This window comes from Curtobacterium ammoniigenes NBRC 101786 (assembly GCF_001571045.1).
Classification (GTDB): Bacteria; Actinomycetota; Actinomycetes; order Actinomycetales; family Microbacteriaceae; genus Curtobacterium; species Curtobacterium ammoniigenes.
Map to the genome: position 1 here is coordinate 562,849 of NZ_BCSV01000002.1, position 115,327 is coordinate 678,175.

A 115,327-nucleotide genomic window follows, 5' to 3' on the forward strand; every position below is an offset into this window, starting at 1 on the left:
TCGTCGCGGCGCTCGGCATCCTCGGCGACGCGGCGACCAAGCCGCTCGTGGTCCGTCTCGACGGCAACAACGTCGACGAGGGCCGACGAATCCTCGCCGAAGCCAACCACCCGCTCGTCACCGTCGTGGCGACCATGGACGATGCGGCCGAGAAGGCCGCCGAGCTCGCCGCCGCAGCGGCCTGAAAGGACTGACGGACCATGTCGATCTTCCTCAACAAGGACTCCAAGGTCATCGTCCAGGGCATCACCGGCGGCGAAGGCACCAAGCACACGGCCCTGATGCTCAAGGCGGGCACCAACGTCGTCGGCGGCGTCAACGCCCGCAAGGCGGGGACGACCGTGCAGCATGGTGACACCACGCTGCCGGTCTTCGGCTCCGTCCGGGAGGCCATGGACACCACCGGCGCGGACGTCTCGATCGTCTTCGTCCCGCCGGCATTCGCCGGTGCGGCAGTGATGGAGGCCATCGACGCCGAGATTCCGCTCGTCGTCGTCATCACCGAGGGCATCCCCGTCCAGGACTCGGCGCGCTTCTGGGCGCACGCGAAGGCGCTCGGCGGCAAGACCCGCATCATCGGCCCGAACTGCCCCGGCATCATCACGCCCGGCGAGTCCCTCGTCGGCATCACCCCCGCGACGATCACGGGCAAGGGCCCGATCGGTCTCGTGTCGAAGTCCGGCACGCTGACCTACCAGATGATGTACGAGCTGCGCGACCTCGGCTTCTCCACGGCCATCGGTATCGGCGGCGACCCCGTCATCGGCACGACGCACATCGACGCGCTCGCCGCCTTCGAAGCCGACCCGGAGACCAAGGCGATCGTGATGATCGGTGAGATCGGCGGCGACGCCGAGGAGCGCGCCGCGGATTACATCAAGGCGCACGTCACCAAGCCGGTCGTCGGATACGTTGCGGGCTTCACCGCGCCCGAGGGCAAGACCATGGGCCACGCTGGTGCCATCGTGTCTGGCTCGGCCGGGACCGCGGAAGCGAAGAAGCAGGCGCTCGAGGCGGCGGGCGTCCGCGTGGGGAAGACCCCGTCCGAGACCGCTGCGCTGCTGCGCGAGGTCTACGCAGCGCTGTAGCACCCGCTCGATATCAGCGGCGCGATGCCGGCAGCCTTCGAACTGCCGCATCGCGCCGCTGGTGCATTCGGCGCCACGACTGCTCCATGTGACGACTCGAACCTGCGCCTTCGTCGGGCCCGGGCGTGCCGCCCCCGGGGGGCGGGGCGGGGCCACGTATCCTCGCTCCGATGAACCGCCTGAGTACCGCTTTTCTCGCCCTCGTCGAGGCGGTGATCACGGTTGCCGTCGGCGTGGGGCTCGCGCTTGTTCCGTTCGTGCTCCTCTGGGGAGTCGAGTACGGCCTCCAAGTCCCGTTCGTCGTGTTCTGGCGCGGTGCTGCAGATGTCTGGCTCATCGGACACGGTGTCGACGTCAGGTTCATGCTTGATGCGGCGACCGCGAAGGCGAGTGGACTCTCCGGCGCGTCCGCGCCGATCACCGTGACGATTGCCGCGCTCGGATTCGCAATCCTCACCGCATGGCTCGGTGGTCGCGCAGGCCGTCGCTTTGCGGAGACGGAGCACCGGGCCGTCGGCGTGCTCGTGTCGATTCTGACCGTCGGGGTTCTCGGACTGGTCGTCGCCGTCGCGTCAGTGAGCAGCGCCTCCAGGCCGTCCATCGTGCAGGCCGTTGTGCTGCCGATGTGCTGGTACGGAATCCCCGCCGTCGTCATGGCGGAGGTCGCCCGGCGGCGCCGAGGAGTGGCTGCCGATCCGGTCACCGCGGGGGTCGTCGAGCTCATCCTGCGGATTCCGGGGCAGGCCCGTGCCGTGATCGCAGTCGGGCTCCGCGGAGGCGCGATCGCCGCGTCCGCCGTGGTGACCGTTGCGGCGATTCTCGTGACGCTGTCGCTGCTCGGTTCGTACGCGAGCGTCATCACTCTCTACGAGCGGTCGCACGCAGGCGTGGTCGGTGGACTGGCAATGACGATGGGACAGATCGCGTTCGTTCCCGACTTCGTCGGCTGGGCGACCGCGTGGATCGTCGGACCCGGCTTCGCATTCGGGACCGGATCGAGCGTGAGTCCGATCGGCACCGCGCTCGGACCGATCCCGGCGATTCCCGTCCTCGGCGCCTTGCCGCACGCCGGGCACACCTTCGGTCTTCTCTGGGTGCTCGTGCCGGTCATAGCCGGTTTCGTCATCGGTACCGTCCTGCGCAGCAGGCTCGCCGAGGCGACGAACCGGCCCGGCCCGCTCGTCCGCACCGCCGCTGGAGCCGCGATCGGGATCACCGGCGGTCTGGTCCTCGGTGCGATCGCGATCGTGACTGCAGGCTCGGCCGGGCCCGGACGTCTTGCGACGGTCGGCGCTGCAGCTGGGCCGGTGGGCGCGCTCGCGGCACTCGAGATCGGCGTCCCGGCGATCGTCGCCATGCTCGCGTCACGGTTCGAGGTCGAGCACGTCGACGTGCACGCGATGCGCGAGGGCGTGACTGCGGGACTCCGTCGCACCGCCGCGACGGCACGTGCGCGCGTGGATGCGGCTCGCCGCCCCGCTGCTGCCGAGACAGAGGCGTCGCCGGTCATGCCCGCGTCGCGCCCAGTGCCCGGTGCGGAGACGCCGAGCGCGGAGGCACCGATCTCCGGCGTGCGGAGGGCGGAAGTGCCGATCTCCGGCGTGCCGACCTCGGGCGTGTCGAGTTCGGGCGACGACCCGTCCGTGCCCGGCGGATTTCCATGGCGCACCGCGGAGTATCTGGCCCCGGCAGCGGGCTCGCGCGTGTCAGGACCACCGCCGATCCAGGACGAGACCCAGCCGTTCGACGAGGGAGCGCCCCAAGACGAGCCGCAGCCGCATACCGGGACACAGCCACCGGCCGAGGCCCTCCCGCACGATCATCGGTACTCCCAGGAGGAGACCCAGCCGTTCGATGATGAGGCGGTCGGTGCGGTGCGTGTTCCCGACGACGACGCACCGTGGTGGCGGCGTCTGGGATCCGACCGCTGACCCCTGGACGCAGCGACGGCTGCAGCGCCCCGGCCCGATAGGCTTGACGGGTGCTCGAACTGGTCGCCCTCATCTCCGGCGCCGGATCGAACCTGCGCGCGCTGCTCGAAGCGGCGGAGGACGCCGAGTATCCCGCTCGGGTCGTAGCGATCGGGGCCGATCGCGACGCCGACGGACTCGAACTGGGCGAGACCTTCGGCATCCCGACCTTCAGCGTGCCCTATTCGCGATTCGCCGATCGGGAATCCTGGGGCGCCGCGCTGTCCGAGCAGATCCGGCCCTGGTCGCCCGACCTTCTGGTGCTGTCCGGCCTCATGCGGATCCTCCCGCCGAGCATGGTGCGCGAGTTCGGACCGAACATCATCAACACGCACCCGGCGTATCTGCCCGAGTTCCCCGGCGCGCACGCCGTCCGCGATGCCCTCGCCGCCGGCGCAGCCGAGACGGGTGCGAGCGTGATCCTCGTCGATGACGGTGTCGACAGCGGCCCGATCCTGGCGCAAGAGCGCGTACCCGTGCTTCCTGGCGACACTGAGGCGCGCCTCCATGACCGCATCAAGCCGGTCGAACGCCGGCTCCTCATCGGCACCATCCTCGACATTGCAAACGGCACCATCGACCTTCAGGAGTTGTCCCGCGCATGACCGTTCACGCCGCCGATCCGAGCGCTTACCGTCATCGTGACGTCATCCCCGTCCGGCGGGCGCTCATCTCCGTGAGTGACAAGCGCGGCCTGCTCGACCTCGCTGGCGCGCTGGCGGACGCCGGTGTCGAGATCGTGTCGACCGGGTCGACCGCTGCGACCATTCGCGATGCGGGCATCGAGGTGGTCGATGTCGCGACCGTCACCGGGTTCCCGGAGTCGCTCGGCGGACGCGTGAAGACGCTTCACCCGTCGGTGCACGCCGGGCTGCTCGCCGACCTGCGGTTGGAGTCGCACGAGCAGCAGCTCGCGGAGCTCGGGATCGCACCGTTCGAACTCGTCGTCGTGAATCTGTACCCGTTCGTCGAAACGGTCGCGTCGGGAGCGGAGCCGGCAACCGTCGTCGAGAACATCGACATCGGCGGCCCGGCGATGGTGCGCGCCGCTGCGAAGAACCACCCGAACGTGGCGATCGTGGTCGAGCCATCTGCCTATGCCGACGTCATCGACGCCGTCCGCACGGGAGGCACGTCGCTTTCCCTGCGTCAGCGGCTCGCCGCGGACGCATTCGCGCACACGGCCGCCTACGATTCGGCGGTCGCCGCCTACTTCGCGTCGACGGTCGTCGCCGATGCTGCTGCCGCGCCGACGATCGCCGACGACATCCAGCCCGCTGCGACGTTCTCCCCGGAACTGACCGTGACGGCCTCCCTGGCCGCGACCTTGCGATACGGCGAGAACGCCCATCAGGCGGCCGCACTGTATGCGCTGTCCGACGGGCACGGGATCGCGCAGGCAACGCAGGTGCACGGCAAGGAGATGTCGTACAACAACTACGTCGACGCTGACGCGGCCGTTCGTGCCGCATACGACTTCGATGAACCTGCGGTGGCCGTCATCAAGCACGCGAACCCCTGCGGCATTGCAGTGGGTGCGCCGGACGCATCCGACCCGATCGCGTCGGCGCACATCCGCGCGCACGCCTGCGATCCGGTGTCCGCGTTCGGTGGCGTGATCGCCGCCAATCGCCCGGTCACCCTCGGTATGGCCGAGTCGATCCGGGACATCTTCACGGAGGTCGTGGTCGCCCCCGCCTTCGATCAGGAAGCACTCGAGATCCTCAGTGCGAAGAAGAACATCCGGCTCCTGACGCTTCCTGCGGACTTCGCGCCCGCATCGCGTGAGCTCAAGCAGATCTCTGGCGGCTATCTCGTCCAGGACGCCGATCGCTTCGACGGATTCGATCCCGCGACCTGGTCGCTCGTTGCGGGGGAGCCCGCGACGGACACGGTGCTCGCGGATCTCGCCTTCGCGTGGAAGGCCTGCCGTGCCGTCAAATCGAACGCGATCCTCCTCGCGGCGCAGGGCGCGAGCGTCGGCGTTGGCATGGGCCAGGTGAACCGCGTCGACTCGTGCCACCTTGCGGTGCAGCGTGCCGGCGACCGTGCTGCCGGATCCGTTGCCGCCTCCGACGCCTACTTCCCGTTCGCGGATGGCCTGCAGGTGCTGTTGGATGCCGGAATCCGCACGATCGTGCAGCCCGGCGGGAGCATCCGAGACGCGGAGGTTATCGCAGCGGCGAATGCGGCCGGCGCGACCATGTACTTCACGGGCGAGCGGCACTTCTTCCACTGACCCTGGGCTTCCCGTTCGCGGGGCGTCAACGCTGCTCCTGTCCGGGGCAGACTCGGGAATCGCTCATCAAAATTGGCGCCAGGTATTGCGTCTCCCCCGAACCTGCCAATATCCTGTAAGGCTCCGCCACCTGGATCGACATCAGTTCGCAGCAGTTCTCGCGAACCGGTCGACCTCGGCGGCGACGGTGACGAAGACGACGACGAACTGGAGTGACGATGATCTCGACGACCGGAATTGTGGCGACAGCCTTTCGCACTGGTCTCGTAGCGCTCCGGCCCGCGATCGGCGCTGTCGCCGGCGGAAAGCCGTCCGCGCTGCGGCCGTATCGCGCACGATAGCGCCCCGGTGAGGCCGCACGTCGGCCTCACCCACGCACCATCCGACGCGGCGGAAGAGCGGTATCGCTTCTCCCGTTCGCTGCCCCGCGCGCTCCCACGAGGAGCGTGAGCCCACCGCTGCCCCCTGACCCGGCGCCCCGACCTGCGCATTCGCGCGTGTCGTCGGTTCGACGGGTGTCGCAGCGGACGGCGGGCCGACGCTTCACCACTTTCACGCACCCCGAGCCTCCGGCCCGGCACGACGCGCAAGGACGCAACCCATGTCCACTCCGCCCGCAACGGCGAAACCCACAACCACTCCGACGCCCTCGAGCTTCCGCTCGATCCTGCGTCTCTACGAATACGTCCGGCCGTACCGCTGGCGCATCCTCGGCGGCATGGGAGCCGCGATGGGCGCCTCCCTGGTGGCCCTCGTGATCCCGTATGTCCTCGAATGGCTCGTCGACGGGCCGCTGTCATCCGGTGATCGCGCGCAGGTGCTCCCCGCCGGCCTCGCGATCCTGGTCCTCGGTGTGTTCGAGGCGGTCTTCATCGCCTCGCGTCGCCGGTTGGTGCTCAAGCCCTCGACGCAGATCGAGGCGAGCATGCGGAACGCCCTCTACAACAAGCTCCAGGACCTCCCGGTGGCGTTCCACGACCGGTGGCAGTCGGGGCAGCTGCTGTCCCGATCGGTGTCCGACCTGTCGCTGATCCGGCGCTGGCTTGCGTTCGGCATCGTGCTGCTCATCGTGAACATCGTCACGATCATCGTCGGGTTCGTGATCCTGTTCACCTGGGGCTGGCTGCTCGGTGCGATCTTCCTGCTGGCGTCCGTGCCGATCTGGATCAATGGGCTGCTCTTCGAGCGTCGCTACTCGGTCGTCGCCCGGCGCAGCCAGGACCAGGTCGGCGACCTCGCGACGAGCGTGGAGCAGTCGGTGCACGGCATCCGCGTGCTCAAGGCCTTCGGTCGCGGGCACACGAAGCTCGACGAGTTCGCCGAGCAGGCGGAGGCGCTCCGGGGCACCGAGATCCAGAAGGCGAAGGCGATCGCCGGGATCTGGATGTGGCTGCTGCTCGCGCCCGATGTGGCGTTTGCGCTCTGCCTGCTCGCGGGCATCTGGATGGCGTCCCAGCATCAGATCACCGTCGGTGCGCTGTTCGCGTTCTTCTCCACGGCGACCGTTCTGCGGTTCCCGATCGAGTCGATCGGGTTCCTCCTGTCGATGACGTTCGACACGCGGACCGCCGTCGACCGGTACTTCGAGGTCATGGACTCGAAGAACACGATCCAGGATCCGGCAAACCCGAAGACCATCGTGGAGCCGCACGGAGCGCTCGCGTTCAATGCCGTGCACTTCCGGTACCAGGACGCGGGTGCGGAGTATCCGGACCTCATCGACGGACTCGACCTGCGCCTCCGGCCCGGCGAGACGATGGCGCTGGTCGGCCTCACCGGCTGCGGGAAGACGACATTGCTCTCGCTCGTCCCGCGCCTCTACGACGTGACCGGAGGCTCGGTGACGATCGACGGGGTCGACATCCGAGATCTCACCCGCGCGGAGCTCCGACGGCACGTCGGGGTGGCGTTCGAGGACGCCACGCTGTTCTCGACGAGTGTGCGCGAGAACGTGCTGCTCGGGCGACCGGATGTCTCGGGAGCGGAGGCGGAGACGCTCCTGCGGGAGGCGCTCGACATCGCGCAGGCGTCGTTCGTCGACGACCTGCCCGACGGTGTGGACACGCGCGTCGGCGAGGAGGGGCTCTCGCTGTCCGGTGGCCAGCGGCAGCGCCTGGCCCTAGCCCGCGCGATCGCCGCGCGGCCGAACGTGCTTGTGCTCGACGACCCGCTGTCGGCGCTCGACGTCGACACGGAGGCGCGGGTCGAGGAGGGGCTGCGTCGCGTGCTCGCGGAGACGACGAGCCTCATCGTCGCGCACCGCCCGTCGACCGTGAACCTCGCCGACCGCGTGGCGCTCATGGAGAACGGCCGCATCACGGCTGTCGGCACCCACTCGGAGCTGATGGCCACCAACGATCACTACCGATACGTCATCTCCTCGCTCGACGAGGATCAGGACGACGTCGACCAGCGCGAGGAGGCGATGGCATGACGCAGCAATCGAACAATCCGTCCGGAGGCGCGTCCACTGCGACAGCGCAGCACCCTGTCCCCGAGACCCCCCGCGACGCGCACCCCGTGACGGCGTCGGTGACTGTGCACGGTGTGCGCGGCGAGGAGCGGGAGAACTTCACCTCGGCGGAGAGCCGACGGCTTCGTCGGCGCTCGATCGCGCTGCTGCGGTCGCTGATGAGCCCGCTGCGCGGAAAGCTGCTGCTCATCGCGGCGGTCGTGGTGGTGTCCACCGGAGCGCAGGTCGCGGGCCCGACACTCGTTGCGTACGGCATCGACTCGGCGCTCCCCGCGGTCCTGCACCATGGTTCGTGGACGCTCGCGCTCGGGGTGTCCGGTGCCTACGTCATCGTCGCGATCGCGGGCGCGCTCCTCACGGCGTGGTACACGGTCATGGCCGCGCAGATCAGTCAGGCGATCCTGCTCGATCTCCGGAAGCGCGTGTTCCTCCACACCCAGCGTCTGAGTCTCGAGTTCCACGAGACGTACACCTCAGGTCGGATCATCTCGCGCCAGACCTCAGACTTGGACTCCATCCGCGAGCTCCTCGACTCGGGCCTGAACCAGCTGATTCAGGGCGTGTTGTACATGGTGTTCACGGCCATCGCGCTCGTGTCGCTCGACCCGACTTCGGGTCTGGTGCTCGCTGCCGCGCTTGTGCCGCTGTACTTCCTGACCCGGTGGTTCCAGCGGCGATCGCAGCAGCTGTTCCGCGCGACGCGCGTCACGAGCGCACGGGTGATCGTGCACTTCGTCGAGACGATGACCGGCATCCGTGCCGTGCAGGCGTTCCGGAAAGAGGGGCGCAACCGCGACGAGTACGCGGGCTTCGTCGAGGATTACCGGTTCGCGAACTCGCGCGTGTTCAACCTGTTCGGCACGTTCGACCCGGGCCTTGTCATGATCGGGAACATCACGCTCGCGGTCGTGGTCATCGTCGGTGGCTTCCGCGTGATCGGCGGCGGTATGGAGATCGGCGCGCTCCTCGCGGTCGCGCTGTACACCAAGCGCTTCTTCGACCCGGCAGAAGAACTCGCCATGTTCTACAACGGGTACCAGTCCGCGTCGGCGGCGATGGAGAAGATCTCCGGTGTGCTCGAGGAACAGCCGAGCGTGCCCGATCCAGCGCGTCCGGTCCACCTGGCGCATGCGTCCGGGCGCGTCGACTTCACGGGTGTGCAGTTCGCGTACAACGCGTCCACGGTCGTCCTGCCCGAGTTCGATCTCCACATTCCTGCGGGTCAAACCATCGCGCTGGTCGGCTCGACGGGTGCCGGGAAGTCAACGCTCGCCAAACTCATGGCGCGCTTCTACGACCCGACTCGGGGATCGGTCACACTCGACGGCGTCGACCTGCGCGAGCTCGATCCGAGGGACATGCGTCGCGCAATCGTCATGGTCACCCAGGAGGCGTACTTGTTCTCCGGCTCGGTGGCGGACAACATCGCGCTCGGCAAGCCAGGTGCGTCCCGCGACGAGATCGAGCGTGCAGCGCGGGCGGTCGGGGCGCACGGGTTCATCATGGCGCTCCCGGACGGATACGACACAGACGTGAACAAGCGCGGCGGCCGCGTCTCAGCGGGTCAGCGGCAGTTGCTCTCGTTCGCGCGCGCGTTCCTCGCCGATCCGCAGGTGCTCATCCTCGACGAAGCCACGGCGTCGCTCGACATCCCATCGGAGCGGCTCGTGCAGCAGGGGCTCGAGACGCTGCTCGCCGACCGAACGGCGGTCATCATCGCGCACCGGCTCTCCACGGTGGCGATCGCGCACCGCGTGCTCGTCATGGAGCACGGACGCATCGTCGAAGACGGCTCACCCGCGGATCTCATCGGTGGCACCGGTCGGTTCGCGCAGCTTCACGCCGCGTGGCGTGAGTCGCTCGTGTAGCCCCGGTTCGGTCCCCGTCGTCCGGCGCGCCGCAGGCAGATGCTGTGGCGGTCAGTCGGTCGACGGGGACCAGCGGGCACGACGCATGTCGAGCCTCCACGCCGAACCGGTGTACCGAAGCGGCGTCCCCTCGGAGCGGTACTCGGCGAGCGCGGCTGCCTCGTGGCCCTGTGGGGGCAGCCCCGCGGACCGCACAACACGCCACCACGGGAGATCCGCGCCCTCGAACGCCATCACGTTCCCGACCTGCCGCGCAGCGCGCGAGCCGAGCGCTGCCGCGACATCCCCGTAGCTCATCACCCGGCCGGGCGGGATCGACCGCACGACGTGGGCGACCGCTGCGCCGAAGTCCTCCGGGTGCTCCGGCAACTCGCCGCACGCGTCCGCGTTCACCGCCGACGCCTGCAGGGGTTGTGCATCCCGGGGTGCTCTCGCATCGCGTGGGCGGCCGGTCGATACGTCGGGCATGTCCGTCCGGCGTGGATCAGGTCAGCGACAGCGCGGCGAGCTGCTCGCCGTACTTCGTCTGCCCGATGACCTGGAATCCGAGCGCCGCGAAGAACGCCTCGGGGCCGCCTTCGCCCGCGTCGTACATCACCGTGAGGCGGTCGAACCCACGCTCCCGTGCCGCCTCGGCCAGGCCCTCGACCGCGAACCGGCCAACGCCCCGCCCCTGCTGGTCAGCGGCGACGTGGATGCGCCACACACAGCTTCGGAGCTCCTCCATAGCGTTGTCCGGGTCGAAATTGCCCTGGATGAACCCGACGACCTGGTCGCCGTCGAGCACGACGCGCGACCAGGCGGTGGCGGGATTGATCGCGTCCTCAGCGATCGCATGCGACCCGGGCTGCGCGTATTGCTCCTGGCCCGGCTTCAGGGTCAGTGTGTTGGCAGCGACAGCGGTCGCGGCGGACAGTTCTTCGAGGCGGAGGTCCGTCATGCTGGCCAGGGTATCGGCGCACGCCATCGGGAACCAGTGCGAGTCATCGCAGGGTTGGCTTGGCCGGTGACCGTCCCGCTGCTCGTGCGCGTAACAAGGGACATATGCATCACGACGAACCCCTCGTCCACGACCGGATCGCCCGCCTTGTTCGCGACCGGATCGACCCGAACGTGTACCGGAGGCGCGCCTCCGTATCGATCACGGCGTGGCAGGTGCCCGACGAGCCGGTCCCGTTCGAGGAGGCGGTTCGCCAGCAGTTCGCGCCGATCGCGGTCGGAGACGCTTGGGGTGGTCGGCCCTGGGGGACGACGTGGTTCCACGTGACCGGGACGGTCCCGGAGGATTTCGGGACGGCACCGGGAACTCGCGCCGAGTTGCTCGTCGACCTCGGGTTCAGCGCGCGGCAGCCGGGGTTCCAGGCGGAGGGCCTCGTATGGCGGCCGGATGGCTCGATCGTCAAGGGGTTGGAGCCGCTCAACACGGCGGTTCCGCTGGATGGGGGTGCGGGCTCGCAGATCGACCTCTATGTCGAGGCCGCCGCGAATCCTGATATCGGCGGCCATTTCGCCTATGACCCGACGCCGAACGGGTCGAAGCGGACCGCCGTAACGCACCCCATCTACGCGCTCCGCGCCATCGAGGTCGCCGAGTTCGACGAGGAGGTCTTCGCGCTCCAGCAGGACCTGTGGGTGCTTCGGCGGCTCATGGACGAACTGCCGACCGACGGGACACGCGGCGCGGACATCCTCCGTGCGCTCGAACGCGCCGCCGACGCGATCGATCCGGACGATGTGCACGGTAGCGCGGCCGAGGCCCGCGCCGAGCTGGCGGGCGTGCTCAGCGTTCCGGCATCGCAATCCGCGCATCGCGCGATCGCGGTCGGCCATGCGCATATCGACTCGGCGTGGTTGTGGCCGGTGCGGGAGACGATCCGGAAGTGCGCCCGTACCTTCTCGAACGTGCTGCGCCTCATGGAGGAGGACCCTGAGTTCACCTTCGCATGCTCGAGCGCGCAGCAGTACGCGTGGATGCGCGACCACTATCCGCAGATCTTCGCCCGAATCAAGGAACGTGTGCGCGAGGGCCGATGGATTCCGGTCGGCGGCATGTGGGTCGAATCCGACACGAATCTCCCGGGCGGCGAGGCGCTCGTGCGCCAGTTCGTCGCCGGCAAGCGGTTCTTCATCGAGGAGCTCGGCTATGAGCCGCCCGAGGTGTGGCTGCCGGACTCGTTCGGCTACACCGCCGCGATGCCGCAGATCGTCCGCGCGGCGGGGTCGAAGTGGTTCGTCACGCAGAAGCCCTCGTGGAACGAGACGAACGTGATCCCGCACACCACCTTCGATTGGGAGGGCATCGACGGCTCCCGCATCCTGACCCACCTGCCGCCCGCCGACACCTACAACTCCGTCGTGTCACCGGCCGAACTGCGCCGCGGCGAGCAGCGCAACAAGGAGCGGGGCGTGCTCGACACGTCGATGCTGCTGTACGGCTTCGGCGACGGCGGCGGCGGTCCGACGCGTGAAATGCTCGCCGCGGCGCATCGCCAGCACGACCTCGACGGGTCTCCTCGGGTGATCCTCGGAACGCCACCCGACGCATTCCGGGCATTCGAGGAGGCGCTGCCACAGCCTCCCGTCTGGTCGGGCGAAATGTACCTCGAGTTCCATCGCGGCACGTACACGTCGCAGATCCGGACGAAGCAGGGGAATCGGCGGAGCGAGCATCTGCTGCGCGAAGCCGAGCTGTGGGCGAGCGCCGCCGCCGTGCGACACGGCGACGCGTACGCCTATCCGTACGAGGCGCTCGAGCGCGCCTGGCACACGGTGCTCCTGCAGCAGTTCCACGACATCCTGCCCGGCTCCTCGATCGCCTGGGTGTACGAGGTCGCCGAGGCCAACTACCGCGAGGTCGCCGTCGAGTTGGAGCGGATCATCGCGGAGTCCACCGCGGTGCTCGCCGCTGGGGGGCGGCCCGGTGAGGGCGGCGCCGACGGCGGGTCGGGAGGCGCGTCCGCGTCCGCAACGTCGCCGACGGTCCGATTCAACGCGGCCCCCGTTCCACACGCCGGGGTTGCGGCGCTGGCGGGTGAGCCGGCGGCGGCGACGCGCGCCGTGCCTCCCGTGCGCGACGGAGACGGGTGGGTGTTCGACACTGGAGCGTTCCGCGCCCGGATCGACGCCGACGGGTTCCTCGTCTCGCTGGTTGCGACGGCCGGTGCGCAAGCCGGTCGTGAGGCGATCGCGCCCGGTGCGCGTGCGGCGCTCTACACGGTGTTTCGGGACACGCCGAACAAGTGGGACGCCTGGGACATCGACCAGGCCTATCGGCGCCACGCGACCGAGCTCGTTACCGCCGACTCGGTGGGAATTGCTGAGGATGGCGACTCGCTCGTCGTCGTGCGGCGGTTCCACGACTCCGTCGTCACCACCCGGTACCGGGCGAGCGTGGGAGCGGCCGAGTTGGAGATCGAGACGGACGTGGACTGGCACGAGCAGCAGAAGCTGCTGAAACTCGCGTTCCCGCTGGATGTGAAGGCCGACCAAGCATCGAGCGAGATCCAATTCGGCCACATCGATCGGCCGACGCATCAGAACACCTCGTGGGATTGGGCACGGTTCGAGACGTCGGCGCATCGCTGGGTGCACGTTGGCGAACCCGGATACGGCGTCGCGATCGCGAACGATTCGACCTACGGGCACGACGTCACCCGAACCCATCGGGAGGACGGCGGGACGACAACGCTCGTGCGCGAATCACTCGTGCGCGGTCCGAAGTTCCCCGACCCGAACGCCGACCAGGGCCGCCACGTGTTCCGCACGGCGGTGCGACCGGGCGCGACGGTGCTCGACGCCGCCGACAGCGGGTACCGAATCAACCTGCCGGTGCGTGCCGTCCCGGGATCCGCGGCCGTCGCGCCACTCGTGACCGTGTCGTCGCCGCACGTGTTCGTCGAGGCGGTCAAGCTCGCCGAAGATCGGTCCGGCGACGTCGTCGTCCGCTGCTACGAAGCGCTCGGAGGCCGCGCGACCGACGTTCGCGTTGCCTTCGGATTCGACGTGTCGTCCGTCGTTCGAACCGATCTGCTGGAGCGGCCGCTCGAGGACGGTGTGCCGGGGGCGTCGTCGTGGCGGAGCGGTGAGGAAGTGCGGCTGACGCTGCGGCCGTTCGAGATCGTGACGCTGCGGGTGGTGCGGGCGTGATGCACGGTCATCCGGCCGTCGATCGCAGGCGGAGCCCCCAGGGTTGCGGGCGGAACACCTTCCATTCATGATCAGGCGATGACGCGGAGCCGGGTCATGCTCCGTTCGACGCAGGCCCGAGCCTGCAGAATCACCGTCGTCAGTGCGTGGCCGGCGCGGCGATGCCGAACAGCTCCGGCACGGCAGCGACCGACTCGAGGACCTGATCGTGCGGCTCCGCCTCGAGCGTTGCTCGATCGAGCGCACCACTGCAGACACCGACCGCGATGACGCCGGCGTTCTTCGCGGCACGCACATCCACGATCGTGTCGCCGGCGGCGAGGACGCGACGGACGTCTCGTACGCCGGTCAACTCCATCGCACGGTGGATCATGTAGGGCGCCGGACGACCTGATGACACCGCGGACGTGGTGACGAGCGCGTCAACCGTGTCCGCAGCCTCCTGACCGACGGTCCAGCCGAGGGCATCGAGGACGATCCGAGCGACGGTGTCGTCGAAGCCGGTGGTGAGGGCGACGCGGATGCCGTTCGCGCGGAGCACGGCGAGCGCGTCGGGAACACCGGGCATCGGCGTCGGCGGCTGGTGTCGGTAGAGCTCGACCAGGTGCTCGCGGAAGGCGTCGAACCGCTCGACGACGAGCTCCCGCGTCGGTGTGACGCCGCCGAGCCGGAGCAGCGCGTCGATCGCTTCTTCCTTGTCGGTGCCCATCCACCGCTGCAGATCGTCGGCCGCCACGGAGGCACCAGCGGCTTCGACCGTCCACCGAAGCGCGTCGTACACGGCCCCCCGATCGTCGACGGTGGTGCCAGCCATATCGAACACTGCGAGATCGATCACGCCGCCACGGTACGGCAGCGACATCCGGCGGTGCGGGCCGATGGGTGAATGGGCGGCGAACGGATGGCGACCGCCATGAAACGCGCGTGAACGGACGGCGCCAACGGCCTGCTTGGTGGCCGGATGCGGCCAGGATCGTCGCCATGGATGCACCCGCCGCGCAGCGCCCGGACGACGTCGGAACGGAGCAGTACGACGTGGTCGTCGTCGGGGCTGGCGTGGTCGGGCTCGCGCACGCCGCCGAGGCGCTCGACCGCGGGCTGCGGGTTCTCATCGTCGAGCGGGACCATCGGGCGGTCGGCGCCTCGGTCCGCAACTTCGGGCACGCGTGCGTCACGGCGCAGACCGATCGCCTCCTCGACTTCGCGATGGTGAGTCGGGAGCGCTGGTTGCGATACGCCGACGCGGGTGGTTTCTTCGCGGTCGACTCCGGGGCGGTCGCCGTCGCACGCAGCGCGGAGGAACGGGCGGTGCTCGAGGAGCTCTCCGCTGGGCGCGAGCCGGGCCAAGTCGCGATGCTCGGCGTCGAGGCGGTCCGCACGCACCTCGGCGGCAAGGCTGACAGCAGCGTCGTCGGCGGCGCGTTCCTGCGCGACGACGTGCGCGTGGACCCCCGGGAGGCTGTGGCCGGCCTGGCAGCGCTCCTCACTGAGCGCGGTGCCCGCGTGCTCTGGGGAACCGCGTTCCTCGGCCACGAACCGGCGTCGGGAACCGGCGCTGGGGACGGTGTCGTGCACACGACTCGCGGACGCTTCCGCGCCGCGCGAACGATCGTCTGCGTCGGCCACGACGTCGACCGCCTCTACCCGTCGATCGCGGAGCGCCACGGCATCCGCCGATGCGGCCTGCAGATGGCACGCGTGGGGGCGCCCGCGGGTCGACGGATCACGCCGGCCGTGCTGTCCGGAACGAGCATGCTCCGGTACCCGGCCTTCGTGGCAACGGATTCGAATCCGGCCCTCCGCGCGCGCCTCGCCGCCGATGCGCCGGAGCTCCTCGACATCGATGCCAACATCATGCTGACGCAGCGGCCGGACGGCACCCTCATCGTCGGCGACTCCCACCGCTATGACCGGACGATGGATCCGTTCCTCAGCGAGCAGACGAGCGACACGCTGCTCGACGCGATCGCGCGCCTCCTCGGTGCCCACGGCCTCCAGGTCGTCGAGCGGTGGCTCGGCGTGTACGCGTCCGCGCCGGAACCGTACCTGGTCGCCCATCCGGAGGCCGGCCTCACCCTGGTCAGCGTCACGAGCGGTGTCGGGATGACCATCTCGCACGGGCTGGCGCATGCGGTGTGGCGGGAGCTCGACGGCGCCGCCTGATCCGGCACGCGCTGTTCGCCCGCCATTCACTCCGGCTGCACGGACCGGACACCGCTCCCGCTCACGATGCTCCAAGACCCGATCGGCGATGCGTCGATCCCATGTGAAAGGGAACAACCCGTGATCCTTCGTCAGCGCACACTCGCTGTGGCCGCTCTGGCCGCCGCCGCTGCCATCACGCTTGCCGGCTGCTCGGCCGGTGCAACCGCGAGCTCCGGCTCGTCCTCCTCCACGAACTGGAGCACCGAAACATCCGCTGCTGCCGGCGGCGGCATGAGCGCGCTTGTCGCGGCCGCCGACAAGGAGGGCCAGCTCAACGTCATCACGCTGCCGCCGTCGTGGGCGAACTACGGCAAGATCATCGCCGGCTTCGAGAAGAAGTACCCGAAGATCAAGATCGTCTCCGAGAACCCGAACGGGTCGAGCGCCGACGAGGTCTCCGCGGCGAAGTCGCAGAAGGGCCAGTCGACCGCGCCGGACGTGTTCGACATCGGCACGGCGGTCCTCGACCAGAACCTCGACCTGATGGCCAAGTACAAGGTCGCCAACTGGGACCAGGTTCCCGCGAACTTCAAGTCGACCGACGGCAAGTGGATCTACGACTACACCGGCCTCATGTCGATCGGGTACGACTCGAGCGTCATCAAGACCGCGCCGAAGGACCTGAAGTCGCTGCTCGGCAGCGAGTACAAGGGCAAGGTCGCCATCAAGGGCAACCCGACGCAGGCGAACGAGGCCGCGAGCGCCGTCTACCTCGCAGCACTCGAGAACGGCGGATCGGCGAGCAACATCCAGCCCGGTATCGACTACTTCGGCAAGCTGAAGGCTGCCGGCAACTGGCAGAACGTGCTGCCCACGCAGGCGACGGTCAACTCGGGTGAGACCCCGGTTGTGATCCAGTGGTCGTACAACAACCTCGCCTGGGGCCCGGCGGGCGGTTCGTCCGGTAACCAGAACTGGAAGACGGTTGTGCCGTCCGGCCAGGCGCTCGGTTCCTACTACAACCAGGCGATCAACGTCGATGCGCCGCACCCGGCCGCCGCGCGTCTCTGGGAGGAGTACATCTACAGCCCCGAGGTGCAGAACCTGTACCTCGCTGCTGGCGCCTACCCGGCCATGCTTGCCGCGATGGAGCAGAACGGCACCGTTGACAAGTCGGTGCTGCAGAAGGTCGGTGCTGCCCCGAAGGACATCGTGCAGCTGACCAGCTCGCAGGCGACGGATGCCGCGACCCTGCTCTCGGGCAAGTGGGCCGCGACCATGGGCCAGTAGGAAACGAGCCGTCTGATCATGACGACCGCATCCGCACCGGCCGCGCCTCGCGCGGTCGAGGGGAGCGCTTCGGCCACGCGCCGCGGCACCGGACCACGTGTCCGGCGCCGCGGCGTCGCCTGGCTCGGACTCACCCCGTTCGCGCTCTATGTGCTGCTGTTCCTCGCGATCCCAGCGGTCCTCGCGGTCGCGAGTGGCTTTTTCACGAACAGCGGGACGCCGACGCTCGGCAACCTCGCCGCGTTCGGGGATCCGGTCATCCTCAACGCCTTCGGTGCGTCGCTCGGTCTCTCTGCCGTCTCCGCGGTCATCGGCGCGGTCGTCGGGGCCATCGTCTGCTACGCACTCCAGGCGCTGCGCCCGGACGGTCTCATCCGCTCCGCGATCGACTCGGCAGCGAGCGTTCTCGCCCAGTTCGGCGGTGTGATGTTGGCGTTCGCGTTCATTGCGACGATCGGTGCGGAGGGGCTCGTCACCGTGTGGCTCCGGACCGCCCTCGGCTGGAACATCAACGCGAACGGCACGTTCCTCTACACGGTGTCGGGACTTGTCATCCCCTATCTCTACTTCCAGATTCCACTCATGGTGCTCACCTTCATGCCCGCGCTCGAGGGCCTCCGCACCCAGTGGGGCGAGGCTGCGGCAACGCTCGGCGCATCCCGTGGGGTCTACTGGCGGCGTATCGCGATGCCGATTCTCGCGCCCGCGTTCTGGGGATCACTGCTGCTCCTGTTCGCGAACGCGTTCTCCTCGTTCGCGACCGCCGCAGCGCTCATCGCCCAGGGCGGCATCATCCCGCTCACGATTCGGCAGCAGCTCACGAGCGAGACCGTGGTGGGTGTGCAGAACGTCGCCGGCGTCCTTGCGCTCGGCATGGTGATCATCATGGTCGTCGTCATGTCGGCATACTCCGCGCTCCAGCGTCGCGCAGCGAGGTGGCAGCGGTGACCGGGTACGGGGCGGCGCCGGGCCGCGCGACGAGCGCGACGATCCTCGTGATCGTCGGTGTGCTGTTCGCGATCCCCCTCGCCGCCCTCCTGGAGTTCACCTTCCGCAACGGAACGTCGGGCGGTTTGACGCTGACGCACTACGCGGCGCTCGCCGACCCGACGAACGAGGCCACATACCAGCCGCTGTTCCAGGGCCTCGTCGCCTCGTTGGTCATCGCGCTGCTCGTCGTGGCGATCGTGCTGCTCATTCTCCTGCCGGCGCAGATCATCACATCGCTCCGGTATCCGCGCCTCCGTCGCGTCCTCGAGTTCGTGTGCATCCTGCCGATCACGATCCCGACGGTCGTCCTGGTCGTCGGGTTCGTCCCCGTCTATGCGATCGTCGCGCAGCTGTTCGGATCGGACGCGTGGACGCTCTGCTTCGCGATCGGCGTCATCGCGCTTCCGTACGCGTTCCGACCCATCGCCACGAACATCGCTGCCGTGGAGATGGTGCTGCTGTCCGAGGCGGCGCGCTCCCTCGGCGCCTCATGGGGCGCCGTCGTCTGGCGGGTGCTCCTCCCCAACCTGCGTCGCGGCATCCTGTCCGCGTGCTTCCTCACCGTCACCGTGGTGCTCGGTGAATACACGATCGCGTCGTTCCTGTCGCGGACCACCTTCCAGACCGCGCTCGTGCTCGTCCAGCAGACCGACCCCTACGTCGCAGCGATCTTCTCGATCGCCGCGCTCGTGTTCGGCTTCGTCCTGCTCATCGCGATCGGACGCATCGGCTCGGTGACTCGGGCGTCCCGGTCTCGCGCCATCGCGGCCGCGACGACCCGAGCCTCCGTGCTCGATAGCCGAGCGATCGCCGCTCCTGCCGACGCCTCGGCCGCCGACGCTGCGCAGCTTCCACCCGCACCCATCGAGGAGTACCTGTGACTGTCACCGCCCCTGTCGCCCCGGCAACGCTCAGCACTGGCGGCGCCGCCGTCGAACTGGAGGCCGTGGTCAAGTCGTACGGTCAGCACACCGCCCTGCGTTCACTGTCGCTCCGCATCGAGCCGGGCGAGTTCGTCTCGCTCCTCGGTCCGTCCGGCTGCGGCAAGACGACAGCCCTCCGGGCCGTGGCGGGGCTCGAGCAGATCGATGGCGGCGCGATCCGTATCGACGGCACGGACGTGGCTTCCGTGCCAGTGAACAAGCGGGACATCGGGATGGTGTTCCAGCAGTACTCGCTCTTCCCGCACATGACCGTCCGGCAGAACGTGGCCTTCGGGCTCGAGATGCGGCGTGTCGACGCGGAGGCACGCCGCACGCGGATCGCCGAGGCGCTCGAGATGGTGCACCTCGCCGAATTCGACGGCCGCTACCCGCACCAGCTCTCCGGCGGCCAGCAGCAGCGTGTCGCCCTCGCGCGTGCGCTCGTCACGCGGCCGCGCGTCCTCCTGCTCGACGAGCCGCTGTCCGCGCTCGACGCCAAGGTGCGGGTCGCGCTCCGCGACGAGATCCGTCGGATCCAGACCGAGCTCGGCATCACGACGCTGTTCGTCACGCACGATCAGGAGGAGGCGCTCGCCGTCTCCGATCGGGTTGCGGTGATGCACGACGGCGGTATCGAGCAGGTCGGTACGCCGGAGCAGCTGTACATGACGCCGGCGACGCCGTTCACCGCGGATTTCGTCGGGCAGTCGAACCGGCTGCGCGGCGATCTGCGCGGCGGTGACGTCTTCACGTACGGATTCCGGTTGACGTCGCTCGATCGAGCGCGCGCCGACGGTCCTGTGATCGCCTATGTCCGCCCGGAGGACATCGCGTTCACGAGCGAGGGCGGCATCGAGGGAACGGTGCTGTCGTCGAGCTTCCTCGGCTCGGTGCGACGCACATCCGTTCGGCTCGATGAGGACACGGTGTTGACCGTCCAGCACGACGTCGGGCTCGCCCCGGCGCCGGGCGCCACGGTGCGCGTGCAGTTGCTCGGAGTGCCGGTCGCGGTCGCGCCGCTGGACTGAGGTCACTCGGCGGCACGATCGGGCTCGGCGTCGGCCTCGGCGCGTCGACCCGCGCGGTCGGCTTGTGAGCGACATGGCTCAGTGGGTGCGCGCGCTGACCTCGAAGCGGGCGGCGATCTCGTCGGCGAGCGCTGCCTCGACCCGGGCGCGCATGTTCGGGCTCATGTCGGGAAGCGCGTCGAGCCGACTCCAGAACGCCTCGGTGTTCTCGCCATCGGCGGGGAACGGCTCGCCGCTTTCCCACCGGCACGCGAACACGATGTCCAGGTACTGCGCCCGGTCGCCGTTCGCGTAGGTCATCGGCGGGATCGTCTGCAGCCAGGCGACCCGTTCCGCGACGGCCACGACCCCGGCCTCTTCGAGCACTTCCCGTTCGGCGGCGTCCGCCGGCTGCTCGCCCGGGTCGACGATCCCGGTGACCGGGGTGTACGCGCCGGTGTCGGCCCGACGGACGACCAGCAACTCACGGTCGTCGCCGGTGCCGCGCGTGACGACTGCCGTCACGCCGGTCAGCCAGAGCAGGTCGTGGCCGATCTTGCTTCGAAGGTCGAGAACGAAGTCGGGGATCGGCATGCGCCCAGGCTATCTACCCCTCGACGGCGACCGCCCGGAAGAGCATGGCGCGCTCGGGGCGGAGCACCGGCAGCGGCAGCCCGACCTCGGCGAGGAACCGGCCGCTCGCCGTTGTCGGCGTCTCCACCCAGGGCGGGGTCGTGACTTCGAGCACCGCGTCGTCCCAGGCGTCGGTCGCTGGGGCAGGCAAGAGCACCTCGACCCGGTACTGCCGGTCGGGCGCGAGGCCCGGAATGCCGACGAAGCCGGGCCGTTCGGCGGTGAGCGTGGCGAGCGCGACGGCCGCGAACAGTCCGCGCGAGCCGTCCTGGGCGACGACGCCGTGCAGGGTCAGATTCGGGTCCGCGACGTCGGCGTGCACGCTGACGCCGGAGTGCAGCAGCTCCCGGTGCTCCTTATAGAGGGCAATGGCTCGCGCGAGGACATCGCGCTCCGCAGCGCTTGCCTGCCGGACGTCCCATTCGATGCCGAAGTGTCCGAACATCGCGGTGATTGCGCGGAAGGCGATGTCGTGATCGCGGCCGGTGGTGTGCGCGTGGCGCGGGCCGACGTGCGCGCCGATGAGCTCCGGCGGGACGACCGCTTCGGTCCAGCGCTGAATCGTCTGCCGTTCGAGCGCGTCGTTGCAGTCGGACGCCCACACGCGGTCGGTGCGCTGCAGGATGCCGAGATCGACGCGCGCACCGCCTGACGAGCACGACTCGATCTCGACGTGCGGGTGCGCCGCACGCAGCGCGTCGAACAGGCGGTAGGCGGCGAGGGTCTGCGAGTGCACCGCGGGCCGTCCGTCGTGACCGAGCTCGGTGCTGTCGCGATTCTGATCCCATTTCAGGTACGCGATCCGGTTCGTCGAGAGCAGGTCGTCCAGACGGTCGAACACGTATTGCCAGGCATCGGGGTTGCTGAGGTCCAGTGCCTGCTGGGCACGCCATTCGCGCGGGAGGCGCCGCTCGCCACCCTGCACCGGCGCGACCGGTCCGGCGATCCAGTCCGGATGCGCGCGTGCCACGTCGGAGTCCGGGTTGATCATCTCCGGCTCGACCCAGAGCCCGAACTCCATGCCGAGGCTGTTGACCGCGTCGATGAGGGGTGTGAGGCCGTCCGGCCAGACGTCGGCATCGACCGTCCAGTCGCCGAGGCCGGCGCGGTCGTTTCGGCGGCCGTGGAACCAGCCGTCGTCGAGGACGAACCGCTCGACACCGAGTTCCGCGCCGGACTGCGCAAGCTCGATGAGCGGCTCGATGCGGTGGTCGAAGTACACGGCCTCCCACGTGTTCAGCACGACCGGCCGCGGCTTGGCCGCCGATCGCTCGCTGGCGCTCGTCGGGTGCCCGGGGCGCGCACGGAACCAGTCGTAGTAGCGGGCCGTGATCCCGTCGATGCCCGCGTCCGAGAACGCGGCGAACAGGGCCGGCGTCTCGTAGCGCTCGCCGGGCTCGAGCACGAGCTCCCCGGATCCGAGCAGCTCCGCAGCGCCGATCGTCGCGCGTCCGTCGGTCACCACGTCGACGAACTGCTCGTGGTCGCCGGACCAGGCGAAGTGCGTCGCCCACACCCGCCCGTGCCGGTTCCCGAACCCGGGCGTTCCGGCGGCGACGAAGAGCGACGAGTCGTGGCCGGTGCGCCCGTGCCTCCCGGAACGCACCCAGGTGCCCTGCCGCAGCATCTGCCGCTGCGGGTGGTTCTCGCGGCACCAGCGGCCGCTCAGGTCGAGGAGCTCCACGGCTTGTGCGGAGAGCGGCAGCATGACCGCGAGCTCGTCGAGCATGTACGGCGTCGATGCGGTGTTCTCGACGGCGTTCGTGAGCTCGAGGAGACCGCCGGGGTGCAACCGGATCGCGGTGACTGTCTGGAGGCCCGCGGTCGCGTCCGCCTGTGTGATCCGCGCCGCCGCGCCGTCGTCCGAGACCGCAGCGTCGACGATGCGAAGCGCGGGGGAGAACGCACCGCTGACGCGGCCGTCGGCGTCGCGGCGCGAACCTCGGAGGCCGCGCCGCCCGAGCCAGCCCGACGATGCCTGCGGAATGACGCCGGAGCTGACCGGTGTGTCGAAGGAGGACAGCGGCACGGGTTGCGTCAGCGCACCGAGGTCGGGGATGGTGTCGCCGAGGTCGGCGCCCCAGTGCACGATCTCGGCCTCACCAGACTGGAACGACAGCAGCACGCTCGTACCGGCGGCGCGAAGCAGGATGGGGTCCACGGGGGCCTTTCGACGGAGTCAGGGTTGGATTGCTGTGCAGGAGGTCGGCGTGCGGTGCGGGGGTGGTTGCCGCGCACGAGATCAGCCGGCGGCGAGCTCGCGGCGAAACGTGACGATGCCGGAGACTGCGGCCAGCACGAAGAACACCAGGCCGATCCAGGGATGCCCGATCGAGAGCCAGGCACCGGATGCCGCGACCACGAGCGCGATCTCGACGATCGCCTTGCCGACGGGGTCCGTGCCGAGGGGCGATCGTGACGAGCGGAACAGGAACCAGACGAGCGCCGCGAACCCGGGCGCCGCGATCATGAACAGGATCCCGGGCATCGGGAACGGCCAGGAGATGTAGCCCCAGTAGGCGAGCGAGACGAGCCCGAAGATCTGCACGATCACCCGGATGACCGACCAGAAGGAGACGGGCTGTCGCGGGCGACGGGGTGCGGGCGGCGGATTGTCGCCCCAGTCCACGGGCGATTGCGGCGGAAATGTGCTCATCGGCTCACCGGAAGATGATCGTCCGGGCGCCGTCGAGCAGCACGCGGTCTTCCGCGATCCAGCGGACCGCCTGAGTCAGGGTGCGCGACTCTTCGTCTTGGCCGACGGAGATGAGCTGCGCCGGGCTCTGCGCGTGGTCGACACGAACGACGTTCTGCTCGATGATCGGACCTTCGTCGAGATCTTCGGTCACGAAGTGCGCGGTCGCACCGATGAGTTTCACGCCCCGGGCATGCGCTTGGCGGTAGGGGTTGGCGCCCTTGAATCCGGGCAGGAACGAGTGGTGGATGTTCACGGCGCGCCCCGCGAGCGCGTGGCAGAGCGACGGGGACAGGATCTGCATGTACCTGGCGAGGACGACGAGCTCGATGTCGAACTCATCCACCGCCTCCAGGATGCGCTGCTCCATGGCGGCGCGGTCGTCGGACGACCCGATCGCCCGGTGCTCGAAGGGGATCGAGTAGAACGCGGCGAGCTCGGCCAGATCGGGATGGTTCGACAGGACCAGCGGGATCTCGATCGGGAGCTGTCCGCCGCGCTGCCGGAACAGCAGGTCGTTCAGACAGTGCGCAGCCGTCGACACGAGCACGAGCGTGCGAAGCGGCCGGCCGACGACATCGAGCCGGACGCGCATGCCGTACTGGTCGGCGACCGGCGCGAGCGCCGCTTCGAACGCCTCGCGGGTGACCGGCGCGAGCACCTGCAACCGCATGAAGAACGTGTTCGTGTCGGCGCTCGAGAACTGCTGCGACTCGGTGATGTTGCCGTGCGCCGCGACGACCGCACCGGAGACCGCGTGGACGATGCCCGGGCGGTCCTGGCACACGAGCGTGAGGGTCCAGTGGGTGGGCTCGTCGGTCACCGGAACAGGCTACCGGGACCGGATGTCATCGCCGCGCTCACCAGCCGGCAACGGCGACCACGAGCGACTCCTGCGCGGCGCCGAGCCAGTCGTACACCTGGAGCGCGGGAAGGAGGCTCGGATCCGCCTCCGACGCGACCCCCCACGGCTCGTCCCCGGTGATCTCGAGCCGTTCCGCGAGCGTGAGCCGGAGGTCCGTGAGGCATCGGAGCCATGCCTGTTCATCCTCGGGCTGCAGTGGCGGGATGACCTCCTGATCGAGCTGCCCGTGCAGGCGTCGAGCGTTCGCGATCTTCTGCGCGCGGAGATCGTCGAAGGTGAACCGGCGGTACTCCGCCTGCGCCTCCGGTTCGTCGGTGTAGGCGACGGGGAACAGTCGTTCGGCGAGAGGATCGCGTTCGATCTCTCCCTCGAGCATCGCGATCAACTGGCCGGTCAGATCGACGAGCAACGCCCGCTCCGCGGCAGAGGCGGTGACGTGCATACCGTCCGGTTCGCGGTGGAAGGCGATCACGGCGTCGACTGCGCAACGGTCGCCTGCAGCCCGTACCCGTGCAGCGCGTCGACGTGCCGCTCCATCGCCTCACGTGGGCCGGTTGCGACCACGGCGCGGCCCTCGTCGTTCACCTGTCGCATCAGGCGCTCGGCGCGGGGCCGTGAGTACCCGAAGTAGGACTGGAACACGTAGGTCACGTAGCTCATCAGATTCACCGGGTCGTCCCACACGATCGTCATCCACGGCGCGGCCAGCCGCTCGTCGAGGCGGGCGTCCCGGCGCTCGTCGACATCGGGCATGGTGAGGCTCACCGCTCCAGCCTGACACGATTCCCGGGAGGCGTCTCACCTCGTTTCGATCAGCCGGGAGGCACGCCTCGTCTTCCGGCAGCCCGGCTCGCGTTGCTACGATCGACGAGTCGCGACTGGCGTTGGATGGGTCACCATCGGGAAGCGGCGGAGACACGGTGCGAGGCCGTACGCCTGGGCCTCGCCGACCGCATCGATCACTCACCGTATTGAGGAGTCCCGTGTCCATCACCGATCTGCAGCAGCCTGCCCCCGCCACCGACTCGGCGCTTCCGTCGACGTTCAACGCCCCGCTTGCGGAGGTCGACCCCGAGATCGCCGAGGTGCTCCGCAAGGAGCTCGGCCGCCAGCGCGACTACCTCGAGATGATCGCGTCCGAGAACTTCGTGCCGCGCGCCGTGCTCGAGTCGCAGGGCTCCGTGCTCACGAACAAGTACGCCGAGGGCTATCCCGGCAAGCGGTACTACGGCGGATGCGAGTTCGTCGACATCGCGGAGTCGCTCGCGATCGAGCGTGCGAAGAAGCTGTTCGGCGCGGCCTACGCCAACGTCCAGCCGCACTCCGGCGCCACCGCGAACGCCGCGGTGCTGCACGCGATCGCGACCGCGGGCGACACGATCCTCGGGCTCGAGCTCGCCCACGGCGGCCACCTGACCCACGGCATGAAGCTCAACTTCTCGGGGCGGCTGTACAACGCGGTCTCCTACGGCGTCAGCCCGGAGACGTTCGAGGTCGACTACGACGACATCCGCGCCAAGGCGATCGAGCACAAGCCCACCGTGATCATCGCGGGCTGGTCCGCCTACCCTCGACAGCTCGACTTCGCGAAGTTCCGTGAGATCGCGGACGAGGTCGGCGCGAAGCTCTGGGTCGACATGGCGCACTTCGCCGGTCTCGTCGCTGCGGGCCTCCACCCGTCGCCCGTGCCGCACGCGCACGTCGTCTCGACCACCGTGCACAAGACGCTCGCCGGGCCGCGTTCCGGTCTGATCCTGTCGAACGACGAGTCGCTGTTCAAGAAGCTCAACTCGGCGGTGTTCCCCGGGCAGCAGGGCGGACCGCTCATGCACGTCATCGCGGCGAAGGCGACGGCGTTCCTGCTCGCGGGCACGCCGGAGTTCAAGGACCGTCAGGAGCGCACGATCCGTGGGGCGCGCCTCCTCTCCGAGCGGCTCACCGCGCCCGACGCGAAGGCCGCCGGGATCGACGTGCTCACGGGCGGGACCGACGTGCATCTCGTGCTCGTCGACCTGCGCGAGTCCGAGGTCGACGGCAAGCAGGCGGAAGACCTGCTGCACGAGGTCGGCATCACGGTGAACCGCAACGCGGTCCCGTTCGACCCGCGCCCGCCGATGGTCACCTCGGGTGTCCGTATCGGCACGCCCGCGCTCGCGACCCGAGGGTTCGGCGACACCGAGTTCGCCGAGGTCGCGGACATCATCGCGAACACGCTCATGCCGAACCCGGACATCGCCGGCCTGTCGGCGCGGGTGAAGGCGCTCACCGACGCGTTCCCGCTGTACGCGTGACCGCGGTCACGGTCGACGGGGCGGCGCTCGCCGCTCGCGTCCGCGCCGGCCTGCGCGAACGCGTCGAACGGCTGCACGATCACGGGATCCGACCGGGGCTCGGAACGATCCTCGTCGGCGCGAATCCGGGCTCGCTGTCCTACGTCGCGGGAAAGCATCGCGATTCGGCGGAACTCGGGATCGAGTCGATCCGGATCGACCTGCCGGAGACCGCGTCCGCCGCGGACATCCGCGCAGCCATCCTGCAGATGAACGACGATCCGGCCGTGACCGCGTTCATCGTGCAGCTGCCCCTCCCGGACGGCATCGACCCGGTGCCGATGCTCGAGCTGATGGACCCGGCGAAGGATGCCGACGGTCTGCACCCGCGGAACCTCGGTGAACTCGTGCTCGCAGTTCCCGGCGGAGCGGGCACCATCGATGCGCCGCTGCCGTGCACGCCTCGCGGCATCGTCGAGATGCTCTCCGCCTACGAGGTACCGATCCGCGGCGCCCACGTCACCATCATCGGACAGGGGCTGACGGTCGGTCGTCCGCTCGGGCTCCTCCTGACCCGGCTCGAAGCCACTGCGACGCTCACGCACTCGCTCACCGCGGACGTCGCCGCGGAGTGTCGCCGCGCGGACATCATCGTCGCAGCCGCCGGCGTCGCAGGCCTGGTGAAACCGGACTGGGTCGCGCCGGGCGCAGCGGTCATCGACGTGGGGATCACGCGTGTGGTCGACGAGACGACAGGAAAGGCTCGTCTCCTCGGCGATGTCGATCCGGCCGTCGCCGAGGTCGCCGGGTTCCTGTCGCCGGTGCCCGGCGGCGTCGGCCCGATGACCAGGGCCATGCTCATGAAGAACGTGGTCGAGGCCGCCGAGCGACGCTTGCGCTGAGAGCGCCGAGCGGGGAGCGCCGAGTGCCGAGTGCCCGCAGTGGCCTCGGCGCTCGCCGCCAGCGGGGCTCAGAGTTCGGCGCGCGCGCCCTGTGCTGCGTGCACCGTGAACAGCACCGGCTCGGCATAGCCGGCTGCGGCGAAGGCGGCGGTGACGGCGTTGGCAATCGTGGTGCGAGCCTCCCGGTCGACCAGTGCGATCGCGGAACCGCCGAAGCCGCCTCCGGTCATGCGTGCGCCGACCGCGCCGTGCTCGAGTGCGGTGTCGACAGCGAGGTCCAGTTCCGGCGTCGAGATCTCGAAGTCGTCCCGCATGGATCGGTGCGACGCGACGAGCAGATCGCCGATCGCCCGCGGGCCCTGCTCGCGCAGCACGTCGACCGTGTCGAGGACGCGCTGGTTCTCGGTGACGATGTGGCGGACGCGTCGGAACGTCTCCGCGTCGAGGAGCTTCTCGGCGCGCGGCAGGTCGTTGACGCCGACGTCACGCAGTGCTGGCACGCCGAGTGCCTCCGCACCCCGTTCGCAGGAGGCGCGGCGAGCCGCATAGCCGCCCGTTGCGTGAGCGTGCTCCACACGGGTGTCCATGACGAGGATCTCGAGGTTGTTCGTGCTGAGCGCGAGATCCACGACGGCGGTGTCGAGGGTGCGGCAGTCGAGGAACACCGCCGCGTCCTCCTCGCCGAGGAGGGACGCCGACTGGTCCATGATGCCCGTCGGCGCGCCGACCGCATTGTTCTCGGAGAACTGGCCGACGCGTGCGAGCTCCTTCCGGTCGAGGCCGAGCTCCCAAAGATCGTTGAACGCGAGTGCGATTCCGCACTCGATCGCCGCACTCGACGACAAGCCCGCGCCGACGGGCACGGTCGAGTCGATGAAGATGTCGAAGCCGGACTTGTCCGAGAGGTCTGCGCCGCGTTCGCGGAGCGCCCACGCAATGCCGAAGACGTACGCCGACCACCCGTTCATGGCAGCGGGCGCGAGATCGTCGAGGGACAGCTCGACCACATCGCCGGGCGTGGCAGCCGTCGAGGTCACGCGCAGCAGCCGATCCGATCGTGCCGCGATCCACGACGTGGTCCGCCGGTCGATCGCGAACGGCAGCACGTACCCGTCGTTGTAGTCGGTGTGCTCGCCGATCAGGTTGGCGCGGCCCGGCGCCGAGTATCGATGCTCGGGCTCGCGACCGAATGTCTGCGCGAAGCTCGTGGTGTCGGTCATACTCGTGCGATTCCTTCCCGGATGAATGCGGCCTGCTGCTCCGGGACGAGATCGCCGATCCAGGCGCCCATCGCCGCCTCGCTACCCGCGAGGAACTTGAGCTTCGATTCGGAGCGGCGCGGGGACGTGATCTGCAGCATCAGCCGAACCGTGTCGCGGCCGACGTGCACCGGCGCCTGATGCCAGGCCGCGATGTACGGCGTCGGGTCGTCGTAGAGCTTGTCGAGCGCACGGGTGAGCGTGAGGTGCAGGTGCGCAAGCTCGTCCTTCTCGGCGTCAGTCAAGGCCGCGAAGTCGGGGACGTGCCGATGCGGGAGCATGTGGATCTCGATCGGCCAACGCCCGGCGAACGGCACGAACGCGGTGAAGTGCTCGCCCGCGAGGACGACGCGGTCCGAGGACTGCTCCGATTCGAGGATCCGAGCGAAGAGGTCCGGGCCGAATCGCTCAATCGATGCGAGGAGCCGCTGCGTGCGGGGCGTGACGTACGGGTACGCGTAGATCTGGCCGTGCGGATGGTGCAGGGTGACGCCGATCGCTTCTCCCCGGTTCTCGAACGGAAAGACGTGTTGGATGTTCGGCAGCGCGGACAGGGCGGCGGTGCGGTCCGCCCATGCCTCGACGACGGTGCGCGCGCGCGACTCGCTGATCGACGCGAACGACCCTTCCGTCGCCGGGCTGAAGCACACCACCTCGCATCGGCCGACCGATCGGAACGTGCGGCCCAGCCCGATCTCATTCAGCGATTCGAGCGATGGCGGCGCGTCCGGTGCCTGCAGCTCCGGCCCGAACGACGGCGACCGGTTCTCGAACACCGCGACGTCGTACTGGTCGGGGATCTCCGACGGGTTCGCCGCCGTCTGCGGTGCGAGGGGATCCTGATCCGCCGGCGGCAGGAACACCCGGTTCTGGCGGGCCGCTGCGATCGAGACCCATTCACCGGTCAGCGGGTCCTGCCGCATGTGCGCGGTCGGCGGTCGTGGGTCGAGTCGGCGCTCGTCGATGCGCCGCTCTTCGGGCAGCGTCGAGTCGGCGTCGTCGAAGTAGAAGAGGTCGCGGCCATCCGCCAGCGACGTCGAGCGCTTCGTGATCACTCCGAGAGCATACCGAGCACTCGAAGCATTGCGAAAGGGATCGGAAGTGAACGAAACTTGGCCTATGGGACGTGTGGAGGGCCTCCAGAGCGACGCGGAGGGGTTGCCGGCGCCGCTTCGGCAGGACCGCATCGTGGCGCTCGTCCACGCCGCACCGGGGCTCGTACGCACGGCGACCCTCGCTGCGCACCTGGGCACCAGTGAGGTCACGATCCGGCAGGACCTCGCCGCGCTCGATGGCGCTGGTCGGATCCGTCGCGTCCACGGGGGAGCGCTCAGCGCCACTGCGGACGGACTCGCAAACGCCGAGCGGCCGTACGAGGAGACCGCCGTCGAGCATGCGGCCGCGAAGGCCGCGATCGGATCGGCTGCGGCGGCGATGGTCGAGTCCGGCATGTGCGTTCTCCTCGATGTCGGGACGACGACGGCGGCCGTCGCCGAAGCGTTGATCGCGCGACGCGACTTGGCCGATCTCACCGTCGTGACCAACTCGCTGACGAACGCGCTCGCGCTCGAGCGCGCCGTCCCACGGTTCACCGTCATCGTGACGGGAGGCACCCTGCGCCCCCTGCAACATTCGCTCGTCGCGCCGTTTGCGGGCACGATCCTGCCGATGGTCCATGCCGACCTGGCGATCATCGGGTGCACCGGCGTGTCCGCACGTGGCGGGGTGACGAACGTGAACCTGCCCGAGACCGAACTCAAGCGACAACTTGTCGAGTCCGCCCGGCGTACCGTCGTCGTCGCGGACGGTCACAAGATCGGCCGCACGGATGTCGGCGTCATCTGCGCGCTCGATGCAGTCGATCGCGTGATCACCGCCGACGTGGATCAGGACAGTCTGGAGGCGCTCCGAACCGCCGGCGTGACGGTCACCGTTGCGCAGATGGCGGGGCGCCGCGGATTGGACGAGTCGAGCGAATCGACCGTCTTCGTGTGAGGAGCGAGATGCAGACGACACCCACCGGTGGGCAGTACCACCTCCGACTCGACGGCCCGGACGGTGGTGTCGAGGCCACGATCACGCAGGTTGCTGCCGGGATCCGGTCGCTGCGGGTCGGCGGCGTCGATCTGACGGAGCCGTTCCCGGCGCACCAGGCACCGGCGGGAGCGTGCGGCATCGTGCTCATGCCGTGGCCGAACCGAGTGGCGAACGCGAAGTGGGAGCTCGACGGCGCTGACCAGCAGCTCGACGTGACGGAGCCGAAGAGCGGCAATGCGATCCACGGGCTGCTCCGCTTCTCGCCGTATCAGGCGGTCACGCAGACGGCGGACTCGCTGCTGCAGGAGGCGACGGTCTTTCCGCAGCACGGCTGGCCGTTCGTGCTCGAGACCCGCGTGCATCATGAGCTGCAGCCGGATGGCCTTCGGGTGACGCACGAGGTCGTGAACCGCTCTGCTCGCCGCGCGCCGTTCGCGGTGGGAAATCATCCGTACCTGCGGGTCGGTGCGGTGCCGATCGAGGACTGCGTGATCACGCTGCCCGCGGCGACAGCGTTCACCACGGATGCGCAGTCGATTCCGACGGGAACGCAGCCCGTCGACGGAACACCGCTCGACCTGCGCGGCGGCGTCCGGGTCGGGGACGCGGATCTCGATACCGGGTACACGGATATCGCCGCGGACGCGGAAGGTATTCGACGCGCGCATCTGCAGAGCCCGGATGGCGACGCGACGGAGCTCTGGATGGATGACTCGTTCCGGTTCGCGCAGGTGTTCACCTCGCGGATCTTCCCGCGCTACGACGAGTCCGGCGTCCCGGTCGGGAAGCGGCTTGCGCTCGCTGTGGAGCCGATGACGGCGCCGGCAAACGCGCTCAACTCGGGGACGGGCCTCCGATGGCTGGAGCCGGATGAGCGGTGGACGGGTTCGTGGGGAATCCGTCGGATCGCGCAGTAGGCGCCCGAACTCAGCCGCGACGCATGCGGAGCGCTTCGATCGCGAGGGACTCGCTCGCGTAGCTTCCGATCGGTGTGGCCCACGCGGGGTCGTCACCGCGGAGTGCGGTGAAGCCGTGCCGTTCGTGGCGCACGTAGCCGAGAACGTGGTGAGGGGTGTGCACTTCGACGAAGTCGTCGCGAATGCGGCGCACGCTGACCGTGGCACGCCGTCGGAGCGCGTCGAGGAGGAGTGCGTCGCCGGGCGTGGCGAGGATGGAATCGAGGTCCGATCCGGCGCGCGCGTCGGCGATGGAGCTGGCCTGCGACTCGTCGATGGGAGCGGACACTGATGTACCCCTTTTGTGACTCGAATTGGTGCTCGAACCAGCCAGCCGGTGGCCGATCCGGGAAGGACACTATCGAGCCGAGGTGTTGGAATGGCTGAAGCTTTCCTGCATCCCGGACAAGGATCCCAATGATCTGGCTGTGGAGGACGTGTACCCCGATAGTGCGCGGCCGCGCGTGTCGGCGCGGAATGCGGATGAGCGGCATAGTCGCGAGAAGCCGGTAGCCTTGACGCTGAGGGCCTCTAGCTCAGTCGGTAGAGCACCGGACTTTTAATCCGAGGGTCGTGGGTTCGAGCCCCACGGGGCCCACCACCTAGGGGGCTTCGGCGGTCGCAGGCGGTTCTACCCCTGAACTGGCCTCCCGCATCGCGTCGAAATCACTCGCCGTTCTCGCACTACGGTGGTTGGACCCATGTGGCCGTCCTGGGGCGCCGTCCGGTCGCGCTTTTGGTGACAAGACCGTTCAACGCAGGCTGCCCGTCACCTTCGTTGGTGCTGGCCTGCCTCAGATTGGCGAACTCGCCGGCGATGCCAAGTCATACGCAGAGCGCCTGTTCCAGTTCCCCGAGATCGACTCGCTCAGCGAAGAGGATGCTCGACAGGCTCTAACGGAGCCCGCGGCGAGTGAAGGCGTGACTTTCGACGAGGAAGCAGTCCAGCTTGCTATCGGCATCACCCAGGGCTACCCGTACTTCATTCAGGAGCTCGGGTACCAGGTATGGGACATAGCCGACGGTCCAACGATCACCGCCAAAGACGTTTCGGACGCCCGCGAAGGATACGAGGCCAAGTTGGACAGCTCGTTCTTTCGAGTCAGACTCGACCGGGCCACACCGCTGCAGACCGCCTACATGCGCGCCATGGCTCAGCTCGGCCCGGATGCGCAAAAGGCAGCCGACGTCGCCGCCGTACTGAACCGTGAGTCGACGCAGCTCGGGCCGACGCGTGCCGAGCTGATCGACATGGGGCTGCTTTACACGCCAGAACACGGCTACGCCGCGTTCACCGTCCCGAACTTCGACCAATTCATGCTGCGCGCGGTACCAAACCTGGTCGTCCCCGAGGTGCAGAGGCGGCAACGGAATCGGAGCTAACCTCCACCAAGCCGCCCGCGGCAACACTTCCGAGGCGGCGGTCAGGCGTGTCCGCGACGGAGCCAAGCCTCTGCATGGAGTCACTTTTGACTGAATCAGGGCCGCTAATGAAGCGGCGGAAGCGCGATCGAGCGATGCGACGGCCCGGGTGGGTTGCGGAGCTCACCGCACGAGCGTGGGCCCACTTTCGATCGGACGTCAGCTCCGGCGCCCGGTCAGCATCCGCAGGACCCAGGCGATCACTGCGAGGATCGCGACGATGAGGCCCACCCAGAGCAGGAGCTTCACGCTCGCGATGAAGCCACCGAAGATCAGCACGATCACGGCGACGATGAACAGGATGACGAGGAACGCGTTCACGAGAACTCCTTGTTCGTCGCGGGGCCGGCGACGCTGCCGGTGTTCCGCGCAGTGGAGCCGGGGTCCAGCCCGACCGGTTGGTTGCTGATCTGCGACGCTACACGCGACGCCTACACTGTGCCGGGTGCCTCGCGAACATCATCGGCCGGTCCCGTTCACTGATGCGGAGTTCGCCGCGATCCAGGGCGGCGAAGACCCCGCCGTCGTGAACCGTGTTGCGCATGAGACGGCGCATGCGCTGCTCCACCGAGTTCGCACGGATCCGGATCCGGAAGTCGTCGAGCGTCTTGTCACCTACACCGATACGAACGGCATCGACGCGCTCGCCGAACTGTGGGCGCGGGTCTCGCCGCACACCCTGCCCGGTGCGCTGTGGCGTATCTACCTTGTGCGAGCGCTGATCCTGCAGGATCCGACCGAGATCAGTTACCTCTTCGAGCGCGGAACCGCGGCGATTGCGACCATCGACGAGGCTGTCGCCGGTGCCGAGCGACCGACCGGCCCGAGCGAGATCGTGACGCTCGCCGACCAGATCCTCCGCGGCGTGTTCACGGGCGACTTCGCTGTCGCCCTTGATCGTGGCGCGGCCTTCTGCAGGTTGGTCGCCGCAGGCGCCGCGGAGGTTGCCGACGCAGCCGAATCATCGTCCGAGGAGCGCGCAACGGTGTTGACGACCCGAGCGCTCCGGCTGACGGACTTGGCACGCGAGCTCGCGGCCGCGGCTGCGTTGTGGCGGCGCGACAGTCTCGACTGACTACGCAGGCAGTCCGACGTATCCGCGGCGCTCGATGACAATCTGGCCGTGCGGCTTCGCAGCGTCGGAGGTGCCGGACCGCAGAAACGCCTCTCGGCGCGAGGCCGCTCGAAGCGGCGAATATTGGAGCCCGGGGTTTGCTGCGGCCCGACCCGTCAATGGTACCGAAGTGCCGCCGCTGGCTCGCTGATGTTCACTCGCGACGAAACGTCGGGGGACCCGGGCGTGGCGAACGCGCGGCGAGAAGGCGGCGGGAACGTGGCGGGAACGGGCAGCAGTCGAGCGTCGGGGATCCGAGAAGCACCAGGGCAATCCGGAGCGGCGCCGGCGACGAACGATGAATGTGACGACGGGCAGCCCATGGAATCTCCGGGAAGCATCGCTTCCGTGTGATTCGGGCGTCAGCCAATTCCCTGCGAATCGCACCGATTGGACTGCCTGTCGTCGCTCCAGCCACCGCGCAATGCTGTGGACAACCCGAGGCGGCGCACAGTCTGCCGAGCGTATCGGACGGACGGAGGAAAACCTGCAATGCTGACACTCGTGTCACATGAGATCGACGGGAGCGCCACCGCGCCGGAACAGACATCCGCCGAAGATCTCCTGGTCCGCGTCGCCTCCGGAGATCCATCCGCGTTCTCCGAGTTGTACGACCTCCTCGCCGGTCGCGTTCTCGGGCTCGTCACGCGCCTCCTGAAGGACCGTGCGCAGTCAGAGGAAGTGACCCAAGAGATCTTCCTCGAGATCTGGCAGAACGCCACCCGCTTTGATCCGGAACGTGGCTCCGCGGCCAGCTGGGTCCTGACCATGGCGCACCGCCGCGCAGTCGACCGCGTTCGTGCTGCGCAAGCGGCGCGTGACCGGGACACCCGCGTCGGGATCCGTGACTTCGAAACCGACTTCGACTCGGTGACGGAATCCGTCGAGATCCGAATTGAGCACGAGCGGGTGACACGCGCACTGTCGCGGCTCACCGAATTCCAGCGCCAGGCCGTGACCATGGCCTACTACGGCGGCTATTCGCATAGCGAGATGGCCAGCATCCTCGGTATCCCCATCGGTACCGTCAAAACCCGCCTCCGCGACGGCATGATCCGTTTGCGCGACGAACTGGGGGTGACCTCATGAACCCGCACGATGACCCGTCCGCGCTCACCGGCGCCTTCGCGCTCGATGCAGTCGACGAGCACGAGCGCGCGGCGATGGAGGCTGCGCTCCGCGAGTCGCACATCTTGCGCGACGAGATCTCCTCAATGGAAGAGACCGCTGTGCTCCTCGCTTACTCGACCGATCCGATCGAGCCCCCGGCCGAGCTCAAAGCCACGTTGATGGCCAAGATCGCCACGACTCCGCAACATCCGGCGGCAGACAACACCCACGCAGCCCGCCCTGCACCCGACGTCGTGGCGGACGCGCCGGCCGACACGCCGGCGCCGGTCATTCCGCTCACCGGTAACGACGCCGCGCCCGAGCTTGCCAGCGCGGTCGACGCTCCGACGTCCACCAGCGTCGGCGCTGCCGAGCGCGCGCGGCTCCGGTGGTTCCAGCGGCCGGCCCAGCTGCTGACGGCGGCCGCCGCCGCGGTCGCGATCTTCGTCGGCGGTGGTCTCACGGCCAATGCCGTGTTCGATCACTCGACAACGAGCCCGGCGTCGTCCACCGCGTCAGGCATGTCTCGTATCTACGCAGCCGCCGACTTCCAGCGGGCGACCGCCCCGGTCCAGGGGGGAGGCTCGGCGACCGTCGTCTGGTCCGACCAGCTCCGCCAATCTGCCGTGATTCTCAAGCACGTTCCACCGGCACCCTCCGGGAAGACCTACGAGCTCTGGTACATCGGCACCACGATCCGTCCGGCAGGAACAGTGAGCAACATCGCGAACGGCACCACCTCCGCGATGCTGATAGGTTCGATGTCTCCTGCGGACACGATCGGGATCACGATTGAGCCCGCGGGCGGAACCAAGCAGCCCACGACGAAGCCGATCGTGGCAATCCCGACGACCGGCCAGGCGACGGGCGCGTAACACAGCAGGTCACCCAGCAACGGGGCGGCGAACCGAGATCTCGGTTCGCCGCCCCGTGGTCGTAGGGCTCAGATCACCCAAAGCGTCCGGAGACGTAGTCCTCGGTCGCCTGCACGCTGGGGTTCGAAAAGATGGTCGCCGTGTCACCGTACTCGATGAGGTGACCGGGCTGACCGGTGCCAGCGATGTTGAAGAAGGCAGTCTTGTCGCTCACGCGCGACGCCTGCTGCATGTTGTGGGTCACGATCACGATCGTGTAGTCCTTCTTCAGCTCCTCGATCAGATCCTCGATCGCCAGTGTCGAGATCGGGTCGAGTGCCGAGCACGGCTCGTCCATCAGCAGCACATCGGGCTGCACGGCGATCGCGCGGGCGATGCAGAGCCGCTGCTGCTGACCGCCGGAGAGGCCCATGCCCGGCTTGTCGAGGCGGTCTTTGACCTCGTTCCACAGGTTCGCGCCCTGCAGGGAACGCTCGACGACGTCATCCGCTTCAGGCCGGCTGATGCGCTTGTTGTTCAGCTTGACGCCAGCGAGCACGTTGTCGCGGATCGACATCGTCGGGAACGGATTGGCGCGTTGGAACACCATCCCGACCTGGCGGCGTACGAGCACCGGGTCCACGCCGGGCGCGTAGAGGTCATCGCCGTCGACCTTCACCTCGCCCTCGACCCACGCACCGGGAATCACCTCGTGCATGCGGTTCAAGGTGCGGAGGAACGTGGACTTTCCGCAGCCGGACGGACCGATGAAGGCGGTCACCGTGCGGGGCTCGATCGACATCGAGACGCCCTCGACGGCCTTGAACTTGTTGTAGTAGACGTTGAGGCCGTTGACCTCGATGCGCTTGGACACGCTTGGTTCCTTTGCTGGGTGGTCGACGCTATGCCGGTGAGGGCTAGCGCGGAAGCTTGGGGGCGAAGATTCGCGCAATGAGGCGCGCGATGAGGTTCAGCAGCATCACGATGAGGATCAGCACGAGCGCGGCGGTCCACGCCCGATCGATGAAGGGTACGGGATTCGGACCCTGCTGCGCGTACTGCGTGTAAGCGAACACCGGGAGCGTCATCATCGGGTTCTTGAACAGGTTGTAGTTCATGCTTGTCGTCACACCGACGGTGACGAGCAGCGGCGCGGTCTCGCCGATCACGCGGGCGATGGCGAGCATCACGCCGGTCGTGATGCCGGCGAGGCTCGTGGGAATGACCACCTTGACGATGGTGAGCCACTTCGGCACGCCGAGGGCATAGGCGGCCTCGCGCAGATCGTTCGGCACGATCTTGAAGATCTCCTCTGTCGATCGAACGACAATCGGGATCATGAGGACACTCAAGGCGACGGATCCGACGGCGCCGAACCGTGCCTCCGGGCCGAGCAGCAGCGTGAACAGTGCGAAGGCGAAGAGGCCGGCGACGATCGACGGGATGCCGGTCATGACGTCGACGAAGAACGTGATGCCTCTCGCCAGCCATCCGCGCCCGTACTCGACGAGGTAGATCGAGGTCATCAGTCCGATCGGGACCGAGATCAGCGTCGCGAACAGGGTGATCTCGAGCGTGCCCATGATCGCGTGCAGCGCGCCTCCACCGGTGGTGATGACGCCACGCATCGAATAGGTGAAGAACTGCGCGTCGAAGCGAGCGAGACCCGCGGAGACCACCTTCCAGAGCAGCGACACCAGCGGGAGGAGGGCGATGATGAACGCCGTTGTCACGAGTGAGGTGATCAGGCGGTCCACTGCTTTACGGCCGCCCTCGACGATCATCGAGATGACGACGATGAGGACGTCGAACAGGATGGTGCCGAGAAACAGTGCACCGACGACGTTGAAGTTCTTCACCGTGCCGCCCGCGTTGAGAAGAGCGAACACCGCGGCGAGAACGACCCAGCTCCCGACGAGCAGGATCCACGGGACGGACTTGTGCAGCTTTCCGGCGGCGAAGACGTTCCCGGAGGACTGACGGAGTGCGAGGGACATCGGGGGCTCCTTCCGGCTCACGCCACGCGCTTGCGCACGATGAACCGCGCAAGCATGTTGATGACAAGCGTGATGACGAAGAGCACGAGGCCGGACGCGATCAGCGCATTGAGGGAAATGCCGGACGAGTCGGCGAACTGCAGTGCGATGTTCGCGGCGATCGTCGAGGGGTTCAACGAGGTGAGGACGCGGAAGCTGACAACTTGGGAGACCGACAGCACCATGGCCACGGCGAGCGTCTCACCGAGCGCGCGGCCGAGCCCGAGCATGATCGCCGACACGATCCCGGACCGCCCGAAGGGGATAACGGCCATCCGGATCATCTCCCAGCGCGTCGCACCGAGTGCGAGCGCTGCTTCCTCGTTGATGCGAGGGGCCTGCAGGAAGATCTCCCGCATGATGGCGGTCATGATCGGGAGCGTCATCACGGCGAGCACGATCCCCGCGGTGAGGATCGTGCGTCCGGTGCCACTCACCTGCCCGCTGAACAGCGGGAACCAGCCGAGATACTGGTTGAGGAAGACGTAGAAGGGGCGAATGAGGGGGGCGAAGGTCAGCACGCCCCAGAGCCCGAATACGACGCTCGGCACAGCGGCAAGCAGATCGATGATGTAGCCGAGGATCGCAGCGACACGACGTGGCGCGTAGTGCGAGATGAACAGCGCGATCCCGAGGGACACCGGCGTCGCCATGATCAGGGCGAGGACCGCTGCCCAGACGGTGCCAAAGACGAGGGGCCAGACGTAGGCCCAGAAGTTCGTCGCATTGTTCGGGAGGGTGCCGGCCTTCGCGGACAGTGCCGGGAGGCTCTGCCAGATCAGGAAGGCGGCCACCAGCGCGAGGACCAGCAGAATGATGGCGCCTGCGATGACGGCTGCGGCGGAGAAGACACGGTCTCCGATTCGGACCGTTGGTCGGGGTCGTCGAGCGGAAACGGAAGGCTCGGATCGAGCCGATGCTGTCGTCATGTCCTTCGCGGACTCCAGATTCGGGTGATGCCGGGGGAGGCGGGGTTGGGCCAGTCACGATGGCTGGCGGGGGAGGCGCTCAGAGTGGTGCCCTGAACGTCGCGTGGCTCAGGCGCCCGGCCAGAAGTGGGTGGAGCCGGGCACCTGAGCGCTGAGACGGTCTTACTTGATCGAAGCGATCGCTTTGGCGTCCTTCGCAGCGAGCTCGGAGGAGAGCGGCGCGGAGCCGGCCTGAGCGGCCGACGCCTTCTGTCCGGCGTCGCTGATGATGTAGTTGAAGTAGGCCTTGATGAGCTTGGCTTTTGCAGGGTCAGCGTACTGCTGGCATGCGACCAGGTTCGAGGCGAGAACGATCGGCCAGTCGTTGGCGCCGGTCGTCGTGCGGGGGATCGTCAGGGCGAGGTCGTTCGCGGAGCGACCCGAGTCCTGCTGCGCCTGACCGACGACCGCCGCGGCACCGGCCGCCGTGATCGCGCGGACCTTGCCGCCGATGGAGAGCTTCGCCTTCGACAGGCCGGTCGCGCCGGAGTTGTCGATGTACGTGATGCTGTCGCTGGCGGACTTCAGTGCGGCGGCGACCCCGGAGGTGCCCTGCGCTGCGTCGCCGATCTGCACCGGGAATGCCTCGCTCGGTGCCGAGGTCCAGTCGGACGGTGCGGCCGCGGCGAGGTACTCGGTGAAGTTCGCCGTGGTGCCGGACTTGTCGGAGCGGTGCACGACGTTGATCTTCGCGGCCGGGAGGCTCGCGCCCGAGTTCAGCTTCGCGATCGCCGGGTCGTTCCACATGGTGATCTTGCCGGAGAAGATCTTGGCGATGGTGCTCGCGTCGAGCGTGAGGTTGCTGAGCCCCTGCACGTTGTAGGCGATCGCGATCGGGGAGATGTAGTCCGGAATGTCGATCGCCGAGGATCCCGCGGCGCAGCTCTTGAACGTCGCCTTGAGCTGGTCGGTCGTCAGCGGGATGTCGGAACCGGCGAAGTCGTCGGAGCCGGCGGTGAAGCCGGTCACGCCCGCGCCGGACCCGGCCGGGTTGTAGTTGATCGTGACGCCGGAGGCCTGGCCCTGGAAGCCGGAGGTCCAGGTGGTCTGAGCCGTGGCCTGTGCGCTGGAGCCGATGCCGTTCAGCGTGCCGGAGAGGCTCGACAGGTCCGCCGTGCCGGAGGACGAGGAGGCCGATGCGGAGCTGCTGCTGCCAGAGGTGGTGGAGCTGGACTCGTTGGCTGCGCAAGACGAGAGGGCGAGAGCGCCGACCGCCGCGATCGCGGCGACGGAGCCGATTCGCTTGATGTTCACGGGTGTCCCTTCGGGAATGTGCTGTGAGCAGGGGGGCCGTGCGGCCCGCGAGTCACGGTAGGGACGTGAGGTGACCGGGATGACGATCCCCGGTGAACGGAAGGTAAACGGAACCTGCGCAGTGGCGGGGCATGCGGACACATCGGGCTCCGCGCGCGTGGCGAATCAGTGCCACGCGACGAGTTGGAGCAGCCCGGTCAGCCGCGGATGCCGGCGGCGTGTGTTTCGACGGCGACGAGCGCATCGCCGGCGATGTGCAGCACCGCGAAGCTGCCGACGGACAGCGCTGCGGCGGTCCGGAGGTCGAAGCGATCGGGTGTCTCCGTGGTGCGGGATGCGATGCGCGCGATGATCTCGGGGAGCACCGGTCCATGGGAGCAGAGGACGGCGGTCCGCGCCTTCTCAAGACGCTTCTTGATGACCTTGCTGAGGTCGGCTTTGCCGCGTTCGTAGGCGTCTTGACTGATGTCCTGCGTGGTGGTGACGCCGATCTTCGTGCGCTTCGACAGGGGTTCGACGGTCGCTTGGCAGCGTGCTGCCGTGCTGCTGACGATCTTCTGTGGCGCGAATGCTGCGATGGCGGGTGCGGCTTGTCTCGCCTGCGCGCGCCCGACGGGGAGCAGCGGACGGGTCGCGTCCGGTCCGCCCCATTCGGATCCGGGAACGGTTTTCGCGTGGCGGAGCGCGATGACGGCGAACGTATCGTGACGCCCGTCGGCGGCGCGTTCTGCGAAGCGGTCGAGCACCGCGACGTCGCGCTCGTAGGTGAGCATGCCGCGGGCGGTGTCAACGTCGACCCAGTCGATCGCGGCGACCTCGCTGTTCGGCCGGAATTGTCCGGCCCGGTCGAGCTCCTGCTTCGTCACGTGCGCCGACCAATAGTGCACGACCTTGTCGCGGCCGTTCGGGAGCACGTACTCGGCAGTTCCGAGCGGTGCGCCGAGACCGATCCGGTACCCCGTCTCCTCGTCGACCTCTCGGACGGCGGCCGCCGGAACGGCTTCGCCCGGATCGACCTTTCCCTTGGGCAGTGAGACGTCGCTGTGGTGCGCTCGATGGATGACGAGCACCTGCAGACGATCCTTCTCGGTGCGCCAGCACACCGCTCCGGCGGCGAGGACGGGCTCGTCGTTGGACGACGTCAACGGCTCGACCGTTTCCTGGCGGAGATGGTGCGCATGAGCACATTCTGCAGGTCGTCCAGCGGTTCGCCATCTGCGCTGACCGAATGACGCGTCCATGCTCCGTCGGATTCCAGGTGCCATGAACTGGTCTCTTCGGACATCGCGAGGTCGAACAGCGCGGTGAGCTCGTCGATGTGGCTCGGCGCCGAGAGGCGGACGAGGGCCTCGACGCGACGATCCAGGTTGCGGTGCATCATGTCGGCACTGCCGATGAGGACGTCAGGGTCGCCGTCGTTGTGGAACATGAAGACGCGGGAGTGCTCGAGGTAGCGTCCGACGATGCTCCGTACCCGGATCGTCTCGCTGTACCCCTCCATAGCAGGTTTCAGTGAGCAGATACCGCGCACCCAAATGTCGATGGGCACGCCAGCTTGGCTTGCGAGGTACAGCGAGTCGATGATCTGCTCGTCCACCATCGAGTTGACCTTGATCCGGATGCCGGACGGCTTCCCCGCGCGGGCGTTCGCGGCCTCTTGTGCGATCCGCTTCACGAGACCCTTGCGGAGATGCAGCGGGGCGACGAGGAGACGTTTGAATTTCTTCTCGATGGCGTAGCCGGACAGCTCGTTGAACAGGCGTGTGAGGTCCTTGCCGACCGTGTCGTCTGCGGTGAACAGCCCCATGTCTTCGTAGATGCGGCTGGTCTTCGGGTTGTAGTTCCCGGTGCCGATATGGCTGTAGTGCCGCAGCACGTTGCCCTCCTGGCGGATGACCAGCGCGAGCTTGCAGTGGGTCTTCAGCCCGACGAGGCCGTAGACGACGTGCACGCCGGCCTTCTCGAGCTTGCGCGCCCAGGTGATGTTGTTCGCCTCATCGAAGCGGGCTTTGATCTCGACCAGCGCGAGCACCTGCTTGCCGGCCTCAGCCGCGTCGATGAGCGCTTCGACGATGGGGCTGTCGCCCGAAGTTCGGTACAGGGTCTGCTTGATGGCGAGCACGTTCGGATCGGTGGCAGCCTGCTCGAGGAACGCTTGCACACTCGTTGCGAACGACTCGTACGGGTGGTGCACGAGGACGTCCTGGGCGGCGATCGCGCCGAACAGATCGGGCTTGGTGTTGGGCTCGCCGGGTTGGAGCTGCACCGCCGTGGTCGGGACGTGCTTGACGTAGTGCAGGTCAGGCCGGGAGATGCGCGAAAGCTCGAACAGCGCCGTCAGGTCGAGCGGTGAGCTGAGGCGGAACACCTCTTGCTCTGTGATGTCGAGCTCGCGGACGAGGAGGTCCAGTGTCACCGGGTCCATGTCCTCGCCGATCTCGAGGCGAATCGGCGGCCCGAAGCGGCGCCGCAGCAGCTCGCGCTCGAGCGCTTGGATGAGGTTCTCTGCTTCGTCCTCTTCGACTTCGACGTCTTCGTTCCTGGTAACGCGGAACACATGGTGTTCGACGATCTCCATGCCGGGGAAGAGATCGTCGAGGTGGTTGGCGATGAGGTCTTCGAGCGGAATGAAGCGCTGCAGGCCGCTGCCGTCGTCGGGGAGCGCGACCAGCCGCGCGAAGTTCTGCGGGACCTTGAGCCGCGCGAACTCCTGTCGAGCGGTCTTCGGATTCCGCACCCGGACGGCGAGGTTGAGCGACAGCCCGGAGATGTACGGGAACGGGTGTGCCGGATCGACGGCCAGCGGCATGAGCACCGGGAAGATCTGTTCCGTGAAGTACTCGCGCATCCGGATCCGGTCGGGTTCGGCGAGGTCGGACCAGTGCTCGACATGAATGCCGGCGGCGTCGAGGTCGGGCTTCAGGGAGTCCTTCCAGGCGCGGGCGTGACGACTCTGCAACTCGTGTGCGAGCCGCGAGATGTCGGCGAGGACCTCATGCGGTGACCGGCCCACGTTCGTCGGGACCGCGATGCCGGTATCGATACGGCGCTTCAGGCCGGCGACACGCACCATGAAGAACTCATCGAGGTTGGACGCGAAGATCGCGAGGAAGTTGGCACGCTCGAGGAGCGGCACAGTCGGGTCTTCGCCGAGTTCGAGGACCCGTTGGTTAAACCGGAGCCAGCTGAGTTCTCGGTCGAAGTATCGATCGGTCGGCAGTGACTCATGCTCGACGGCGACGATCGCGTCGAAGTCGTCGAGGTCGGGCGCGACGGAATCTCCGGAGAGCTGCGGTTCGACGTCCATGCCCACATCCTGCCATCGGGAGGTGACGGCCGGGTGGCCGGCACCGTGCGGCCTGTGGACGGATCAGTGGTGTCCCGGCGCGCGGTACTGCACGTCTCGTGCGTACTCAGTGAACCCCGACCGCCGGTACAGGGCCAGCGCCGGCGCGTTGTCCGCTTCGACGTAGAGCGACGCCGTCCGGATTCCGAGCGAACGGAGCCGATCGAAGCCGGCGCGCATGAGTCGCCGTCCGATCCCGCGCCCCTGGAGGTCCGGACGAACCGCGACCGCGTAGAACTCGCCGATGCCGTTCTCGACCTTCAGCCAGCAGGAGCCGGCGAGTCGCGCCTCCGGATCGAGCGTTGCGTCGCTGTCGTCGAGCAGCAGGAGGTCGTCTGCGCGGAACCACGGTTCCGACTGGCGCGCATCGAGATCCGCGAGCGTCATCGCGCCCTGCTCGGGGTGGTGGGCGAAGGCCGCCGCGTTCAGTCCGAGCCAGGCGGCGTCGTCAGCGCCGGGACGGAACGGTCGGACGCGCATGGCATCGCTGCTGTCAGCGCTGGCGCCAGCGAGATCGTCGCTAGGAGGATCGCCGACGGGCGCGCGCAACTGCAGCAGGACCCGGGTCGGTGCCCAGTCGAAGCGCTCGGCAAGCGCGCGTGCGGCCGGATGATCGCCGTGCGCCCACGCAAGAACCGGCTTGCCGGTGGCGAGCGCCTGACGGACCAGCGCGGCCCCGGCGCCGCGGCCACGTGCCTCCGGAAGGACGGCCAGTTCGAGTTCGTCTCCGCGCAGGATCGCGGCGGCCACGTCTGATGTCAGGAGGACGGCGCGCCCCGAGCGCGCGTCGACGAGCGCCTGGTCGGAGAACGGCGGAGACTCCTGGGCGCCAGCCATCGCGCCGATGAGCCTGTCGATCACCGCCAGCGCCTCGGGATCCGCCCGCTGCGCGGCGCCGTCAGACACGATCGACGGCGAGTCGGTCGGCTTCGTCTTCGTACACGTTGAAGCGGTAGCCGACGTTGCGAACGGTGCCGATCAACGACTCCAGGTCGCCGAGCTTCGCCCGGAGCCGACGCACGTGGACGTCGACCGTGCGGGTGCCACCGAAGTAGTCGTAGCCCCAGACCTCGCTGAGGAGCTGCTCGCGCGTGAACACCCGCGACGGATGCGTGGCGAAGAAGCGCAGCAGCTCGAACTCCTTGAACGTGAGATCGAGCGGCCGACCTCGGACCTTCGCCGAGTAGCTCGCCTCATCGATGACGACGCCGGACGCTTGGATCTTCGATCCGGTCGACGAATGGGAGGCGCGCCCCACCACGAGCCTGATCCGCGCGTCGACCTCGGCTGGCCCCGCCGACTCGAGCACGACGTCATCGACGTTCCACTCGCTGTTCACGGCGGTGAGACCGCCCTCGGTTACGACGAGGATGACCGGGGTCGATGAATCCGTGGTGGAGATGACCTTGCACAGCCCCTTCGCGCTGGCGAGGTCTGTTCGGGCATCGACGAAGAGGAGGTCGCTCGTCGGGGCGGTGACCAGATGCGAGGCTTCTGCGGGGATGTGGCGGACCCGGTGACTGAGGAGGCCGAGCGCTGGGAGCACGTCACCGGGCGCAGCCGAGGTCAGGACCAGAAGCTGTGCCACGGAACCTCCATGCGGTCGGACGGTGCGTCCATCCTAATGACGCGCCGCATTCCCCCAGGGGCGGTGATGCAATGATGACGGAGTGAGCGACTCTGTGACGCAACGTCGCCTCCGACTGACGTCGGTCCTCCCGGTCTGGGCCGTCGCGCTGCTCGGAGCGATCCTCGTGCTGCTCTTCGCGCACGCGCGCCCGTTCGCGTGGATGCTGCTCGTTATGGTCGCGTCGGTGCTGCTGAGCTTTGCACTGCAGCTCGCCACGCAGACGAAAGACGGACTCGTCGTCCGGATCAGTGCGTCAGCGGCGGGCGCCTTCGTGATCATCCTCGTCGGCACGGCGATCCTGCTGTTCCGTCAGTGACCCCGCGTAGACTCGCCCCATGAATTCGCTGCTGCCGCTCGAGCTGTTCTACCTCGGTCTGCTCGGTCTCGCCTCGCTCGCCATCGCCTTCACGAGCGTCAGCGTGATCGTCAAGCTCTTCAAGGGCCAGCGCTGATTCATGATCTCGATTCCGGAGAACCTGCCGGCCGAGCTCGTCCCACTGTCGTGGCTGATCGGGGTGTGGGAAGGCACCGGCGTGGTGCACTACCCGGTGGGCGACGACGTCCGCGAGCACGAGTTCGGGCAGCGCATCAGCTTCAGCCATGACGGTCTGCCGTATCTGAACTACTCGTCGACGACGTGGCTGCTCGACGAGCGGCAGACACCGCTGACCGCTGAGATGGGCTACTGGCGGCTCGACCGTCCGTCCGAGCCTGGCGATCGCGGGCCAGCGATGCTGATGGGGGAGGGCCCGATTCCGTTCACGACGGCGCAGAGCGTCGAGGCTCTCCGCAACACGACCGACGGGTTCGACATCGAGGCCGCGATCATTCACCCGACAGGCGTCAACGAGCTGTACCTCGGGCGCGTGAAGGGTGGCCGCATCGACCTGTCGACCGACGCTGTCCTGCGCTCGCCGAACGCGAAGGAGTACTCCGCGGCGACGCGCATGTACGGCTTGGTCGACGGCAAGCTCTTCTGGGCCTGGGACATCGCCGCGCTCGGTCGCGAACTGACCTCGCACGCGTCCGGCCAACTCGCCAAGGTCGACTGATGCCCGAGCGCCAGGCGGTGTTCGCCGCCCGCGACGGGTTCGTGGCCGACGATTCCGGTGCGGCGGCGCACTTCGGCAACCCGCTCGGCGAGCAGCGTCTCCTGGAGCGGGGGCGCGCCGTCGTGGAGCTGCCGTGGGGCATCGTCACGGTCACCGGACCGGACCGTCTGTCCTGGCTGAACTCGATGACCTCGCAGCTGCTCCTCGGCCTTCCTGCCGGCGCGAGCACCGAGACGCTCGTGCTCGATGCATCCGGCCGGATCGAGCACGCCGCTCGCGTCGTCGACGACGGTGAGACCACATGGCTGCTGACCGACGCGGCGGACGCCGCACCGCTCGCGGCGTGGCTGACATCGATGCGCTTCATGCTGCGGGTCGAGGTGACCGATCGCTCCGACAGCGTCCACGTCCTCGGCTGGTTCGGCGACGAGCCGCCGTTCGCCGCGGCGCCGCTTCCGGAGCCGCCGCTTGTCGAGTGGGTCGATCCCTGGCGCCAGATCGCTGTCGGGGGGTGGGGATACGCCGCGCCGGAGGCCCACCCTGGGGCCGCCTGGAACCTCCGAGCCGCCATGGTCACCCCGGAGTCCGCTGCCGCGGTGGCACGCAGCGACGTCCCCGCTGCCGGCAGCCTCGCGGTGGAGGCGCTCCGGGTCGCAGCGTGGCGACCGTCGCTCACCGATGTCGACGAGCGGTCGATTCCGCACGAGCTCGACTGGCTGCGCAGCGCCGTGCACCTCGAGAAGGGCTGCTATCGCGGCCAGGAGACCGTTGCGAAGGTGCACAACCTCGGGCACCCGCCGCGGCGGCTCGTCATGCTGCACCTCGACGGTTCCGACGCGCTGCTGCCCGCCCGTGGGGCCGTCATCGAGGCTCCCGACGGCGCTGAGGCCGGCCGTGTGACGAGCCCTGCCCTGCACCACGAGCTTGGCCCGATCGCGCTCGCCGTCGTGAAGCGTGCGCTCGACCCGGGGGCGGTGCTCACGATCACCGTGGACGGTACGTCCGTGAGTGCGGCGCAGCAGGTCGTCGTGCCGCCGGAAGCGGGCGCGACCGCGAACGTTCCCCGAATGCCTCGCCTCGGCGCGACCGTCAGGCGTTCGGAGCGACCGACTCCCACGGAACACTGAGTTCGCCGAGCCGCCACCGCCGCTGACCGTGCAGCACGGGCCATCCGCCCGCTCGGAGCGCACGGACGGTGGCGATCCATCGCTGTCGCGGGCCGTACGCGCCGATCGGCGCGGACACTGCCCATGCCCGGTCAAGGTCGACGAGGAACCGATGAATGGGCTCCCCAGGCACGTTGCGGTGGATCAGCGCCTTCGGGAGCCGTTCCGCGACGACGCTCGGGGCGACCACGTCGGCAAGTCGAAGGGCGATCGTGAAGGTGCGGGGCGCCTCCCGGTCGAGCGTGATCCACGACGCAACGCGGCCGACTTCGTTGCAGGTGCCCTCGACGAGCGCGCCGGCGGGCTGCAGACGGTTCTGCATGATGCGCCAGGCGTCGCCGACCTCGGACTCGCGGTACTGCCGGAGCACGTTGAACGCACGGATCACGGCTGGCGCACGGTCACCGGGAGTCGGGGTCTCGAATCCACCGAGCCGGAAGGTCACGCCATCTCGCGTGGCTGCATTCGCCCGTGCCACACGGCCGGGCTCGATCTCGATGCCGGTCACCTCGACGTCGGGGCGGACGCGCGCGAGCCGGTCGCGGAGTTCCAACGTCGTCGTAGGGCTCGCGCCGTACCCGACGTCTGCGACGAGCGGGTCGTCGGTCAGCCGCAGCACCGGCAGCGTGGCGATCCACCGGTCGACGCGGCGGAGGCGGTTGTGACCGGTTGTCCCGCGCGTCACCGTTCCGATGGGGCTGGGCATGCGACCAGCGTAGGCACCGACGACCGCCGGGGGCGCCTCGGTAGACTCGGTCCATGACCTCGACGCTCGTCCTCCTCCGCCATGGCAACAGCGACTGGAATCAGAAGAACCTCTTCACCGGGTGGGTTGACGTCCGGCTCAGCGACCTCGGCGAGCAGGAGGCGAAGCGCGCCGGCGAGCTGATTCGCGAGTCCGGGATCGTTCCCGATGTCCTCTACACCTCGGTGCTGACGCGGGCGATTCAGACGGCGAACATCGCGCTGCTCGAGGCGGACCTCGCCTGGCTGCCGGTGAAGCGCAGCTGGCGGCTCAACGAGCGCCACTACGGCGACCTGCAGGGCAAGGACAAGGCCGAGACGCTCGCGCAATACGGCGAGGAGCAGTTCATGGAGTGGCGCCGGTCGTTCGACGTGCCGCCGCCCCCCATCGCTGACGACGCGAAATGGTCGCAGTTCGGCGATCGCCGGTACGCCGACCTCGGCGCGGACCTGCCGCGCACCGAGTCGCTGAAGCTCGTGATCGACCGCCTCCTGCCGTATTGGGAGTCGGACATCACGCAGGACCTCGCCGCGGGCAAGACAGTGCTCGTCACCGCGCACGGCAACTCGCTGCGCGCGCTCGTGAAGCACCTCGACGGCATCTCGGACACCGACATCGCGGGACTGAACATCCCGACGGGCATTCCTCTGGTCTACGAGCTCGACGACAGCTTCGCGCCGGTCAAGCCCGCGTACTACCTCGATCCGGAGGCAGCGGAGGCAGGCGCTGCGGCGGTCGCTGCGCAGGGCAAGAAGTAGGCATCGCACCGCTCACGGGTGCTGGAGCGGCCTTCCCGTCGCTGAGCTGGCTCTCGCGCTGGCGCTCAGCCGGCTTTCGCGCCGTCGCTGAGCCGTCTCACGCGCCGTCGCTGAGCCGTCTCACGCGGGGGTGCTCAGCCGGTCGATCGGCTCGACGAAGTGGGCGGCGATCTCCTGCACGAGTTCGGCGATGTCCACGCGCTCCGCGGTGGAGACGCGAATCACGGGGGTGACGCCGACCGGTGCGGCGTTCGCGCCGTGCTCGTCCCAGAAACGGAGGCCGCGCTCATCCGACGGGGAGCGCTCGCTCAGCCGGCGCCGCGCCTCCGTCTCGTCGATGTCGCACCAGATCTCGACAGCGCGAGCGGTGCCTGCGGTGGCGAGTCCCGCCTCCAGGAATCCACGATCGCGCTCGGCGAGCCAGACCGCGTCAACCACAACGCCGGCGTCGATCGCTGCTGCCATCCGCCACATGGTGTCCATGGCGATGGCGCCCAATGCGGGCGCGGGAATCATCGGACCGACCATGTCGGTGAGGGACCGCACAAGCGTGTCCTTCGAGAGCAGCGGACACCCGAGGAGCGCCGCGAGTTCCGCGCCGAGCGCTGATTTCCCGGCGCCAGGGAGGCCGTTGACGAGAATCGCGACGGAAGCCATGTCACGATCCTGGCAGAGCCAGGCGCGCCGCTCCGGCGGCTGCGCGTCGGCCGAGCCCGGCGGCTGCGCGTCAGCCGATTGCGGCGGCTCCGACCCAGTCGCCCGTCGCAAGGTACTGCACCTTCTTGGCGATGGAGACCGCGTGGTCGGCGAAGCGCTCGTGATACCGGCTGGCGAGCGTCGCATCGACGGTGTCGATCGGCTTGCCCTTCCAGGTCTCACCGAGCACGAAATCGAACACGCTGGCGTGCAACTCGTCGACCTTGTCGTCGTCGTCGCGGATCTCCGTCGCGAGGTCGAGGTCTTCGCTCTTCAGCAGCAGCACGAGCTTCTTGGCCATCGCGACGTCGAGGACGCCCATCTCCTGGAACGTCGGCCGGAGGCCCTTCGGAACGACCTTCTCCGGGAAGCGGTACCGCGCGAGCTGCGAGATGTGCTCCGCCATGTCGCCCATGCGCTCGAGCGAGGCGCTGATGCGCAGCGCGCTCACGACGACGCGGAGGTCCCGGGCGACCGGAGCCTGGCGAGCCAGGATGTCGATCGCGAGCTCGTCGAGGTCCTGTGCGCGAGCGTCGATCTTCGCGTCGTCCGCGATGACCTGCTCGGCCAACGTGACGTCGGACTCGGTGAACGCCTCGGTCGCACGCTGAATGGCGACCGCGACGAGATCGGCGATCTCGACGAGCCGCTCCTGCACCTCTTCGAGCTCTTGCTGGAACACTTCGCGCATCTGGGGCCTTCCCGTCGCATTGGTCTGTCGGCAGATGTGCTGCCATCCTCGGTCGCGGAGGTGAACGGGCGGTGACGCCGCGCTGAACGATCCCGGACATCGCCTATCAAAGCCCACTCTCGCACGGTTGCCGCGTCGCCGATCCCTACACTTGCGGCATGGACAACGCGTGGCTCGTGCCACTGTCGATGCTCCTCGGCGGAGTGTTCGGTGCAGGCGTCGTGCTCCTCGTGGTGACGGCAGAGCGAACGGCGCATGCAGCCGCCGTCGCGGAGCGCTCGCTGCCCGACGGCGTCGCGGCCGTCATCGCGACCATGCACAACCCTGCGGTGGTGCTCGATCCGTCGAACACGGTCGTCGCCGCGTCCGGCCAGGCACTCGCGATCGGGCTCGTCGTCCGTCGCCGTCTCGTGCACCGCGAGCTGACCGACCTGGTCGACCACGTCCGGTCGAGCGGCGAAGTCGCGGCCGAGGACCTCGAGCTGCCGCGTGGGCGGCGCGGTGAACTCATCGGCTACCTGTCGTTCCGAGCGGCGACCCTCGGGAACCGCTATGTCCTGCTCACGGCGGACGACCTGACCGAGTCCCGGCGGATCGATGAGGTGCGGCGAGACTTCGTCGCGAACATCTCCCACGAGTTGAAGACGCCGATCGGTGCGATCGGCCTTCTCGCCGAGACGCTCGTCGCCGCGGCGGACGACCCGGAGCACGTCCGAAAGTTCGCCACGCAGCTCATCACCGAAAGCGAACGGCTCGCCGCACTGACGAAGGACATCATCGAGCTCTCCCGCCTGCAGTCGGTGGATGCCCTCGAATCGAGCGAAGAAGTCTCCATCGACGACATCGTGCACGGCGCGATCGACTCGAACTCGGTCGTGGCGCAGTCGCGGGACATCGAGCTGGTGCGCGCGAAGAAGTCGCGGCTCCGTGTGGTGGGTGATCCGGGCCTCCTGCAGGTCGCGGTGTCGAACCTCATCGCGAACGCGATCAAGTACTCGCCGGACCACACCCGCGTCGGAGTCGGCGTGCGGAACGCGAAGGGGTTCGTCGAGATCGCCGTGACCGACCAGGGTGTCGGCATCGCCGAGGCTGATCTCGACCGCGTGTTCGAACGGTTCTACCGTGTCGACCCTGCTCGGTCGCGCGCCACGGGAGGCACGGGGCTGGGTCTCGCAATCGTCAAGCACGTCGTCGGCAACCACGGCGGCGACGTTCGCGTGTGGTCCCAGCCCGGCAAGGGATCGACGTTCACGATCCGCCTCCCCGAAGCCGACAGCAGCCTCACCGCCCCGCTCGACGAGCAGTTCGAAGAGCAGCGAGCATGACCGCCCTCATCCGTTCGTTCACCCCGCACGGGCCCGCGAAGCGCCCGGCCGTCACCCCATCGGAGCTCCAGTGACCCACATCCTGATCGTCGACGACGAGCCTGCGCTCAGCGAGCCCCTCGAGTTCCTCCTGCAGCGGGAGGGCTACGACACGTCGGTTGCTGCGGACGGCGTGAGCGCCCTTGCCAAGTTCGAGGCGGAGGGCCCGGACCTGGTGCTGCTCGACCTCATGCTTCCCGGGCTATCCGGCACCGAGGTGTGCCGGCAGATCCGCGCGAAGTCGAACACGCCGATCATCATGCTGACGGCGAAGGACTCGGAAGTGGACATCGTCGTCGGGCTGGAGCTCGGCGCGGACGACTATGTGACGAAGCCCTATTCGACGCGGGAGCTGCTCGCGCGCATTCGTGCTGTGCTGCGCCGACGGACCGAGGAGGATCCCGGCGAGACGGGCGTGCTGCAGGTCGGCGGCATCCGCATGGACGTCGAACGCCACACCGTGAGTGTCGACGGTTCGGACGTGCCCATGCCGCTCAAGGAATTTGAGCTCCTCGAGCTCCTGCTCAGGAACGCCGGACGCGTGCTGACGCGCGGCCAACTCATCGACCGGGTCTGGGGATCGGACTACTTCGGCGACACGAAGACGCTCGACGTGCACATCAAGCGCATCCGGTCGAAGATCGAGCGGGTGCCGAGCGCGCCGGAGGTCCTCGTCACCGTGCGCGGACTCGGGTACCGAATCGAGGCCTGACCGCCGGAGGTCGGATTCACGGCGGCCCTGCGCTGATTGCGTCGGCTGAGCGGTGCGCTCAGCCGTTCGAGCTTGCGCTCGGTGACGGGCTGGGCTCGATCGGGCTGGCGGTCGTACCCGGAGCGGTTGCCGCGCCACTCGGGTACGGGGTTCCGGTGGTGGGGGTGGTCGGCGACGCAGCGGGAGTCGGGACCAGCGTGGCGTACTCCGCCATGGCACCCGTGAGCACCGGGATGCCCGCGCTCGCCCCGGATGCACCGGGGTACGTGAAGAACACCTTCGTGAGATCGCCGGGCTTCACATCGACCTTGTGGAACACGACCTGGTCCGCCTTCGCAGACTTCGCGAGGTCGACCGTCGCGTTCGCCGGGATGGACACGGTCTGCTGGTCGGCGCTGTTGTCCTTCGCCTGGATCGAGAGCTCCTCGGACTGGTTACTCATGTTCACAACCGTGGCGATGAACCGTGCATTGCTTCCGCTGGGGTTCGAGATGAGCAGCGCGTTACGCACCGAGAGGGATCCGACCTGCAGGTTGATGCCGTCGGTGATCTGTCGGATCTGCTGGGTATCGGGGGTCGTCATGAACTCGCACCCGGACGCCCCGACGACGATTGCTGCTGCCACGGCAACGGATCCGAGAAGGCGAGTGCGCACGAAAATCCTCCGAGTAGTGATGCGGCTGGGCCGACCGGCCGGGCTCCATCCTAGCGACGGCCGCATCGGAGGCCCTGCCAGCGCTCCATTACCCGAAAATGCCTTGTGGTAAACTGGGTGTCTCGGAACGGAGCCTGATACATGCAATTCGAGGTCGGCGAGACCGTCGTCTACCCCCACCACGGGGCAGCAACCATCTCTGAAGTCAAGACACGCGTCATCAAAGGCGAAGAAAAGGTCTACCTGAAATTGCGGGTGACTCAGGGTGATCTGACGATCGAGGTCCCGGCCGACAACGTCGACCTGGTCGGCGTGCGTGACGTCATCGGCAAAGAAGGCCTCGACAAGGTCTTCGAGGTGCTGCGCGCACCCTTCACCGAGGAACCGACGAACTGGTCGCGTCGCTACAAGGCGAACCTCGAGAAGCTCGCCTCCGGCGACGTCATCAAGGTGTCCGAGGTCGTTCGTGACCTGTGGCGTCGCGACCAAGACCGCGGCCTTTCCGCTGGCGAGAAGCGCATGCTCGCGAAGGCTCGCCAGATCCTGATCTCTGAACTCGCCCTCGCCGAAAAGACCGACGAGGACCAGGCGTCGACCGTCCTGGACGAAGTTCTCGCCTCCTGACACCGCCGGTGTCGGAGTCGCTTCGCACGACCGCACCGCTCGCCCATCCGGTGAGCCGTGCGGTCGTTGTCGTTGCCGCGGGGTCCGGGACTCGTCTCGGCATGGGCACGGCAAAAGCGCTTGTGCCAGTCGCCGGCGTGGTGATGCTTGAACGGGCGCTCGAGGCGATCTTCGCGCTGGCTGCGCCGACGTTCGTGGCGGTGGTGGCGCCTCCGGACCGGCTCGCGGAGACGCAGTCGCTCGTGACGCGCGTCGCGGGGCCCGCGGCCCCGTACACGGCGGTCGTCCCGGGAGGCGCGGATCGCCATGCGTCCGTTGAGGCCGGGTTGCGTGCGCTCCCGCAGTCGGTCGCGACGGTCCTCGTGCACGACGCCGCCCGCTGCCTGACGCCGACGGCGCAGTTCGAGACCGTGTTCGCCGCGGTCGAGCGTGATGGGTGCGGGGTCATCCCGGCGCTCCCCGTCACCGACACCGTGAAGCGGATCGCGGATGATCTCGTGCTCGAGACTGTCGACCGGAGCGCGCTCGTTGGCGTGCAGACGCCGCAAGGTTTCCCGGTTGCGGCGCTTCGGCAGGCGTATGCCGTGGCGACGCGATCGGAGACCGACGACGCGGGCGTGTTCCAGGCGGCCGGCGGCGAGGTTCGATTCGTTCCCGGCGATGCCGACGCGCTGAAGATCACGACCGCCTGGGATCTGCGCCGTGCCGAAGCGATTGTGCGCGATCGCGCGGCGGTCGCTGCCGCCGTCGACGATCAGGTTCCGCTGTTCGGGATAGGGATCGACGTCCACGCCTTCGATGCGGCGCAGCCCTGCCGACTCGGACTCCTCGCATTCGACGGCGAGCCCGGTCTTGCGGGGCACAGCGACGGTGACGCCGTCTCCCACGCGATTGTCGACGCCATGCTGTCCGCAGCGGGTCTCGGCGACATCGGCGGCGTGTTCGGCACGGACGATCCGCGGTTCGCGGGCGCATCGGGTGCCGTCTTTCTCGCGGGTGCCGCGGAACGCCTCGCCGAGCATGGCCTCCGCGTTGGCCGTGTCACCGTGCAGATCATCGGAAAGCGGCCGCGTATCGGGGCCCGCCGCCCGGCGATGCAGGACGCGCTCGCTGCTGCGCTCGACTGCCCCGTCGCCGTCAGCGCGACGACCACGGACGGGCTCGGCTTCACGGGCCGCGGGGAAGGGCTCGCGGCGATCGCAACAGCGGTCCTCCGGCGCTGACATCTCCTGCACAGCCCCCGTTACCGAGGCGGCGATCACCAAGCGGCACCTTCGCCCTGATCGACGTTCTGCGCGTCGCCTAGGCTGGAACCGTGACCATCCGCCTCTACGACTCCCGCATCGCCGGGATCGTCGACTTCGTACCGCTCGTGCCCGGACACGTCAGCATGTACGTCTGCGGACCCACCGTGCAGTCGTCACCGCATATCGGTCACCTCCGCTCCGCGCTCGTCTATGACGTGTGGCGCCGATGGCTCGCGCATCGCGGGTTGCACGTGACGCTCGTGCGCAACGTCACCGACATCGACGACAAGGTGCTCGACCTCGCCGGGCAGACCGACGAACCGTGGTGGGCGCGCGCCTACCGGGTGGAGCAGGAGTTCTCGGCCGCGTACCGCGCGCTCGGGATCCTCCCGCCGACCTACGAGCCGCGGGCGACCGGCAGCATCCCTCAGATGCAGGAGCTCATCGCGCGCCTCATCGAGCGCGGGCACGCCTACGCCGCGTCCGACGACTCCGGTGACGTGTACTTCGACACGGCCAGCTGGCCGACCTACGGTGCGTTGACGCGGCAGCGCCGAGACGACATGGTCGACGCCGCCGATGCCGACCCACGCGGCAAGCGCGACCCGCGTGACTTCGCCCTGTGGAAGGGCGCGAAGCCGGACGAACCAGAGACCGCCGCGTGGAACTCGCCATGGGGCCCGGGACGCCCCGGCTGGCACATCGAGTGCTCCGCGATGTCGCGTCGGTACCTGGGGCCGGCGTTCGACATCCACGGCGGCGGGCTCGACCTGCGCTTCCCGCACCACGAGAACGAGCTCGCGCAGTCCGCGGCAGCCGGCGACCCGTTCGCCACGCACTGGCTACACAACGGCCTTGTCACGGTCGATGGCCAGAAGATGTCCAAGTCGCTCGGCAACTCCATCTTCGCGGCCGATGTTCTCGGCCGCACCCGACCGATCGTGGTCCGGTACTTCCTCGTCTCGGCGCACTACCGGTCGACGATCGATCACCACCACGGCTCACTGGCGGAGGCCGAGGCGGCGTTCGATCGGATCGCTGGATTCCTCGATCGCGCGGCCGAGCGGCTCGCTGGCGTGCCGATCGTCGAGGCGCCGGCGGTCCCGGCCGCGTTCGCGGCGGCGATGGACGACGATCTCGGCACACCGCAGGCGCTCGCCGTGCTGCACGACACCGTCCGCGCGGGCAACGCTGCGCTCGATGCCGACGACACGACGACGCTCGGCAGCGCGTACCAGCACGCCACCGCAATGGCCGAGGTGCTCGGGATCGATCCCCGCGCTGAGCACTGGGCGACCGGCGCGGACGACACCGCGTCGGGTCCGCTCGCCCAGCTCGTCGAGCGGCTCCTCGACGAGCGGGCGGCCGCGCGCACCGCTCGCGACTACGCACGTGCCGACCGCGTGCGCGACGACCTCGCGGCAGCGGGGATCGCCATCGAAGACACCGCCACCGGAACCCGTTGGAGCATCGCATGAAAAACGTCTCGGGCAATCGAAAGGGCCGCCCGGGCGCGGTTCGCAGCGGCCGGAAGGGCAACAAACAGGTCGGCTCCGGTGGGCAGGGACGCCAGGCACTGGAAGGCCACGGGCCGACGCCGAAGGCCGAGGACCGCCCGTACCACCCGGCCGGCAAGCGGAAGGCCGCGCAGGAGCGCTACCAGGCGGCGCGGAACCGGCACGGTGCAGCGAGCGGCCCGCAGCAGCGCTCCTCCCGTCCCGCGCAGCGGCGCGGCGATGACTCGGAACTCGTGACCGGCCGCAACTCCGTGCTCGAAGCGCTCCGGACCCGTGTTCCATCGACCGCACTGTACGTCGCGGCACGGATTGAAGTCGACGATCGCGTGAAGGAGATCCTCGCGCTCGCCAACCACCGGGGCGTGCCGATCATGGAGATCATGCGGCCGGAGCTCGACCGGCTGACCGGACCCGATTCGGTGCACCAGGGCGTCGCGCTCAAGGTTCCGCCGTACGAGTACGCGCATCCCGACGACCTGGTCGACCGGGCCGAGCGCGCCGGTGAGGTGCCGCTCATCGTCGCGCTCGACGGCATCACCGATCCGCGGAACCTCGGCGCGATCATCCGCTCGACCGCCGCGTTCGGCGGTCACGGGGTGATCGTCCCGCAGCGCCGGTCCGTCGGCGTCACCTCGGCAGCCTGGAAGACCTCCGCCGGAGCGGCCGCGCGGCTGCCTGTCGCCATGGCACCGAACCTCACGCAGACGCTCACGGCACTGCAGGCTCGAGGCTTGTTCGTCCTCGGACTCGACGGGGGCGGAGATGTGATGCTCGACGATCTGCAACTCGCCGACCGTCCGGTGGTCATCGTCGTCGGAAGCGAGGGCAAGGGCCTCAGCCGACTGGTCACCGACACCTGCGACGCCATCGTGTCGATCCCCATCACCTCAGCGACCGAGTCGCTGAACGCCGGCATCGCCGCGAGCGTCACCCTCTGGGAGATCGCGCGGCGTCGGCGGGGCTAACTGCCAGAGCCGTCGGGCTGCTCGGCCGCAGCGCCGACCCGACCGTCGGTACGACGCAACTCGTCCCGCAAGGACCGTACCTCGGCCGTGAGCTCCTCGATCTCCTTGCGCGTCGCGGCCTGACTACTGGCGTCACGGCGGCCAACCTGCTCGATGATCCAACTCGCGATCGTCGCAGTCACCACGCCGAGCAACGCGATGCCGCCGATCATCACACCTACCGCAATGAACCGCCCTGCGGTCGTCACCGGCGTCATATCGCCGTACCCGACGGTCGTGATCGTCACCACCGCCCACCAGAGGGCGTCGCCGAACGATGTGATCGTCGCATGCGGCGCGTGGCGCTCAACATCGAGCATTGCCAGCGCCGCCACATACACCAGGAGGCCCGTCGTCACCACCACATAGACGGTCACCCGTCCCCGCACGGCGGCCCCGGTCGTGCGCTGAAGAATCCGAAGCAGCTGCACCAGCCGCAGCAGGCGCAACGGTCGGAGCACCGGCAGCGCGATCGCGGCGAGGTCCGGAATGTGCATCATGAACCAGCGACCGCGTCGCCGGGCGGTCGCGAGCTGGACGACGTAATCCACGACGAACATGCCCCAGGTCACGTTGATCGCAATCTCAGCGACGCTGTTGGCCGCGCCACGCAGGTCCGCGAGCACCTCGAGCGAATAGGCCGCCAGGAAAATCGCCGCTGCGGCGGCGAGCGGCCATTGCGTGAGTCGCTGCCAGCGGGCTCGCGTCAGTGGCCTCGATGCATCGTGCTCCTGGGCGCTACCGTCTGTCATGAGGGAACCGTAACGGTCAGACGTTTGCGCGCCAGTCCTCGGCGTCCTCCGGAGAGACCGGCACGCCGTCCGTTTCGATCGGTAACGCGAGACTGCTCGTGGGCGGATTGATGAGCGTGCGCTCGTCACGGCGGTGACGGAGCACGTCATTGATGTACGCCGTCGTGGCTTCCGGCAGTGAAACAGATCGCTGCTCCTGCTGCGACATGAACCATCGATGCTCGAGCAGTTCGTGGAACACCTCCGCCGGCTCCAAGCGCCCCCGGAGGTCGCGTGGAATTGCCCGGACGACGGGTTCGAAGACACGCGAGACCCACTCGTGCGCGACCATCTCCTCGTCGAGTTCATCTCGACCGTTCCGCGCGCGATACGCGTCCAGGTCGTTGAGGAGACGCCGCGCCTGATTCTCGCCCGCATCGATTCCGGTCAGCCGCAGCAGCCGACGCTGATGGTGGCCCGCGTCGACGACCTTCGGCGTGATCCGCACCTGCGTGCCACCCTCCGCGGTCTTGATCGACAGCTCCTCGATGTCGAACCCGAGGTCGTTGAGACGTTCGACGCGGTCGTTGATGCGCCACCGCTCAGCCGCCGCGAACTGCTCGGTTCCCGTCAACTCACCCCAGAGGGTGCGGTATTGCGCGACGATCCCATTCGACACGTCGACGGGGTCGGCGTTCTCGTCAAGGCGACCACCCGCCTCCAGATCGAGCAATTCGCCGGCGATGTTGACCCGAGCGATCTCGAGGTCATTCTCACGCTGACCGTTCGAGAGGCCGCCCGGGTAGAGCTTGCCGGTCTCCGCATCCACCAGATAGGCGGCGAATGCACCCGCGTCGCGGCGGAACAACGTGTTCGACAGCGAGACGTCGCCCCAAAAGAACCCGATGATGTGGAGTCGCACCAGCAGCACCGCAAGCGCATCCACCAGCCGTGTGGCCGTGTCCGGCCGCAGGGTCTGCGAGTACAGCGCGCGATACGGGAGGGAGAAGCGGAGGTGACGGGTGACGAGGACAGGTTGGAGCGCCTCCCCATCGCGGCCGACGCGATTCGTGATCACCGCGAGCGGGTCGACGCACGGCACATCGAGACGCTGCAGCGTCCGGAGCATGTCGTACTCGCTGCGAGCGAGCTCCTCGCTGGTCTCCTTCACGGCGACCACATAGCCGCTGAGATGCACGAAGCGCACAAGGTGCCGCGAGATGCCCTTCGGGAGCGCGGCGATCGTGTCATCGGGCCACTCGTCGAGCGGCAGATCCCAGGGCAGGTCGAGGAGGCCCGGGTCGACGGTCGCAGCCGTGATGGACATGGAGTCAGGCACGACAAGTCCTTTCCAGCGGAGAACGAGGGGAGCCCGCCCCCCGCTCCTGAGGAGACGGAAGGCGGGCTCTCGAAGTGGGTCGAGTCGCCGCTTACGCGCTGACGACCGAGTTGTTCGACAGGCGCTCGCCGGACTCAGTGTCGAACACGTGCACGTGACCGGTCTTCGGGGTCACGTAGACGGTGTCGCCGATCGAGGGGTGGCGGCGGCCGTCGACGCGGGCCACGATGTCGACACGCTGGTTGTCGATGTCCGTGTGGCCGTACAGGTATCCGTCGGCGCCGAGTTCCTCGACGACGTCGACGACGACCTCGAGCCCCTCGCCGGTGGTCGAGACGATCGCGTCCTCGGGACGGAGGCCGACGGTGACCCGGTTCGCGCGAGCATTCGCGATGGTGTCGCGCTCGATCGCGTGGCTCATGTTGCCCAGGCGGATGCCGCCCTCGACGACGTCGGCCGGGAACAGGTTCATGGCCGGCGAACCGATGAAGCCGGCGACGAAGACGTTGTTCGGCTTCTCGTACAGGTCGCGCGGGGTGCCGACCTGCTGGAGGACGCCGTCCTTGAGGACCGCGATGCGGTCGCCCATGGTCAGTGCCTCGGTCTGGTCGTGCGTGACGTAGACGGTGGTGACGCCGAGACGACGCTGCAGCGACGCGATCTGGGTGCGAGTCTGAACGCGAAGCTTCGCGTCGAGGTTCGACAGCGGCTCGTCCATGAGGAACACCTGCGGCTGACGGACGATCGCTCGGCCCATCGCGACACGCTGACGCTGACCACCCGAGAGCGCCTTCGGCTTGCGGCCCAGGTACTCCTCGAGGTCGAGGAGCTTGGCGGCCTCGAGCACGCGCTGCGCGCGCTCTTCCTTGCCGACGCCGGCGATCTTCAGGGCGAAGCCCATGTTCTCCGCGACGGTCATGTGCGGGTAGAGCGCGTAGTTCTGGAACACCATCGCGATGTCGCGGTCCTTCGGCGGGATGTCCGTGACATCGCGGTCGCCGATGAGGATGTTGCCCGTGTTGACCTCTTCGAGGCCGGCGAGCATGCGCAGCGAGGTGGACTTTCCACAACCCGACGGGCCGACGAGCACCAGGAACTCGCCGTCGGCGACCTGGAGGTCGAGTGCGTCGACCGCGGGGCGGGTGCCTCCGGGGTAGAGGCGGGTTGCCTTGTCATAGGTGACGGACGCCATGAGCGTTCATCCTTTCTTCACCGGCAGGTACGTGCCGGACGATCCGTAGTGAAGACGGGCGACCCGATCCCGGGCCCCGTGCGGTCGCCATCGACCGCCAAGGACATGTAACACCCATTCGGGGGAGAAGGCTAGTTGGCCGAGCTCGGCAGATCGGCACCGATGCCGACATCGACGAGCTCGACGTGGCCGGAGAGTGACGCCGCGGGCTCGCGGAGCAGGCCCGCTTTCATGCCGCCGAACGTCACCGTGACATCCGCCTGCAGGACGGAGTCGTCCGCGGCGCCGGTATCGGCGTCGATCCCGCTCGGCACGTCGACCGCGACGACGACCGGCCCTCCTCGACGTCGCTGAGCCGCCGAGAGCCGTCCGGCTTCGTCGCCCCCTCCAGCTTCCCGGTGCCGCTGTGCCTCCCGCACCCCCTCAACCGCGGCGCGAGCGGCACCGCGGAGGGCGGTCGACCCGGTGATGCCGATACCGAGCATGCCGTCGAGCACGAGATCGGCGGAGGCGGCCACGTGCGTGACGGCAGCGCGCACCGCGTCCGGGTCGGCTGCTGTGGCGGACACCGGGTGGAGGCGCGCGCCGGCGGCGAGGGCAGCCTCCAGACCGGCCGTGTGGATGCGGGAGCCGGTGCGGATGATCGTGACGAGCCTCCCGGCGCGGGCCAGGCGTTCACCGGCGTAGAGCGTGTCGCCGCCATTGTTGCCGCTGCCGACGAGCAGAAGGACGCGACCAGGAGGAGGCGCGCCGCCCGCGGCAAGGAGCCGCTCGGCAATGCGGGCGAGACCATCGGCGGCGCGCTGCATCAGCGGCTCGCCCGCGGCGAGGTGCGGCGCCTCGGCGGCACGGATCTGATCGGCCGTGTAACCATCCACGGGGGCCACTCAACCACCGCTACGCTCAGGGGCCATGGCCCTTCTGCCCCTCGCGCCGGCGCCGCGAGTCGTGATGGCGCCCGACGGACTCCGCATTGCCACATACGAGTTCGGTGACCCCGATGCGCCCACGGTGGTGGCCGTGCACGGCTTCGCCTCAGGCGCGCTGCTGAACTGGCATGCCTCCGGCTGGACGCGGGATCTGACGCGAGCGGGATACCGCGTGATCGCGCTCGACCAGCGCGGGCACGGGCACTCCGACAAGCCCTACACGCCCGACGCGTACACGATGGACGCGCTCGTCGCCGATGTCACCGCCGTGATCGACGCGTACCTGCTCGACGATGTCGCGTACCTCGGCTACTCGCTCGGAGCCCGGGTTGGATGGCACACCGCGGAGCGGCTCCCGGACCGGATTACGCGCGCCGTGTTCGGCGGCATCCCCGACGCGGACCCAATGCGGCGCATCCGCGTGGACGAGGCGAAGGCGTACGTCGCCGATGGCACTCCCGTGGAGGACCGCGTCACGAACGGCTACCTCCAGATGGCTGCAGGCGTCGAGGGCAACGATCTGCGCGCCCTCATCACCATGGTCGAGGGGATGCGGAACAGCATCGAGCCCACCCCCGCCAATGCGCCGGCGCAGCCGCTGCTCATGGCTGCCGGAAGTGAGGACGGGATCCTCGCCGCGTCTCAGCGTCTCGCGGCTGCCGCGCCGCATGCGCGTTTCTTCGAGATCCCGGGGCGCAACCACTTCAACGCGCCGACCTCACGGCCGTTCCGGGAGGCGGCGATCGCCTTCTTCGACGCGACCCGCTGAAGCGTTCGGTTGCGTGGGCTCGGGCAGCCCTGCGGGTAATCCGGACGCACCTGCGCCGAGTCCAGCGCAGTCGGTATACCGTCCGACTCATGGAATACAGACTTCTTGGCAATAGCGGCGCCGTCGTCTCTTCGCTGACGCTCGGCACAATGACGTTCGGCAGCGAAGCCGATGAGGCCACGTCGCACGAGATCATCGACGCGTTCCTCGCCGCGGGCGGAACGTTCCTCGACACGGCGGACGTGTACTCGAACGGACAGTCCGAGGTGATCATCGGCAACTGGCTCCGCGATCACCCGACGGAGGCGGAGCAGGTCGTCATCGCGACGAAGGGCCGGTTCCCGCGCGGTGAAGGCCCGAATGATCTGGGCCTGTCGCGCCGACACCTGCGGACTGCCCTTGACGCATCCCTGAAGCGACTCGGCGTCGACTACATCGACCTCTACCAGATGCACGCGTGGGACGCGTTGACTCCGCTCGACGAGACGCTTCGCTTCCTCGACGACGCAGTCAGTGCGGGCAAGATCGGCGCATACGGGTTCTCGAACTATCTCGGCTACCAGATCACGAAGGCCGTGTACGAGGCGCGCGCGAACCACTGGGCGCCCCCGGTCACGTTGCAGCCGCAGTACAACCTGCTCGTTCGTGACATCGAGCACGAGATCGTGCCCGCTTGCCTCGACGCGAACATCGGGCTGCTGCCCTGGTCACCACTCGCGGGCGGCTGGCTGTCCGGCAAGTACCAGCGCGACCAAGCGCCCACGGGCGCGACCCGGCTCGGTGAGAACCCGAAGCGGGGCATGGAAGCGTGGGAGGCTCGGAACTCCGACGAGCGCACCTGGGCCGTTCTCGAAGTGGTCACCGACGTCGCGGAGGCGCATGGCGTCTCCGCCGCGCAGGTCTCCCTTGCGTGGCTGCTCGCCCAGCCCGCGGTGACGAGTGTGATCCTCGGGGCTCGTATGGTCGAGCAGCTGCAGGACAACCTCGGCGCTGCGGACCTGCGGCTCGAGGACAGCGAGCTCAAGCGACTCGGCGAGGCGAGCGCGCCGCGCATCGACGAATACCCGTACGGCACCGCCGGCCGGGCACAGCGGAACCGGTTGATCACGGGCGGCCGCTGAGCGATGCGCTCGGGCGGTTCGTGCTGAGCCGTTGCTGGTGCCGGAAACGCGACGAAGGCCCTGGGACTTCCCAGGGCCTTCGTTCGTGTGCGAGCCGGCGACGGGACTTGAACCCGTAACCGCCCGATTACAAGTCGGGTGCGCTACCAATTGCGCCACGCCGGCACCGTCGTCATCCTACCGGGGCGCCTTGACGGGTCACGCCGGTGCTCAGCCTTTGCTGCGGCAGGGCGCGGGGCCGGCGGCGTCGCCTTGGCTACTCGGCGGATCCCTCGGGCGCGAAGTTCAGCGAGATCGAGTTCATGCAGTAGCGGTCGCCGGTCGGCGTGCCGAATCCGTCCGGGAACACGTGGCCCAGGTGCGAGCCGCAGTTCGCGCAGCGCACCTCGGTGCGAACCATGCCGAGCGAGCGATCCTCGATCAGCTGGACGGCCTCCGGGCGAACCGACTCGTAGAACGAGGGCCATCCGCATCCGGAGTCGAACTTGGTGCCGCTCTTGAAGAGTTCAGCCCCGCAGGCTGCACACGTGTAGATCCCAGCGCGCTCCTCGTCGAGGAGCTCGCCGGTCCACGGACGCTCGGTCGCGGCCTGCCGGAGCACCGCGTACTGCTCGGCACCGAGCTGCTCGCGCCACTCCGCGTCCGACTTCTCCACCTTGTACGCCATGTCATCCTCCTGGTCGACCGTTGGTCCGGCGCGCTGGGTTGCGGCCGGAGCGGGGTTGTTCCCGGGCGCGTGGCCGGGGAGCCCTGACCATTAAACTCACGAAGGTGCCGGACCATTCCACCCAGCGCGCCGACGCGCGTATCCGGTGCGCTCGCTGGGTTGAACTCACGACCGACGAGCTGTACGAGATCGTGCGTCTTCGCAACCGCGTCTTCGCGCTCGAGCAGCGTGTCGAGGCGGAGGACTTCGACGGTCGCGATCGTGCGGACGAGACGGAGCACTGGTGGATGCCCGATGAGGATGGCGGCGTCCGTGCATACCTGCGACTGCTTCGGCCGGCGCCGGACGAAGTGCACCCGCCGGACGCTCTGCCGCCCCGCTGGGTGATCGGCCGAGTCGCGACAGATCCGGCGTTTCGCGGCCGCGGACTTGCACATGGGCTCGTCACCGCGGTGCTCGGTCGGCACGGGAGCGAACCGATGGTGCTGCACGCGCAGGAATACGTCGCCGGACTGTATGCGGCCTCCGGGTTCGTGCCGTTCGGCGAGTCGTACGACGAGGCCGGGATCCGCCATCGCGGCATGTATCGGGCCGGGCAGACCGCTGCGCAGGACCCCCGCTCCAACAAGGTTGAGGAGGGCGCCCGCTGAGCGCCCCGGACAGCCGCCCCCGGCCACGCGAGGACGACACCGGCGATCGGTATCGGACCTACGCCGCGCGGATCGCGGGTGTATCGCCGACCTATGCGGCCTGGGCTGCGCGCGTCGACCCCGAGATCGAGACGGTCCTCGACACCGTGCCGCCGACGAAGCGGCAGCCCGAACTCGCGTTCGCGGTCGCGCGATCGCTCGGGGCGGACCCGTTCGACCCTGATGGATTCCGCAGCCTCGTCGTCGATCACGGTGCCGCCTTCGCGCGTCGGCTTGCAGCGTCGACGATGCAGACGAATGACCCGCGTCGGATGGCACCGATCGTTCCAGTGATCGGTGCCATCGCGGCGCGATCGGCCGCGCCAATCGGCCTCGTCGAGATCGGCGCGAGCGCCGGGCTGACGCTGATCCCCGACCGGGTCGTCCTCGACTTCGTGCCAGAGGGCGACAGTTGCGGTCGTCCGGTACGGATTGCGTCGCCGCTTCCGGCGGACCGAGTCGGAACCCGTGGGCTTACTGAAGCCTGTGGCACCGCCGGCTTTGCGTCCGCCGCGGCGGCGACGCTCCCGCTCACTGCGGTCACGACGGGCGTGACTCCGGAGGCTGTTCCTCCGTTCCGTCTCGTAGCGCGCGTCGGCCTCGACCCGTCTCCGATCGACCTGCGGGACCCCGCTGCGTTCAGCGCGCTGGCATGGAGCGTGCCGCCGGAGGCAGTGGAGCGCGTCGCACTCATGCGGTCAGCCGCGAGCGTGCTCCTTGCAGATCCGCCGACGCTGATCACCGGCACCGTGCAACACGACCTCGATCGCGCGCTCGCGCAGCTGCCCGAGAACTGCACGCCGGTCGTCGTCACCGCGGGAACGCTCGTATACGTGCCGGGACGCGAGAGGCAAGCGTTCGTCGACGCGATCGCAGACCGCGGCGTGCACTGGATCTCGCTGGAGCGCACTGGGGCGCTCGTCGACATCGCGTCCCGGCTGCCGACGAACCACGCGGCAGCCGTGCCTGCAGACCGAGCGTTCGCGACGCTTGCCGTTGATGGGAATCCGATTGGAAGCACGGATCCCTATGGCACTCGCATCCACTGGTTCGCTCAACCGTGAGGCCCACCGCTGTGGAGAGGAGGGCTGTCCACAGCAGGAATTCCGACCTGCCAGGAGCATGCCAGGGAGCGGCGCGCGGCCGCCCTTACTATGTGCACCACCGCGACTCCCAGTCGCGGACATCGAGTCGCCCCAGGCGTCTTGTGCAAGCTCGGACTTCTGCAACCTCAGGAACGAACGGACCGCAGTGCAACGCAATCGAACCGAAGGGGAACTGTCGGACCTCGACCGGCACATCCTCGCGTTCGAGCACGACCGGGCCCGTCACGACCGCAATAAAGAGGTCGCAATCCGACTCGAATTCGGGATGTCCCCGGCGCGGTACTACCAGGTTCTCGGGAGAGTCATCGACTCGCCTGCTGCACTGGCGCACGATCCGCAACTCGTCAAGCGACTCCAGCGCATCCGCCGATCACGGGTCGATGCGATCGCACGACGCGATGTCCCCGGGCACCCCGAACGACCAGAGAAAGCGTCATGACGAGATTTCCCCGAGACCGATTCGATGACGTCACGGACGGCCCGCGCGTCGGCGCGCACCGAAGCAGCGCGCGCAAAGGTCGCGGCTGGGCGGCATTCGGTTGGGCCGCCCTCGCAACAGCGGTCGTTGCGGCGTTGGCGATCGTGATCATGGGCGGTCTCAGCGGGTTGAACAGCGGGATCACATCGGCCGGCGCCTCAGGCGGCCCCGGAGCGTCAGCGAGCGCATCGGCGAGCGGCACAGCGAGCGCGTCCGCATCTGCCCAGGCGAGCAGCCCAAGCGCCACTCCGAGCGCACCGGCCACCGCGACGCCGTCGCAGCAAACGGCAGCCAACACCATCGAAGTGCTCAACGGGACGCGCATCACCGGGCTCGCGGCCAAGGGTGGCGCGGCACTCATCGCTGCAGGGTGGAAAGTCGCGGGCGAAGGGAACGCCGGGTCAACCGGCACCACGACCTCGGTCGTCTACTACAAAGACGCCAGCGACCTTGCGGTCGCGAACGGCGTTGCGAAGACCCTCGGCATCGCCTCCGTGCAGGCGTCGAGCGCGTTCCCGAATTCCGCAATCACCGTGGTCCTGGGCAGCGACTACTAAGCCTCCTCGGCTTCTGTTTGCCCTCGGCTTCGGCTTCGGTATCGGCGTCGGTATCGGTATCGGTATCGGTATCGGTATCGGTATCGGCATCGGCATCGGCAGGGCAGCGTGCACGATAGCGCAGCGTCCGCCGTTCCGGCATCGAGCACGGCAGCGACGGCGCCCGCGGTCGCGGTGTGACGACCGTTGCTCGTGGCGGGCTACCTCATGCTCGCGTGGTGTCGACCCCGTGCTCGCGGGGCGAGTGACGCTGTGTTCCCGGAACGCATGACCCCATGCTCAAGTCGGGAATCGGCGCGCTATGTTGCGGCCATGTTTCGAGCACATTGAGATACCGCTATTGGCGTATGAATTCGGTTGCTCGGTCTTGCTCTTGGCGGGCTTCTCATTACGATCGCAATAGGTCAGCCCAGCGATCGAAACCGACGGAACTCTGTACGCGTGACGACTCCCGGGAAATGGAACGACCCGGCGGGAGCGACACCTGGGCCTGCCGCCAGTATGAAGCAGCACCGCAGGGAGCAAGAGCAATGGCCAACGGCACGGTCAAGTGGTTCAACGCCGAAAAGGGATACGGATTCATCACCGTCGAAGGCGGAGGGCAAGACGTGTTCGTCCATTACTCCGCCATCGATATGACGGGATACAAGGTCCTCGAAGAGGGACAGGCAGTGACGTTCGACGTCGGAACCGGTTCGAAGGGACCACAGGCGGAGGCGGTCCGACCCGCGTAGGGCGAGAAGCGCCTCCAGGCAGATCTGACACGAGACGCGCGATCTTCGGATCGCGCGTCTCGGCGTTTCATCCCTCCACAGCCAACGAGTGCCGGTGGTCGTCAACACGTCATCGGGGCGAGGTTGCACTCTCCCGGTGCGAGTGCCAGAATCGCACTTGGCACTCGCTCGCGCTGAGTGCTAGACGGTTCGGGCCTCAGGTTCCGGACCTGACCACCGCGACCATGACGACGTCCGGGAGGGACGAGAAACTCACATGGCTAAGATCATTGCTTTCGACGAGGAGGCCCGCCGTGGCCTCGAGCGCGGCCTGAACACGCTGGCCGACGCCGTGAAGGTGACGCTCGGCCCGCGCGGCCGTAACGTCGTTCTCGAGAAGAAGTGGGGCGCCCCCACCATCACGAACGACGGTGTCTCCATCGCCAAGGAGATCGAGCTCGACGACCCGTACGAGAAGATCGGTGCCGAGCTCGTCAAGGAGGTCGCTAAGAAGACCGACGACGTCGCCGGTGACGGTACGACCACCGCGACGGTGCTCGCCCAGGCGCTCGTTCGTGAGGGCCTCCGCAACGTCGCCGCCGGCGCTGACCCGATCTCGCTGAAGCGCGGTATCGAGAAGGCTGTTGCCGCGGTTTCGCAGGCGCTGCTCGACAACGCCAAGGAGATCGAGACGAAGGACCAGATTGCCGCGACTGCGTCGATCTCGGCCGCCGACACCACCATTGGTGAGCTCATCGCCGAGGCGATCGACAAGGTCGGCAAGGAAGGCGTCGTCACCGTCGAGGAGTCGAACACGTTCGGCACCGAGCTCGAGCTGACCGAGGGTATGCGCTTCGACAAGGGCTACCTCTCGCAGTACTTCGTCACGGACCCGGAGCGCCAGGAGGCTGTCTTCGAGGACCCGTACATCCTGATCGTCAACTCGAAGATCTCGAACATCAAGGACCTGCTCCCGATCGTCGACAAGGTGATCCAGGCCGGCAAGCAGCTCCTCATCATCGCCGAGGACGTCGACGGGGAGGCGCTGGCCACCCTGGTCGTCAACAAGATCCGCGGCATCTTCAAGTCCGTCGCCGTCAAGGCCCCGGGCTTCGGTGACCGCCGCAAGGCCATGCTCCAGGACATCGCCATCCTCACGGGTGGTCAGGTCATCTCCGAGGAGGTCGGCCTCAAGCTCGAGAACGCGACGCTCGACCTGCTCGGTCGTGCCCGCAAGGTCGTCATCAACAAGGACGAGACCACGATCGTCGAGGGTGCCGGCGACAGCGAGCAGATCGCCGGCCGCGTGCGCCAGATCCGCGCCGAGATCGAGGCGACCGACTCCGACTACGACCGCGAGAAGCTCCAGGAGCGCCTCGCCAAGCTCGCCGGCGGCGTTGCCGTCATCAAGGCCGGTGCCGCGACCGAGGTCGAGCTCAAGGAGCGCAAGCACCGCATCGAGGACGCCGTCCGCAACGCGAAGGCAGCCGTCGAAGAGGGCATCGTCGCCGGTGGTGGCGTCGCCCTGATCCAGGCGGGCAAGACCGCGCTCGACGGGCTGCAGCTCGAGGGTGACGAGGCGACCGGTGCGAACATCGTTCGCGTCGCGATCGACGCGCCGCTCAAGCAGATCGCCCTCAACGCGGGCATGGAGCCCGGCGTTGTCGCCGCGAAGGTGCGCGAGCTCGAGGCCGGCCACGGCCTCAACGCCGCGACCGGCGAGTACGTCGACCTGATCGCCGCCGGCATCATCGACCCCGCCAAGGTGACGCGCTCCGCGCTGCAGAACGCCGCCTCCATCGCGGGCCTGTTCCTCACGACCGAAGCGGTCGTCGCGGACAAGCCCGAGAAGGCCGCGGCCGCTCCGGCCGGCGACCCGACCGGTGGCATGGACTTCTAAGTCCTGACTGCTGCTTCCCCTTCGGAAGTTCGAGGGCCCTCGTACGCTTCGGCGTGCGGGGGCCCTTCCGCGTTGCGCGGTCGGCGCCGGGTTGCTCGGGTTCGTTCAGGTTCAGCTGGTCAGGTTGTGGCGCCGCGCCGCTCAGGTTCGTCCGGTGGTGAGGTTCCTGCGCTCTGGCGCGTGTTGCGGGCAGAACGTCGCTGTCCGGTGCCACGCATCCGGCGTGTCGTGAGGGCACGCTGCCGTCGGCAGCTTCCGCTTTCGAACGCGCCGCGCCGCTCAGGTTCGGCCGGTGGTGGGGTTCCTGCGCTTGGGCGCGTGTTGCGGGCAGAACGTCGTGGTCCGGTGCCGCGCATCCGGCGTGTCGGAAGGGGCGCTGCCCTCGGCAGCGTCCGCCTTTGCACGCGCCGCGCCGCTCAGGTTCGGCCGGTGGTGGGGTTCCTGCGCTTGGGCGCGTGTTGCGGGCAGAACGTCGTGGTCCGGTGCCACGCATCCTGCGTGTCGGGGGCGCTCGTGGTCCAGCCATCGGGAACGTGCGTCCTCCACAGCATGGCCACGAGGGTCGTATCGAACCGAACTCGCTCGTCGCCCGTCACTCGGAGTCGAGATCCGCGAGTGTCGGTGTATGGGACGCGGCCTTTCGAACCTCCCCGCCGAATTTCGATACCGGCCGTTCCTCGTGCGCGACGCACTCGCCGCAGGTGTTCCCGAGGCGCGATTATCGGCGACAGACCTTTACGCGCCGGTCGCCGGGGTCAGGGTCGCGCGGAGCTTTGCACATTCAGGCAAGACGCGCGTGCTCTCCGTCGGGCTCGTTCTCGGTCGGCATCAGCGAGTCAGCGGCACTTCCGCGCTGCTCCTCCTCGGCGCTCCTCTCCCGGAAGAGCTGCAGCGCGCGGAGGCTCTCGTCAATGTGGTGAGTTGGGGCGGCGTTGCACCGCTGCGGCGTCGAGGCGTCATCGGGCGAGTCACCTCGGATGTGGGATCAATGACGGTCGATGGGGTGCAATGCAGCACGCCTTCGCTCGCCTGGTTCGAAGCTCGCCGAACGCTCACGCATGACGACCTCGTTATTGCGGGCGACTATCTCGTGCGGGAGGGCGGACCTGCTACCTGCGACGACCTGCGAGCGGCAATTCGGCCGGGCGCTGTTCAGTCTGCGCTGGCGCGTCGCGCCTTGGCCTCTGTGCGGGCGGGCGCCGAGTCGCCGATGGAGACGAAATTGCGTCTCCTGCTTGTCCGGGCGGGCATACCCGAGCCGGAACTCAACATCGACGTGCTCGATCGGCGCGGGGCGTTCCTCGGGAGGGTTGACATGCTCTGGCCCGCCTCTCGCGTCGGTCTTGAGTACGACGGGAGTTACCACTACCTCTCGCGGGCGGCTTGGGAGCGCGACCGAAAGCGGTCGAACGAGTTCGTCGCGGAGGGGTGGCGCGTCCTGCACGTCTCCGCGCAAGACGCGCGGTCCCCGGCCGACGTGATTCAGCGACTCCGGGAGCTGCTGGCTTCGGCGCCGTGAGGAGCGATGCGGGCAATGGGGGGACGCGTGCGCTACGTCGCCCTCGATTCGGGGCGCGCCACGGGGAGGCGGGCGACACGGGGACGCGGGGCGCGACACACGGGGAGGCGGGCGAGACGCGGACGCGTGGGACGCGCGGGATGGCAGCGATACGAGGATGCGGGCGACACGTCGGCCGCGATCCGCGCTGAGTCAGGTTCCGCAGGTTTGGCGCGTGTTGGAGGCGGCTTCTTGCGGTTCGGCGACAAGTGAGCGGCGTGTCGAGAGCGGCGCCGCGACTTCGCGCCCCGCTCGGGCGCGCCGCCCGTCGGGCGCGACGGCCTCCGGCCCCTTCCCGCCTACGGCGCGGTGGGCTCTGGGGCCTCCCAGCCCCTCGGCACGAGTGGCAACCACACGCGGAACGTCGCTCCGCCGCCCGGCGTGTCAATCACCTCGACGCGCCCACGGTGGGCGGCGACGATGCCGGAGACGATCGCGAGGCCGAGCCCCGAGCCTCCCGTATCGCGTGCGCGGGACGTGTCGGCCCGCCAGAACCGCTGGAAGATCTTGTCGCGGAGCTGCGGCGGAATGCCCTCGCCGTGGTCGATGACGTCGAGGTGCGCCATGTCGTTCTCCTCGTCGACGCCGATGCCGATCTCGATCGGAGCGTCGTGCTCGGTGAACCGCATCGCATTGCCCATGAGGTTCGTCACGACCTGACGGACCTTGTTCTCTTCCGCGAGGACGACCGGGGGCCGTGCCGGCAGCATCACCGCAGGCATCGGCGTGGTGGGCGGATTCGCGTCGGTGACGCCCTCGACGCTCATTGCGCGGTTGCGGCGTGCGCGAAGGCGCGCAAGCGTCTGCCCGGCGAACGCGATCGGACCCGTCGTATTCGCTGACAGTGGGGAGGCGGGGCGCGGCTCCGGCTCGGACGCGGACACGCGCTGCGGCACACCGACACCGGTGATCGCGTCTTCGAGGAGGACCTGAATCTCGCGGTCCGGGTTCGACGCCATCGTGTCCAGGGCGGAGTCGCGGGCGATCGCGACGAGGTCCACCGGCCCGAGATCCAGCGGCTTCGACTCGTCGATGCGTGCCAACTGCAGCAGATCCTGCACGAGGAGGCCCATCCGCTGCGCCTCTTTCTCGATGCGGCCCATCGCCTGGGCGACGTCCTCCTCCTTGCGGAGCGCACCCATGCGATACAGCTCCGCATAGCCGCGCAGTGACACGAGGGGCGTTCGAAGCTCGTGCGACGCGTCGCCGACGAAGCGCCGCATCTGCTCGATCGTGCGCTGACGGTCGTCGAACGCCGAGTCGATCCGCTCCAGCATCTGGTTCAACGACCGGTTCAGCCGCCCGACCTCCGTGTTCGGTGTGTCGTCGGTAAGGCGCTGCGAGTAATCGCCCGCCGCGAAACGCGCCGCCGTGTCTTCCACATCGCGCAGGGGATCGAACGTCGCCGTGACCAGCAGGCGCGTCAGCATCGCGCCGAGCAGAATCACGGAGATGCCGAACCCGAGGAAGATGACGGTGAAGCGCGCGATCGTGGCGTCGGCTCCGGACGTCGAGAACGCGACAAGCATGGTGTAGGAGGCCGGGGCTGTGGTGCCCGTCGGGTCGCTCTGCGTCACCGTCACCGCGTAGGCGCGCCACTCGCGGTCGTGGGTGGAATCCCAGACCGCAAACGCTTGGCCGCTCTGCACCCGCTCGCTGAGATCGAGCCCCTTCAGATCGGGTCGGTGCTGCCCGGGGGTCTGGCAGACGATCTTGCCGCCTTCGGCAACGACGGCGACGTACGTCGTGCTCTCGACCGCGACCGTCGGCTTGCATGAGCCGTTCGACAGCGGCTGCACACCGAGCGAGGTTGCGGTGCTCTTCACGCTCGTGTCCAACTGCCCGACCAGGTACGTGTCGAGCACCGTCATCGTGCCGAGGCCCGCCACGAGCAGCCCGAGGGTCACCAGGAGGACGGTGATCCCGGTGATCTTGGTGCGCAGGGAGATCCCGTTCCACCAGCGGCTGAGTCGTGTGTGCATGCGTTGTCAACGATAGACGGAGGCCCCGCGGGAGCGAGTGCTGCCGTGGGGCCTCCGGGAAAAGCGCGGGTTATCCCCAGCGGGGACGCGGGGACGCGGGGACGCGGGGGCTGGGGAAGCGGGACGCGGGAACCTGCGCTGTGCCTCCGGTCAGGACGCCTTCGACGCCTTCAGCATGTAACCGAAGCCGCGCTTCGTCTGGATGACCGGCTCCGCCGAGTACTGGTCGAGCTTGCGACGCAGGTAGGAGATGTAGGACTCGACGATGCCGGCATCGCCGTTGAAGTCGTACTCCCACACATGGTCGAGGATCTGCGCCTTCGACAGCACGCGGTTCGGGTTCAGCATGAGGTAACGGAGCAGCTTGAACTCGGTCGGGCTGAGTTCGATCTGCGCGTCGCCGATCGTGACCTCATGCGTGTCCTGATCCATCATGAGCTCGCCGGCGCGGATGACGGCGTCTTCTTCGTCGTTCATCGTGCGGCGGAGAATCGCCTTGATCCGGGCGACGATCTCGTCGAGCGAGAACGGTTTGGTCACGTAGTCATCGCCGCCGACAGTGAGGCCGGTGATCTTGTCCTCGGTGTCGTCTTTCGCGGTGAGGAACAGGATGGGCGACGTGTAGCCCGAGGAGCGGAGGCGTTTGGTCACGCCGAAGCCGTTCATGTCGGGGAGCATGACGTCCAGGATGATGAGATCCGGCTCTTCCTCGAGCACCGCGGAGATCGCCTGCGCCCCATTGCCGACGGCGCGCACCGCGAAGCCAGCAAAGCGAAGCGAAGTGGTGAGAAGGTCGCGGATGTTCGGCTCGTCATCGACGATGAGAATCTTGGGTCCGTCGGTCATGACCTCAGTATCTGATGGTTGTCTACGGGTTGCCTGGGAACAATCGGGATACGGACTGGAGGGGCGGCTCGGCCCCGCCGTGTACCTCCAGTTGGTTGGCGGTGCACCTGCTCAGCGAGGACGGTGCGCGGGCTTGGAAGAGGGTGCCTGCGGGTGTTCTCATGCGGCGCGAGCGCGTTGTGGTGCGGAGTGAGGCTGTCGGTGTCGCTCAGGCGGCAGCGAGCGCGTCCGCGTCGAGAATCGTGTACGCGTACCCCTGCTCGGCGAGGAACCGCTGCCGGTTCTGCGCGAAGTCCTGGTCGACGGTGTCTCTCGTGACGAGCGTGTAGAACGACGCGGGAACGCCGTCTTTATTCGGGCGGAGCAGGCGGCCGAGCCGCTGCGCCTCCTCCTGACGGGAACCGAACGATCCGGAGACTTGGATCGCGACGGTGGCATCGGGGAGGTCGACCGAGAAGTTCGCGACCTTCGACACGACGAGGACGTCGATCTCGCCGGTTCGAAACGCTTGGTATAGCCGTTCGCGCTCGTCCACCGGGGTAGCACCGGTGATCTCCGGCGCATCCAGCTGCGCCGCGAGGTCGTCGAGCTGGTCGATGTACTGGCCGATCACGAGCACCTGCTCGCCCGGGTGCTTCGCGATCAGGTCGCGAACGACCGGCGTCTTCGCCGGCGACGTTGCCGCCAGGCGGTATCGGTCGTCGTCGCTCGACGCGGCGTACTCGAGGCGATCGCTGTGCGGGAGGTCGATCCGAACCTCGTAGCAGGCGGCGGGGGAGATGTAGCCCTGGGCTTCGATCTCTTTCCATGGGGCGTCGAAGCGCTTCGGGCCGATGAGGGAGAAGACGTCGCCTTCTCGGCCGTCCTCGCGCACGAGTGTGGCGGTGAGGCCGAGTCGACGGCGCGCCTGCAGATCCGCGGTCAGCTTGAACACGGGGGCAGGCAGCAGGTGCACCTCGTCGTAGACGATGAGCCCCCAGTCGAGCGCGTCGAGCAGGGACAGGTGCGTGTACACGCCCTTCCGCTTGGCGGTGAGGATCTGGTACGTCGCGATGGTGACCGGTCGGATCTCTTTCACCGTGCCGGAGTACTCGCCGATCTCGTCCGGCGTCAGTGACGTGCGGCGCAGGAGTTCGTCGCGCCACTGCCGGGCGGACACCGTGTTCGTCACGAGGATGAGCGTCGTCGCCTTCGCGGTGGCCATGGCCCCGGCGCCGACGAGCGTCTTGCCCGCGCCGCAGGGCAGCACCACGACACCGGACCCTTGCGCGAAGAACGAATCAACGGCGGCGCGCTGGTAATCGCGCAGATGCCACTCCGACTCGTCGAGCGCGATGTCGTGCGGTTGCCCCGGGGTGTACCCGGCGAGGTCTTCTGCGGGCCAACCGATCTTGACGAGCTCCTGCTTGATCTGGCCACGGGCCCACGGCAGTAGCTCGATCGCGGTCTCTGATCGGCGTGCACCGAGGAGCGGCGCGATCCGCTTTGAGCGCGTGACTTCGGCCAGCAGGGCGGGGTCGGATGCGGTCAGCACGAGCGTCGGGAGTTGCTCGAGCGCTTCTTGCGGCGAGTTCGCGATCGCGGGGGCGTCCGCGCGATCTTCGCGTTCGATCGTCAGGCGGCCGTAGCGGGCAACCGTGTCGCGGATGTCAACGGACACGCTCTGCGGCACCGGAAACTTGGCGTACCGCTCGAGCGTGTCGATCATGGCCTCGGCGGCATGCCCGGCAGCACGCGCGTTCCAGAGACCAAGTCGCGTGATGCGGTAGGTGTGGACGTGTTCGGGTGCGCGTTCGAGCTCTGCGAACACGGCAAGCTCATGGCGAGCGTCGGCAGCCTGCGGATGCGCGACCTCGAGCAGGACCGTGCGGTCGCTCTGCACGATGAGGGGGCCATTCATTTCGTTTGAGCCTAACTGGGGCCACCGACCGTGGGTTCCGGTGTCTCCACACGAAGCACGAGCGAGAGCGGCAGTGTCCGTTCAACGTCTGCCCGGATATCCCGACCACGCACTCTGCCGCCGGCGACCGCGGTCGGCACGATCGTGAACGGCCGTTCCGTGCCATCCGGCATCGCGACCGTGAGTGTGATCGTCGATCGATCACGCACTGCGAGGTCGATCTGGCGGCCGAGCCATTCTTGTTCCGGGGGCCGGTCCGCGTGCTGAGCCGCAGCCTCCAGACGGTCGACGAGGGCGCGTGCCTGCGCGCGCGGATCGACGGGCCGCACGGCGGTGGAGGATCGCGCCGGCCGCCGCGAGTCGGTTCCAGACCCACCGATGTGCGCACGAGCCGTGCGAGCAACGACCGCTGGATAGCGCTGCGCCTCAAGCCGGGCGGCGACCGCCTCGATTGGGCTCGGGGTCGCGAGGGTCTCAAGGTCGACGCGCTGCCACCCCAGGTGCCGGAGCTCCGCGTCGACGCCGACAAGGTCGAGCTGGTCCGCGGCACCGCGGAGGAGCGCGCCGCGCCCGTCCGGGTTGTGGTCGATGACGATCGACCCGTCGCGCGCGGCGACCGCATCGACGAGGTAGCGCACCGGCTGTGGGACGTCGGTCGCGCTCAAGCGCTCCAGCGTGCTGACGATGGCGTCGTGGTCGAGCCCGGACCGCAGCGCAGCGCGCACGCTGTCGTCCGTCAGTCGATACCGGTTCGCGAGCCCAGCGGACTCGATCGTGGCGACGCGTCGAAGGGCGTCGTCATCAGCGGGATTGAGGGGGCCAGGAGCGATCACGGTCAAATCGTGCTGCAGATAGACGGACGGGACGGTGGGGGGCAGGACGGCTGTGGCGGAGGCGAGTGCAGCCTCCCGTGTGGAGGACGAGCCGCCGCGACCCGCCGCCGCCCCGACGATCACGCGCCCCGCCTCGGTCAGGAGGCCCGTGGCAAGCAGTGCGAGGTGTCTCGCGTCCGTCGCGGCCCGTTCGACGAGCTCCTGAAGCCGCGCTCCTCCCGCGGGATAGCGGTGTGCGCCGATTGTTGCGACGTGCCTCCAGTCGGCCCCGCAAGCGAGGAGCGTGTCCTGCACCGGTTCGGCGAGTGCGCGCCACCACCGCGTCACAAGCTCCACCCAGCGCTCAGGCCACGGGGCGACGAGCCACGCGCGACCGGCATCCGTGAGCGACCACGGAACGGCCGCCGCGTCCACGAGTTCGGCGGCAGCAGCGACGTCGAGCAGGGCGCTCACATCGTCGGGATCTGCGCCGAGTTCTTCGCCGAGCTGACGAGCGAGCGGCAGCCCGATCCCTCCGCGCGCGAGCTCCCGAACGCGGCCGGCCTCGGTGTTCCGGAGCAGTTCCGCGACCGTTGTGAGCATCGCGAACGCACGCTCGCCGTCGTCCTGCGGGATATCAGTGCGCAGGCGGTCGCCGCGCGCCTGAGAGTGGTTTTCCACAGCCAGATCTGACTCCACAGCGAGTTCCGGCCGGCTGCGCACGCGGGCGAGCACCGCATCGTCGACGCCATCCTCGCCGACGAGCGCCAGCGCAACGGCCGGCGCCAAGTCCGGTGAGGCGAGATCAGCGCGATGCAGCGCGGCAATCGTGGCGCGCGGCAGCCATTCGAGCGCGCGGTCGATCGACGCCTCAGACCGCAGCAGTTCCGCGAGGTCGAACAGGTCGGCGACGGAGGTCGGGCCGGCCGCGAACGCGCTCTGCGGCAGGCGCCTGCGCACGACGAGGTCGACGAGGTCGTCCGGCGGCATGCTGCGCAGTCGAGCCGCCAGGGAGGCTGCGGTCGTCATCGGCCCGCACGGTTCCGCGCGGCGATCAGCGTGACAGCCGTCCGGTGCGCGCGGACTTGCCCGCGGTTGCTCGGTTCGCTCGATTCTCGCGGCTCTTGCGAATGCCGACCACGATGAACAGCACGATCATGAGGACCATGCCGATCGGCAGTCCGATCAGCGGCAGCGTCAGCGCGAGTGGCCAGATGCCGGTGGCGGGCAGTTGGTGCATGGTGAGCCAGCCCACGATCGTGATCGCGAAGCTCAGCAGGGAGAGCCCGATGATTGCGCCGACCATGTACACCAGGATCCGTTCGGTACGATTGGATGTCGCCTGGGGGGCGGAGGGCTGAGACTGCTTGGCCACCGAGTCAGGATAGTCGACACGCCGGTCCGCCTCCAGAACGGGCCACCATAGACCAGACACGAGATCAGGCACGGACGGATCGATCGTCGCCGTCCACGAATGAGGAGTACAGCGCATGCCCACCGGCAAGGTGAAGTTCTACGACGAGCAGAAGGGGTTCGGGTTCATCGCAGGCGATGACGGCGAACAGGTCTTCCTGCACGCGTCCGCGCTGCCCGCCGGGCTCACGACCGTCAAGCCCGGAACGCGCCTGGAGTACAGCATCGTCGCAGGCAAGCGCGGCACGCAGGCGCTCTCGGTGACTGTGCTCGAGCGCGGCCCGAGCCTGTCGAAGATGAACCGTCGTTCCGCGGACGACATGGTCCCGATCGTCGAGGACCTCATCAAGCGCCTCGACGCCGTCAGCGGTGACCTGCGCCACGGCCACTACCCGAAGAACGGCGACCGTCTCGCGACGATCCTCCGCTTCGTCGCCGATCAGCTGGACGCGTGATCGTGGCCACGGACATCGTCGAGCTCGCGCGGACCGCGCTGCTTGAGATCACGCCCGAGTCGACCGTCGGTCAGATGCTCGAGACGATCGACGAGGGCGACGGTGTCCACACGATCCTGTTCGCCAACCGCATGGCCGGCTATCCGGGGTGGCGGTGGACCGTCAGCGTCGCCCAGGTGAACGGCGATGAGCCGACCGTTCTGGAGGCTGAACTCATGCCCGGCGACGGCTCGCTGCTCGCCCCGGAATGGGTTCCGTGGTCGGAACGGCTCGCTGAGTACCGAGCCGCCCAACACGAGTCCGGCGAATCCGACGCTGAGTCTGACGCGGACGAGGATGCGGAGGACGACGACGATCTCGACGACGACGACGACCTCGATGAGGACGACGAGGACTCCGACGACGAAGAAGACGAGGACGACATCGACGACGAGTCGGAGGACGACTCCGACGACGAAGGCTTCGATGACGACGACGAGTCGGACGATGACGACGACGAGTCGGACGACTCGGACGATGACGAGTCCGACGACGACGACGATCTCGACGACGACTTCGAGGACGACGACGACGACGACGACGACGAGTCGGAGTAGCTGAGGCGGAGCGCCCCGACGGCGTCAGCCCCGCCCCTACTGCGCGAACACCCCCTACTGCGCCAGCGCCGCGACCGTGTAGTCGATCGCGCCGACGAGGGCGCGCACGTCATCGGGATCGATCGCGGTGAACGTCGCGACGCGGAGCTGGTTGCGGCCGAGCTTGCGGTACGGCTCCGTGTCGACGATGCCGTTCGCGCGGAGCGTTGCAGCGACCGCCTTCGCGTCCACGGATTCGTCGAAGTCGACCGTGACGACGACCTGGGACCGGTGGTCCGGGTTGGCGACGAACGGGGTGGCGTAGTCCGACGCCTCCGCCCAGTCGTAGAGGACCGAGGACGACTCGCGGGTGCGGCCATCCGCCCAGGCGAGGCCGCCGGACTGGTTGATCCAGCGGATCTGGTCGTCGAGCAGCAGCAGCGTCGCGAGCGCCGGCGTGTTCAACGTCTGGTTGAGCCGCGAGTTGTCGACGGCCTGCTTGAGCGACAGGAACTCGGGGATGTATCGGTCGGAGGCGGCGATCCGCTCGACACGCTCCAGCGCAGCGGGGGAGAAGAGCGCCAGCCACAGGCCGCCATCGGAGGCGAAGTTCTTCTGCGGCGCGAAGTAGTAGACGTCGGCCTGGCTCGCGTCGATCAGGGCGCCGCCTGCGGCACTCGTCGCATCGACGACGGTCAGCGCGCCCGCATCGCCCTGCGCGCGAACCACGGGCGCCATCACGCCGGTGGAGGTTTCGTTGTGCGGGTACGCATATACATCGACGCCGTCGATGGGCTCGAGCTCGGCACGCGAGCCGGCGGGCGCGGAGATGACGTGGGGGGCCTCCAGCCAGGGGGCAGCGGTCGCCTTGGCGAACTTGGCGCCGAACTCGCCGAACGACAGGTTTTCAGCGCGACGCTCGACGAGGCCGAACGAAGCGGCATCCCAGAAGGCGGTGGAGCCGCCGTTGCCGAGGATGACCTCGTACCCGTCAGGGAGGCTGAACAGTGACGCCAACCCCTCACGCACGCTGCCGACGAGGTTCTTGACCGGCGCCTGGCGGTGCGAGGTACCGAGGATCGTGGCTCCGGCGGTGACCAGCGACTCGAGCTGTGCCCCGCGGATCTTCGATGGACCGCAGCCGAATCGGCCGTCGGTGGGCAGGAACTCGGCAGGGATCACGATGTCGGCCATGCGCTCGATCCTATCGATTGGGATACCAGGGAATGGAGGCTGGTCCCACCTGGTTGTGGAAGCCCGGCGCCGCTATCCACAGCCGCGCTGCGCGCGCGGAAAGCGTGTCCCCACCAAGTAGTCTTGTGCCGTTGTAGCCGGGCAAGGGAGGCGGAGCCGGTGACCGATCTTGTCGACACCACCGAGATGTATCTGCGCACCATCCTCGATCTCGAAGAAGAGTCGATCGTCCCGCTGCGCGCGCGCATCTCGGAGCGCCTCGGCCACTCCGGCCCGACGGTCTCGCAGACCATCGCCCGCATGGAACGCGACGGTCTCGTCGTCGTCTCCGGCGACCGCCATCTCGAACTCACCGACGCCGGGCGCCGCCGTGCTACCCACGTCATGCGGAAGCATCGGCTCGCGGAGCGGCTCCTCGCGGACGTGATCGGGCTCGACTGGGCGTTCGTCCACGACGAAGCCTGCCGCTGGGAGCACGTGATGAGCGAGCAGGTCGAGGTCCGCCTTGTCGAGATGCTCGACCACCCCACTGAGTCGCCCTACGGCAACCCGATCCCCGGCCTCGACGAACTCGGCGACGCGCCGGCGCCCCGCTTCATGGACGGCGTGCAGAGCATCGTGCAGGCCACCGACGGCACCGACCAGATCATCGGCGGCACGATCCGGAGGCTCGGCGAACCCGTCCAGTTCGAACCGGAACTGCTCCACCAGTTGCGCGCCTCGGGCGTGGTGCCCGGCCGCATGGCACGGGTGCAGCGCGCCGGCTCTGCTGTGTCCGTTCGCGTCGACGGTGAAGACGCCGGGATCGAACTGCCGCAGTCCGTCGCGCAGCACATCTATATCGAGGCGTAGCGCGTCGGGCTCGGCGTGAGCCGCTCGCCTCGTCCTGAACCGGCCGAATGGCCCAACGGGACGCATCCGGGGGACGCGGGTCGGGCCTCCCGGGGTACAGAAGGGCCCACATTGTGGGGTCCCCAGCGTGGTTGACCCCAACATCTGCGAAACGCCGCGCTGACCAGGCTTTCTTTACCATTCTGTTACAAATCGGCGCTGCAGGCTCGACTTGACCAATTCGTCCGCATACACTCGACGAGTCCGTTGGCCTGGAAGCGAGCCGATAGGACCCGTGGCAGGGCGTCTCGAACCCGTCCCCTGCCTGATCGGCAACGATGACAGCACGGATGGGATCACCGCGGTCGGTGGGGGCTGGCACGGTGAGCTGAGGCGCCGGAGATCACACCCTTGACCCAGACCGGTACCCCCACGGACGAGCAGCCCGTGACCACGCCACCCACCCTGAGCAGCACCGACGGCGTCCCCACGACCCGCCGCGCACGCCGCGAAGCCGAAGCCCTCGCCGCCAAGAACGCCCGCCGTGGCATGTTCCACCGCGGGACGGGAGATCAGGCTCGTCCCGCGGTGCCGACCTCCGCCAACACGGTCGCCCCGCAGTCGCCGAACGTCGTCGCCAGCGCGCCCGCCGGAACCGCGGCCGAGTCCGCACCGGTCGCCCCCGCTTCCGCTGCTGCCACCCCGGCTCCTGCTGCCGCCGCACCCGCCCTCGCAACTCCTGCCGCCGCCACCCCCGCGGCGCCCGCCCCGGCGGCACACGCCCCGGTCGCTCGCGCCGCCGCGTCCGCTCCGACGCGCCCGACTCCGGCGCCATCCTCGCTGTCGCGCAACAACCCGACGACGGGCCCGATCACGCGTGCCGGGTTCGCTGCGCTTGGTTCGGCTGCTGTCGCCGCACCGGCGAAGCCCGCCCGTCGGACGGGTGGAATGCGCCGCAAGGTCCTCCCGGCCGTGGTCGTCACGCTGACCGCCGGCATCTTCGGGTCGATGACGCTTCCCGCGTTCGCTGCTCCGTCTGACGCGACGAAGCTTTCGGCTGCGGCGCAGAACCTGACCACGCCCGCGAGTCAGTCCCTGACCGTGTCGGATGTCGCCGCGATCTCGGACACGAACCGCGACGGATACACGACCACGCTGCCCGCACCCAAGGTGGTCGCGAAGCCGGCAGCCGCTTCCGTGGCCTCCGCCGCGAGCATCGAGCAGGCTCGCGCTGCAACCGCCGCCACGTACGCGGCGTACAGCGGCCCGACCGCCGCGCAGCTCGCTGCGGCGCCGAAGTACCCGAGCTTCTCGCTGGCGCAGGTCGTCGCTGTCGCGAAGCAGTACATCGGCACCCCGTATGTGTTCGGCGGCGCGACCCCCGCTGGCTTCGACTGCTCCGGCTACGTCATGTACGTGTACGCGCAGTTCGGCATCAAGCTGCAGCACTCGGTGCCGCTCCAGGATGCGGTCGGCACCACGATTCCCGTGTCGCAGGCGCAGCCCGGTGACGTCGTGATCTTCGACAACGAGGGCCACGAAGGCTTCTACATGGGCAACGGCGAGATCATGGACGCGCCGAGCCCCGGAGGCCGCGTCTCGATCCGCCCGATCTGGAACCAGCCGTACCACATCGTTCGCTTCGGCATCTGACGCGTCGGCTGCTGCTCAAGGTACGTCTGCACCCACATCCGGAGCCGCAGCCGCAGCCGCCCCTGTCCAATCGGTGAACCTTTCCGGAACCGGCCCCGCACATGTTCGTGCGGGGCCGGTTTGTGGGTTAGCCTGTCCGCATCGGTCCGCCCGGCCCGAACAGGAGACCTTATGTCAGCGTTCCGCACGACCCGCACCATGGGTCGGCGCGCGTTCGTCGACATATGGTCGACGACGATCTGCGTGCCCAGCACGCGCCTCCGATAACGAGCACTGCCCTGCGGGGTGGTGCTTTTTTCGTATCAGGACCGTCGTCGGCCTGCTCGAGCAGAGCGTTCCGAGTGCAACGTCGCCGCCTGGAAGCCGTCCAGGCACGTCGGAAGGAACCCCATGCGCACGCTCGTCCTCAACGCCGGCTACGAACCCCTCGCGGTGATCTCGTTCCGAAGGGCACTGATCCTCGTCCTGAATCACAAGGCGACAGTGATCGCCTCCGATCCGGAGCACCCGGTCGTCGGCGTGCGGGAGGACGTGGCATTCGACCGCCCCTCGGTCATCGTGCTGAGTCGATACGTGCGGATCCCGCAGTCGCGGCTCGTGCCCGTGTCGCGGCGCGGGGTGCTGCGGAGGGACGCGAACCGCTGCGCCTACTGCGACCGCCACGCGACCACGATCGATCACGTGATGCCGAAGTCGCGTGGAGGCCAGGACTCGTGGGAGAACCTCGTCGCCTGCTGCCTCGCATGCAACAACATCAAGGGCGACCGCACCCCGCACGAGATGGGCTGGACGCTCCGGTTCCGCCCGAAAGCCCCGCACGGCACAGCGTGGATCGTCCGCGGAGTGGAGCGGCCGCAGCCCGACTGGGACGAGTACCTGGTGGCCGCGTAGCGGGTCGGCCGGGAGGCGCCGTGCGGCTCCGGCGCCCATCTGCATGCCGCCTGCTCTTCGAAGCGCAGAGACCGGCGCGGGCCGGGAATCAGAGGAAGGCGTTGCCTTCGGCGATGAACTCACGCTTCCGCCCCGCGACTTCCGTCACCCGTTCGCCTTCACGGACATACCGTTCGGCGTCGTGGCTGAAGTAGCCGACGATGGTTGCGACCATGTCGACAATGCGATCAAGGCGCACCTTGAAGATGGGCTCGTGGTGTGCGACTCGGTTGCGGATGTCCTTGAGCTCCTTCAGCTGACTGTGAAGGTGCTTGCGGCTGCCGTTGTAGAGCGGAAACGCCTTCTGCAAGCGTGGCCGCCAGAGATTTCCCTCATAGTTGTGGAGCGGATGCCTTGCTCGCCCCTCTGAGAGCAGGCCCGTCCAAAGGCCCATGCTCGTTGCTGCGACGACGTCGTCGGCGGTGGGGGCGGCGCGACCGCGGAGAGCGAGGCTTGACTTGGCCTCGTCGATACCGCGACGTTCGCTCGGAAGCAAGACATCCCACAGACACTGGTCGTTCCACCAGTCGGGCCTGCTCGTTCGTTCGGCGAGTTGCTCGTGGAGAGCGTTGCGCACAGTGACCTCCAGGATCCCCAGAGGTCCCCATAACGCCGACGATAGCGCCGAGTTCCAGGCGTAGAGACGGAGCGCAAGATCAGCGCGATTTGGGTAGTTCGAGAGGTATGGGCGGAAACGGGCCGGGCTGAGCACCCTTTGTACGTCGGGAACCTGCGCCGGGTCGATCAGAGTCACCCGGAAAAGACTAGGGCCCCGGGGGGCCGGTCTTTCGACCGGATAGTCCCGGGGCGTTACGACGTCCATGGTAGTCCAGATCGCGAGTCACCGGGGCACGGTTGTTGCGCCGTTAGTACCCCCGCCGCGGTCGGACCCCGAGCCATGGCCGCATAGCGGGCCGGCCGGGAGGCTCCCCTTACGACACGACGACCCGCACGAACCGCACGATGGTCGCCCCCGCGTTCGCGTAGGAGTACTGCTGTGCGCTTGAGTAGGTGACGTGGTCGCCGGCGGCGAGCACGCTCGTCCCGTCGTCGCGCGCGACGGTGAGTTCGCCCTCGGTGACGAGGATCATCTCGTGCCACCCGTCCGGATCCGGCTCGGCGTCGTATCGCTCGCCCGGCGCGAGCGACCACGACCACAGCTGCGCCTCGGTCCGCGCGGGTGCCGCGCCGAGCAGCAACGCAAGGCTCGCGGGGTCTGCTCCGCGCCACGCGACCTCGTTGATCGCCGCCGGCTCCGCGGTCGGGGCGGCGACGAGCGCCACGAACGAGGTGTCGAGTGCATCAGCGAGCCGATCGAGACCGGAGAGGCTGATGTTGGCCTCCCCAGCTTCCAGGCTGATGACGGTGCGGCGGCTGATGCCGGCACGTTCGGCCAGGTCCTTCTGGCTGAGTCCGAGCGTGATGCGGTGCCGCCGGACGTTGTCCGCGACGTGCGCCAGGACGCGGGGGGCCTCAGGTTGCGAGTGCATTATCCTGCACCTTATCCTGTGCAGGATGTTGCACTCGTCTCCCTCTCGCCGCACCGCCATCCGGGTCACGCGCCCGGAGTGGGCGCTGATCGCGATCACGGCCCTGTGGGGTGCGACGTTCCTGATCGTGCACGATGCGATGCGGTACTCGGGTCCGCAGTTCTTCGTCGGTGTGCGGTTCGTGACGGCGGGGATCTTCGCGGCGGTGCTGTTCCGGAAGTCGCTGCGCGGCATGCGCCCGATCGAGCTCGGCGCGGGCGCTGTCATCGGCGTGATGATCTTCTTCGGCTACGGCCTGCAGACGTTCGGGTTGCAGACGATCAGTTCGAGCGAGTCGGCGTTCATCACCGCGTTCTACGTGCCGCTGGTGCCGTTGCTGCAGCTGGTGTTCCTCCGGAAGCGCCCGCATCGCATGGCGGTCCTCGGCATCGTGCTCGCGTTCGTGGGGCTGCTCCTGCTCGCTGGTCCGTCGGCGTGGAGGATCGGGCTCGGCCCCGGCGAGACCGCCACCTTGCTGAGCACCCTCGCGATCGCGGGGGAGATCATCCTCATCAGCCGATTCGCTGGCCGGGTCGACCTGGCGCGGGTGACCGTCGTGCAACTCCTCGTCGGGGGCTTGCTCGCGTTCGCCACCATGCCACTCACCGGGGAGGCTGTTCCCCCCTTCTCCTGGGCCTGGCTCGTCCCAGCCGCCGGACTCGGCATCGCGAGCGCGATCATCCAGCTCACGATGAACTGGGCACAGCAGTCGGTGTCGCCCACGAGGGCGACCGTCATCTATGCGGCGGAACCTGTGTGGGCGGGAATCGTCGGCGCCGTCGCCGGTGACCGCCTCGCCGGAGCTGCGATCGCCGGTGCAGTGCTCATCGTCGCCGGCGTGATCGTCAGCGAACTCCGCCTCCCCGGATCCGACCCGGAGGCCGTGGAGCGCCCGGTAGACTCGCAGCGCCTGCCTCTGTAGCTCAATGGAAGAGCAGTTCCGTCCTAAGGAAAGGGTTGGGGGTTCGAGTCCCTCCAGGGGCACCAAGAGGTTGCTACCAAAACAAATCCCTGAAAAAACGCGGGGATGAGGGCCGGTAGAACCAGACGAACTGATTGCCAGAGCGGCACGACCTTTCGAGGATGTGCCGCTCTTTGATTTCCCGGCCGTCCGAGTCTGTGCGACGTGATGTTCGGTGGCGAGCCGGACCTCGGGGCTGGTGATGGTGGCGAAGGGTTCGAGCATCTCGGCCTTCGTGCTGCCGTCGTTGAAGACCAGGATGTGCTCGAAGAACACCTGGTTCATGAGCTTGCGGATGTGGTCGGGCGCAAGCCGGTAGGCCTTCGGGCAGTTCTCGAGCAGGTCGAGAGCCAGCTTCATTGAGCCGTCGACCCTGTCGAGGTCGGCGGTGTATCGCTCGACCTGACGGGTGTTCTCGCGGAGCGCAGAGGCGATCCGGTCCTGCTCCTTCTTGAGCAGGTCGAGCGGGATTGCGTCCGCGTAGTGCGCCTGGAGGACCCGCTCTTGCTCTCGCTCGAGCTTCTCGCGTTCGGAGTTCAGGTGCTTCAACGCTCGGTCGACCTCGGCACGGCTGTCGCGGAACTCGAGCTCGATCATTGCCTCGACCTTTGCACGGAACTCGGGCGTGATGAGTCGGGTGAGTTCGGCGTAATGATTCTCGGCGCGGACCTCAGTCTCGTCGATGAGGACGGCCTTCAGCTCGCACCCGTTCTTCTTGCCGAAGCGCCCGTTGCAGATGAAATAGGGGTAGAGCGTGCCCTTGCTGTTGCGGGTCATTTGCACGATCAGGCGGGAGCCGCAGATCCCGCAACGGAGCGTTGACTTCAGGTAATGATCGTGGGTGCGGCGACGCTCGCCAACTCGCCGTGATGCGAGCACCTGCTGCACGAGCTGGAAGGTCTCGTCGTCGATGATCGCCGGGTGGCGTCCGGGGTAGGTGACGCCTTGGAAGGTGACGACGCCGGTGTAGTAGGGCTTGGTCAACAACTTCTGGAGTCCGTTCTCGTCGAGCACCTTGCTCGGCACGTTCGGTGTCTTGAGCGTGCGAAGTCCGCGAGCGGCCAATTCGTCGGCGATCGACTTCAGCCCACGCTCGCCTTTTGCGTATTCGTTGAAGGCCCACTGGATCAGGGGAGCGCGCTCTGGGTCGAGGATGACCGTGCGAGCCTCCCGACCGTCTTCGCCCATCTGCGAGGTGTTCCGGTAGCCGAGCGGAGCCCGGCCGATCGTGCCGCCACGTTGAGCCTTCTGACTCATGCCCTTGACGACTTCGTTAGCGAGGTTGCGAGAGTAGAACTCGGCGATCGAGGCCATGATGCCGTGCAGCAGCATTCCGGACGGCGACTGGTCGATCGACTCGGTCGTCGACACCAGGGCCACGCCCGCGTCGGTCAAGGCGCGGTTTATCTCGACGTCATCCTCGCGGTTGCGCGCCAGGCGGTCGACCTTGTGGACGATGACGTAGTCCACGTCGTTGTTGCGGATGTAGTGGAGCATCCGTTGCAACTCGGGCCGGTTCGCTGAGCGGGCCGACTCACCGCGGTCGACGAATTCCTTGACGATGAATGCGCCAAGCGATTGCGCCTTCTTTCGGTTGGCGTCACGCTGCGCTGGGATCGAGAAGCCCTCGGCCTCGTCGCCGCGCTCCGCTTGCCGCTTGGTGCTCACGCGGAGGTAGCTCACCGCCGCCTTTGGTGTCAGGGCGTCGGCGATCGCGCCGAGCGGATTGATGTTATTGGTGGCGACAGCTGGGTCCATATGGGGGGTTTCTCCGATTACGTCCTCCTGATTGACGCTCTTCTCGCCAGAAGAATCCAGTCCGAAGTCGCCCGGCATCTCGGGCATCGGGGGTCGAGGTGTGGAAAACTCCAGCGGGTCGTGATCGTCAGGCCGGGGCATCGAAGCCGCCATTTCGGTTACTGAACTCGGCCGCGCCCAGGGCGATCAACTCGCCCAAGGAGGTCGTCGTAACGACCGTGAAGAGCCGGCCGTCGATCCGGCGCTCCTCGCGTAGCCGTGCGCGTAACTGGTCGCGTCGACGAAGGTTTGGCACGACCCAGACCACGGCGGGGAAGATTCCGGTCTGCGCTTGCTCGCGGCCGGTGTGCCGGTAGTCCTGGTACTGCAGGCACTTCCGGACGATCCGGCCGGGTGGCTCGGTTGACCGGTCCACCTCGAGGAACCAGGCATCCTCATACCCGCCTGACGTTGTGACGAGCGCGAGGTCCGGCTTCAGCCGCACGGTTGCGCCCGATCGGTCGAGATACGGCCGCCACGCCGCCGGTTCCAGTTCGACGCGCGACACGGCCACGTCGTGCGCGGCAGCGGCATCGTTCAGATCGAGGACGACCTCGGCCACTGCCAGGGTGTGCTCGAGGAACGTCACTCCCGGCTCGATGGCTCGCAGCCGCGAAGCCCGAGTCTCACTATCGCGCCAGGCGAGGAGTCGATTCGCGGTCTCAGTGAGCTGCCAGACCTTGCCGCTCGACCCGGCCCTCACTCCACCGATACGTCGGTCGAGCTCCCGCACCAGTCCGAGCTGTCGGAGGCGGCCGAGGGCTAGGTTCGCCGTTCGAGGAATCGTCTTCACGTTCGCGGCAAGGCCGAAGTGGAGCCGAGCGATCTGCCGCGTCAGCAGGTAGCGGTACTCGTCGACCGACCGAAGAATCAACCAATCCCGATCAGATAGGCGGCTACTTAGAGTCTCGTAGAGCGCGCTCATCGCAGTTCTCCAGAGGCAAGGCCGATGATGCCGAGTGGGCAGTAAGCGGCAGGAACGATCGGGAATCGGATCGGAGTCTTATCCCTGATCCCGCACAGTTCGCCGCTATTGCTGGACAAATGGCGCGAGCAAGTCGTCGCGATCTGAAGCCCGATCTGAAGGCCGCTCATCGCTGACCTCCCGTGGCCTTACGGCGGCCGATCGGCTCGTCGCCATCCGGTTTCGGTGTCGCCTCCCGGTCCAGGCCGATAGCTGCCAGGACTTCGCGCTCAACATCCTTCGCGTTCTGTCCGTAGGAGTCGGCGGAGCGCATTCGCAGTTCCACCGGATCTCGCACTGGCGGCTCGGACGGTAGTGTCCGGGCGGAGAACCAGCCGGTGGCGTGCCCGTCCTGGATGAGGCTCGCGTAGACGCCGAAGCGCGGCAGCAGTGTGAAGTCCTCCCGGTCCAGTCCGGTGGCTTGCTTTGCGAGGTCGGCCGCGTCATCGCCGTTCAGTCCGAAGATGACCTTGTTCCGTGCATTGGCATCGATGCCCGCGAGCGTCGGTGCGGGAATCTGCCTGCGGTACTGGTGGGCGAGGGCAAAACCGACGCCGAGACCGCGCGCCTGGCTGAGGGCGTCATCGAGGTTGTCATAGGCGGAGACGTAGTCCTGCACCTCGTCGATGAAGACGTTGACGATGTGGCGCTGCTCCGGCGACAGCGAGGTGCGCGCCAGGATGAGCGGCCAGACCTGTCCAACGATGAGCGAGCCGAGCAACTTAGCCGATTCCGCGCCCAACGTGCCCTTGTTGAGCGACACCAGGACGATGCGCCGATGGGTGAACAAATCCGAGAAGTCGAACGTTGGGTTCGCTTGGCCGAGCACGGCGCGGAGTTGCGGGCGCATCAGGAACTGACGAAGTCGGGTCATCGCGGGCGCGATCACCTGAGCACGCTGCGGATCGCTCATCGCCTCGTAGCTATTCCAGAACGACTCGAGGCCGAGCGGGTCGTGGACGTGCTTCATCGCCTTGTGGCGGAAGCGGTCGTCCGTCAGGAGCGACGGCAGCATCACCAACGTTGCGCCGTCGTAATGGGAGAGCGTCGTCAGCGCCGAGGCGAGTACCTCGTTGGTGCGCGGCCCCCAGGCTTCGCCGGACAGCTCGCGGAAGATCGCGAGCATCGAGTCGGCGGTCACGCCCGGGTTCCGGAGGCCCTTCTTCAGGGGATTGAACCCCACTGGGCGATCCGACGTCGGATCGATCACCACCACGTCGTTAGTGCGCGAGTCAGGGATACGAGCCAACACGTCGTTGACCAGGTCGCCCTTCGGGTCGATCACCAGGACGCTGCGCCCGGCATGCACGGCCGAGAGAATCTGGGCGAGCATCGCCGTCGACTTTCCCGACGAGGTCGGACCGAGGTAGAGGGTGTGCTGCAAGCTGTCGCGCGGCTCGATGCCGACCTGGACGATCTCACCGGGTGCGGTCGTCTCGGCGAACGGACGCCTCGATGCCTGAAGCAGCGGCGGTGGCGGTAGGACTCGAGGATGAGCGCTCGGGTGTCCGGGCAGGCTGGCGTCTACATCCTTGTCGATCGGCCACGCCAATAGCCCGACAAGTTCGCGCGCCGAGAGGTGGAGCAGCCAGCTCCACGGGCGGGCTGCGTGCTCGAGTTTGCTCGGGTTCTCGACCGTGAAGTGGATTTGCACGCCAGCGGCCTCAGCGACACGGACGCCGGCGAGCACGGCCGTGATGAGTTCGCGTTCCCGGGCGATCGTCTTGCCGGTCACGCCGATGCGTATCGTCGCCTTGAAGCCGTGCGAGCTCACCCGGTTCTTCAGGCTCGCGCGGGTATCGTGTGTCGCCGCTTGCCTGCCTCGGGTCAGGAGATCGAACCACGATTCGGTCGGGTTCGCCGCACGGTCCGGCACGAACTGTGGTGAGAGTCGGCCGCCCAGCACTACTTGGAGGACCAGCTCGTCGGCGTCGTCCTTCGCCATCGCGAGCCCGGCGAGGATCGCTCGGGAGATAGCGGTCACCCGTTCGACGTTCAGGGCCAGCGAGTGGTGACTGACCGTGACGTGCCCGGCGACGGTCATACGCTGGCGCTCCGAGACCCTCGCTTCGTGGAGCCGCACGCCGGGCACGAGCGAGCCGAGGAGCAGTGTCATGTTCCTGGTGTGACCGGGGCGGGTGCCGACGAGGTACCGGACCTCACCCTGCGAGGCGCGGGCCTCGAAGACCAGTTCGCCCAGCTGCCGGTCGGCCGCGATTCGGTTCAGGAGCTCCAGAGCCGTGTCGGGGTCGAACGGGCGCGGCCACCAGACCTGCCGCCATACCCACGCCTGCTTAGGCCGCGTCATCGGAGTTCTCCTTGTCGGCCGACTTGAGTTGCACCCCTGCCAAGGCGAGTAGGGCGCGGGCCAGTTTGCGGATGTCGGGCTGTTCGTTCGGGACGGCCACTGTGCGGAAGTCCTGCGACCCTGCGGGTCGCCCCCGACTTCGCTTGTTCGTGTTGATGTCGTTGTTCATCGTCGGTGCCCTCCCTCCCGCGTGTACTTGCCCTTATTGAGAACGATTCGCCGATTTGCGTCAACGGTCACCACTGACGGCGACGCCACCACCAGCGCAGGACGATGACCGCGCTCGTGATCACGACGGCCACGGCTGCGACGACCACAAGCACGACCCAGACCTGCTGGATCAGCGAGGCTGCGATCCAGACGCACACGGCGGTCCCGAGGAGGACGAGCGCTCCACGCCATACGCTCGAAAGGAGCGAGGTCGGCCCATCGGGAGACATCAGCCCTCACGACCGTTCTCCTGTTTAGGATCGTCCGCGAAGTCGGACGGGACCGGGTAGCCGAACTTCAGGAACGACACGTCGGAATCGATCTCGTTGCCCCACACGTCCCAGCCGGGCTGCTTATGGCGGGCGAAGAGCTCGAGCCGCTTGATGTCCATCCCGGCGAGTGCATCGACGTAGGCGTACTGGAAGTGCGGCTTTTCCGAATGCTTGGCGACCCATGCGGCGAACCAGTCGGGCACGACGTGGGAGGCCGGGGTGACCTTGCCGCGGATGCCGACGAGCAGGTACTCGGTCGCGCGTCTCACGCCCGATTTGATACCGCCCATGCCGTAGCGGTTGAGCTTGCCCCAGGTAATCCAGTCGATCGGTTCGAAGCCCCAGTCGCGCATGATGTTCTGCGCCTCGTGAAACAGACCCTTCGTCGTCCAGAAGAAGAGCCACGCGTTCTCGGCGGACACCGACTTAACGGCGCTTCCGAGCCCGGAGATCTCGCTCAGCGACATCGTGTCGTAGTGCTTCTCGCCGGTCTGACCCGGCCACGGCACGTCGGCGAGTACCGCCTCATAGGGTCCGTGCTGCTCGAGAGGATTGAGTGCCGGAGTCTCCGGCGGATTGATATTGGCCATGGTGTGACCTCCTTCCTGCATCCGCTCGGCTCGTGGCGGCGGACGCTTTCGCGCTTACTTATGTGCTCGTGAAGCCGCACTGGGAAGACCTCGGACCCGCGCTCCGCGATTCGATCTGTAGGTCGGGAACGGCACCAGATATAGAGGTTTAAGGGACCGGCGAACCACCAGCGGTGGCGGTCCTAGCCGTTGTTGTGGAAGACACAATGATGAGGACCGGAGAGGCGACCCGACTCGTGATCGAGTCGCCCCTCGAGGCCGGGCTAGGAGTTGGAGTCGTGCTCCTTCTCCTTATCGGCGATGAGCCGGAGGATGTCGAGCCGCGCGTTGTGGCCCCGCTCGCGCTCGGCACTAACGACTTGGTAGGCGGCGTCCACGGTGCGCTTGGCTTGGTCGACGACGGATGCCGAGACGCTCCGGAGCCGGTTGTGCGTTTCCATGAGCGACTCGTACTCCTCTTCGATCTCGACGCGGCGGGTGTGCTCGGTGTCCCACGCCTCGCAGAGGAGCGCGATTACCGCGAGAAGGATCAGGCTGATAACGACTGCGACGACGATCGTCACCATGAGCGGAGTCATCGGTCAGTACCTCAGCAACGTCATCGCTGAGCCCGTGGCCTGAGCGTCCACGATCTTCCACACCAGGGGCGCGACGATCGGATACGCCTTGGACACCGAGTCCGCGAGCGCGCCCGTAGCGGTCACTTCGTGGATCGCCGTGTTCGCGACCAGTCCGCGCCCGTGCTCGTGGAGCTCGGCGAGCTCTGCCTTGGACTCCTCCACGTACACGGCGAGTTCCTTCGAGTGCTGGGCTCGCATCAGCGCCATCCCCGCGTCCGCCTGTTCCTGCGCCGCCGCGAGGACGACGTCGGCCGAGAGGCGGTCGAGCCCGCGTGAGACCTGTTTCTGTGTCGAGCGTGACAACGTGCCGATGTGCTGGCCGAGCGAGCCCGAGGAGGGGACCAGGGCTGAACCCTGGAACTGTGAGGCGGAGGTGTTCGGCACCTTCGACTCCTTCCTATGACTGAGTAATGCCACCGAAGAGCGGTGGTCGCCCGTTCCCTTCGACTGGAACGTCCCCGAGCCTCGGCGAGGAGGGTGGGCATGCGAACGGTCATTTCATGGGCGCTTTCTGGCTATGCTGAAGCGACAGATTCGGAGGCGCGAATGCAGACGCAAGTCACTCCGCCGCCGGTCGAGGAGATCGCGAAGTCTCTTCGGAAGATCGTCGCCACCGGTCTTCCGATCCCCTCTTCGCTGACCGACGAGATTCTTCTAGGGCTGCGCGGTGTTGTCGCGCGGAGCATCAACCCCGACGACCGCTTGGGGCGAGTGAAGGCACTTGACGAACTGCTCGCGAGACTCCTGGTGCACTATCCCGACGACACCCTGGGGGAACCCGCCCGCATCTTGTTCGCCGTCGCGCCTGGCTTTCGTGGTTCCAACCTCACCGCTCGACGCGAAGCCGCGGCGCGTGCCGCCGAGCGTGACGTCGACCATTTCCGCAAGCGCATCGAGCCCGACATCATCGCCGGCGTCGCATGGCAGCTTCACCGTGACTCGCAGAACTACATCCCGCGCGGTCGGGCAGTCCCGCCCCCGCTGGAGTCCAGTGGCGACAGCCCGACCATCCGGGCCGGTGATGTCGCTAACAAGGAAGCTGCCGAGCATGAAGAACTGTTGTCGCGGCTATGGGCGCACGTCTACGCGCTGCGTGCCGAGATTCTCCGTGTTGAGCGGTTGAAGACCTGGCCGCACGACTTGACTGAGCCGACCACGAGCGAGCGTGTACTCGCCGAAGCGCTCGTCGCTCGCGACTACGAGGTGGACGCGGTGAAGGTGCTCATCGCGACCTACACACAGCGATATGGGCAGCGCATCACGCACGGTGACGCAGAGTTCAACGCCGAGGCGCTGCTGCGGCTCGCTGGATGGGAGTCGGGTGTCTAGCGTCGACAGCAAGCGTTTACGAAAAGACCTGATCAGAGTAAAATGCTGAGTAGATGTCGCACTTGCGTGGACCCGGGTTTATGGAGTGCGACTCACGGTGATATTCGGTTGTCCCTTCGGCTTCCCCTGCAGCGTCGCGGGCCGTCGATAGCTTTAGGACACGACACACCGGAACTAAGTGCGCGCACGCGCGGGAGAACAGACACTCATGCCACCGACCACTCGTGAAGCGCAGCGCGCCGAACTCCACAAAACCATCTGGCGGATTGCCAACGACCTGCGCGGATCCGTTGATGGATGGGACTTCAAGTCCTACGTGCTCGGCATGCTCTTCTATCGATTCATCTCGGAGAACCTGGCCGCCTATCTCGACGATCTCGAGCGCAAGGCGGGGGACGCCGCGTTCGATTACGCCAAGCTCACGGACAAGGACGCTGAGTTCGGCCGCAAGGACACGGTCGAGGAGAAGGGCTTCTACATCCTCCCGTCGCAACTCTTCGGCAACGTCCGTCGTCGGGCAGCCACCGACGAGAACCTCAACGAGACCCTTGACGCGGTGTTCAAGGCCATCGAGGGATCCGCGGTGGGTGCTGATTCTGAAGATGACATCAAAGGTCTGTTCGCCGACCTCGACGTCAATAGCCAGAAGCTCGGGTCGACCGTTCCGATCCGCAACCAGAAGCTCGTTAAGCGTCCTCGACGCAATCGGCGATCTGAATCTCGGCGATTTCACGACGCATGAGATTGACGCGTTCGGTGACGCGTACGAGTACCTGATGCAGATGTACGCGGCGGACGCCGGCAAGTCCGGCGGCGAGTACTACACCCCGCAGGAGGTAAGCGAGCTGCTTGCTCGTATCACCGTTGTTGGCAAGACCGAAGTCAACAAGGTCTACGACCCGGCGGTTGGCTCTGGTTCTCTGCTTCTGAAGTTCCAGAAGGTTCTCGGACCGGGCAAGGTCAGGCAGGGCTTCTTCGGCCAGGAGATCAACCTCACGACCTATAACCTCGCTCGGATCAACATGTTCTTGCACGATGTGCCGTACGAGCAGTTCGATCTTGCCCACGGCGACACGCTCATGCATCCCGCGCACTGGGACGACGAGCCGTTCGAGGCGATCGTTTCCAACCCGCCTTACTCGATCAAGTGGGAGGGCGATGGCAACCCGCTCCTGATCAATGACCCGCGCTTCGCGCCGGCCGGTGTGCTTGCGCCGAAGTCGAAGGCCGACCTCGCCTTCACGATGCACATCCTGAGCTGGCTCGCCGTGAACGGCACCGCGGCGATCGTCGAATTCCCGGGCGTGATGTACCGCGGCGGGGCAGAAGCGAAGATCCGCAAGTACCTGATCGACAACAACTTCGTCGATGCCGTCATTCAGCTTCCGCCGGATCTCTTCTTCGGCACCACGATCGCCACCTGCATCCTCGTGCTCAAGAAGTCGAAGCCGACAAACGATGTCCTCTTTATCGATGCCTCTGCCGAGTTCGTCCGAGGTGGCAATAAGAACAAGCTCACACCCGAGCACCAGCAGCGCATCATCGACGGCTTCATAGGCCGCGAGGACATCGACCACTTCGCCAAAGTCGTCAGCAACGGCGAGATCGCCGAGCGCGGCTATCTCATCTCTGTCTCCTCCTACGTCGAGGCCGAGGACACGCGTGTTGCCATCGACATCACCGCGCTGAACGCCAAGATCTCCGAGATTGTCGCTCGCCAATCAGAGCTGCGTACCGCTATCGACGAGATCGTTGCGGACCTGGAGGCAGGTTCGTGAGTCGCGTCGATGATCTGATCAATCGACTGGCACCGACGGGTGTGCAGTTCGAGAAACTCGGCGACATCGCGGAGCTCGTCCGGGGCAATGGTCTGCCGAAGACCGAACTTACAACGACCGGCGTTGGTGCGATTCACTACGGGCAGATCTACACGCGTTATGGCGTCTGGACGGCAGCAACTATCTCGTTCGTAAGGCCGGAGACCGCGGTGAAGCTTGCGAAGGTCCAGCCTGGCGACATCATCATCACGAACACCAGCGAGAACGTCGAGGACGTTGGCAAGGCTGTCGCCTGGCTCGGCGAGAAAGAGATTGTCACCGGGGGTCACGCCACCGTAATCAAACACCGTCAGGACCCGAAGTACCTTGCGTACTGGTTCCAGTCGGAATCCTTTTTCACGCAGAAGAAGGCGCTCGCTACGGGCACGAAGGTCATCGACGTATCTGCGAAGCAGCTCGCGAAAATCCGAATCCCCGTTCCCCCTCTCGAGGTGCAGCGCGAGATCGTGAGAATCTTGGATAACTTCACGGAGCTGGAAGCGGAGCTGGAAGCGGAGCTGGAAGCTCGAACTCTTCAGTATGCCTTTTTCCGGGATCGCCTTCTCACCTTCCGCGAGTCGGATGAAGTTCGATGGAGCACGCTCGGTGCAATTTCTTCGAGGGTGTCGTCTGGAGCGACACCACTTGCTGGCTTGCCTGACTACTACGAAGGCGGAACAATCCCATGGCTCCGAACTCAGGAAGTGCGTTTTACAGACATATATGACACCGAAGTGCGGATTACCGACCGGGCCTTGAAGGAAACCGCGGCGAAATGGATCCCTGCCAACTGCGTGATTGTCGCCATCTCGGGTGCCACGGCTGGGCGATCTGCGGTCAATAGAATTCCTTTGACCACCAACCAGCACTGTTGCAACTTTGAAATCGATCCCGCGCAGGCGAACTTCCGGTACGTCTTCTACTGGGTTCGCACGCATTACGAGGACATTAAGGCGATGGGGCAGGGTGCGCGCTCGGACTTGAACGCTGGTCTGATCAAGAGCGTGCCGATTGCGATTCCATCGCTTGCTGAACAGGACCGCGTTGTCGCGGTTCTTGACAAGTTCGATGCCCTTGTCAACGATCTCTCCGTCGGTCTGCCGGCTGAGCTCAAGGCTCGCCGCCAGCAGTACGAGTACTACCGCGAAAAGCTCCTGACGTTCGAGGAGCTGGTCGCATGAGCGAAGCTTCCGCCATCAAGTACGAGCCGATCGCCGTCTCTTCGGAGTCGACAGTGGTCGCCGAGTTTGTCCCGGATGTCGCCGGGTCTGCGGGATACCAGTCGGAGGCGGAGCTCGAGCGGGAGTTCGTTAAGCTCCTGCAGGGCCAGGCCTACGAGTATCTGACGATCCACAGCGAAGCCGAGCTGCTTACAAACCTTCGCAATCAGCTCGAGGCGCTTAACGGCGTGACGTTCTCAGACGGCGAGTGGGAGCGGCTGCTGGCGGAGTACATCGTCGGCGCGAACGATGGCGCGGTCGAGAAGACGGTTCGCATCCAGGAGAACCACATCTACGCCTTCAAGCGCGACGACGGTTCGACGAAGAACATCGCCATCATCGACAAGCGGCAGATCCACAACAACCGGCTGCAAGTCATCAATCAGTACGAGGTCGAGGGTGCGCGATCTAATCGCTACGACGTGACCGTCCTGATCAACGGGCTGCCGCTGGTTCATATCGAGCTGAAGCGCCGCGGGGTCGACATCCGCGAGGCGTTCAACCAGATCGACCGCTACCAGCGCGACTCGTTCTGGGCTGGGTCCGGGCTCTTCGACTACGTCCAGCTCTTCGTGATCAGCAACGGCACGCTGACGAAGTATTACTCGAACACGACCCGCCGCCAGCATGTCGAAGACGCCGCCGGCCGCAAGCGCGTGCGCAAGACGAGCAACTCGTTCGAGTTCACGTCGTGGTGGGCGGATGCGACGAACAAGCCGATCCAGGACCTCTCCGGATTCACGAAGACGTTCTTCGCAAAGCACACGATCCTCGCGATCCTCACCCGATACTGCGTGCTGACCGCCGACCGGCTGCTGCTGGTGATGCGGCCGTACCAGATCGTGGCGACGGAGCGGATCCTGTCGAAGATCGAGATCTCGACCAACTACAAGCAGCTCGGCACGGTCGCTGCGGGCGGCTATGTGTGGCACACCACCGGGTCGGGTAAGACCCTGACTTCGTTCAAGACCGCCCAGCTCGCTTCCCGGCTGCCGGGTGTTGACAAGGTGTTGTTCGTCGTCGACCGTAAAGACCTCGACTGGCAGACCCAGCGCGAGTACGACCGCTTCGAAAAGGGTGCGGCCAATGCCTCAACCTCGACGGGACAGCTCGCCAAGCATCTGGCAGACCCGGAGCGGCGCATCGTCATCACGACGATCCAGAAGCTGGCTCGGCTCGTGCAGTCAGATAAAGGCCACAGCATCTACGCCGGGCATGTCGTATTGATCTTCGACGAGTGCCACCGTTCGCAGTTCGGCGACATGCACACCGCGATCACGAAGGCGTTCAAGCGGTACAACGTGTTCGGCTTCACCGGGACGCCGATCTTCGCCGAGAACGCGGGTTCGGGCGGCAACCCGCAGCTGAAGACCACCGAGCAGGCGTTCGGCGACAAGCTGCACACTTACACGATCGTTGATGCGATCAATGATAAGAACGTCCTGCCGTTCCGCATCGACTACGTCAACACGGTCAAGCTCCCTGATGGCTTGACCGACAAACAGGTCAACGCGATCGACACCGAGAAGGCGCTGCTCGATCCCGAGCGCATCCGCCAAGTCGTGTCCTACATCCTCGAGCACTTTGACCAGAAGACTCGTCGCAGCGAGCACTACGCGCTGGGGGAGCGGCGGGTGAACGGCTTCAACGCGCTCTTCGCGACCGCCTCGATCGACGCGGCCAAGCGCTACTACAACGCCTTCGCGATCGCCCAGCAGAACTTGCCCGAGGCCCAGCGGCTGAAGGTTGGCCTGATCTACTCGTTCGCCGCGAATGAGGCAGTCGACGACGGCTATCTCGATGAGGAGGGCTTCGATGCATCCGCCCTCGACGCCTCCTCACGCGAGTTCCTTGAGGACGCCATCCAGGACTTCAACGAAACCTTCGGCACGCGATGGGACACCTCATCGGACGGGTTCGCCGGTTACTACACCGACCTTTCGAAGCGGCTGAAGCAGCGCGAGATCGACCTGGTGATCGTCGTCAACATGTTCCTCACCGGGTTCGACGCGACCACTCTCAACACGCTCTGGGTCGACAAGAACCTGCGGTCGCACGGTCTTATCCAGGCGTACTCGCGGACCAACCGCATTCTCAACTCGGTTAAGACCTACGGCAACATCGTGAGTTTCCGTGACCTCGAGCAGCAGACCAACGACGCGATCGCGCTCTTCGGCAACAAGAACGCTCGTGGCATTGTGCTGCTTAAGCCTTACGGCGACTACTACGACGAGTACTCCGCGAAGGTCGCGGACCTGCTGGCGCTGTATCCACTCGGCGAACCGATCATCGGCGAAACCGCCCAGAAGGAGTTCATCAAGCTCTTCGGCGCGATCCTGCGACTCGAGAATATCCTGACCTCGTTCGACGAGTTCGACGGCGAAGCGCTGCTCACCGAGCGTCAAGCTCAGGACTACCGATCGATCTACCTCGACCTATACGCCGACTTCCGCAAAGACAAAGACGCCGAGAAGGAGCGCATCAACGAGGACATCGTCTTCGAGATCGAGCTCATCAAGCAGGTCGAAATCAACGTCGACTACATCCTCATGCTTGTCGATAAGTACCGGAAGGAACGCGGCGACGGTGAGGACAAAGAGATACGTGCGGAGATCACGCGCGCTATCGACGCGTCGCCTTCGCTCCGCAACAAGAAGGACCTGATCGAAGCGTTCGTTGACCGCGTCTCTGCCAGCGGCGAGATCGACGAGGAATGGGCCACCTACGTGGCCGCTCGCCGCGCTGCCGAGCTCGACCGCATCATCGCCGAGGAGAACCTCAAGCCTGACGAAACTCGCGATTTCGTTGACCGGGCGTTCCGCGACGGCGGGATCCAGACCACCGGCACAGCCATCACTCGCGTCCTACCTCCCGCCTCGCGCTTCACCGGAGCCGGCGGTCACGGCGAGAAGAAGGAGCGTGTGATCTCGAAGCTCGGTGATTTCTTCGAGAGGTTCTTCGGGCTGAGTACGGGATCGGGGGAATAGCTATGTCGCCAACGTTCGGACCGTATTCGGTGGCTCCAGAACGGATCGCTGCCCTGACGAGCGCCAACTTCGGCCAATTCGTGTCGCGGCTACTTGAGACTGAGGTCGCGGCTCACGCCATGTCGGGCACGGCGCTTACGACAACTCACAATGAGAACGTCCCGGACGGCGGCGTCGACGCCGGTTTGCATGATGCAAGCGGCACTGCTTGGATTCCCGCGGGCGACAGTGCGTGGCAGTTTAAGGCGGGAAATTTAGGCCCGGAAGCATGCAGGACAGAAATTCGCAACGCAGCCTGGGCGCGAGAAACGCTCAATAGTGGCGGCAAGTACCGAATCGTCTTTGGTGTTGCGCTAACCGATCAACAAATTGCTGCGAGACGTCGAGCCGTCATTCAGGAGCTTACGACGCTTGGCATTGCGACAAGCGGAGATGACGTGGAAGTGCTCTCTGCTGGCAGCCTCGCGCGATGGGTGGAAGAGTTTCCAGCTTTGGCGGTGAGTCCATTGATCGGCGGAACCGGTCAATTTGGTTTGACTTTTGATCAATGGAGTTTGTCTTCAGGACACACAACATCCTGGGTCTCATCAGCCGCTAGAGACGCTCAGCTTGACGAAATCAGGCAGATCGTCGACGGCACCATCCCGCAGGATGTCCACCTCGACGGTGAAAGCGGACTTGGCAAGACTCGTCTAGTGATGGAAGCCGCTCGCGGCCAGGAATGGGAGCCGGTTGTGCTCTACGTTCCTGCGGCTGACGATTTCCCCGTGAGCAGTTTGGCCCACATTCAAGGCCAGGGGCGATCGGGGGTAGTCATCGTCGACGAATGTTCGGCTCGAAAACACAAGAATTATGCCGACGCTCTAACAACCAATTCGCTAATTCGTCTGGTTACGATCGGAGAGCCCGACACGGGTTCGGTCCGCACCGGCGTCGTCAGGCTTGACGGCCTTGAGGTCGAAGCCATGACCAAGCTGCTTGAAGCGAACCAGCCGCAGCTCTGGCCCGAGGCAACTCGTGTTGTTGTCAGCCTGGCGAACGGAAACGTCGACTACGCGCTCAAGGCTGCGAGGGTCGTGATCGAACGGGGCGCAAGTTCCGCCGCCGGGCTGATCACCGAGGAGGATGTTCGCCGCTTCATCACTGACGAGCTCCCTGGCGGAACACTTTTTTTAGCCGCGGCAGCGCTCGCGCTGTTTACGCGGGTCGGATTTGACGGCGACGTCGCGTCTGACCTTTCGGCGATAGCGTCCGGTTTGGGTATCTCTGAGACCGACCTTCGTGGCGCGGCGATAGATCTTGCACGGCACGGCCTGCTCTCCAAGCAGGGTCGTTACCGCTCGGTTGGTCCGAATCCACTTGCCCTCTACCTTGCCGCGCAAGCTTGGAACAGCTTCGGGCAGCAGATCATCACCTCGCTTCTCCCTGTCCTGGACGACGACCTCACCGAGCGGCTGTTTCATCGCGCGGCTGACCTCGGTGACCAGACCGCGTCGACCGGGGTGGCAGATGTAATCCTCGCTTCCGATGGGCCGCTCGCATCTCTCAGTTCCATCGCGCTAGGTCGTACATCCCGATTGCTTACTCATTTTGCGGTCATCGCCCCTGAGCGGGTCGCCGAGCGGATGTCGGGACTGTTGGTCGCCGCCACCGATGGCGAGATTCTCACTCTCGGCACGGCGCGCCGTGATCTTGTGTGGGCGCTGCAGAAGCTCGCCTGGCACTCACGCACGTTCGAAGTTGCCGCTGATGCACTTCTCCGACTAGCGCAGGTGGAGACCGAGACGTACTCGAATAACTCGAACGGGATCTGGGTAGAACTATTCGGCGCGTTCCTCCCCGGGACCGCGGCAAGTCCAGGAGATCGGATGGCTTACCTGAAGCGCACCGCGACGTCTTCGATCGCCCACTCTCGGAGTCTGTCCGTTCAGGCGGCTCGACGCGCGCTTGAGCCGCACGAGTCGATCGTCTCGTCCGGTGAGCTCCAGGGTGGTCTAGTTGTCGAACGACGCGGGCGACCAGCTACCTGGGGTGACGTGTTTCGTTATCGGAACGACGCGATCGACATGCTCTGCGGACTCGCCGTCGACGAAGACCCCGAGGTCGCGAACGAGGCGTTGAAGGCGCTTCTGTCGTCGATCCATCCATCGCTCGAGACATTCCCGGTACGCGATCACCTTGCCGCGGCCCTCGCGTCGCTAGGGGCTGAAGCGATCGCCGCGACTCGTCTGGAACTCTCGGGGCTCAAGCGGCTGTTCGATCGGGTTGAACTAGACGAGGGCGATGTCCGGGCTGAGAGCCTGAAGGCGTTCGAAGCCTTTTTGCCACCAGAGAGTCCCGCTGACGCATTACGCGATCTGCTTGAAACAAGCCCTTGGGACTATTCGGAAACCACTGACGCATTCGTCTCCAAGTTGGTGGATGGCGCTCGCGCTGTCGATGCGGCTGACCCCACGGCGGTTCTTCTCGACGAGCTCGATGCGGTGAAGCTTCCGGCCTCATTCGCTGCTGGTTCTGCGGTCGCGGAGCTGAGTTCGGAGGACCCGGGAGTGGCTCAGCGAGTGACGCGGCTTCTTCACGGTCCAAACCTCGACGCGGCGATTGGCTTCTTCCTCTCCCTTACTGAAAATGCGCGTAGCGACGCTTACGACGAGTTCGTAGATTCCTCCGCCGTTGAGAATTCGATGAAGCTCCATCTCACCGCAAGGGGTCCGAGGACAGACCGCGCCGATGCACGCGCACGCGAATTAGGACGCTCTGTCACCGTCCAGCAAGCTGCCCGATACATGTTTGGCTGGCTTCGGGACGCAGATGAATCACGAATTGCGGATGAACTCGCCAGTTGGCTTGACCGCATCGTCGACCAAGCCGACTACAACGCTGCCGTCGACATGGTGGCCCTTTACCTCTTCCAGAAGAAGGATGCGGTACCGACGCTCGAGCCCCTGATCCAGAGGCTCGTCGCATTGCGGGCTACTCATCCTCAGGTCGCCAATGAGGAGTGGGACTGGGCGCAACTCGCCGCACGACAGCTCGAGAGCGATCCGGTAGGCCTTACGACCATGCTCGCCAACCTGATTCACAACGACGCCATGTCGGGCTTCATGCATGGTCAGGGGGGTGAGCTTCTCCGGAGTGCTGTTGCGGCGGGCGGAGAGGACGCTTGGCTTGTACTCATGACCCAGATCGAAGCAGGCGAATGGCGTTTCAGCATTGCCCTTAACGAGTGGATCGGAAACGCGGTCTCGGTCGAGATCGCGTCCCATTGGGTTGGCTCGAGCCTTGAGCGCGCCCGACTACTCGCCTCGGTGGTGGATGTCGGCGCTGGCGCCCTCAGCGAGCATGCGAGATACCTGATCGACAACTTTGGAACGGACACAAAAGTTGCGTCTGCGTTGGCCAGCAGCTTCGGCACTGGAATGTGGAGCGGTCCTATGTCGGACCACCTCGCTACTCAAATCGCTCAGGTGCAGTCATGGATCGACGACCCCTCGGCGTCCGCGTCGGTGCGCGACTGGGGTCGGAAGCTCGTTGGGAGCCTCGAGCGGCAGCGAGCCGCCGCGGTTGAGCGCGAAGCTGAAGAGACCTGGTGACGGCGTGTCATTGCTCCGTGAGGCGCTTCTTCATCGTCTTTGGGTCGATGCCGAATTTCGCGCCGAGCTTGTTCAGCGACCAGCCGTCGGCCTCAAGTTGTAAAGCCTGCTTGAGCATCGCCGGCGAGAGTGTCCCGCGCTCGCGGATCGGCACACAGGCGCGAGTTAAGGCGAGGCGGGCAGTTTCGCGATTGATGCCCCAGCGCTTGGCGATCTGTGGCAGCGTCCAGCCAGCTTGATACTCAGCAGCGACCTGTGCGATCTCAGCCTGCGTCAGCCGGTGCTGGGTCTGGACGATGACTTTCCGCCGGCCGTCGCTGGTCTCTGGGCGAGTGATGTGCCCGTCGACCACTGCGTGAACCGCGTGCAGCACTCGGAGCTGTTTGTTTTGGTCAGCCTCAGAAAGGCGCACCGTTGTCTGGAGTCGCGGCATAGGTGACGCCCGGGTCGCGTGTTAGGGCGCTTATGAAGAAGCCCTCGGCTCGCCCGGCGGCTTTCTCGTTATTGCGCCAGGGGCTGCGGGTGGGGTCGATGTGGTGGACTGAGAGGATCTTGCCATTGGGGAGGAGGATGGCCCTGACGGTGTGAATTGCCCTGGCGTTGGTAGCGTGGTGGGTCGGGATCAGACCCGTCGGATCATGCGCCAGCTCGGGTTGGCCGGGGCTCGCCGATCGAAACGAGTGTTCACGACCCGCTCTGACCCGGCCGGAGCGAGACCGACGGATCTGGTGCAACGCCAGTTCACCCCGACCGGCCCACGCGAGCTCGGGGTCGCCGATATCACCTATGTAAATTGGCTCTGTCTAGGGAGTGTTTCGGGCTTATAAAGAAGCAAGTTAGGTCCTCGTCTATGCGGCCGACCAAGTGCTGGAATCCTCGAGGAAGACTTATTCCGTGTTGCGGATCTCTCGCCAGATGCGGAATATTTTTGGAATAGCGTTCGCTTGATGCCTTCCTTGCCTGGCGCGTCACCGACTGCGGAGTCGAGATCGTAATCGTGGAGCACGTCCAGTCGGACCGCGAGTTCGAGGCGGCCGCGTCGTCACCGGCAGGGAACGGATCGCGTGTTTTCGCCGTCGTTGAGCTCAAGCCGCGCGCGGCGAGTGCGTCCACGGTCCCCGGCGACTTCGATTGTGACGTGACCAGTGGCCCCCGAAGGCACGGTCGTCGGTTGAGTCCCGTTACTGATGTGTCCGCCGTTGCGGTCCGGATCGGCTGGACGGGTCTCGTGACTGAGGTACCCGCTCAGCTCCTCGTTGAGCGCCGTCTCCAGGATCTACCTCGTGATCTGGTTCAGTAGCCCGCCCGGTCCGGTCAGGGATAGCCCGGGTTGCCCAGCCATGCGGACCAGGTCAACTGCTGCAGCCTCCGCGGGAGTCGGTCAGCCTTCTTGTTCCGTGCCGCGTCCGGCCTTCAGTCTCGTCCTCACGGAACCGTGACCGCCGAACTCCCCGCTCGACGTGTCAGGCCGGAAACACCGTGAGATCCACAGTCTCCGACTAGACTGATCATGCCGAAGGAAGGTTGCGAGTGAAATTTGATGTGATTCTCACAAATCCCCCATTCCAAGACACAATCAACCGCAAGAGGACGCCTCATAAGCTTTGGATTGATTTCACACTTGCAGTGTTTGATCGCCTACTGAAAGACGGTGGAAGCTTGATTCAAGTTTCGCCGTCAAGTTTCAGTAGTCCTAGCAACGTAGTGCTTTCACTGATGGAGGAGAATCAGACGAAGATCCTCAGATTTGGTACTGAGCACCACTTCCCCGAGGTGGCGTCCACGTTCTCCGACTACTGGATCGTGAAGCAGCCAAGCCTGGGAGAACCGACGTTGGTTAGGAAAGGCGTCGAGCACTTCTTCGTCACGCTCGACAGCGCACTCACCTATCTTCCGAACGATCTCGGCGAGCTCGCGATTTCCATTCATCGCAAGGTCATGTTCTCTGGGCGCTCATCCCTGCCGGTCGAGTGGGATTACGTCACGTGCCATAATATTCGAAGGCGCGATAAGAGCCCCTCTCTCGTCGAGGCCCCTGCAGAGTCACACCCTTACCCTGTATTCCATACCAATAACCTGATTTGGTGGTCCTCCATCCGTCAGGATTGGGCGTCTCAACCAAAGGTGATGTGGACGCGGTCGGGCTACACCAAGCCGTTCTTCGATGACGGAGTCCTTGGTGGTACTGACATGGCCTATTACGTCAAGGTCACGGATTCCGCGGAAGGGCAGAATCTGGCAGCGAACATGAACACGCAACTGCTGCAATATATCTACCGCACTGCGAAGTGGTCCGGGTTCGGCAATGAAAGAGTCTTCTCCGGCCTGCCGGACCTCCCGCGCGACCGCGTCCTAGATGATCGCGAAATGTTCGAATTATTTGGTCTGACCGATGAGGAGGTTGCGTATGTCGGAGGAGTTTTGGCCCCTCGTCGCAGAAAAGCTAGCTGAACACGGATACATGTCAGGCGTCGAGCGAACTATTGATCGCATACGCGCTACGGGTGAGGTTTTCACTCCGTCTGGCCTGATTCTCGAGATGCTCGCGAACGTCGATGTGTCCATTTTTTCGCCCGGGAATACCGTCCTCGATCCCGCTTGCGGAGATGGACAGTTCCTGGTGGCGGCCAAGTGGATCAAAGTGTATGCCTTCGGGATGAGCGAGGTTGCCGCACTCTGTGATCTCTACGGAATAGATATCATGCGCGACAATGTCGATGTGTGTAAACGAAGACTGGGTGGAGGAACGGTGCTCATGGGTGACGCGTTACGGCCTAATGCTGCTCTGGATGGTCAGACCGAACTCGAGCGTCAAATGATGGCTTCGCTTTTCATGGAGCCGGGTGCTAAGAACCGGAAGAAACCGCGCGTGGCCGGAACGAAACCGCGGAAGCGAAGGGCCGCGGTCGGGAACTCGGCGCTATTTTAATAGCGGATTGATCTCTTCTCACCTCTCCCCTCAGGAAACCCGCCAGGCAATAGGTAGCAACACTTTCTATTCGTGTCGAGTACGGTCAGTAATTTCTCCCGTCGGCCGCCAGGCTGGACGGAACGCAGGTACGCTGTAGCGGTTTGGAAGCGCTGCGCGTTCTGAAGTCGGGGCAAGACGATTCCGATGATGCTCACGCCGCGTGCAAGACCCGGTACGGCAGATCCATTCAGGGAGGGAGTCGCGCTGTGCCCGTAATTAGCTGTATGACGCCATGACGTTGGTGACGCCGGTGCGGAGTCGTGCGGCGGGTGACTGATCGCCGGCGGAGGTGTGGAATCGATGGTAGTCGTAGTGCACGTTCCAGTCCTCGAGCGCGTCGGCGCGCTGCTGCTCTGACCTGAAGGTGCGGGCGTTGAGGAGCTCCTCGGCGAGGATCCGGTTGTAGCGCTCGGCCTTGCCGCTGGGGCGGGACGTGTAGGGGAGGGTGCGCTGGTGCCGGGCGCAGTGCTGCAGCACGACGCGGTGGAACGCGTCGGCGCGGTAGTTCGACCCGTTGTCGGGGTCACGACCCGGGTCAGCCGGGTGACGCCGTGCGCGGCGAAGAACGCCCGTGCGCGGCGGAAGAACCCGATTGTCGTCGACGCCTGCTCGTTGGGGACCGGCTTGACGATCCGTCGGGATCGATGTGACGGCGACGGTTCAATCCGAGGCGGCCCAACACGCGCGTGACTGTCCGCACCGAGATCATTATCTCGTCCGCGGCGAGTTCGCTCACGGTGCTGCGCGCGGAGTGCTTGCCGTCACGGCGCAGCTGCTCGATTCGGCCCACGACCACTGGCGCTGTCGCGTCCGGCGAGGACCCCGGTGCGCGGCCACGATCCTCCAGGCCGAGGCCGCCGTGGGCTCGCCACCGGTTCACCCACTTGGACGCGCACGCCCGGCTAATGTCCATTTCGGCGGCGACGTGCGCGTCGGGCGCGAGCGGCAGCGGTCGATCAGGCGACGGCGGCCCTCAACGGACAGTGGGGCGCTACGGTGGGTCACGCAGCGGGTCCTTGAGGGTCGGAACGGTTGTCAGCACTCCCAATCCAACCTGCAACGGGCCCGCTTCTCCACGTCCGCCCGGCGTCCACAATGTAATGCCCCACAACAACTAGCTGAATATTCCTGTCTTACTCAAATCGACGTAGGTGTTAGTTGAGGTGGCGATCTCTCTGCTCTTATACGGTCGCCGTTGTCCCCACATCAAATCGACGTCGTGACCCTTGTCGTTGTACCTCCTCGTCCCGCTGTATTTTTCCCTCGGCCGGTACCAGGCGCCGTTTGTGTTCACCGTAAATGGGACGTCGGTCCTCAGCAGCGTTTCGTCACCGTCCGTGAACGTGAAGCGGACATTTTGCCGATGAACAATAACGTCGAATGACGTTGTCGGGGCATTGAGCCTTGCTCGCAACTGATGGTACTTTGGAGAAGTAATGCTATCGAGCAGTCTTTGAGAGTCGAAGAAAAGAGCCTCCTCTTTGCCATCCATTCCAATCTTGGCTAAGAATTTGGTGCGGACCGTTGATTTCGTTCCGGAGTCAATCAATGTGAATATCTCAAGCGTCGCACGCATAGCTGGTTCAGCGATTCTCGCTACGGTCTCCCGCACGCGATCCTGGTTATAGTGCTCGCACTCGGGGCTGAGAAGTTGTTCCCGCATCCACTTTTGACAGTTCTCGAGAACGTCAAGGGGTTCGATTAAATCCTTGCGGCCTTGATGCCTGAGTACTTCGTCGCGGTCCTGCTTGTCGCTACCGCGAAACACGATCTTACCCGGCCTTGGATCGCTGTAGATGCCAACGCCCACGCGGTCGAAGACGAACTGACAAGCGAAGGAAAGAAACGTTCCGCTTGACACTTGTGGTCTAAGTATCCCTGAAGAGCCGATGTAGTTTTTCACGCTGACTCGATAGGGGTCCTCCCGCCCTTCAACATGGATGAGCATGTCGGCTTTGTTGCCGAGGATACGTTCTTCCTTTTCTCGTAGTTCGAATTCGAGCTTAACGCCATTATGCAGGTTCACGAGGCGTCTAACAAAGTTTGGGATTTGTGCGTCCACGTTGTTTTTATAGGCCCGGAATCGCCCGGTAGACCAGTCATCTATTGAGAGTCCTGTTCCGCTTAGGTAGGTCTGGAACTCGCGAAAGCGCTCTCGGCTATGATCAGCGGACGCAGCGCCAATTTCTTCAGCGGTTGCTTGAGCAACGTAAACTGCGTACGCCTCATTGCTGTCCTGGATTCCGTGTTGGTCGTGATCCATTTCCGTCTCTTTCGCGCAATGTTCGAAGTGCTGTGGGCGAGTGTGTGCTCTCCCCGTTTCTCAGACCATAGTCGAGAAGCTGTCAAGTGGGTAAGTGCCAGTTCGAGGGACAGCGCAACTTCTGACATAGTTCTTCGCGATGGGTGGCCGGAGGAACTATGGAGAGTGCCGACTTGCATGGCGAGTAGATGGCAACCTCAGCGGAAAGACGGTCAACTTTTCGACGTGCTTGGACAACCCGACATCCACTAGACCCGGGGCGATCCACAGAGCGTTGCCGGCCTAGATTTCGGGCTCATCGCATTTGAGGGTGTAGTTGTGGTCTGAAGCCGCCGGATTCGAGCAGGCTGCGGGCGATGTAGTTGGTGAGGTTCCGGAAGCCGAGGGCGGAGCCGCGGAGGTGGTCGAGACGTCCGTTGATGGCTTCGGTGGGGCCGTTGGAGGTGCCGGGCCGGTCGAAGAACGCCAGCACGTCGGTGGCGCGTTGCTGCAGGGTGCGTCCGAGGCGGCGCAGCTCGACCAGAGCCGGTGGGACGCCAGTGCGGAGGACGTCGATCACGGCCCGCAGTTCCTGCTGCCCGATCTGCTTGTCGGAGTGCCGGTAGGCGGTGACCATGCGTTGGTAGATGCCCCACGTCGCTTCGACCTCGACGTGCTCATCGACCCGGAACAGTGCGCTCAGGCGGGCGTGCTGGCGGTCGGTGAGGAGGTCCGCGCCGGTGTGCAGGGTGCGGCGGGCCCGATAGAGCGGATCCCCGGCTCTGCCCCGGTGGCCGTGCAGGGTCTGCTGGACACGTCTGCGGCAGCGGTCCAACGCGTCGCCTGCGAGCTTGACGACGTGGAAGGGATCCATCACCGGGACCGCGTCCGGGAGTTCTTCCGCGGCGGCGGTCTTGAAGCCGGTGAATCCACCCATCGCGACGACCTCGATCCCGTCACGCCAGGACTGGGGTCGGGCAGCGAGCCAGGTCTTGAACACCTGCTTGGACCTGCCGGGCACCATGTCCAGCAGCCGTGCAGGTCCCGTGCGGGTGCGGCTCGGGGTGAGGTCGATGATCACGGTGACGTACTTATCGCCGCGACGGGTGTGCCGCCAAACATGCTCGTCGACACCGATCGTGGTGACCCCATCGAGCCGGCCCGGCTGATCGATCAGCGTCCGCCGACCCTCGGTAAGGACCGCGCTGTTCGCGGTGTACCAGGACACACCCAACCCGGCAGCGACGCGCGAGATGGTGCGGTGGTCGATGACAAGTCCGGTCAGCGCCCACCGCAGCCCCGTCCGGGAGATCTTCGCCCTTGGTTCCGCTGCCGCGGACACGTCCTGCCGCCAGACCCGGCCGCAGCCCGAGCAGTGGTAGCGGCGAACCCGGACCAGCAACGTCGTGGGACGGTGCCCGAACGGCTCATGCGCGAGCCGCCGGGTCATGGTGTCCCGCGGCACGCCCTCCGATCCGCAGGCCACGCACCACGGATCCGCGTCGGTCACCCGGCACTCGATGACAGCCCGGCCTGGTTCGAGATACTGCCCGACCGCCTCCAGACCGAGCTCGTCGAGACCGCAGAACGTGGTGAGGTCGGCAGGCGTGAAGGTAGCGTGGGACACGTCGAGGTCTTCCGGATGAGCGGCGTAGGAACCTTCATCATCGGGGGACCTCGACCCCTACCCGCACACCGCCACGCACGCCCCGGCTACACCCTCGTTTGCGACGAGCCAGATTTCGAAGAGCGCTGACACGGTTCTGAAAGCGGGCCGGAGCGAGATTGCCTGGCGGCAGTACAGTAATCTCGACCTATCTAAGGCAAACGAGATGCCCCGTTATGCATGCGGACTGGCCTGAAAGCTGACAGCGCGTGGTCGATGCGCCCGAAGGACGTATGTTGGCTACGAGAAAGCCTGGGAACGAGGCCTCAAACCTGCGAGGGGCGTGGGCTCCTCATTCTTGGTGTCCCGCGGCCGAGCGATCAACTTCGCGGGCTGCTTGGGCCGGGACCGTCGGGCGCTTCGCCGGCGCAGTTGCACGCGACACGCAAGGCCCCGAAGGAGTGATTCCCGGACGCCCGGCCCGCGCTTTGGCGCTCGATCCGCCGGACGCTCGCCCCGTAGCGCTCACATGGGGCGACAAGCACTGCAATTCGGTCGCTTCGTCGCTGACGGCGGGAGACTCGTCGCCAGGGTCAGGGTGAGTCGCCGCACTGAGCGGACGTCCTAAATGTCTCGGCATCTCGAGATGCCATGCCATCTCCGTGCCCTGATCCCACGTGATTGAACCGTCCCCGGTTCTGTGCCGCTTCTATGCGGGTGCCATCTCCGGTGGGGATGGCGTGTTGAGGTCAGCGTAGTAGCTGGCCTCGAACTCGTCGGGCGGGACGTCGCCGAGGGTGCTGTGCAGGCGTCTGCTGTTGTACCAGTCGACCCATTCGGCGGTGACCCATTCCACGTCGGTGACGGTGCGCAGGGGGCCGTTGCGGAACGGACTGTCCTCACGGATGGCTTCGTTCTTGAACAGCCCGATCGTGGACTCGGCCAGTGCATTGTCATACGCATCGCCGATCGACCCGATCGAAGCGGCGATGCCTTCCAACGCGAGCGTTTCAGCGAAGCTGACCGAGGTGAATTGGGCGGATTCAACCGGTCGTCGAAACACCGGCTTGCTGAATTGAGCGTAGGTGCTCGTCGAGAGCTTCGGCAGGGGTCTTCCAGCCGAGCGTTTTCCGGGGTCGGCTGTTGAGTGCGGCCGCGACGGCTTCGAGATCCGTGGCGTCCCAGCGAGCGAGGTCGGTGCCCTTCGGGAAGTGCTGCCGGAGGAGCCCGTTCGTGTTCTCGTTGGTGCCGCGCTGCCAGGGGCTGTGCGGGTCGGCGAAGAACACCGGGAGGCCGGTCTCGATCGTGAACTGCGCGTGCTCGGACAGTTCCTTCCCGCGGTCCCAGGTCAGCGATCGGCGCAGCTGATCGGGCAGCGTCGTGATTGTGGACGCGAGGGCGTTCTTCATCGTGACGGCGCCGTAGCCGGCCAGCGCGGGCCCGTTCTTCGTCCGCGGGATCACGCCCCAGCCCTCCTCTCGGGGCAGGTGGATCAGCATCGTGAATCGCGTTGTCCGCTCGACCAGGGTGCCGATCGCGGAGCGCTGCAGTCCGATGATCAGGTCGCCCTCCCAGTGCCCGGGAACAGCCCGGTCCTCGGCCTTGGCGGGTCGTTCGCTGATCAGCGTCTGTTCGGTCACGTGCGCCCAGGCCTGCTGCCGGGTCCGTGCGCGCGGGACGCGGAGCGCCCGCCCGGAGCGCAGGCATTGGACGAGCTCGCGGGAGAGAGCGCCGCGACCCTGGACGAACAGGGCCTGGTAGATCGCCTCATGGCTGATCCGCATCGACTCATCATCCGGGAACTCGATCGGGAGACGAGCGGCGATCTGCTCCGGGCTCCAGCCGAGCACCCAGCCGCGGTCACCGCGATGCGGCTTGTTCCGCCCTTTCCAAGCCGGACCGGACGGGCCGACCACGACCCCGTCGGGACGCGCGATCCGGCCGGAGAGCCGGTCTTGGACCCACTGCTGGAGCTGCGGGTTCTCGACCAGCTTCGCGACCTTCGGCCGACGGGCTCGGCGTTCGGCATGCCACTGCGCAAGCGATGCCTTGTACTCGAGCCGATACGTCCTGGTCGAGGCGTTCCTGCGCAGCTCAGCGGAGATCGTCGAGGGCGCCCGCTTCAGCCTGCGGGCGATCTCGCGGACGCCGACGTCTTGGGCTCGCCAGAGCGCGATGTCCTCCCGTTCAGCGAAGGACAGGTAGCGGCCCGACACGGTCGCGGGCAGGCGAGGATTCACGCCGCCAGCGTGACGAAACCACCGGAACCCGACCGGTGATGACACACCTGCCGCGACGACCGCGTCCTCGGTCTTCGCGCCGGACGCGATCGCGGCCCAGAACCTGACCCGATCCTCCCGCCACGCGACCGTCGGGCGTCCCGGCGACGGGATCTGACCCCGATACGCCCGCGCCGCTGCCTGCTTCTTCCCAATCCCCATCACGCACCTCCGAATCGAGATGTTCGGACGACCGGTTGAATCCGCCCAGTTCCGGGCGAAGAAGGTGCTCCGCCTGCTCAAGCATCACGGCCTGGTCGGATCGATGGGGCGCGCCTACGGGGCGGGCGACAACGCGTCGATGGAGAGCTTCTTCGCGCTGCTGCAGAAGAACGTGCTGAACACCCGCCGGTGGAACAGCCGCGAGGAACTCCGACTCGCGATCGTCACCTGGATCGAGACGAAGTACAACCGACGCCGTCGACAACGCGCTCTCGGGAAACTGACCCCGGTCGAGTTTGAGATGATCTACACGACCGCCAACGCGGCGTAATCGTTACAACCCCCGACCGTCAACCAAATTCGGGGCAGACCCCTCCTTGAGCGCCATTGGTGCGCTCGGAGTGGCCCCGCTTATCTTCATTCCTATTGACACGAAGACGCCGGATGCTCGCGGCCAAGGACTGAAGACGACGACGAAATCACCGATTGTCGGTGCTCGTCGAATAGGTGGCCGGTTTCGCTCGTCGAAAAGGGGACCACGGTTCGTTTGTTCTAGTGTGCCTGCTCGGCGCGGACGCTGGGGAGGGTTTCCTCGGCGAGGTGCTTGAGCCGATAGCTGGCGCCTTTGAGCGTGAGGACATCGGCGTGGTGGACGATGCGGTCGATCATCGCCGCGGCGACGGTCTGGTCGCCGAACACGTCGCCCCAGCGGCCGAACGGGAGGTTGCTGGTCAGGATCAGCGACGCGTGCTCGTATCGGGATGAGACGAGCTGGAAGAACAGGTTCGCGGCGTCCTGCTCGAAGGGCAGGTAGCCGACCTCGTCGATCACGATCAGCCCGTATCGGCGGAGCCTTGCCAGTTCCGTGGGGAGCCGTCCCCGGTCGTGGGCGTCCTGGAGTCGGGCGACCCAGTCGACCGCGGTCGCGAACAGGACCCGGTGCCCTTGGTGGCAGGCCGCGATGCCGAGCGCGGTCGCGAGGTGCGTTTTCCCCGTTCCGGGCGGACCGAGGAGCACCACGTTGCGCGCTTCGGTCAAGTAGCCGCCGGCTGCCAAGGGGAGCACTTGGTCGCGGCGGATCCCGGGCTGGTGGTCGAACACGAACTCCTCCAGCGTCTTCCTGGCCGGGAACCCTCCGGCGCGGATCCGCAGCTCCGCGCCGGATGCGTTCCGGGCGGCGACTTCCCGATCCAGCACCGCGGCGAGGTAGTCCTCATGCGACCAGCCCGCTTCCCTGGCCTGGTCCGCGAGCCTGGCATAGGACTGCCCGATCCGGGGTGCTTTCAGCGCGGCGGCGAGATACCCGATCTGCTTCCCGGGGTCCTCGCCGGTCACGACACGGCCCCATCGATGGTGATCCCGAACGCTCTGTCGTAGTCGGCCAGGTCCCGGGCGAGGGGTCCTGCTCCGGGCTGCGGTGCTGGAACGCGTTCCGGAGCCTCGCTGCGGAGCGGACGTGGTCGGCGTCGATCACGGTCGCGGCCGACGTCCACGACCGCCGGTGGTCCCCGACGCGGCGGCCGTCGCCGCTGATCCGAACATGCTCGAGGTCCGCGACGACGTCGACCATCCTGCCGATCATCACCGGGTCCACGGAATAGTCGCTGCCGGCGATCCGGACGAAGTAGTCCCGGCCGAGGCGGATCCGGACCCGGTGCCGAGGAGCGGCGCCACCGGCGGGACAGGCAGCATCCGCTCCCGGTCCATGTCGAGCAGGTCGACCGGGCGGGCATGCAAGCTCCGGACGGTTCTCCGGTTCGCGACCGGCAGCCAGTCCCACAGCTGCGCGTTGAAGTCGCCCGGAGAGAC

General features: G+C 67.0%; 104 protein-coding genes, 3 tRNA genes, 7 pseudogenes and 1 riboswitch (1 of these 115 cut by a window edge). Of the genes and pseudogenes, 58 read left to right on the forward strand and 56 right to left on the reverse strand.

The features are described from left to right. The 7 genes from sucC to CAM01S_RS06505 all read left to right on the forward strand — a co-directional run. A protein-coding gene (gene sucC, locus CAM01S_RS06475; RefSeq protein WP_281176688.1) for an ADP-forming succinate--CoA ligase subunit beta crosses the window boundary here: on the forward strand, positions 1–185 show its 3' portion. It extends 1,000 nt beyond the left edge of the window; 185 of the gene's 1,185 nt are visible here — the last part of the coding sequence; the start codon falls outside the window, past its left edge; it ends in the stop codon at positions 183–185. A 15-nt stretch (positions 186–200) separates the two neighbouring features. Next, positions 201–1,088 (forward strand): succinate--CoA ligase subunit alpha, encoded by an 888-nt coding sequence (gene sucD, locus CAM01S_RS06480; protein WP_066517982.1) that lies wholly within the window; start codon positions 201–203, stop codon positions 1,086–1,088. 170 nt (positions 1,089–1,258) lie between these two features. Further along, positions 1,259–3,019 (forward strand): cell division protein PerM, encoded by a 1,761-nt coding sequence (locus CAM01S_RS06485; protein ID WP_066517984.1) that lies wholly within the window; start codon positions 1,259–1,261, stop codon positions 3,017–3,019. 50 nt (positions 3,020–3,069) lie between these two features. After that, positions 3,070–3,663, forward strand: a complete 594-nt coding sequence (gene purN, locus CAM01S_RS06490; protein WP_066517986.1) for a phosphoribosylglycinamide formyltransferase — start codon at positions 3,070–3,072, stop codon at positions 3,661–3,663. Next, positions 3,660–5,297 (forward strand): bifunctional phosphoribosylaminoimidazolecarboxamide formyltransferase/IMP cyclohydrolase, encoded by a 1,638-nt coding sequence (gene purH, locus CAM01S_RS06495; RefSeq protein ID WP_066517997.1) that lies wholly within the window; start codon positions 3,660–3,662, stop codon positions 5,295–5,297. The genes purN and purH overlap by 4 nt, the downstream gene beginning before the upstream one ends. Before the next feature lie 601 nt (positions 5,298–5,898). Next, positions 5,899–7,731: an ABC transporter ATP-binding protein gene (locus CAM01S_RS06500; protein ID WP_066517999.1), complete on the forward strand. Its 1,833-nt coding sequence runs from the start codon at positions 5,899–5,901 to the stop codon at positions 7,729–7,731. Positions 7,732–7,829: 98 nt separating this feature from the next. Continuing rightward, positions 7,830–9,638, forward strand: a complete 1,809-nt coding sequence (locus tag CAM01S_RS06505) for an ABC transporter ATP-binding protein (protein ID WP_066518694.1) — start codon at positions 7,830–7,832, stop codon at positions 9,636–9,638. Between the two features lie 51 nt (positions 9,639–9,689). On the opposite strand, the gene CAM01S_RS06510 is transcribed toward CAM01S_RS06505, so the two are convergent. Together CAM01S_RS06510 and CAM01S_RS06515 are read right to left on the reverse strand one after the other, a co-directional pair. After that, positions 9,690–10,031 carry an MGMT family protein gene (locus CAM01S_RS06510; protein WP_245631555.1) on the reverse strand — a complete coding sequence of 114 codons (342 nt, stop codon included), beginning with the start codon at positions 10,029–10,031 and terminating at the stop codon, positions 9,690–9,692. A gap of 91 nt (positions 10,032–10,122) precedes the next feature. Next, positions 10,123–10,578 carry a GNAT family N-acetyltransferase gene (locus tag CAM01S_RS06515; protein WP_066518001.1) on the reverse strand — a complete coding sequence of 152 codons (456 nt, stop codon included), beginning with the start codon at positions 10,576–10,578 and terminating at the stop codon, positions 10,123–10,125. Positions 10,579–10,682: 104 nt separating this feature from the next. On the opposite strand from CAM01S_RS06515, the gene CAM01S_RS06520 reads away from it, so the two are divergent. Beyond that, entirely contained in the window at positions 10,683–13,784 is a 3,102-nt protein-coding gene (locus CAM01S_RS06520; protein WP_066518006.1) for an alpha-mannosidase, read from the forward strand. A gap of 139 nt (positions 13,785–13,923) precedes the next feature. On the opposite strand, the gene CAM01S_RS06525 is transcribed toward CAM01S_RS06520, so the two are convergent. Continuing rightward, on the reverse strand, positions 13,924–14,622 hold the full coding sequence (locus CAM01S_RS06525) for a phosphonatase-like hydrolase (protein ID WP_066518700.1): 699 nt from the start codon (positions 14,620–14,622) through the stop codon (positions 13,924–13,926). A 143-nt stretch (positions 14,623–14,765) separates the two neighbouring features. Here CAM01S_RS06525 and CAM01S_RS06530 point away from each other — a divergent pair, with 143 nt between their 5' ends. From CAM01S_RS06530 to CAM01S_RS06550, 5 genes are all read left to right on the forward strand, one after another. Then, a complete protein-coding gene (locus CAM01S_RS06530; protein ID WP_066518008.1) occupies positions 14,766–15,947 on the forward strand; it encodes a TIGR03364 family FAD-dependent oxidoreductase in 1,182 nt (393 codons plus the stop codon). 120 nt (positions 15,948–16,067) lie between these two features. Beyond that, positions 16,068–17,219, forward strand: coding sequence for an ABC transporter substrate-binding protein (locus CAM01S_RS06535; protein ID WP_066518010.1), 1,152 nt, complete (start codon positions 16,068–16,070; stop codon positions 17,217–17,219). An 18-nt stretch (positions 17,220–17,237) separates the two neighbouring features. Next, entirely contained in the window at positions 17,238–18,167 is a 930-nt protein-coding gene (locus CAM01S_RS06540; RefSeq protein ID WP_066518012.1) for an ABC transporter permease, read from the forward strand. Next, positions 18,164–19,090: an ABC transporter permease gene (locus CAM01S_RS06545; protein ID WP_083527839.1), complete on the forward strand. Its 927-nt coding sequence runs from the start codon at positions 18,164–18,166 to the stop codon at positions 19,088–19,090. Before CAM01S_RS06540 ends, CAM01S_RS06545 begins: the two co-directional genes overlap by 4 nt. Continuing rightward, the gene (locus CAM01S_RS06550; RefSeq protein WP_066518020.1) at positions 19,087–20,160 is read left to right on the forward strand and encodes an ABC transporter ATP-binding protein; all 1,074 of its coding nucleotides are present in this window, start codon (positions 19,087–19,089) and stop codon (positions 20,158–20,160) included. The genes CAM01S_RS06545 and CAM01S_RS06550 overlap by 4 nt, the downstream gene beginning before the upstream one ends. Before the next feature lie 78 nt (positions 20,161–20,238). Here CAM01S_RS06550 and CAM01S_RS06555 read toward each other — a convergent pair whose 3' ends face one another. From CAM01S_RS06555 to clpS, 6 genes are all read right to left on the reverse strand, one after another. After that, the gene (locus tag CAM01S_RS06555; RefSeq protein ID WP_066518024.1) at positions 20,239–20,733 is read right to left on the reverse strand and encodes an NUDIX hydrolase; all 495 of its coding nucleotides are present in this window, start codon (positions 20,731–20,733) and stop codon (positions 20,239–20,241) included. 13 nt (positions 20,734–20,746) lie between these two features. Beyond that, entirely contained in the window at positions 20,747–22,933 is a 2,187-nt protein-coding gene (locus CAM01S_RS06560; RefSeq protein ID WP_066518026.1) for an alpha-galactosidase, read from the reverse strand. 81 nt (positions 22,934–23,014) lie between these two features. Next, the gene (locus CAM01S_RS06565; protein WP_066518033.1) at positions 23,015–23,428 is read right to left on the reverse strand and encodes a YrdB family protein; all 414 of its coding nucleotides are present in this window, start codon (positions 23,426–23,428) and stop codon (positions 23,015–23,017) included. Positions 23,429–23,432: 4 nt separating this feature from the next. Next, complete coding sequence (gene purU, locus CAM01S_RS06570) at positions 23,433–24,290, reverse strand: formyltetrahydrofolate deformylase (RefSeq protein ID WP_066518035.1); 858 nt, start codon at positions 24,288–24,290, stop codon at positions 23,433–23,435. Between the two features lie 37 nt (positions 24,291–24,327). After that, positions 24,328–24,804, reverse strand: coding sequence for a DUF2017 family protein (locus CAM01S_RS06575; RefSeq protein WP_066518041.1), 477 nt, complete (start codon positions 24,802–24,804; stop codon positions 24,328–24,330). After that, complete coding sequence (gene clpS / locus CAM01S_RS06580) at positions 24,801–25,097, reverse strand: ATP-dependent Clp protease adapter ClpS (RefSeq protein ID WP_373277691.1); 297 nt, start codon at positions 25,095–25,097, stop codon at positions 24,801–24,803. Before clpS ends, CAM01S_RS06575 begins: the two co-directional genes overlap by 4 nt. Before the next feature lie 99 nt (positions 25,098–25,196). After that, positions 25,197–25,281: riboswitch (ZMP/ZTP riboswitch) on the forward strand. 34 nt (positions 25,282–25,315) lie between these two features. Here clpS and glyA point away from each other — a divergent pair. Both glyA and CAM01S_RS06590 read left to right on the forward strand, forming a co-directional pair. Then, on the forward strand, positions 25,316–26,623 hold the full coding sequence (glyA, locus tag CAM01S_RS06585) for a serine hydroxymethyltransferase (RefSeq protein WP_281176689.1): 1,308 nt from the start codon (positions 25,316–25,318) through the stop codon (positions 26,621–26,623). Next, positions 26,620–27,504, forward strand: coding sequence for a bifunctional 5,10-methylenetetrahydrofolate dehydrogenase/5,10-methenyltetrahydrofolate cyclohydrolase (locus tag CAM01S_RS06590; protein WP_066518047.1), 885 nt, complete (start codon positions 26,620–26,622; stop codon positions 27,502–27,504). The genes glyA and CAM01S_RS06590 overlap by 4 nt, the downstream gene beginning before the upstream one ends. A 68-nt stretch (positions 27,505–27,572) precedes the next feature. Here CAM01S_RS06590 and galK read toward each other — a convergent pair whose 3' ends face one another. Together galK and galT are read right to left on the reverse strand one after the other, a co-directional pair. Then, positions 27,573–28,724: a galactokinase gene (galK, locus tag CAM01S_RS06595; protein ID WP_066518049.1), complete on the reverse strand. Its 1,152-nt coding sequence runs from the start codon at positions 28,722–28,724 to the stop codon at positions 27,573–27,575. Beyond that, complete coding sequence (galT, locus tag CAM01S_RS06600; protein WP_066518056.1) at positions 28,721–29,818, reverse strand: galactose-1-phosphate uridylyltransferase; 1,098 nt, start codon at positions 29,816–29,818, stop codon at positions 28,721–28,723. Before galT ends, galK begins: the two co-directional genes overlap by 4 nt. Positions 29,819–29,882: 64 nt before the next feature. On the opposite strand from galT, the gene CAM01S_RS06605 reads away from it, so the two are divergent. Together CAM01S_RS06605 and CAM01S_RS06610 are read left to right on the forward strand one after the other, a co-directional pair. Next, entirely contained in the window at positions 29,883–30,758 is an 876-nt protein-coding gene (locus CAM01S_RS06605) for a DeoR/GlpR family DNA-binding transcription regulator (protein ID WP_066518063.1), read from the forward strand. An 8-nt stretch (positions 30,759–30,766) separates the two neighbouring features. Continuing rightward, positions 30,767–31,717 (forward strand): aldose 1-epimerase family protein, encoded by a 951-nt coding sequence (locus CAM01S_RS06610; RefSeq protein WP_066518064.1) that lies wholly within the window; start codon positions 30,767–30,769, stop codon positions 31,715–31,717. 10 nt (positions 31,718–31,727) lie between these two features. Here CAM01S_RS06610 and CAM01S_RS06615 read toward each other — a convergent pair whose 3' ends face one another. Next, entirely contained in the window at positions 31,728–32,045 is a 318-nt protein-coding gene (locus tag CAM01S_RS06615; RefSeq protein ID WP_066518065.1) for a hypothetical protein, read from the reverse strand. A gap of 236 nt (positions 32,046–32,281) precedes the next feature. On the opposite strand from CAM01S_RS06615, the gene CAM01S_RS06620 reads away from it, so the two are divergent. Next, positions 32,282–32,357 (forward strand) — tRNA-Lys (locus CAM01S_RS06620). 320 nt (positions 32,358–32,677) lie between these two features. Next, on the forward strand, positions 32,678–33,139 hold the full coding sequence (locus CAM01S_RS06625; protein WP_245631556.1) for a DUF8462 domain-containing protein: 462 nt from the start codon (positions 32,678–32,680) through the stop codon (positions 33,137–33,139). A 198-nt stretch (positions 33,140–33,337) separates the two neighbouring features. On the opposite strand, the gene CAM01S_RS14825 is transcribed toward CAM01S_RS06625, so the two are convergent. Then, positions 33,338–33,499, reverse strand: coding sequence for a hypothetical protein (locus CAM01S_RS14825; RefSeq protein ID WP_169795848.1), 162 nt, complete (start codon positions 33,497–33,499; stop codon positions 33,338–33,340). 124 nt (positions 33,500–33,623) lie between these two features. Between CAM01S_RS14825 and CAM01S_RS06630 the strand changes: the two genes are divergently transcribed. The 3 genes from CAM01S_RS06630 (at position 33,624) to CAM01S_RS06640 (ending at position 36,277) form a co-directional block, all read left to right on the forward strand. Further along, the gene (locus tag CAM01S_RS06630; protein WP_066518068.1) at positions 33,624–34,253 is read left to right on the forward strand and encodes a DNA-directed RNA polymerase subunit beta; all 630 of its coding nucleotides are present in this window, start codon (positions 33,624–33,626) and stop codon (positions 34,251–34,253) included. A gap of 531 nt (positions 34,254–34,784) precedes the next feature. After that, complete coding sequence (locus CAM01S_RS06635; protein WP_066518074.1) at positions 34,785–35,381, forward strand: sigma-70 family RNA polymerase sigma factor; 597 nt, start codon at positions 34,785–34,787, stop codon at positions 35,379–35,381. Then, positions 35,378–36,277 (forward strand): anti-sigma factor, encoded by a 900-nt coding sequence (locus CAM01S_RS06640; protein ID WP_066518076.1) that lies wholly within the window; start codon positions 35,378–35,380, stop codon positions 36,275–36,277. The genes CAM01S_RS06635 and CAM01S_RS06640 overlap by 4 nt, the downstream gene beginning before the upstream one ends. A gap of 73 nt (positions 36,278–36,350) precedes the next feature. On the opposite strand, the gene pstB is transcribed toward CAM01S_RS06640, so the two are convergent. The 8 genes from pstB to CAM01S_RS06680 all read right to left on the reverse strand — a co-directional run bounded on the left by pstB (position 36,351) and on the right by CAM01S_RS06680 (position 45,448). Beyond that, positions 36,351–37,130, reverse strand: a complete 780-nt coding sequence (pstB, locus tag CAM01S_RS06645; RefSeq protein WP_066518085.1) for a phosphate ABC transporter ATP-binding protein PstB — start codon at positions 37,128–37,130, stop codon at positions 36,351–36,353. 43 nt (positions 37,131–37,173) lie between these two features. Further along, on the reverse strand, positions 37,174–38,253 hold the full coding sequence (pstA, locus tag CAM01S_RS06650; RefSeq protein WP_066518090.1) for a phosphate ABC transporter permease PstA: 1,080 nt from the start codon (positions 38,251–38,253) through the stop codon (positions 37,174–37,176). A 17-nt stretch (positions 38,254–38,270) separates the two neighbouring features. Further along, positions 38,271–39,221: a phosphate ABC transporter permease subunit PstC gene (gene pstC / locus CAM01S_RS06655; protein WP_066518096.1), complete on the reverse strand. Its 951-nt coding sequence runs from the start codon at positions 39,219–39,221 to the stop codon at positions 38,271–38,273. A 162-nt stretch (positions 39,222–39,383) separates the two neighbouring features. Then, positions 39,384–40,514: a phosphate ABC transporter substrate-binding protein PstS gene (gene pstS, locus CAM01S_RS06660; protein ID WP_066518099.1), complete on the reverse strand. Its 1,131-nt coding sequence runs from the start codon at positions 40,512–40,514 to the stop codon at positions 39,384–39,386. A gap of 197 nt (positions 40,515–40,711) precedes the next feature. Further along, on the reverse strand, positions 40,712–41,659 hold the full coding sequence (locus tag CAM01S_RS06665) for an NUDIX hydrolase (RefSeq protein WP_066518108.1): 948 nt from the start codon (positions 41,657–41,659) through the stop codon (positions 40,712–40,714). Further along, the gene (locus CAM01S_RS06670; protein ID WP_066518117.1) at positions 41,656–43,821 is read right to left on the reverse strand and encodes an RNA degradosome polyphosphate kinase; all 2,166 of its coding nucleotides are present in this window, start codon (positions 43,819–43,821) and stop codon (positions 41,656–41,658) included. Before CAM01S_RS06670 ends, CAM01S_RS06665 begins: the two co-directional genes overlap by 4 nt. 63 nt (positions 43,822–43,884) lie before the next feature. After that, the gene (gene mshD / locus CAM01S_RS06675; protein ID WP_157071451.1) at positions 43,885–44,721 is read right to left on the reverse strand and encodes a mycothiol synthase; all 837 of its coding nucleotides are present in this window, start codon (positions 44,719–44,721) and stop codon (positions 43,885–43,887) included. Positions 44,722–44,758: 37 nt separating this feature from the next. Continuing rightward, positions 44,759–45,448 carry a response regulator transcription factor gene (locus tag CAM01S_RS06680; protein ID WP_066518130.1) on the reverse strand — a complete coding sequence of 230 codons (690 nt, stop codon included), beginning with the start codon at positions 45,446–45,448 and terminating at the stop codon, positions 44,759–44,761. 82 nt (positions 45,449–45,530) lie between these two features. On the opposite strand from CAM01S_RS06680, the gene CAM01S_RS06685 reads away from it, so the two are divergent. From CAM01S_RS06685 to ygfZ, 3 genes are all read left to right on the forward strand, one after another. Then, the gene (locus CAM01S_RS06685) at positions 45,531–45,806 is read left to right on the forward strand and encodes a hypothetical protein (RefSeq protein WP_066518134.1); all 276 of its coding nucleotides are present in this window, start codon (positions 45,531–45,533) and stop codon (positions 45,804–45,806) included. A gap of 139 nt (positions 45,807–45,945) precedes the next feature. Beyond that, on the forward strand, positions 45,946–46,542 hold the full coding sequence (locus CAM01S_RS06690; protein ID WP_066518136.1) for a heme-binding beta-barrel domain-containing protein: 597 nt from the start codon (positions 45,946–45,948) through the stop codon (positions 46,540–46,542). Beyond that, a complete protein-coding gene (gene ygfZ, locus CAM01S_RS06695; RefSeq protein WP_066518138.1) occupies positions 46,542–47,669 on the forward strand; it encodes a CAF17-like 4Fe-4S cluster assembly/insertion protein YgfZ in 1,128 nt (375 codons plus the stop codon). Before CAM01S_RS06690 ends, ygfZ begins: the two co-directional genes overlap by 1 nt. Here ygfZ and CAM01S_RS06700 read toward each other — a convergent pair. Then, on the reverse strand, positions 47,632–48,414 hold the full coding sequence (locus CAM01S_RS06700) for a class I SAM-dependent methyltransferase (RefSeq protein WP_066518141.1): 783 nt from the start codon (positions 48,412–48,414) through the stop codon (positions 47,632–47,634). The genes ygfZ and CAM01S_RS06700 overlap by 38 nt on opposite strands. 53 nt (positions 48,415–48,467) lie before the next feature. Between CAM01S_RS06700 and CAM01S_RS06705 the strand changes: the two genes are divergently transcribed. Beyond that, positions 48,468–49,211, forward strand: a complete 744-nt coding sequence (locus CAM01S_RS06705) for a phosphoglyceromutase (RefSeq protein ID WP_066518144.1) — start codon at positions 48,468–48,470, stop codon at positions 49,209–49,211. 120 nt (positions 49,212–49,331) lie between these two features. On the opposite strand, the gene CAM01S_RS06710 is transcribed toward CAM01S_RS06705, so the two are convergent. Continuing rightward, the gene (locus CAM01S_RS06710; protein ID WP_066518146.1) at positions 49,332–49,868 is read right to left on the reverse strand and encodes a P-loop nucleotide/nucleoside kinase family protein; all 537 of its coding nucleotides are present in this window, start codon (positions 49,866–49,868) and stop codon (positions 49,332–49,334) included. 70 nt (positions 49,869–49,938) lie between these two features. Further along, a complete protein-coding gene (phoU, locus tag CAM01S_RS06715; protein ID WP_066518148.1) occupies positions 49,939–50,598 on the reverse strand; it encodes a phosphate signaling complex protein PhoU in 660 nt (219 codons plus the stop codon). Between the two features lie 158 nt (positions 50,599–50,756). Between phoU and CAM01S_RS06720 the strand changes: the two genes are divergently transcribed. Then, the gene (locus CAM01S_RS06720) at positions 50,757–51,923 is read left to right on the forward strand and encodes a sensor histidine kinase (RefSeq protein ID WP_066518150.1); all 1,167 of its coding nucleotides are present in this window, start codon (positions 50,757–50,759) and stop codon (positions 51,921–51,923) included. A gap of 70 nt (positions 51,924–51,993) precedes the next feature. Continuing rightward, positions 51,994–52,674 (forward strand): response regulator, encoded by a 681-nt coding sequence (locus tag CAM01S_RS06725; protein WP_066518152.1) that lies wholly within the window; start codon positions 51,994–51,996, stop codon positions 52,672–52,674. A gap of 58 nt (positions 52,675–52,732) precedes the next feature. Here the strand turns inward: CAM01S_RS06725 and CAM01S_RS06730 are convergent, their stop codons facing one another. Beyond that, entirely contained in the window at positions 52,733–53,329 is a 597-nt protein-coding gene (locus tag CAM01S_RS06730; RefSeq protein WP_066518154.1) for a hypothetical protein, read from the reverse strand. A 141-nt stretch (positions 53,330–53,470) separates the two neighbouring features. Between CAM01S_RS06730 and CAM01S_RS06735 the strand changes: the two genes are divergently transcribed. The 4 genes from CAM01S_RS06735 to rlmB all read left to right on the forward strand — a co-directional run bounded on the left by CAM01S_RS06735 (position 53,471) and on the right by rlmB (position 57,682). Next, on the forward strand, positions 53,471–53,953 hold the full coding sequence (locus tag CAM01S_RS06735; RefSeq protein ID WP_066518156.1) for a CarD family transcriptional regulator: 483 nt from the start codon (positions 53,471–53,473) through the stop codon (positions 53,951–53,953). A gap of 8 nt (positions 53,954–53,961) precedes the next feature. After that, entirely contained in the window at positions 53,962–55,176 is a 1,215-nt protein-coding gene (locus tag CAM01S_RS06740) for a bifunctional 2-C-methyl-D-erythritol 4-phosphate cytidylyltransferase/2-C-methyl-D-erythritol 2,4-cyclodiphosphate synthase (protein WP_066518158.1), read from the forward strand. A gap of 92 nt (positions 55,177–55,268) precedes the next feature. After that, positions 55,269–56,678, forward strand: coding sequence for a cysteine--tRNA ligase (gene cysS / locus CAM01S_RS06745; protein ID WP_066518160.1), 1,410 nt, complete (start codon positions 55,269–55,271; stop codon positions 56,676–56,678). Next, positions 56,675–57,682, forward strand: coding sequence for a 23S rRNA (guanosine(2251)-2'-O)-methyltransferase RlmB (gene rlmB, locus CAM01S_RS06750; RefSeq protein WP_066518163.1), 1,008 nt, complete (start codon positions 56,675–56,677; stop codon positions 57,680–57,682). Before cysS ends, rlmB begins: the two co-directional genes overlap by 4 nt. Here the strand turns inward: rlmB and CAM01S_RS06755 are convergent. From CAM01S_RS06755 to CAM01S_RS06770, 4 genes are all read right to left on the reverse strand, one after another. Then, positions 57,679–58,473 carry a potassium channel family protein gene (locus CAM01S_RS06755; RefSeq protein ID WP_066518173.1) on the reverse strand — a complete coding sequence of 265 codons (795 nt, stop codon included), beginning with the start codon at positions 58,471–58,473 and terminating at the stop codon, positions 57,679–57,681. The genes rlmB and CAM01S_RS06755 overlap by 4 nt on opposite strands. 16 nt (positions 58,474–58,489) lie before the next feature. Further along, on the reverse strand, positions 58,490–59,791 hold the full coding sequence (locus CAM01S_RS06760; RefSeq protein ID WP_157071452.1) for a DUF4032 domain-containing protein: 1,302 nt from the start codon (positions 59,789–59,791) through the stop codon (positions 58,490–58,492). A gap of 91 nt (positions 59,792–59,882) precedes the next feature. Next, the gene (locus tag CAM01S_RS06765) at positions 59,883–60,983 is read right to left on the reverse strand and encodes an ABC transporter ATP-binding protein (protein ID WP_066518186.1); all 1,101 of its coding nucleotides are present in this window, start codon (positions 60,981–60,983) and stop codon (positions 59,883–59,885) included. A gap of 131 nt (positions 60,984–61,114) precedes the next feature. Continuing rightward, entirely contained in the window at positions 61,115–61,861 is a 747-nt protein-coding gene (locus tag CAM01S_RS06770) for an NAD(P)H-hydrate epimerase (RefSeq protein ID WP_245631557.1), read from the reverse strand. Positions 61,862–61,895: 34 nt separating this feature from the next. On the opposite strand from CAM01S_RS06770, the gene CAM01S_RS06775 reads away from it, so the two are divergent. Both CAM01S_RS06775 and CAM01S_RS06780 read left to right on the forward strand, forming a co-directional pair. After that, complete coding sequence (locus tag CAM01S_RS06775) at positions 61,896–62,681, forward strand: alpha/beta fold hydrolase (protein ID WP_066518196.1); 786 nt, start codon at positions 61,896–61,898, stop codon at positions 62,679–62,681. Between the two features lie 89 nt (positions 62,682–62,770). Next, on the forward strand, positions 62,771–63,802 hold the full coding sequence (locus CAM01S_RS06780; protein ID WP_066518204.1) for an aldo/keto reductase: 1,032 nt from the start codon (positions 62,771–62,773) through the stop codon (positions 63,800–63,802). 92 nt (positions 63,803–63,894) lie between these two features. Here the strand turns inward: CAM01S_RS06780 and CAM01S_RS06785 are convergent. Together CAM01S_RS06785 and msrB are read right to left on the reverse strand one after the other, a co-directional pair. Continuing rightward, positions 63,895–63,967: transfer RNA gene (locus CAM01S_RS06785), tRNA-Thr, on the reverse strand. A 91-nt stretch (positions 63,968–64,058) separates the two neighbouring features. Next, positions 64,059–64,469 (reverse strand): peptide-methionine (R)-S-oxide reductase MsrB, encoded by a 411-nt coding sequence (gene msrB / locus CAM01S_RS06790; protein WP_066518209.1) that lies wholly within the window; start codon positions 64,467–64,469, stop codon positions 64,059–64,061. 104 nt (positions 64,470–64,573) lie between these two features. On the opposite strand from msrB, the gene CAM01S_RS06795 reads away from it, so the two are divergent. The 7 genes from CAM01S_RS06795 to CAM01S_RS06830 all read left to right on the forward strand — a co-directional run bounded on the left by CAM01S_RS06795 (position 64,574) and on the right by CAM01S_RS06830 (position 71,431). Next, positions 64,574–65,119 carry a GNAT family N-acetyltransferase gene (locus tag CAM01S_RS06795; RefSeq protein ID WP_217999721.1) on the forward strand — a complete coding sequence of 182 codons (546 nt, stop codon included), beginning with the start codon at positions 64,574–64,576 and terminating at the stop codon, positions 65,117–65,119. Further along, positions 65,116–66,222 (forward strand): DUF2332 family protein, encoded by a 1,107-nt coding sequence (locus tag CAM01S_RS06800; RefSeq protein ID WP_083527809.1) that lies wholly within the window; start codon positions 65,116–65,118, stop codon positions 66,220–66,222. The genes CAM01S_RS06795 and CAM01S_RS06800 overlap by 4 nt, the downstream gene beginning before the upstream one ends. A gap of 187 nt (positions 66,223–66,409) precedes the next feature. Then, complete coding sequence (locus CAM01S_RS06805; protein ID WP_245631558.1) at positions 66,410–66,703, forward strand: DUF3263 domain-containing protein; 294 nt, start codon at positions 66,410–66,412, stop codon at positions 66,701–66,703. Continuing rightward, the gene (locus CAM01S_RS06810; protein ID WP_066518223.1) at positions 66,700–67,299 is read left to right on the forward strand and encodes a LytR C-terminal domain-containing protein; all 600 of its coding nucleotides are present in this window, start codon (positions 66,700–66,702) and stop codon (positions 67,297–67,299) included. The genes CAM01S_RS06805 and CAM01S_RS06810 overlap by 4 nt, the downstream gene beginning before the upstream one ends. Before the next feature lie 530 nt (positions 67,300–67,829). Next, a complete protein-coding gene (locus CAM01S_RS06815; protein WP_066518227.1) occupies positions 67,830–68,033 on the forward strand; it encodes a cold-shock protein in 204 nt (67 codons plus the stop codon). Positions 68,034–68,289: 256 nt separating this feature from the next. Continuing rightward, the gene (gene groL / locus CAM01S_RS06820; RefSeq protein ID WP_066518230.1) at positions 68,290–69,912 is read left to right on the forward strand and encodes a chaperonin GroEL; all 1,623 of its coding nucleotides are present in this window, start codon (positions 68,290–68,292) and stop codon (positions 69,910–69,912) included. 625 nt (positions 69,913–70,537) lie between these two features. Beyond that, a complete protein-coding gene (locus CAM01S_RS06830) occupies positions 70,538–71,431 on the forward strand; it encodes an endonuclease domain-containing protein (RefSeq protein WP_066518236.1) in 894 nt (297 codons plus the stop codon). A 338-nt stretch (positions 71,432–71,769) separates the two neighbouring features. Here the strand turns inward: CAM01S_RS06830 and CAM01S_RS06835 are convergent, their stop codons facing one another. The 5 genes from CAM01S_RS06835 to CAM01S_RS06855 form a co-directional block, all read right to left on the reverse strand. Then, positions 71,770–73,452, reverse strand: a complete 1,683-nt coding sequence (locus CAM01S_RS06835; protein ID WP_066518245.1) for a sensor histidine kinase — start codon at positions 73,450–73,452, stop codon at positions 71,770–71,772. 150 nt (positions 73,453–73,602) lie between these two features. Beyond that, positions 73,603–74,298, reverse strand: coding sequence for a response regulator transcription factor (locus tag CAM01S_RS06840; protein WP_066518248.1), 696 nt, complete (start codon positions 74,296–74,298; stop codon positions 73,603–73,605). Between the two features lie 208 nt (positions 74,299–74,506). Further along, on the reverse strand, positions 74,507–76,198 hold the full coding sequence (locus tag CAM01S_RS06845; protein WP_066518256.1) for a DNA repair helicase XPB: 1,692 nt from the start codon (positions 76,196–76,198) through the stop codon (positions 74,507–74,509). An 11-nt stretch (positions 76,199–76,209) separates the two neighbouring features. Next, positions 76,210–78,039, reverse strand: coding sequence for a helicase-associated domain-containing protein (locus tag CAM01S_RS06850; protein ID WP_066518260.1), 1,830 nt, complete (start codon positions 78,037–78,039; stop codon positions 76,210–76,212). Between the two features lie 25 nt (positions 78,040–78,064). Then, positions 78,065–78,385 (reverse strand): hypothetical protein, encoded by a 321-nt coding sequence (locus CAM01S_RS06855; protein WP_157071453.1) that lies wholly within the window; start codon positions 78,383–78,385, stop codon positions 78,065–78,067. 115 nt (positions 78,386–78,500) lie between these two features. Here CAM01S_RS06855 and CAM01S_RS06860 point away from each other — a divergent pair, with 115 nt between their 5' ends. Both CAM01S_RS06860 and CAM01S_RS06865 read left to right on the forward strand, forming a co-directional pair. Next, positions 78,501–78,878 (forward strand): cold-shock protein, encoded by a 378-nt coding sequence (locus CAM01S_RS06860; protein ID WP_066518264.1) that lies wholly within the window; start codon positions 78,501–78,503, stop codon positions 78,876–78,878. Continuing rightward, entirely contained in the window at positions 78,875–79,474 is a 600-nt protein-coding gene (locus tag CAM01S_RS06865; RefSeq protein WP_245631559.1) for a DUF3027 domain-containing protein, read from the forward strand. The genes CAM01S_RS06860 and CAM01S_RS06865 overlap by 4 nt, the downstream gene beginning before the upstream one ends. Positions 79,475–79,528: 54 nt before the next feature. Here CAM01S_RS06865 and serC read toward each other — a convergent pair whose 3' ends face one another. Continuing rightward, positions 79,529–80,647, reverse strand: coding sequence for a phosphoserine transaminase (gene serC, locus CAM01S_RS06870; protein WP_066518266.1), 1,119 nt, complete (start codon positions 80,645–80,647; stop codon positions 79,529–79,531). Between the two features lie 159 nt (positions 80,648–80,806). Between serC and CAM01S_RS06875 the strand changes: the two genes are divergently transcribed. From CAM01S_RS06875 to CAM01S_RS06885, 3 genes are all read left to right on the forward strand, one after another. Then, a complete protein-coding gene (locus CAM01S_RS06875) occupies positions 80,807–81,499 on the forward strand; it encodes an iron-dependent transcriptional repressor DtxR (protein WP_066518268.1) in 693 nt (230 codons plus the stop codon). 426 nt (positions 81,500–81,925) lie between these two features. Beyond that, a complete protein-coding gene (locus tag CAM01S_RS15205) occupies positions 81,926–83,131 on the forward strand; it encodes a C40 family peptidase (protein WP_066518270.1) in 1,206 nt (401 codons plus the stop codon). A 390-nt stretch (positions 83,132–83,521) separates the two neighbouring features. Next, positions 83,522–84,022, forward strand: a complete 501-nt coding sequence (locus CAM01S_RS06885; RefSeq protein ID WP_066518273.1) for an HNH endonuclease — start codon at positions 83,522–83,524, stop codon at positions 84,020–84,022. Positions 84,023–84,110: 88 nt separating this feature from the next. Here CAM01S_RS06885 and CAM01S_RS06890 read toward each other — a convergent pair whose 3' ends face one another. Both CAM01S_RS06890 and CAM01S_RS06895 read right to left on the reverse strand, forming a co-directional pair. After that, complete coding sequence (locus CAM01S_RS06890; RefSeq protein WP_066518276.1) at positions 84,111–84,638, reverse strand: hypothetical protein; 528 nt, start codon at positions 84,636–84,638, stop codon at positions 84,111–84,113. A 355-nt stretch (positions 84,639–84,993) separates the two neighbouring features. Next, positions 84,994–85,551, reverse strand: a complete 558-nt coding sequence (locus CAM01S_RS06895; RefSeq protein WP_066518280.1) for a helix-turn-helix domain-containing protein — start codon at positions 85,549–85,551, stop codon at positions 84,994–84,996. 25 nt (positions 85,552–85,576) lie between these two features. On the opposite strand from CAM01S_RS06895, the gene CAM01S_RS06900 reads away from it, so the two are divergent. From CAM01S_RS06900 to CAM01S_RS15075, 4 genes are all read left to right on the forward strand, one after another. Then, positions 85,577–86,512 carry a DMT family transporter gene (locus CAM01S_RS06900; protein ID WP_066518283.1) on the forward strand — a complete coding sequence of 312 codons (936 nt, stop codon included), beginning with the start codon at positions 85,577–85,579 and terminating at the stop codon, positions 86,510–86,512. Continuing rightward, a tRNA-Arg gene (locus CAM01S_RS06905) sits at positions 86,503–86,577 on the forward strand. The genes CAM01S_RS06900 and CAM01S_RS06905 overlap by 10 nt, the downstream gene beginning before the upstream one ends. 139 nt (positions 86,578–86,716) lie before the next feature. Continuing rightward, the gene (locus CAM01S_RS14640; protein ID WP_157071455.1) at positions 86,717–86,914 is read left to right on the forward strand and encodes a hypothetical protein; all 198 of its coding nucleotides are present in this window, start codon (positions 86,717–86,719) and stop codon (positions 86,912–86,914) included. Positions 86,915–87,055: 141 nt separating this feature from the next. Then, on the forward strand, positions 87,056–87,373 hold the full coding sequence (locus tag CAM01S_RS15075; protein ID WP_245631560.1) for a hypothetical protein: 318 nt from the start codon (positions 87,056–87,058) through the stop codon (positions 87,371–87,373). On the opposite strand, the pseudogene CAM01S_RS15280 reads toward CAM01S_RS15075, so the two are convergent. The 8 genes and pseudogenes from CAM01S_RS15280 to CAM01S_RS06955 all read right to left on the reverse strand — a co-directional run. Continuing rightward, positions 87,287–88,462, reverse strand: a pseudogene (locus tag CAM01S_RS15280) (recombinase family protein); the annotation flags it as partial. The gene CAM01S_RS15075 and the pseudogene CAM01S_RS15280 overlap by 87 nt on opposite strands. Further along, positions 88,437–89,273 carry a replication-relaxation family protein gene (locus CAM01S_RS06925; RefSeq protein ID WP_083527811.1) on the reverse strand — a complete coding sequence of 279 codons (837 nt, stop codon included), beginning with the start codon at positions 89,271–89,273 and terminating at the stop codon, positions 88,437–88,439. The pseudogene CAM01S_RS15280 and the gene CAM01S_RS06925, both read right to left, overlap by 26 nt. A gap of 166 nt (positions 89,274–89,439) precedes the next feature. Continuing rightward, entirely contained in the window at positions 89,440–91,620 is a 2,181-nt protein-coding gene (locus CAM01S_RS06930; RefSeq protein WP_066518308.1) for a type IV secretory system conjugative DNA transfer family protein, read from the reverse strand. Then, entirely contained in the window at positions 91,607–91,789 is a 183-nt protein-coding gene (locus CAM01S_RS06935) for a hypothetical protein (RefSeq protein ID WP_066518314.1), read from the reverse strand. The genes CAM01S_RS06930 and CAM01S_RS06935 overlap by 14 nt, the downstream gene beginning before the upstream one ends. A 67-nt stretch (positions 91,790–91,856) precedes the next feature. Next, a complete protein-coding gene (locus CAM01S_RS06940) occupies positions 91,857–92,060 on the reverse strand; it encodes a hypothetical protein (RefSeq protein ID WP_066518316.1) in 204 nt (67 codons plus the stop codon). Further along, positions 92,060–92,692, reverse strand: coding sequence for an MT-A70 family methyltransferase (locus CAM01S_RS06945; RefSeq protein WP_066518319.1), 633 nt, complete (start codon positions 92,690–92,692; stop codon positions 92,060–92,062). Before CAM01S_RS06945 ends, CAM01S_RS06940 begins: the two co-directional genes overlap by 1 nt. A 263-nt stretch (positions 92,693–92,955) precedes the next feature. Next, positions 92,956–93,270 (reverse strand): hypothetical protein, encoded by a 315-nt coding sequence (locus CAM01S_RS06950; protein WP_157071456.1) that lies wholly within the window; start codon positions 93,268–93,270, stop codon positions 92,956–92,958. Between the two features lie 3 nt (positions 93,271–93,273). Next, positions 93,274–93,696 (reverse strand): hypothetical protein, encoded by a 423-nt coding sequence (locus CAM01S_RS06955; RefSeq protein ID WP_066518330.1) that lies wholly within the window; start codon positions 93,694–93,696, stop codon positions 93,274–93,276. Between the two features lie 162 nt (positions 93,697–93,858). On the opposite strand from CAM01S_RS06955, the gene CAM01S_RS06960 reads away from it, so the two are divergent. The 5 genes and pseudogenes from CAM01S_RS06960 (at position 93,859) to CAM01S_RS06980 (ending at position 104,258) form a co-directional block, all read left to right on the forward strand. Continuing rightward, positions 93,859–94,641, forward strand: a complete 783-nt coding sequence (locus CAM01S_RS06960) for a hypothetical protein (RefSeq protein WP_157071457.1) — start codon at positions 93,859–93,861, stop codon at positions 94,639–94,641. Between the two features lie 208 nt (positions 94,642–94,849). Beyond that, positions 94,850–96,419 (forward strand): annotated as a pseudogene (locus tag CAM01S_RS06965) (type I restriction-modification system subunit M). Then, a complete protein-coding gene (locus CAM01S_RS06970) occupies positions 96,416–97,639 on the forward strand; it encodes a restriction endonuclease subunit S (RefSeq protein WP_066518345.1) in 1,224 nt (407 codons plus the stop codon). The pseudogene CAM01S_RS06965 and the gene CAM01S_RS06970 overlap by 4 nt, the downstream one beginning before the upstream one ends. Then, positions 97,636–100,665 carry a type I restriction endonuclease subunit R gene (locus tag CAM01S_RS06975; protein WP_066518347.1) on the forward strand — a complete coding sequence of 1,010 codons (3,030 nt, stop codon included), beginning with the start codon at positions 97,636–97,638 and terminating at the stop codon, positions 100,663–100,665. The genes CAM01S_RS06970 and CAM01S_RS06975 overlap by 4 nt, the downstream gene beginning before the upstream one ends. Before the next feature lie 2 nt (positions 100,666–100,667). Further along, positions 100,668–104,258 (forward strand): hypothetical protein, encoded by a 3,591-nt coding sequence (locus tag CAM01S_RS06980; RefSeq protein WP_157071458.1) that lies wholly within the window; start codon positions 100,668–100,670, stop codon positions 104,256–104,258. 7 nt (positions 104,259–104,265) lie between these two features. Here CAM01S_RS06980 and CAM01S_RS06985 read toward each other — a convergent pair whose 3' ends face one another. Next, complete coding sequence (locus CAM01S_RS06985) at positions 104,266–104,610, reverse strand: hypothetical protein (protein ID WP_157071459.1); 345 nt, start codon at positions 104,608–104,610, stop codon at positions 104,266–104,268. Positions 104,611–105,788: 1,178 nt separating this feature from the next. Between CAM01S_RS06985 and CAM01S_RS06995 the strand changes: the two genes are divergently transcribed. Further along, entirely contained in the window at positions 105,789–106,709 is a 921-nt protein-coding gene (locus tag CAM01S_RS06995) for a hypothetical protein (RefSeq protein ID WP_157071460.1), read from the forward strand. Positions 106,710–106,719: 10 nt separating this feature from the next. Beyond that, complete coding sequence (locus CAM01S_RS07000) at positions 106,720–107,187, forward strand: N-6 DNA methylase (RefSeq protein ID WP_066518376.1); 468 nt, start codon at positions 106,720–106,722, stop codon at positions 107,185–107,187. 258 nt (positions 107,188–107,445) lie between these two features. Here the strand turns inward: CAM01S_RS07000 and CAM01S_RS14355 are convergent. The 5 genes and pseudogenes from CAM01S_RS14355 to CAM01S_RS07025 form a co-directional block, all read right to left on the reverse strand. Beyond that, positions 107,446–108,234 (reverse strand): annotated as a pseudogene (locus CAM01S_RS14355) (integrase core domain-containing protein). 109 nt (positions 108,235–108,343) lie between these two features. Beyond that, positions 108,344–109,492: a hypothetical protein gene (locus tag CAM01S_RS07010; RefSeq protein ID WP_157071462.1), complete on the reverse strand. Its 1,149-nt coding sequence runs from the start codon at positions 109,490–109,492 to the stop codon at positions 108,344–108,346. A gap of 295 nt (positions 109,493–109,787) precedes the next feature. Further along, positions 109,788–111,098, reverse strand: a complete 1,311-nt coding sequence (locus tag CAM01S_RS07015) for an ISL3 family transposase (protein WP_066518391.1) — start codon at positions 111,096–111,098, stop codon at positions 109,788–109,790. Between the two features lie 688 nt (positions 111,099–111,786). Next, positions 111,787–112,116 (reverse strand): annotated as a pseudogene (locus tag CAM01S_RS07020) (integrase core domain-containing protein); the annotation flags it as partial. A gap of 4 nt (positions 112,117–112,120) precedes the next feature. Next, positions 112,121–113,518, reverse strand: coding sequence for an IS30 family transposase (locus tag CAM01S_RS07025; RefSeq protein ID WP_066518397.1), 1,398 nt, complete (start codon positions 113,516–113,518; stop codon positions 112,121–112,123). Between the two features lie 43 nt (positions 113,519–113,561). Here CAM01S_RS07025 and CAM01S_RS07030 point away from each other — a divergent pair. Then, positions 113,562–113,849, forward strand: a pseudogene (locus CAM01S_RS07030) (integrase core domain-containing protein); the annotation flags it as partial. A 221-nt stretch (positions 113,850–114,070) separates the two neighbouring features. Here CAM01S_RS07030 and istB read toward each other — a convergent pair. From istB to CAM01S_RS14950, 3 genes and pseudogenes are all read right to left on the reverse strand, one after another. Next, entirely contained in the window at positions 114,071–114,853 is a 783-nt protein-coding gene (istB, locus tag CAM01S_RS07035; RefSeq protein WP_066518416.1) for an IS21-like element helper ATPase IstB, read from the reverse strand. A gap of 190 nt (positions 114,854–115,043) precedes the next feature. Further along, positions 115,044–115,133 (reverse strand): annotated as a pseudogene (locus CAM01S_RS15285) (Mu transposase domain-containing protein); the annotation flags it as partial. After that, a pseudogene (locus tag CAM01S_RS14950) lies at positions 115,100–115,327 on the reverse strand (hypothetical protein); the annotation flags it as partial. The pseudogenes CAM01S_RS15285 and CAM01S_RS14950, both read right to left, overlap by 34 nt.

Bases quoted from the DNA above. Each gene is read 5' to 3' on its own strand.
- sucD (WP_066517982.1), top strand. From the start codon at position 201: ATGTCGATCTTCCTCAACAAGGACTCCAAGGTCATCGTCCAGGGCATC.
- CAM01S_RS06485 (WP_066517984.1), top strand. From the start codon at position 1,259: ATGAACCGCCTGAGTACCGCTTTTCTCGCCCTCGTCGAGGCGGTGATC.
- purH (WP_066517997.1), top strand. From the start codon at position 3,660: ATGACCGTTCACGCCGCCGATCCGAGCGCTTACCGTCATCGTGACGTC.
- CAM01S_RS06500 (WP_066517999.1), top strand. From the start codon at position 5,899: ATGTCCACTCCGCCCGCAACGGCGAAACCCACAACCACTCCGACGCCC.
- CAM01S_RS06515 (WP_066518001.1), bottom strand. From the start codon at position 10,578: ATGACGGACCTCCGCCTCGAAGAACTGTCCGCCGCGACCGCTGTCGCT.
- CAM01S_RS06520 (WP_066518006.1), top strand. From the start codon at position 10,683: ATGCATCACGACGAACCCCTCGTCCACGACCGGATCGCCCGCCTTGTT.
- CAM01S_RS06530 (WP_066518008.1), top strand. From the start codon at position 14,766: ATGGATGCACCCGCCGCGCAGCGCCCGGACGACGTCGGAACGGAGCAG.
- CAM01S_RS06540 (WP_066518012.1), top strand. From the start codon at position 17,238: ATGACGACCGCATCCGCACCGGCCGCGCCTCGCGCGGTCGAGGGGAGC.
- CAM01S_RS06555 (WP_066518024.1), bottom strand. From the start codon at position 20,733: ATGCCGATCCCCGACTTCGTTCTCGACCTTCGAAGCAAGATCGGCCAC.
- CAM01S_RS06565 (WP_066518033.1), bottom strand. From the start codon at position 23,428: ATGAGCACATTTCCGCCGCAATCGCCCGTGGACTGGGGCGACAATCCG.
- galK (WP_066518049.1), bottom strand. From the start codon at position 28,724: ATGACCGACACCACGAGCTTCGCGCAGACATTCGGTCGCGAGCCCGAG.
- CAM01S_RS06605 (WP_066518063.1), top strand. From the start codon at position 29,883: ATGGGACGTGTGGAGGGCCTCCAGAGCGACGCGGAGGGGTTGCCGGCG.
- CAM01S_RS06610 (WP_066518064.1), top strand. From the start codon at position 30,767: ATGCAGACGACACCCACCGGTGGGCAGTACCACCTCCGACTCGACGGC.
- CAM01S_RS06635 (WP_066518074.1), top strand. From the start codon at position 34,785: ATGCTGACACTCGTGTCACATGAGATCGACGGGAGCGCCACCGCGCCG.
- CAM01S_RS06640 (WP_066518076.1), top strand. From the start codon at position 35,378: ATGAACCCGCACGATGACCCGTCCGCGCTCACCGGCGCCTTCGCGCTC.
- pstA (WP_066518090.1), bottom strand. From the start codon at position 38,253: ATGTCCCTCGCACTCCGTCAGTCCTCCGGGAACGTCTTCGCCGCCGGA.
- pstC (WP_066518096.1), bottom strand. From the start codon at position 39,221: ATGACGACAGCATCGGCTCGATCCGAGCCTTCCGTTTCCGCTCGACGA.
- CAM01S_RS06670 (WP_066518117.1), bottom strand. From the start codon at position 43,821: ATGGACGTCGAACCGCAGCTCTCCGGAGATTCCGTCGCGCCCGACCTC.
- CAM01S_RS06690 (WP_066518136.1), top strand. From the start codon at position 45,946: ATGATCTCGATTCCGGAGAACCTGCCGGCCGAGCTCGTCCCACTGTCG.
- ygfZ (WP_066518138.1), top strand. From the start codon at position 46,542: ATGCCCGAGCGCCAGGCGGTGTTCGCCGCCCGCGACGGGTTCGTGGCC.
- CAM01S_RS06700 (WP_066518141.1), bottom strand. From the start codon at position 48,414: ATGCCCAGCCCCATCGGAACGGTGACGCGCGGGACAACCGGTCACAAC.
- CAM01S_RS06705 (WP_066518144.1), top strand. From the start codon at position 48,468: ATGACCTCGACGCTCGTCCTCCTCCGCCATGGCAACAGCGACTGGAAT.
- CAM01S_RS06710 (WP_066518146.1), bottom strand. From the start codon at position 49,868: ATGGCTTCCGTCGCGATTCTCGTCAACGGCCTCCCTGGCGCCGGGAAA.
- phoU (WP_066518148.1), bottom strand. From the start codon at position 50,598: ATGCGCGAAGTGTTCCAGCAAGAGCTCGAAGAGGTGCAGGAGCGGCTC.
- CAM01S_RS06720 (WP_066518150.1), top strand. From the start codon at position 50,757: ATGGACAACGCGTGGCTCGTGCCACTGTCGATGCTCCTCGGCGGAGTG.
- CAM01S_RS06735 (WP_066518156.1), top strand. From the start codon at position 53,471: ATGCAATTCGAGGTCGGCGAGACCGTCGTCTACCCCCACCACGGGGCA.
- rlmB (WP_066518163.1), top strand. From the start codon at position 56,675: ATGAAAAACGTCTCGGGCAATCGAAAGGGCCGCCCGGGCGCGGTTCGC.
- CAM01S_RS06755 (WP_066518173.1), bottom strand. From the start codon at position 58,473: ATGACAGACGGTAGCGCCCAGGAGCACGATGCATCGAGGCCACTGACG.
- CAM01S_RS06765 (WP_066518186.1), bottom strand. From the start codon at position 60,983: ATGGCGTCCGTCACCTATGACAAGGCAACCCGCCTCTACCCCGGAGGC.
- CAM01S_RS06775 (WP_066518196.1), top strand. From the start codon at position 61,896: ATGGCCCTTCTGCCCCTCGCGCCGGCGCCGCGAGTCGTGATGGCGCCC.
- CAM01S_RS06780 (WP_066518204.1), top strand. From the start codon at position 62,771: ATGGAATACAGACTTCTTGGCAATAGCGGCGCCGTCGTCTCTTCGCTG.
- msrB (WP_066518209.1), bottom strand. From the start codon at position 64,469: ATGGCGTACAAGGTGGAGAAGTCGGACGCGGAGTGGCGCGAGCAGCTC.
- CAM01S_RS06810 (WP_066518223.1), top strand. From the start codon at position 66,700: ATGACGAGATTTCCCCGAGACCGATTCGATGACGTCACGGACGGCCCG.
- CAM01S_RS06815 (WP_066518227.1), top strand. From the start codon at position 67,830: ATGGCCAACGGCACGGTCAAGTGGTTCAACGCCGAAAAGGGATACGGA.
- groL (WP_066518230.1), top strand. From the start codon at position 68,290: ATGGCTAAGATCATTGCTTTCGACGAGGAGGCCCGCCGTGGCCTCGAG.
- CAM01S_RS06830 (WP_066518236.1), top strand. From the start codon at position 70,538: ATGGGACGCGGCCTTTCGAACCTCCCCGCCGAATTTCGATACCGGCCG.
- CAM01S_RS06835 (WP_066518245.1), bottom strand. From the start codon at position 73,452: ATGCACACACGACTCAGCCGCTGGTGGAACGGGATCTCCCTGCGCACC.
- CAM01S_RS06840 (WP_066518248.1), bottom strand. From the start codon at position 74,298: ATGACCGACGGACCCAAGATTCTCATCGTCGATGACGAGCCGAACATC.
- CAM01S_RS06845 (WP_066518256.1), bottom strand. From the start codon at position 76,198: ATGAATGGCCCCCTCATCGTGCAGAGCGACCGCACGGTCCTGCTCGAG.
- CAM01S_RS06850 (WP_066518260.1), bottom strand. From the start codon at position 78,039: ATGACGACCGCAGCCTCCCTGGCGGCTCGACTGCGCAGCATGCCGCCG.
- CAM01S_RS06860 (WP_066518264.1), top strand. From the start codon at position 78,501: ATGCCCACCGGCAAGGTGAAGTTCTACGACGAGCAGAAGGGGTTCGGG.
- serC (WP_066518266.1), bottom strand. From the start codon at position 80,647: ATGGCCGACATCGTGATCCCTGCCGAGTTCCTGCCCACCGACGGCCGA.
- CAM01S_RS06885 (WP_066518273.1), top strand. From the start codon at position 83,522: ATGCGCACGCTCGTCCTCAACGCCGGCTACGAACCCCTCGCGGTGATC.
- CAM01S_RS06895 (WP_066518280.1), bottom strand. From the start codon at position 85,551: ATGCACTCGCAACCTGAGGCCCCCCGCGTCCTGGCGCACGTCGCGGAC.
- CAM01S_RS06900 (WP_066518283.1), top strand. From the start codon at position 85,577: ATGTTGCACTCGTCTCCCTCTCGCCGCACCGCCATCCGGGTCACGCGC.
- CAM01S_RS06925 (WP_083527811.1), bottom strand. From the start codon at position 89,273: ATGAGCGCGCTCTACGAGACTCTAAGTAGCCGCCTATCTGATCGGGAT.
- CAM01S_RS06930 (WP_066518308.1), bottom strand. From the start codon at position 91,620: ATGACGCGGCCTAAGCAGGCGTGGGTATGGCGGCAGGTCTGGTGGCCG.
- CAM01S_RS06935 (WP_066518314.1), bottom strand. From the start codon at position 91,789: ATGAACAACGACATCAACACGAACAAGCGAAGTCGGGGGCGACCCGCA.
- CAM01S_RS06940 (WP_066518316.1), bottom strand. From the start codon at position 92,060: ATGTCTCCCGATGGGCCGACCTCGCTCCTTTCGAGCGTATGGCGTGGA.
- CAM01S_RS06945 (WP_066518319.1), bottom strand. From the start codon at position 92,692: ATGGCCAATATCAATCCGCCGGAGACTCCGGCACTCAATCCTCTCGAG.
- CAM01S_RS06950 (WP_157071456.1), bottom strand. From the start codon at position 93,270: ATGACTCCGCTCATGGTGACGATCGTCGTCGCAGTCGTTATCAGCCTG.
- CAM01S_RS06960 (WP_157071457.1), top strand. From the start codon at position 93,859: ATGCAGACGCAAGTCACTCCGCCGCCGGTCGAGGAGATCGCGAAGTCT.
- CAM01S_RS06975 (WP_066518347.1), top strand. From the start codon at position 97,636: ATGAGCGAAGCTTCCGCCATCAAGTACGAGCCGATCGCCGTCTCTTCG.
- CAM01S_RS06980 (WP_157071458.1), top strand. From the start codon at position 100,668: ATGTCGCCAACGTTCGGACCGTATTCGGTGGCTCCAGAACGGATCGCT.
- CAM01S_RS07000 (WP_066518376.1), top strand. From the start codon at position 106,720: ATGTCAGGCGTCGAGCGAACTATTGATCGCATACGCGCTACGGGTGAG.
- CAM01S_RS07010 (WP_157071462.1), bottom strand. From the start codon at position 109,492: ATGGATCACGACCAACACGGAATCCAGGACAGCAATGAGGCGTACGCA.
- CAM01S_RS07025 (WP_066518397.1), bottom strand. From the start codon at position 113,518: ATGGGGATTGGGAAGAAGCAGGCAGCGGCGCGGGCGTATCGGGGTCAG.